The organism is Nonomuraea salmonea (genome assembly GCF_042428605.1).
GTDB classification, from domain to species: Bacteria; Actinomycetota; Actinomycetes; order Streptosporangiales; family Streptosporangiaceae; genus Nonomuraea; species Nonomuraea salmonea.
This window is the reverse complement of the sequence record NZ_JBHMCF010000036.1, coordinates 168,877-282,828: the sequence shown is the minus strand read 5'-3', so window position 1 is coordinate 282,828 and position 113,952 is coordinate 168,877. Positions and strand designations below refer to the sequence as shown.

Here is a 113,952-nt window from a genome sequence, read left to right as displayed (position 1 = left end):
CAAGATCGGTTATTACGCCCAGGAACACGAGACCCTTGACGCCGACCGTACGCTATTGGAGAACATGCGTTCGGCCGGTGGCGAGTTCACCGACACCGAGTTGCGCAAGGTGCTCGGGTCGTTCCTGTTCACCGGAGACGACGTCGACAAGCCCGCCGGGGTGTTGTCCGGTGGGGAGAAGACCCGTCTCGCACTTGCGATCTTGGTGCTCTCCAGCGCTAATGTCCTGCTTCTCGACGAGCCCACGAACAACCTCGATCCTGTCAGCCGCGAGCAGGTTCTCAATGCTCTGAGGTCGTATTCAGGAGCAATCGTCCTAGTCACGCACGACGAGGGTGCCGTTGACGCCCTGTCACCGGATAGGGTGATCTTGCTACCTGACGGAACTGAAGACGCATGGAGCGACGAATTTTCCGATCTTGTGGCACTCGCCTGATCTTAATTTGAGTGGGTACGGATCTTTTCCCGTGGAGTAGGTAGCCGATCCCGCTGAAATGACTGATCATGGCGGAGTAACGCTGCGGAAGTCCGGCACTACAGGAGGTACTCGTGGCCGAGACACTGAAGAAGGGCACCCGGGTCACCGGGGCCGACCGGGAAAAACTGGCCGGCGATCTCAAGAAGCGCTACGCCGCGGGTGAGAGCATCCGCGCCCTGGCCGCTTCGACCGGTCGGTCCTACGGGTTCATCCACCGCATCCTGAGCGAGTCCGGCGTGACTCTGCGCGGGCGCGGAGGGGCGACCCGAGGCAAGTCCAAGCGCTGACGGCCGCCTCGGAACGTGCGACCGCAGCCGCCCGTCCCAAGTCAGCCGGCGTCGCGCCCGAGCCAGAATCATATTCTGTAGGCTCGGGCGCGACGATCAGCATTCCGGGCATCCCGGAAGCGGAGGGAGCGGGCGATGGCGGAAGCGCAGGCGCGGCAGCGCGGGGGGAACGCGGATGACGGCTCCGCTGCGGCGGAGGACGGAGTCCGCTACGAGGTGGACGGTGAGATAGCGACGATCACGCTGGCCCGGCCGGACAAGCGCAACGCACAGACGTTCGCGACATGGTCGGCACTGGCTCGCATCGGCGAGAGCCTGCCCGAGCAGGTGCGCGTCGTCGTCGTGAAAGGTGAGGGACCGTCCTTCTCGGCAGGCATCGACCTGCGAATGTTCAAACCTGAGGGGGTTCCCGGACAGGGCTCGTTCAGTACGGCGGCCAAGATCGGCGACGCCGGCTTCGAGCAGCGCATCAGACAGGCCCAAGCGGGGTTCCTGTGGTTGCGCCGCCCGGAGATCGTCTCCATCGCGGCGGTGCAGGGGCACGCGATCGGCGCGGGGTTCCAGCTCGCGCTCTCCTGCGACCTCCGGATCGTGGCCGAGGATGTCGCGTTCTGTATGAAAGAGCCCGCACTGGGACTGGTGCCCGACCTGACCGGGACGAAGCCCCTGGTCGACCTGGTCGGCCTGGCCAAGGCCATCGACATCTGCCTGACCGCCAGGACCGTGCACGCCGACGAGGCCATGCGCATCGGCCTCGCGGAGCAAGTGGTCGCCCGTGGCGACCTGGAGCAAGCGGTACAGGACAAGATCGCCCAGCTGCTGTCCACCGACAGGGACGCGGCCGTGGCGACGAAAAGGCTCCTCCAGGGCGCGAGCCACCGCACCCTGGAGGAGCAGAGTGTGGCCGAGGGCATCGAACAGGCCGCACGCATCAAGGCGCTCTTCGGCTGAAGCAGGCTCGGGAGCCGGACCCGCGATCGGGGTGGGGTCCGGCTGAGTCGGGGATCAGTGCCGGCTGAGCCGGAGATCAGGGTCGTCCCGCTGACGTGCGTCGCTCGGCGGGACGGCGGCGCCCCGGCGCGCTCTGAGCCGTTGTGAGGCGTTCTGAGGGGGCGGGGTGGCCCCGATGGTCCGGCGAGGCCGTCACGGGCGCTCAGCGGCACGCAGAGCGGCGATCAGCCCCGGTTCGCGGCGGCCCGTCCCGGTTTGGAACCGTCGAAAGGCGCGGAGAGGGCCGGGCGGAGCCCCGGGTTTCGTGGGTGGGTTGCGGGGCGGGTTGAGTGGGTGGGTTTCGGGGGTGGGTTTCGCGGTGAGCTGATCGGGGAATCTCCGGGCGCCGCCGGAGCGCTGTCTCCGGCGACGGAGGAGGGATCTGCCGGATGGCGATGATGGGTGGCGGCTTCGGGCCCCAGGTGTGGGCGTCCCTGCGACGCGACGGCTCGGTCACCAAGCAGCGGCTGCGCCCCGGCATCGCGCGGCGCATCGCCGGCTACGCCCGCCCCTACACCCGGCAGATCGTCGCGTTCCTGCTGCTCGTCGTGGCCGGCGCGGTCATCGTGGTGGCCAACCCGCTGCTGATGAAGGCGATCATCGACGACGGCATCCTCGTCAAGCGCACCGGCGTGGTCATCTGGCTGGCGGTGGCGATCGCCGCGCTCGCGCTCGTCGACGCAGGGCTGACGCTGGTGCAGCGGTGGTTCTCCGCCCGCATCGGCGAGGGCCTCATCTACGACCTGCGCACCGAGGTGTTCGACCACGTGCAGCGCATGCCGGTGGCGTTCTTCATGCGCGCCCAGACCGGCGCGCTGGTCAGCCGGCTCAACACCGACGTGATCGGCGCCCAGCGCGCGCTGACCAGCACCCTGTCCTCGGTCGTCGCCAACGTGGTCAGCCTGATCCTGGTGCTGGGCGCGATGCTGGCGCTGTCGTGGCAGGTCACGCTGGTCGCGCTGGTGCTGCTGCCGATCTTCATCGTGCCCGCGAAATACGTCGGCCGCCGCATGTCGGCGCTGACCCGTGAGCAGATGCAGCTCGACGCCGAGATGAGCTCGGTCACCACCGAGCGCTTCAACGTGGCCGGCGCCACGGTCGCCAAGCTCTACGGCCGCCCCGAGGACGACGCCGCCATGTTCGGCGGCCGGGCCGCCAGGGTGCGCGACGTCGGCGTCACCGTCGCCATGTACGGCACGGTCTTCCGCGTCGCGCTCGGCCTCATCGCCGCCCTGGCCACGGCCCTGGTCTACGGCATCGGCGGCGTGCTGTCGGTCTCCGGCGCGTTCGAGCTCGGCACGCTGGTGGCGCTGGCCGCGCTGCTGATGCGCCTCTACGGCCCGCTGACCTCGCTGTCCAACGTGCACGTCGACGTGATGACTGCGCTGGTCAGCTTCGACCGCGTCTTCGAGATCCTCGACCTCAAGCCCATGGTGGCCGAGCGGCCCGGAGCCGTGCCGGCGCCGGGCGGGCCGGTGACCATCGAGTTCGACGACGTGCACTTCCGCTACCCGGCCGCCGAGGACGTCTCGCTGGCCTCGCTGGAGTCGGTGGCCGGGCAGGACACCGGGCCCTCGCACCCGGTGCTCAAGGGCGTGTCGTTCACCGCCGAGCCCGGGCGGCTCATCGCGCTAGTCGGGCCGAGCGGCGCGGGCAAGACCACGATCACCTCGCTGGTGTCGCGGCTCTACGACGTCGACGAGGGCGCCGTACGCGTCAACGGCCTCGACGTACGCGACGCCACGCTCGCCTCGCTGCGCGACACCGTGGGCGTGGTGATGCAGGACCCCCACCTCTTCCACGACACGATCGAGGCCAACCTGCGCTACGCCAAGCCCGACGCGAGCGAGGCGGAGATGTGGGAGGCGCTGCGGGCGGCGCAGATCGCCGACCTGGTCGCGGGTCTGCCCGATGGGCTGGGGACCGTGGTGGGCGATCGCGGCTACCGGCTGTCGGGCGGCGAGAAGCAGCGGCTCGCGCTGGCCAGGCTGCTGCTCAAGGCGCCGCGCGTGGTCGTGCTCGACGAGGCCACCGCGCACCTCGACTCCGAGTCGGAGGCGGCGGTGCAGGTGGCGCTGAAGACCGCGCTCGAAGGCCGCACCTCGCTGGTGATCGCGCACCGGCTGTCCACGATCAGGGAGGCCGACGAGATCCTCGTCGTCCAGGACGGCCGCATCGCCGAGCGGGGCAGGCACGAGGCGCTGCTGGCCCGCGGCGGCCTCTACGCCGAGCTCTACCGCACCCAGTTCAGCTCCTCCGACGGCAACCCGGCCGCCTGACGCCCGCTGAGCGGGCGGCCGAAGGCCGGGGCGTGGCCGAGCGGAGCTTCGGGCGGGCAGGTGGGGTCAGGCGGGTCGGGCGGGCAGTTGAGGTCAGGCGGGGGTCAGGCGGGCAGGTAGCCGAGGCGGGTGAGTTCCTTGGCGGCGACCTTTTCCACCAGCTCCAGGTCGTCGCGGGCGAGGGCGGTGCGCCAGGCGCCGACCTTCGGGACGGCGGGGTCGTACATGACGACCTTGGACACGCGCGTCTCCAGGAACTCCGCGAGCGTCGCGACCGCCTGCTGCGGCCTGCCGACCAGCTCCTCGTACCGCAGCGTCAGCAGGTGCGTCTCGGGCAGGGTGCGGCGCAGCTCGGCGCTGACCCGGACGGCGCCGCGCCAGCGCAGCGCGCTCTTGCCCGCCGCCGGCATGGCCTTCCAGCGCTCCAGGTGTTCCTCCTTGGCGACGCCGAGGAACGTGCTGGGGAACTCGGTCCGCTCGGCCAGCATGGCCGGCTTGAACCAGGCCAGGCAGGCGGGGTCGGCCAGCATGCCGGCGACGGCGTCCCTGCCGTCGCGGATGAGCTGCACGAACCGGGCGTCGGGGAACGCCTGCAGCAGCACGGGAGCGCTGTACAGCAGGTCGGGGCTGCCGTCGCCGAAGCGGGTGACGTCGGCGGCGCTGACGCACGGGCCCGCGCCGGTGACGCCGCCCGCGTCCCTGCACGGCTCGGCGCACTCGCCGCACGAGCGGGGCAGCACCTGCCACGACTCGGCGAGCGCGTCGCGCAGCACGCGGACGGAGCCGGGCGTCGCGGCGAGCGACGGCTTGCGGGCGAAGGCGTAGACCACGTGCGCCACGCTCGCGCGGCCCATCGTCACGTGGAAGCCGGGGGACCGTTTGAGGGCGCGGGCGAGCAGGTCCACGCCGGAATGCGGCGCTCCGAGCAGGAAGACCGGCCGGCGGACCTTGATGCCGTTGACCACGAGGATGTGGGGCGGAAGTCGCATACAGCAGCCAAGTGTGACACCGTTTGCCAGGTGAACGCGCCATCCTCAGTGTCGGTCCTCACCGGAGCGGGTGTGTCCACCGATTCCGGCATCCCCGACTTCCGGGGGCCGCAGGGCGTGTGGACGAAGAACCCGCGCGCCGAGGCCGACGCGACGATCGACCGCTACCTCGCCGACCCCGAGGTCAGGCGGGCGAGCTGGCGTTCCAGGCGCGATTCGCCGGCCTGGCGGGCGCAGCCGAACGCCGCCCACCAGGCGCTGGTCGAGCTCGAGCACGCCGGGCTGCTGCGCGCGCTCATCACCCAGAACATCGACGAGCTGCACCAGCGCGCCGGTTCGTCGCCGGAGAAGGTCATCGAGCTGCACGGCACCATGCGCCGCGCCGAGTGCCTCTCCTGTGACCTGATCACGCCGATGGAAGAAGTGCTGGCCAGGGTGGACGCGGGGGAGGACGACCCGCCGTGCCCCCGCTGCGGCGGCATCCAGAAGGCGAACACGATCTCGTTCGGGCAGTCGCTCAAGCCGGAGGTGCTGGGCGCGGCGCTCGACGCGGCCCGTACGTGCGAGCTGTTCCTCGCGGTCGGCACGTCGCTGACCGTGCACCCGGCCGCCGGGCTGTGCGGCGAGGCGCTCGACGCGGGCGCCCGGCTGGTGATCGTGAACGCCGAGCCGACCCCCTACGACCCCTTCGCCGACCGGGTCGTCAACGAGCCGATCGGCAACGCACTACCCACGCTCGTCAAGGAGTTGATCGATGCGGCCAGGTGACACCGTCGCCATCGTCTCGCCGTCAGGACCGCCGAACCCGGAGCTGCTGCGCCGCGGCGTCGAGCGGCTGGAGGGCCTGGGCCTGAAGGTCGTGGTCGGGGCGCACGCGCTCGACCGGCAGGACCTCGACTACCTGGCGGGTGCCGACGCCGCCAGGGCGGCCGACCTGCAGGACGCCTGGTGCGATCCGGCCGTCTCGGCGGTCTTCTGCTGCCGCGGCGGCTACGGCGCCGGCCGGCTGCTGGAGCTGCTCGACTGGGACGCGATGCGGGCGGCAGGGCGGGCGGCAGAGCGGGCCGCAGGGCGGGCGGCAGGGCCCAAGACGCTGCTCGGGTCGAGCGACATCACGGCGCTGCACAACGCGTTCGCGATCGAGCTGGACGTGCCGACGCTGCACGGGCCGATGATCGCCTGCGACGTGATCGCCGGCGACGACGCCGGGCCAGAGCCGCTGACTTGGGAGAGCCTGCGTGAGGCGCTGTTCGGGCCGGACGAAGGAGTGACGCCGGTCGCCGGTGACCGGGTGCTGGCGCCCGGGAGCGCGGAGGGCCGCGCGGAGGGCGTGGTGCGCGGCGGTAACCTGTCGTTGCTCGCCTCGATGTGCGGCACCCGGTGGCAGCCGTCGTTCGCCGACGGCATCGCGTTCCTCGAGGACGTCGGGGAGGAGCCGTACCGCATCGACCGCATGCTCACGCAGCTGCTGCAGGCGGGCGCGTTCGACGGCGTGCGGGGCATCGCGCTCGGCTCGTGGGTGGGCTGCGGCGACCCCTATCCGGTGCTCGAAGACCGGCTGCGCCCGCTGGGGGTGCCCATCGTCGCCGGGTTGCCGGTGGGACACGGGACACCCCAGATGAGTGTGTGGTTTGGGGCACTTGGTGTTATCGATACCGAATCGTGCTCCCTGACTGGCTCGTGGGGAATGGGAGAGCAGGCAAGGTAGAGGGACGAATCCGACAGAAAGGGACACAGCGGCGTGAATTGGTACGAGCGTGACCGCGAGGCCCCGCGCCGTCCGGTCGAGGACGTCGATCTCGACTCGCTGCTGGCCCTCGTCGCGGAGTCCCTCGGATACTCCTTCGCCTTCTCCGGCGACGGCTCGCTCCTCACCCTTGAACGTGCCGAGCAACCCCCAGGGCGACCCACTCCAGGGCAGCCCACCCCCGAGCTGGTCGTCAAGCTGACCGGGCTGCGCCGCGAGGCCGCGCGCCGGGCCAGGGAGGACTGGCCGGTGCTGGTCTCCGAGCACCTGGCGCACGCCGTCGCCACCGCCGACGAGCGCGTGGACGTGTCCGACCTGGAGCAGGCCGGGCCGCTGCTGCGGATCAGGGTCGAGTCGGTGGACGCGGTGCCCGACCTGACCCGCGTCGTCGGCCGCCACCTCAACGCCGACCTGGTCGAGCTGCTCACCGTGGGCGCGCGGCTGGTCAGGCCGGAGGAGTCGGGCTGCTGGCCGGTCTCCGGCGGGCAGGCGCTCGACCGGGCGGTGGCCAACGTGCGCAGGCACGGCTCGCTGACGTCCGAGAACATCGCGCTGTCCGGCACCCCGATCATCCGGCTGACCGCCGAGAGCCCGTCGGCCGCCACCCACCTGCGCTGGCTGGACGAGCACCTGACCGTGCCCGCCGACGGGGTGCTCGTGGTGCTGCCCGACCCGTACACGCTGCTCGTGCACCCCGTCGACGGCATCGGCGTGGTACGCGCGCTCGAACGGCTGCGCGTGCACGCCGTCCGCACCGACGGGCTCAGCCCGCAGGTCTACTGGTGGCACGACGGGCAGCTGACGCTGATCAGGGCCGACATCGTCGCCCAGGACGGGCAGACCAGGCTGGTCGTGGCGCCGCCGCCCGAGTTCGCGCGCGTGCTGGCCCGGCTCGCGGTCTGACACCCGGGGTCTGAAACCGCGCGCCGGGCTGACGCTCAGCTCATGCCGACGTAGTCCCGCAGGTGGACGGCCGTGAGCGAGGTGCCGGTGGCGACCAGCTCGCCCGGCGTGCCGGCGAAGACCACCTGGCCGCCGTCGTGACCGGCCCCGGGCCCGAGGTCCACGATCCAGTCGGCGTGCGCCATGACCGCCTGGTGGTGCTCGATCACGATGACCGAGTTGCCGTCGTCCACCAGCCGGTCGAGCAGTGACAGCAGCTGGTCGACGTCGGCCAGGTGCAGGCCGGTGGTGGGCTCGTCCAGCACGTACGTGGTGCCGTTCCTGGCCATGTTGATGGCCAGCTTGAGCCGCTGCCGCTCGCCGCCCGACAGCGTCGTGAGCGGCTGCCCCAGCCCGATGTAGCCGAGCCCGACGGCCACCAGCCGGTCGAGGATGACGCCCGCCTGCCCCTTCGGGAAGAACTCCCTGGCCTCGGCGACCGGCATCTCCAGCACCTCGCTGATGTTCTTGCCGTGCAGCCGGTACGTCAGCACCTCCGGCGTGAACCGCCGCCCCTCGCACTGCTCGCACACCGAGGCGACCCCGGCCATCATCGCGAGGTCGGTGTAGATCAGCCCGATGCCCTTGCAGGCCGGGCATGCGCCCTCGGAGTTGGCGCTGAACAGGCTCGGCTTGACCCCGTTGGCCTTGGCGAACGCCGCCCTGATCGGGTCAAGCACCCCGGTGTAGGTGGCCGGGTTGCTCCGGCGCGAGCCGCGGATCGGCGACTGGTCGGCCACCACCACGCCGTCGCGGCCCGCCACGTAGCCGTGGATGAGCGAGCTCTTGCCCGATCCGGCGACGCCGGTGACCACGGTGAGCACGCCGAGCGGGATGTCCACGCTCACGTCGCGCAGGTTGTGCAGGGTGGCGTTCCTGATCGGCAGCTGCCCCGTGGGCTTGCGCACCTCCTCGCGCAGGCCTGCCCGGTGGTCGAGGTAGCGGCCGGTGAGCGTGCCGGAGTCGCGCAGACCGGCGAGGTCGCCCTGGTAGCAGATCTCGCCGCCGGCGGTGCCCGCCCCCGGGCCGAGGTCCACCACGTGGTCGGCGATCGCGATCAGCTCGGGCTTGTGCTCGACGACGAGCACCGTGTTGCCCTTGTCGCGCAGCTGCAGCAGCAGGCTGTTCATGCGCTGGATGTCGTGCGGGTGCAGCCCGGCGGTCGGCTCGTCGAAGACGTACGTGACGTCGGTGAGGCTGGAGTTGAGATGGCGCACCATCTTGACCCGCTGGGCCTCGCCGCCCGACAGCGTGGCGGACTCGCGGTCGAGGCTGAGGTAGCCGAGGCCGATGCCGACCAGGGAGTCGAGCGTGGACAGCAGCCCTTCGAGCACCGGCCCGACCGAGGGGTCGCCGATGCCGCGCACGAACGCCGCCAGGTCGTCGATCTGCATGGCCGAGAGGTCGGTGATGCTGCTGCCCTGGACGCGGGCCGAGCGGGCGGCCTCGTTGAGGCGGGTGCCGCCGCACGAGGGGCAGGTCGCGAGCTTGATCGCCCGGTCGGCGAACGCGCGCGCCGCCGACTGCATCGACTCGCGGTCCTTGCCGAGGTACGACTTGCGCACCTTCAGCACCAGGCCCTCGTAGGTGAAGTTGTTGGTGCCGTACTTCAGCTTGGTCGCCGGCTTGTGGAGCAGGTCCTGCCACTGCTGCTCGGTGAAGTCCTTCAGCTTCGTGCCGGGGTCGAACAGCCCTGAGCCGGCCACGACCTGCCACTGCCAGCTCCCGACCGGGAAGCCGGGGATCTTGATGGCGCCGTCGTCGAGCGACAGCTCACGGTCGACCAGCTCGTCCACGTCGATCTCGGACGCCTTGCCGAGGCCCTCGCACTCGGGGCACATGCCCTCGGCCCGGTTGAAGCTGAAGGCGTAGGCGGGGCCGACGTACGGGCTGCCGATGCGGCTGAAGAGGATGCGCAGCATGGTGTGGGCGTCGGTGACGGTGCCCACGGTGGAGCGCGGGTTGGCCCCCATGCGCTCCTGGTCGACGATGATCGCCGCGCTGAGGTTGTGCAGCGCGTCGATGTCGGGCCGGCCGAGGCTCGGCATGAACGACTGGATGAACGCGGTGTACGTCTCGTCGATCAGCCGGCGGGACTCCGCGGCGATCGTGTCGAAGACGAGCGAGGACTTCCCGGAACCGGACACGCCGGTGAACACGGTGAGCCGCCGCTTGGGGACGTCGAGGGAGACGCCCTTGAGGTTGTTCTCCCTGGCGCCGCGGACCTGGATGTGGTCGTGACTGTCCGCTGCCTTGTGATCAGTGCTGTGATCGGTGCTGTGATCGGTGCTGTGATCGGTGCTGTGATCAACGCCGGGGTCGGTGCTTGCCTCGGGGAGCACGGGATCCTTTCGTCATCGGCCGACTGTTTATGCTGTAAGGAGATTTGGCCGAGACAGCTTACACCGGCCCGCCGGTGCTCTCGTACGGGCCGGTTCAGGCGGATTCGCGCGCTACGCCGAGAGCGGGTTGACGTGGCGGTGGTGCACCCCGATCACCGGGATCTCGTGCAGGCTGCCGGAGTACAGGAACTGCGTCATGCCGATGAGCAGCCGCCGCACGTCCTCCTGCGGGCGCACGACCAGGCGCAGGAACTGGCTCGTGGTGCCCAGCTTGTTGCCGCACTCGCGGACGTACACGCCGTGCTCGGTCAGCAGGTGGTCGCGCAGCGGCACCCCGTCGTGCCCCGGCGGCAGCTTGACCAGCAGGAAGTTGCCCTGCGAGGCGTACACCGACAGCCCCGGCATGGTGCTGAGCTGCTGGAACATCGCCCGTCTGTCGGCGCCCAGCCGCCTGAGGCTGTCCTGGTACTCGTTCATGAACTCCCGCATCATGAACACCACGACCTCGGCGAAGGAGTTCAGGTTCCACTTGGGCAGCGCGTCGCGCACCCGGCCGGCCAGCGCGGGGTTGGCCACCATGTAGCCGAAGCGGATGCCGTGCAGGCCGAAGTTCTTGCCCAGGCTGCGCAGCACGATCACGTTCGGCCGCACCGCCGCCTCCGCGGCCACCCCCGGGTACGGCTCGGCGTCCACGAACTCGCCGAACGACTCGTCAACGATCACCAGGTCGAGGTCGATGAGCTGGTCGAGCAGGTACAGGACCTGGTGCTTGGGCAGGTAGCCGCCGTCGGGGTTGTTCGGGTTGCAGATCACCGCCACCCGCGAGCCGCGCATGCGGATGAACGACACGAAGTCGTCCACGTCGAGCGCGAAGTTGCGGCTCTCCTGCAACGGGTACATGTCCACCCGCTTGCCCGTCTCCAGCGGCTGGTCGGTCCAGCGGCCGAAGGTGGGGATGGGCACCGCCAGGCTCTCGCGGACCAGCAGGTGGTCGATCCAGGTGATCAGCTCCGTCGAGCCGTTGCCCATGGCGACCGTCTTGGGGTGCAGGCCGAGCGTGGCGCACAGCTCCTCGGTGATCGTCCCGGCGTCGCTGGGATAGAACTTCAGGATCGTCTCCAGGTTCCTCCCGAGGTGCTCGAATATGTCCGGCGTGGGGAAGTACGGATTACAGGGGATGCAGAAGTCCACCGGGGCGCGCTCTCCCACCGAGCCGCGCATGAGTGAGAAGTACGACGGGCTGTGCGCTTGGGCCCGCAAGAGACTGAGCTCCACGACACCTCCATGGACCACGTGTCCGATGTGTGGAGGTACGCGCCGATCCGGGGCGCGGTTCAGGAGATTTCCGGATGTGATCTTCTTCACGGCGGGATCGACGGCGGGCCCATGCGGCGCAGCGTCAGGACGGCCACGTCGTCGCGGACGTCTCCGCCCGTGAACTCCTGCAGGTCGGCGCCCAGCGCGCGGCCGAGCGGCGCGGGCGGGTCCGGCGCCCACGCGCGCAGCCGCTCTTCCAGCGGGTAGAACGCGCCGCGCGGGTCACGTGCCTCGGTCACCCCGTCGGTGCACAGCAGCAGCGTCGCGCCCAGCGGGAAGGCGAAGCGCGTGCCGCGGCGGGGCGTCGCCGTCAGCGACGCGAGCCCGAGCGGCAGGGCGGGCTCGCCCAGGTCCACCTGGTACGCCTCGCCGTCGTGCAGCACGAAAGGGGCGATGTGGCCGCAGTTGATCGCCTCCACCTCGGTGTCGCCGGCGATGTCCAGCACGAGGGCCGTGACCAGCCGCTCGGGCTCGCCGGTCATGGCGGCGAACACGTTCTGCCGCACCACCGTCGTCTCCAGGGCGGCCACGACGCCGGTCAGCGTGTCCTCGCGGTAGGCGGCCTCCCTGAACGAGCCCAGCACGGCCAGCGCCGTGCCGATCGCGGGCAGGCCCTTGCCCTGGACGTCCGCGATCAGCACCCGGGTGCCGTGGCGGGACACGGCGACGTCGTACACGTCGCCGCCGACCAGGGCGTCCTCCTCGATCGGGTGGTAGAGGCCGTCCACGGCGACCTCGGCCGTACGCAGGGGGAGCGGGCGCACGATGAGCCGCTGCAGCGCCGAGGCCGCCGACCGCAGCCGGTGCACCTCCTCCTCCCGGCGTACGCGGTAACGGCAGCCGAGCACGCTCACCACGCCGAAGATCGTGGTGAACCCGGCCGCGAGCAGCAGGTCGTCGACCTGCGCGCCCAGGTAGGCGCCGGTGCCGACCTCCACCAGCACCACCCAGACGGAGGCGGCGATCGTCTGCTTCACGTCGCCGAGGCCCGACACGATGGCCGGCAGGAAGATCAGCAGCGGGTACAGCCTGATGGCCGTGCCCGTGGTCAGGTCCAGTGCGATCACCACGGCGGTGACGAGGAACAGCCCCGCGAGGAACAGGGGCGTCCACAGATAGCGCCCCCCGCTCGGCACCTGGCTCGCCCTGCTGCCGCGCCCGCCGCCGACCGGCCTCCCGCGCCTGCGCCGCGCCTGTCCCGTCACTGTCTCCCGCACCCCCCATGTCACCTTCTATCAGGCGGTTTCGCCTGCCCGGCCCACGGCGCGCGTCCTTGACCCCACCTTGCCCCGCGCGGGTAAATGAGAGTTATTCGCACGGGTGCGTTCACGCGTTTATCCGACCGGCCGCGTACGTTGTTCCGCGCCGCTCGCCCGCGTTTTCAATGGCGGGAAAACAACGGCCTGGCAAGGCCGTCCTTAATGCTTTTCCGGGTCGTTTCAGGTGGTGGATGTGTGTGGATCGTTGACTCTGTGTGCGGGAAGGATAGGCCCAGTGACTACGGAAAGTAAACAGTCGAGTCCTGTTTGGAGTGGTTTGCTGGCATTGTTGGGTGTTTTCGATGGGAGGGACAAGAGGGCGTCACTGATTCTCATTTTCTTTTCCTGGCCAAACGCATTGACAGAAATAAATGATCTTGTAAGCATCTGAGTTGAGACGCGGTGCGGCGGTGAATTCATGTCAGGAAAGGGAGCGGTCCATATGGACATCGAGCACGACTGGACCCTGCTGCCGGCCGTGGTCGTCCGCAGCGCCGGATTTCCGTGGGAGCTGGTGCTGTCACTCGCCTACCTCAGGGCGGCGGAGGCGGCCGCGGTCGTCGTACAACTGGAGCGCAAGGCATTCGACCTGCTCGCCGACGCTCCCGCCCACGCGACAGGCCCCCGCCCGGCCGGCGCGCCTGACCGCCGGGCGAACACGGGCACGGGTCCAGTAGCCGGGGCAGGAGCGGGGGCGGAGACGGGGCGGACGTCGCGCGGGCTGCGGGGGCGCCTGCGCGACCTGCGGCCGTTGCCGTCCGGGGCCGTCGTCTCCGACGCCGCCGGCGCGGGCAACTGGGTGCTGGCCTGGAACGAGGTCACCAGCATGCTGGAGCGCGCCAAGCTCACGCTCACCGCGCTCGTCGGCGGTGACGCCGCCCTCACCAGGGCCGCCGTGTCCCGGCTCACCGCCGACGAACGCTTCCTCGACGCGCTCGTCTGCTCCGCGCCCGCCCTCTACCGCGACCTGCGCCACGGTGCCAAGGGCGGCAGGACCCGCCGGGAGCTGGCCGCACACCTGCAGCGGCTGGCCACCTCGTGCGAGACGGACGGCTGCTACGGGCCGCTGAACTACGGCGCCGTCCGGCCCGGCCCCTCCGGTCACACGTGGAAGGGGCACCGGGTCTACCGGCAGCGGGTGGCGTACCCGGCCGGGCGGGTGAACGAGGCGCTCCAGCAGCGCATCCTCGCCGACCCCGCGCTGGTGCCCGGCCTGGTGCCGCGCCGCAGGACCCTGGTGGGCGAGGTACGTGAGGGGGCCGCCTTCACCGGCCACTGCGACGGCGCCCGTACGCTCGCCGAGATCGCCGCCGCGACGGGCACCGACATGGAACGCGCGGCCGCGGCGCTCACCGTGGCGGTCCGCCGCGGCCTGCTCACCCACGACCTGTGCCCGCCCGCCGGCGTCACCGACCCCTTCGCCTGGCTCCGCGACCGCCTCACCACCCGCGCCATCCCCCTCACCGACGGCGACGGTCCCACCCATGGGCGGCCCACGGAGGACGGCGGCACCGCACCGCACAGGGAGCGGGTGCAGCCGCCGGCGCCCTGTGAGTGCGGGCTGACGCCGCACCCCGCCCACCCGGACTCCCTTCCTCCCGCCGCGCACCCCGGCTCCCTTCCTCCCGCCGCCGCAGCGCGACGAGCCTCCAGCGGCAGCGCGGGCCTCACCGGGCACGGGGGTGCCGGTGAAGCCGCGGGCGGCCCCGTAGCGGGCCCCGTAGCGGGCCCCGTAGCGGGCCCCGTAGCGGGCCCCGTAGCGGGCCACGAGAGCGGCCCCGCAGGCGGTCCCGAGAGTGGGCCCAGGCCCGGGCCCGACGCCGGGATTCGGGGCGGGGCGGGGCCGGCAGGCTTCGGGGGGAGGCCGGTCAGGGAGGCCGGGGGTGCAGCGTCGGGGGCGTCCAGGCGGGGGTTCGTGGCCCCCGCGGGCGTGCCCGTGCAGCGCGGGCTGAAGGGCGCCGGCCAGGCGTCCAGGTCCGAGCTGCCGGTGGGGCGGCGGGTCGGGGAGATCAGCGAGTTGCTCGCGCAATATCCCGCCGCCTCACCCGACGTGAAGCTCGCCGTGCAGCGCAGGATCGAGGCGCTGGCGGGCGTCGGCGGGCACCGCGACGACCGGGTGACGGTGCACGAGGCCGCCGCCGGCACGCTGCGGGTCGGCGTCGGCGACGCGCTGGCCGCCGACCTGCGGGAGCGGGTGCCGAGAGTGCTGGATCTGCTGGCCGAGGAGGCGGAGCTGACCCGGCTGCGCACCAACCGGCTGCTGGCCGGGCGGCTCGGGCCCGGCACGTACGCGCTGTCCGACGCCCTGCGCATGACCGGCGACCTGGAGATCGACCACGGCGACCGGCTGCCCGCCCGCATCGCGGAGCTGGTCCGCGCCGCGAAGCCGGGCACCGCCGAGCTGAACCTCGCGAACCTGCTGGACGAGCCCGCTCCGCCGGCCGCGCCCGTGCTGTGCTCGGCGGACGTGATGGTGGCTGCGCCGTCGCTGGAGGCGTACGAGCCGGGCGTCACCCCGCTGGTGCTCACCGCCCTGCACGACGGGGTGCTGCTCACGCCGTGGGCGCTGCAGTTCCACGACGACGAGGCCGCCTGCCTGGCCGAGCGCGACGCGCAGGTGCGGCGGGCGCTGTCGGGGTTCACGGTGCTGAACGTCGTCTCCCGCCCCGAGCACGGCGTGCCCAGGCCGGAACTGCCAGGACCCGTGCTGGAGCTCGGCGGCGCGACCGCGGGCGAGGACCGGCGCAGGATCGGCCTCGACGAGCTGTACGTGCACAGCGACGGCCACCGCGCCGTCCTGCACGCCAAGGGGTTCGAGGAGCCGCTGCTGTTCCACGACGGCGAGCACGACACGGCGCTGCACACGGCGCTCGCCCTGCCCAGGCTCCGGCTGCCGAGGCTCGGCGACCTGCCCCGCATGCCCCGGCTGACCTGGGACAACGTGGTCCTGGCCGGGCGGCGCTGGCATGTCGGCGGTGCCGCGTTCGAGGGGTTCGGGCAGGCGGGCGGGGACGGCGACCTGCTGGTGGCGATGGCCCGGCTGCGGGAGGCGTACGAGCTGCCCGTCGTGTTCTTCGCCGCCACCGCCCGCGAGCGCGTCTACGTCGACACCCGCTCGCCCGCCCTCCTCGAAGGGCTCGCCCGCCTGGCCGCGGGCGGCGACGGCGTCACGGTGAGCGAGGTGCTGCCGGGGCCCGAGGGGTGCTGGCTGCGCGACGGCGAGCACCGGTTCGCGGCCGAGCTGCGCTGCGTCTACCTGCGCCCGGCCGGGGGAGAGCGCCGCCCCTCCGGCACGAGCGCCCGCCGCGCGCCCGCACCGGCCCCGAAGCCGGTCAGGCGCCTGTTCGGCAGGATGTCCGCGCACCCCTACCCCTGGCCCGGCGAGACCACCCGCCAGAGCCGCTGAGCCCCGCGCCCGGGATAAACCGGTTGCGCCCGGCGGGGCGCGGCTGGTGTACTCCCGGGCGTTGACCGCCCGTCGAAGGAGGAGGCCCACGATGCGCGAAGCGTCCGTGATCCCTCAGCTCACCGAATCCTCCGACGCAAAGGGCATGACGCTTCTTGACTCCCTCCACACCCGGGAATCTCTCACCTGACACCTCCTCCGTCCTCCGCCTGCTCCTGCCGTCCTGGCGGGCCGCGCCCGCGCTGATCGGCGCGGTGTCCGCCGCGACCGCGCTGCCGCTGGCGGCGCCGCAGGTCACCCGGTGGTTCGTCGATGACGCGATGGGCGGCGCGAGCATCCGCCACCTCACGCTGATCGCCGCCGGCTACCTCGTGCTCGCCGTCGCCGGACAGGCGGCGCGCACCGTCACCGCGTGGCTGGCGGGCCGGCTCGCCTGGGACGGCTCCAACCGCCTGCGCGAACGCCTCACCGGTCACGCGCTCCACCTCGACCTGGCCTTCCACGGCCGGCACACGCCCGGCGAGCTGATCGAGCGGGTCGACGGCGACGTGGTGGCCGTCGCCGACTTCGTCGTCGCGTTCCTGCTCGACGTCGTGGCCGGCGTGCTGCTGCTGGCCGGCGTGGTCGTCGCCGTGCTCCTCGTGGACTGGCGGATCGGGCTGGCACTGCTGGCGTACTGCCTGGTCATCGGGTACGGCATGGCGCGCGCCCAGCGGCTGGCCGTGCCGTCGGCGGCCAGGTCGCGGGCCGCGAGCGCCGCGCTGTTCGGCGCGCTCGAAGAGCGGCTGGCCGGGGCAGAGGACCTGCGGGCCAACGGCGCCGGCGCGCACACCGTACGCCGCTTCCACCAGGTCAGCGCGGCGCTGTTCCGCGCCGAGCACCGCGACGCCCGCATCGGCACCGTGCTGCTCGCGGGCACCTCCGTGGCCTTCGCCGCGGGAACCGCGATCATGCTGGGGCTGGCCGCGTGGACCATGCGGTCGGGGGCGCTCACGGTCGGCACCGCCGTGCTGCTCCTGCAGTACACGATGATGGTGCGGGCGCCGTTCGAGCGGCTGATCGACCAGATCAGGCAGTATCAGGCGGCGCTGGCAGGGGTGGCCCGCATCGCGGGGCTGCTGGCCGAGCGGCCGGCGCTCACGCCCGGCACCCGGCCGCTGCCTCCCACAGGGCCGCTCGGGCTCGACCTCGACGGCGTCGGTTTCACCTACCCCGGTGACGACGAGCAGGTGCTGTCGGGGGTGCGGCTGCGCCTGGCGCCCGGCGAGACGCTCGGGCTGGTCGGGCGGACCGGCAGCGGCAAGACCACCCTGGCCAGGCTGGTGCTGCGGCTGCACGATCCCGTGCAGGGGGCCGTCCTGGTGGGCGGTGTCGATCTGCGCGAGGCCGAGCCGCACTCCTTGCGGCGCAGGGCCGGCGTGGTGACGCAGGACGTGCAGCTGTTCCGGGCCAGCGTGCGCGACAACCTCACCCTGTTCCGGCCGTCGCCTGGCGACGAGCGGCTGATGGGGGTGCTCGGAGAGGTCGGGCTCGGCGCGTGGGCGGCCTCCCTGCCCGGCGGGCTCGACGCCGAGCTGCCCGAGCTGTCGGCGGGGGAGGCGCAGCTGCTCGCGTTCGCCCGCGTGTTCCTGGCCGACCCCGGGCTGGTCGTGCTGGACGAGGCGTCCAGCCGGCTCGACCCGGCCACCGAGCGGCGGGCCGAGGCGGCCGTCGCGCGGCTCCTGGAGGGCAGGACCGGGGTGATCATCGCGCACCGGCTGTCGTCGCTGGCCCGCGTGGACACGATCGCGGTGCTCGACCGGGGCAAGATCGTCGAGTACGGCCCCCGCGCCCACCTGGCCGCCGACCCGCACAGCCGCTTCGGCCACCTCCTCGACCTGGCGGGGGTGAGCCGATGAGGCGCGACACGGCGATGGCCGCCCGGCCGTGCGATCAGGCGGGGGTGAGCCGGTGAAGCCCGTGACGGTGGTGGCCACGCGGCTGGCCACGTTCGACTTCCGGCGGTTCCTGGTCGGGGCGCTGCTGTGGCTTCCGGTGCATGTGATCCCGCTGGGCGGCGGGCTCGTCCTGCAGCGCGTGTTCGACGAGATCAGCGGGCAGCGGGCGGCCGGGCTGGACAGCGTGCTGTGGTGGTGTGCGGCGTTCGTGGGCGTCGAGGTCGTGCGGGGCGTGATGATCGTTGTCGCGTGGACGTACGGCGTCTACTGGTGGGCGGCGGCGGCCACGCTGCTGCGCTCGAACGTGCTGCGCTCCCTGCTGACCGCGCGCGGGCCCGCCGCCGCCCGGCTGCCGCACTCCTCCGGCGAGGCCGTGGCCCGCATGCGGGACGACGTGGCCGACGCCGTGGACTTCACCGACGAGAGCGTCAGCCTGTTCGGCACCGCGGTGTTCGCCGCCGTGGCGCTGCCGATCCTGGCCTCCGTCGATCCGCTGATCACGCTGGTGCTCGTCGTCCCGATGATCGCGGCGGGCGTGCTGAGCAGGACCATGCGGCAGGTGGTCGCCCGGCTGCACGGGCGGGCCAGGCGGCTCGGCGCGACCGTGACGGCGTACGTGGGGGAGGTGTTCGGCGGTGTGCTCGCCATCAAGACGGCGGGAGCCGAGGCGGCGGTGCTCGACCGGCTGCGCGCCCACAACCGGCGGCGCCGCGACGCCGCGGTCAAGGACCGGCTGGCCACCGACCTGCTGGGCGCCGCCACCACCGCGTCCGTCGAGCTCGGCACCGGCCTGGTGCTGCTGCTCGCCGCGCCCGCCATGCGCGGCGGCGACTTCACCGTGGGCGACCTCGCGCTGTTCACCACCTACATCGGCTGGCTCACCGCGTTCCCGAGGTCGATCGGCGTGTTCCTCTCCCGGCTGCCGCAGGCCGCGGTCGCCACGGAGCGGCTGACCAGGCTCATGGCGCCGCACGAGGACGCCGCCGATCTGGTGCGCGGCTCCGGGGTGTGGCTGCGCGGCGACCCGCCGCCCGCGCCGCAGCCGCCGCCGCACGACGACCGGCTGCGGGTGCTGGAGGCGCGCGGACTGACCGTGCGCGGCGTGCTGCACGACGTCGGGCTGCGCGTCGAGCGCGGCTCCTTCACCGTCGTCACCGGAGCGGTCGGCGCGGGCAAGACCACCCTGGTACGCGCCCTGCTCGGTCTCCTGCGGGCCGACGCGGGCGAGATCGCCTGGAACGGCGTCCCCATCCGCGACCCGGGCACGTTCCTCGTCCCAGGCCGGGTCGCGTACGCGGGCCAGGTACCCCGCCTGTTCTCCGAGACCCTGCGCGAGAACCTGCTGCTCGGCCGCGCCGCCGGCGACGAGGACGCGCGGCGGGCCCTGGAGCTGGCCGTCTTCGACCGGGACCTGGCCGAGCTGACCCGCGGCCTCGACACGGTCGTCGGGCCGCGCGGCACCCGGCTGTCGGGCGGGCAGGCCCAGCGCGTCACCGCCGCCCGCGCCCTCGTCCGCGACCCCGACCTGCTGGTGGTGGACGACCTGTCGTCCGCGCTCGACGTCGAGACCGAGCGGCTGCTGTGGGAGCGGATCGCCGGGCGCGGCCCGGAGACCGTGCTGGTCGTCTCGCACCGGCAGGCCGCGCTCGAACGCGCCGACCAGGTGATCGTCCTCGACCGGGGCCGCGTCGCCGGGCGGGGGCGGCTGGCCGACCTGCTGGAGAGCTGCCCGGAGATGCGCCGGCTGTGGCACGCCGAGCTGGTCGCCGAGGCGGAGGAACGCGCGGACCTCGGCTTCGCCGAGGGCGGGGAACGCGCGGGCCTCGGCGAGGCCCGGCGGGACGAAGAGCGTGGAACGGAAGGCACCATAGAAGGGTGATATCGAGCACCACGAAGGTGGCGGAGCTGGCCGGGCTCGTCGCCCGGGGCGGGGTGGCCGTGCTCAGCGGGGCCGGGCTGTCCACCGAGTCCGGCATCCCCGACTACCGGGGTCCGACAGGGCGGTCCAGGCGGGCCGAGCCGATGACGTACCAGAAGTTCGTCGGCAGCGCCCAGGCCCGGCAGCGCTACTGGGCGCGCAGCCACGTCGGGTGGCGGCACATCGGCGCGGCCCGCCCCAACGCGGGGCACCGCGCGGTCGCCGCGCTGGAGCGGCGCGGCCTGCTGGCCGGCATCGTCACCCAGAACGTCGACGGCCTGCACCAGGCGGCGGGCGCCCGCCAGGTGATCGAGCTGCACGGCGGGCTCGACCGCGTGGTCTGCCTGTCGTGCCGCGAGCGCACCCCGCGCGCCGAGCTGGAGCGCCGGCTGCGGGAGGCGAACCCCGGCTGGGACGAGGCGGGCGCCGCGATCAACCCCGACGGCGACGCGGTGCTCACCGACGCGCAGATCGCCGGGTTCATCCTGGTCGACTGCACGGGGTGCGGCGGGGTGCTCAAGCCGGACGTGGTGTTCTTCGGCGAGAACGTGCCGAGGCCGCGGGTGGACGAGTGCTTCGCCGTGGTGGGCGGCGCGCGGGCGCTGCTCGTGCTCGGGTCGTCGCTGGCCATCAAGTCGGGGCTGCGCTTCGTCACCAGGGCGGCAGAGCTCGGCATCCCCATCGCCATCGTCAACCAGGGCCCGACGGGCGGTGACGGCGACGCCTCGCTCACGCTTGACGCGCCGCTCGGGCCGGCGTTGACCGACCTCACCGCCCTGCTCGGGGCAGAATAGGGGCCATGCCTCCTCGTACGTGTCTCTGCGGCCTGCCCGCCTCCTACCAGGACTGCTGCGGCAGGCTGCACCGGGGTGAGGCGGCGGCCGCCACCGCCGAGCAGCTCATGCGCTCCCGCTTCACCGCCTTCGGCGTGGGCGACGAGGCTTACCTGCTGCGCACCTGGCACCCGTCCGACCGGCCGCAGCGCGCCGGCATCGACCGGCGGGTCAAGTGGGTGCGGCTGGAGGTGCTGGAGACCACCGGCGGCAGCGTCGTGCACACCGAGGGCACCGTCCGCTTCCGCGCCCACTACCTGGAGCGGGGGCGGCCGGGCGAGATGGAGGAGCACAGCCGCTTCGTCCGCCTGGACGGCCGTTGGGTCTACGCCGGCGTCGTCTGACCAGCGAACGCTTCCGGCTCCCGGTGGCGCGGGTGCCGTTCGTCCCTATGCGGACTCGCGGATGACCAGCTCGGTGGGGAGGACCACCGGGTCGACGTGGCCGGCGCCGTCGATGAGGGCCAGCAGCAGGCGGAGCGTCTCCTGGGCCATCTCCGCCAGCGGCTGGCGGATGGTGGTCAGCGGCGGGTGGGTCGAGAGGGCCACCGAGGAGTCGTCGAAGCCGCCCACCGCGACGTCGTCGGGCACCCGGCGGCCGGCCGCGCGCAGCGCCGCGAGCGCGCCCGCCGCCATCAGGTCGGAGGCCACGAACACGGCGTCGATGTCGGGGGCACGCTCCAGCAGCTCGGTCATGGCCCGCTCGCCGCTGGCCTGGGTCCAGTCGCCGTGGGCGATGAGCCGCTTGGTGGCCTTGCGGCCGAGCACGTCGGCGAAGCCTTCGAGCCGCTGGATGCCGCCCGGCGTGTCCATCGGCCCGGTGATCATGGCGATGCGCCTGCGGCCGAGGCCGACGAAGTATTCGGTCATCTGTCGGGCGCCGAGCCGGTCGTCGGCGGCGGCGTACGGGATGACGGTCTCGCGCCCGATGACCGGCCCGCACGAGACGGCGGGCGGGCCGGTGCGCAAAGCGTCGAGCAGCGGGTCGCCGGCGTGCGTCGAGACGAGCAGCACCCCGTCGGCGTGGCCGCCGCGCACGTAGCGGACCACCCGCTCGCGGTCACCCTCGTCGCCGGCCAGCATCATCACCAGCGACAGGTCGCGCTCGGCCAGCATGCGGATGGCGACCCTGATGAGCGTGCTGTAGTTGGGGTCCTCGAACAGCTTCTCGTGGGGCTCCGACAGCACCATGACGACCGACCCCGTACGCTGCGTGACCAGGCTGCGGGCGGCACGGTTGACGACGTAGCCGGTCTCGGAGATGGCCCGTTCGATGGCCACGCGCGCCGCCGGGCTCACGTATCTGTCCCCGTTGAGCAGGCGGGAGACCGTGCCGCGGGAGACTCCCGCGGCGGCGGCGACGTCGTGGATCGTAGGGCGTTTCATTTCACGGCTCCGGAGGACAGGTCGGTCTTCCAGTATCGCTGCATGGTGAGGAAGAGCGCGATCAGCGGCAGGATCGACAGGAACGCGCCCGTGAGGATCAGGTTGTAGAGGGCGGGCTGGTTGGCGCCGGCCGCGAGCAGCGTGTAGAGGCCCACCGTGAGCGGGAACTTGCCGTCGTCGCCGAGCATGATGAACGGCAGCAGGAAGTTGTTCCAGATCGCCACGAACTGGAACAGGAAGATCGTCACCATGCCGGGCACCATGAGCGGCAGCGCCACCCGCCGCATCAGCAGCCATTCGCCGGCCCCGTCGATGCGGCCGGCCTCCAGCAGCGAGTCGGGCACGGACGCGGTGGCGTAGACGCGGGCCAGGTAGATGCCGTACGGGTTGAGTATCTGCGGCAGCAGCACCGCCCAGTGGCTGTCGGCCAGCCCGACCTTGGAGAAGAGCAGATACTGCGGCACCGCCAGCACCACGCTGGGCACGAGGATGCCGCCGATCAGCAGGTTGAAGATGAGGGCCCGGCCGGGGAAGCGGTATTTCGCCAGCGCGTACCCGGAGACGGCCGACACGGCGGTGGACAGCAGCGCGCCGCCGCCCGCGTAGAGCAGCGTGTTGGCGGCCCACAGCCAGAACACGCCGTCGCGGTAGGCGAACAGCTCGCCCACGTTGTCGAGGAAGCCGGTGCCGAAGGCCAGCGTGGAGGTGCTGAACAGCTCGCCGGGCGACTTGGTGGCCGCGATCAGCACCCACACCACGGGGAAGAGGCAGTAGAGCGCGCCGATCAGCAGCAGCGCCGTCGGGACCAGCCCCGCCGTGCGGCCGGTGCGCGGGCGGCGGTGCGAGACGGTGAGCGGAGCCATCAGCCCTCCCCGAAGGCGCGGTCGCGGACCACGCGCAGGAACCCGAAGGACAGCACGAGCGCGATCGCCGCGATGACGATCGAGGTGGCGGCGGCCGAGTACAGGTCGCCGGTGACGAACGCGTCGCGGTAGACCTTCATCAGCGGGCTCCACGTGGAGCTGATGGTGTTGGTCAGCGGGCGCAGCGCGGTGGGCTCGGTGAACACCTGGACGGTCGCGATGATCGAGAACACCGTGGTCAGGATGATCGCCGGGGTCAGCATCGGGATCTTCACCCGGATCGCGATCTGCAGCTCGGACGCGCCGTCGAGGCGGGCGGCCTCGTACAGGTCGCGGGGGATGGCGCGCAGCGTGGTGTAGAGGGCCAGCATGTTGAAGCCGGTGCCGCCCCACACCGCCACGTTCGCCATCGAGTACGTCACGGTCGTGGCGCTCAGGAAGTCCACGTCGAGGACGTCGCGGATCGGGCTGAGCGAGGGCAGGTAGAGGAAGCCCCACAGCAGCGTCGCGGCCACGCCGGGCACCGCGTACGGCAGGAAGATCGCGATGCGGGAGAAGCGGGCGAGCCGCACCCGCGCCGAGTCGAGCAGCAGCGCGAACAGCAGCGCCAGCCCCAGCATCACGACCAGCACCAGCGTGCCGTAGCCGAGCACGCGCAGCCACCCGGCCCACAGCTCGGCGTCGGCGAGGGCGGCGGCGAAGTTCTCGAACCCGACGTACACCTCCCTGCGCGCCCCCTTGCCCAGCCCGAGCCCTGACACGCGGGTCCTGTGCAGGGCCAGGTAGACGGTGTAGCCGATGGGCACCGCGAGGAACAGCGTGAACAGCACCATCGCGGGGGCCAGGAACAGGTACGGCCACGGCCCCCGCTCGGGCCGCCTCATGGAAGGGCGAGTCATGACGCGAGCTGGAAGCCGGCCTTGCGCATGTCGGCGACCGTGGCCTCCTGCATGCCGCGTACGGCGTCGGCGAACGGGGTGCCGTTCTGCAGCGCCTTGCCGAAGCCGTCCCTGAACGCGTTGTACGCCACGCCCACGTTCGGCCCGAAGGTGAACCCGCGCGCCCCGGCGGAGACGGCGGCGGCCTGCTGCCAGAAGTCGGGCTGGTTGGAGAAGTAGCCGGGGGCCGCACCCAGCGCCGACTGGGCCTTGGTGGCGGCCGGGTAGATGGCGGCCTCCTTGACCAGCAGGTCGATGGCCTTGGGGTCGGTGTTGAGCCAGGTGGCGAAGCGGGCGGCGGCCGCCTTGTTCGGCGACTTGGCCGCCACGGCGGTGGACGAGCCGCCCCAGAAGCCGCTGAAGCTCTCGCCGGCGTTCCACTGCGGCAGCGGCGCGACGGCCCACTTGCCCTTGCCCTTGGGCGCGTTGCTGGACAGCACGCCGGGCGCCCACACGGCCGACGGCCAGGTGAGCAGCCTGCCGTCGTTGAGCGCCTTGTTCCATTCGGGGGTGAAGTACGGCATGTCGTCGATGACGCCTTCCTTCACCAGGCCGCCCCAGTAGTCGGCGACCTTGGTGGTGGCCTCGTCGGCGATGTTCACCTTCCATGACTCGCCGCTGATCGACCACCACTGCGCGCCCGCCTGCTGCGCCAGACCTGTGAACGCTCCCGGATCGTTGCTGGAGAACGTGCCGAGGTAAGCCTTGGAGTCCTTCTTCCTGACCGTGCGGGCCGCCTCGCCGTACTTCTGCCAGGTCTTCGGGACCTCGATGCCGTACTTGTCGAAGAGATCCTTGCGGTAGAAGAGCATCATCGGGCCGCTGTCCTGCGGGATGCCGTAGACCGCGTCGGTGCCGAGCGTCACCAGGCCCCACAGCCCGTCGGTGAACTCGCCCTTGATCGACGCCGTCTCCGCCTTGAGGTCGGCCACCGCGTCGGCGGCGATGAACGACGGCAGGTGCTGGTACTCGGCCTGCACCACGTCCGGCGGGTTGCCGGCCTTGGCCGCCGTGAGGAACTTGGCCGCCGCGTCGTCGCCGCCCGCCTGCTTGCTGACCGTCACCTGGATGTCCGGGTTGGCGGCGTTCCAGACCTCGACGATCTTGTCCATGTTGGGGGCCCAGGTCCAGTACGTGAGCTTGACGGGCCCCTGGGCGGCGGTCGCCTGGCTCTGCGCCGCCTCGGGCGCTTCGGCGGGCTCGCCGGACGCGCAGCTCGCGAGTGTGGCCGTGAGTGCGACGGCCAGGGCTGCTCCAAGGCGGTGGGCGCGCATGCGTACCTCCAGAGGGTTCTGTGAACGTGCACAGAGTGGAACAGCCCGGAAATAGGCGTCAAGAGGTCGTTACGTTCTCGTTGCGTGCCTGGAAAAATTGGGCGCAGAGGTGACTGTTCTTCCCCGGGGCACGTCGGCTTTACTGTGCACGTTCACACAAAAGTCTGCGGGGGGAACGGATGTATCCGGAGCGTCCAGCCGGGATCGCCTTTGGCGGCGACTACAACCCGGAGCAGTGGCCGCGCGAAGTGCTGGAGGAGGACGTGGCGCTCATGCGCGAGGCCGGGGTCACCCTGGTCAGCCTGGGCATGTTCTCGTGGGCGCTGATGGAGCCCGAGGAGGGGCGCTTCACGTTCGGCCGGCTCGACGAGATCATCGACCGGCTGCACGCGGCCGGCGTGGCGGTCGATCTGGCCACCCCGACCGCCGCGCCGCCCGCCTGGTTCGTCGCCCGCCACCCCGACGTGCTGCCGGTGAGCAGGGAGGGCGTGCGGATCGGGTTCGGCGGGCGGCAGAGCGCCTGCTCCAGCGCCCCGGCTTTCCGCGCGGCCACCGCCCGGCTGGTGCGCGCGCTGGGCGAGCACTACCGCGACCACCCTGCCGTGGTCATGTGGCACGTGCACAACGAGTACGGCGCCCCGCTCGGCGAGTGCTACTGCGCGCACAGCGTGGCCGCCTGGCGGGAGTGGCTGCGGCACACCTACCTCGACCTCGCCACGCTCAACGACGCCTGGGGCACCACGTTCTGGGGCCAGACCTACACCGACTGGTCGCAGATCGACGCGCCGCGCGCCAACCACACGGCGGTCAACCCGGCCCAGCGCCTCGACTACGCCCGCTTCAGCGACGGTGAGCACCGCGCGCACTACGCGCTGCAGCGCGACATCCTGCGCGAGCTGACCCCGCACCTGCCGGTCACCACGAACTTCGCCGGCACCGTCAACTGCAAGTCCACCGACCTGTGGCAGTGGGCCCGCGAGCTCGACGTGGTCGCCAACGACCACTATCTGCAGGCCGAGCGGCCCGACAACCACATCGACCTCGCCATGTCGGCCGACCTCGCCCGGTCCGTGGCGGGCGGCGCGCCGTGGATGCTCATGGAGCACTCGGCGGGCGCGGTCAACTGGCAGCCGCGCAACCTCGCCAAGCGGCCCGGCGAGATGCGCCGCAACAGCCTCGCGCACGTCGCGCGCGGCTCCGACAGCGTGCTGTTCTTCCAGTTCAGGGCCTCGCGGTTCGGGGCCGAGAAGTTCCACTCCGGGATGGTGCCGCACGCCGGGACCGACTCCGAGCAGTGGCGCGAGGTGGTGCGGCTGGGCGCCGACCTGCGGCGGCTGGCCGGGGTGCGGGGGAGCCGGGTGCGGGCCGAGGTGGCGCTGGTGTGGGACTGGGAGTCGTACTGGGCGCTGGAGCTGGACTGGCGGCCGTCGGTCGACCTGGGGTTCAGGGAGCGGATGGACGCCTTCTACGAGGTGTTGTGGCGGGAGCACGTCACGGTGGACTTCGTCCACCCTTCCGCCGATATTTCGGGATATCGGGTGGTGGTGGCGCCCAGCTCGTACCTGCTGACCGAAGCCTCCGCCAAGAACCTCCACCGGTACGTGGAGTCCGGCGGGAACCTGCTCGTGTCGTACTTCTCCGGCATCGTGGACGAGCACGACACCATCCACCCCGGCGCCCACCCCGGCGCGCTGCGCGAGCTGCTCGGCCTGTCGATCGAGGAGTTCCACCCGCTGCGCGAGCACGAGACGGTCACCCTCATCGACGGCTCCATCGACGGTCCTGCCGAGGAGGAGGCACGCGTCTGGTCGGAGCGGGTGCGCCTGGCGGGGGCCAGGGCCGTGCGGCGCTTCGGCGCGGGGCCCGACGCGGGCCACCCCGCCTTCACCCGTCACGACCTCGGCGCCGGCACCGCCTGGTACCTCGCGACGGCCCCCGTCACCGGCCTGCCCGGCCTGCTCGGCCAGGTGCTCGACCACGCCGGGGTGACCCGGCCGCGCGGCCTGCCCGACACGCTCGAACGCGTGCGCAGGGGCCGCCACCTGTTCCTCATCAACCACGGCGACCGGCCCGTGACGGTCGAGGGGGTGAGCGGCGTGAGCGTGTTCGACGGCGTACGGCACGACGGGCCGGTCACCGTCGCGGCCGGGGCCGTCACGGTCATCGAAGAGACCCAGGAAACAACCCCCCACCCCTAGGGAGACCGTCATGAGACGCATCCTCACCGCACTGCTGTTACTCGGCGCCCTCGTCGTCGCCCAGCCCGCGCACGCCGCGAAGGGTCCGGGAGGACTGGCGATCAGGGGCGCGGACGTCTCCAGCCTGGCCAAGTCGGAGGCGCTCGGCGGCGTCTACCGCGACGCGAGCGGGCGGGCCGGCGACGCGCTGCGCATCCTCGCGCGGGGCGGGCTCAACTCCATCCGGCTGAAGGTCTGGGTGAACCCGGCCGACGGCTACAACACCAAGACGCAGGTGCTCGCCGTCGCCAGGCGCGCCAAGGCGCTCGGCATGAGCCTGCTCGTCGACTTCCACTACTCCGACAGCTGGGCGGACCCCGGCAAGCAGGTCAAGCCCGCCGCCTGGCAGTCGCTGTCGTTCGAGCAGCTGAAGCAGGCGGTGTACGCCCACACCTACGACGTGCTCGACGCCCTGCGCCGCCAGGGCACCACGGCCGACCTGGTGCAGGTCGGCAACGAGATCAACGGCGGCCTGCTGTGGCCCGACGGCTCCAACTCCACCTGGCCGAACACCGCCGCCCTGCTGAACGCCGGCTACGACGCCGTCAAGGCCGTCTCGGGGAGCACGAAGGTCGTGCTGCACCTGGCCGACGGCGGCGACAACGGCCTCTACCGCTGGTGGTTCGACAACGCCGGCGCGCACGGCATCCGGTACGACGTGATCGGGCTGTCGTACTACGCCTACTGGCACGGCACGCTGGACGCCTTCAGGGCCAACATCAACGACGTCGCCACCCGGTACGGCAAGCCGGTGCTGGTCGTCGAGACCGCGTACCCGTTCACGACGGCCGACGCCGACGGCTGGCCCAACATCATCACCGCCGGCGAGCCGTACCCCGGCTACCGGGCCACGCCGCAGGGCCAGTCGGCGATGCTGGCCAAGGTCGCCGAGATCGTGCGCAACGTCCCGAACGGCCGCGGGCTCGGCCTCTACACCTGGGAGGCCACCTGGACCGGCGTGCGCGGCAACGGCTGGGACCCGGCCGACCCGTCGTCCGGCAACGGCTGGGAGAACCAGGCGCTGTTCGACTACTCGGGCCGCGCGCTCCCGGCCTTGACGGTGCTCGGCCGCGGCTGACAGCACGGGGCTGGGCGGGGCCGGGTTGGGCCGCGCGGGGTCGCGCGGGGCCGCGCGGGGTCCGCGGCGTCCGGGATGGGCATGATGAAGCGCATGACGATCTCAGCAGACGAGCTGCTCACCACGACCCGCAGCGTCCGCAAGCGCCTCGATCTGACCCGCCGGGTCCCGCTCGACCTGGTCAGGGAGTGCCTGGACATCGCGCTCCAGGCGCCCACCGGGAGCAACGCGCAGGGCTGGCACTGGGTGGTGGTCACCGACGAGGACAAGCGCAAGGCCATCGGTGACTACTACGGGCGCTCGTGGCGCCGCTACTACGAGTCGAAGGCGTCGCCCGAGCGGCTGTACGAGAACGACCCGGCCAGGGTCGCCACCCAGCAGCGGGTCTCGGCCAGCGCGGCCTACCTGGCCGAGCACATGGGCGAGGTGCCGGTGCTGGTGCTGGGCTGCCTGACCGTGCCGGCCCTGCCACAGGGGAACCAGGCCGGGCTGTGGGGCTCGCTGCTGCCGGCGGCCTGGAGCTACATGCTGGCCGCCCGCGCCCGGGGGCTGGGCACCGCCTGGACGTCGCTGCACCTGGCGTACGAGGCCGAGATCGCCGAGCTGCTCGGCATCCCGGACGACGTGCGGCAGGGGGTGCTCATCCCGACCGCGTACTACACGGGGGAGACGTTCGGGCGGGCGAAGCGGCAGCCGCTGGACGAGGTGCTACACATCGACCAATGGTGACCATTCACCGCAAACCCGATATTTCCCGGATTGCCGCGCCTTGCCAGGTGCTCCATCTTAGGATCATCGCCATACCCCCTTGACGATCATCCACGAGGAGCCGACAGTGCCCGAGAGCGAGCGGGAAAGCGCGTCCAGCGGGATCGACACGAGCAAGCCCAGCGTCGCCCGCGTCTACGACTACTTTCTCGGCGGCAAGGACAACTACGAGATCGACCGCCAGGTGGCCGCAGCCGCGCTGCAGGTCGCGCCCGACGCGCCGCAGGCGGCGATGGCCAACCGGGAGTTCCTGCGGCGCACCGTGCGCTACCTCGCCGAGGCCGGTCTCCGCCAGTTCCTGGACATCGGCTCCGGCCTGCCCACCCAGGGCAACGTGCACGAGGTGGCCCAGTCGGTGACGCCGGCGGCCCACGTCGTGTACGTCGACCACGACCCCATCGTGCTCGCCCACGGCCGCGCCCTGCTGGCCGTGGACGAGACCACCACGATCGTGGACGCCGACGCCCGCGAGCCGGAGAAGGTGATGGACGACCCGAGGACGCAGGCCCTCATCGACTTCTCCGAGCCGGTCGGGCTGCTGCTCTTCGGCATCCTCCACCACCTCAACGACGAGGAGGACCCCGGAGGCGTCGCCGCCCGCTACATCAGCAGGCTCGCCCCCGGCAGCCACGTGGTGATCTCCCACTTCCACAACCCGGGCGCGGCGCTGCCCGAGGTGTCGGAGCAGGCGAGGAGCGCCGAGAAGATCTTCAACGAGAACCTCGGCACCGGCCGCTGGCGCACCCGGGAGGAGATCCTCGCCTACTTCGAGGGGCTCGAGCTGCTGGAGCCCGGCCTGGTGCCGCTGCCCGAGTGGCGCCCGGAGACCGGGGACCACCAGGCGACGCCGGGGATCACGTACCACACCTTCGTCGGCGGCGTGGCACGCAAACCCTGAGCCCGCTGACCCTGAGCCCGCTGACCCTGAGCCCGGACGTCAGCCGACCGGCAGCTTGCCGGAGGTGACCACGTCGCGGTACCAGTGGGCGCTGTCCTTCCAGGTGCGCTCCATCGTCTCGCGGTCCACCCGGACGATGCCGAACCGCTTGGCGTAGCCGTGCGCCCACTCGAAGTTGTCCATGAGCGACCACACGAAGTAGCCGCGCACGTCCGCGCCCTGCGCGATGGCCTCGCTGACCGCCGTCAGGTGGCGGTGCAGGTAGTCGACGCGGTCCTGGTCGCGGACGCGCCCGTCGGGGGAGACCGGGTCGGGGAAGGCCGCGCCGTTCTCCGTGATCATGGTGGGCAGGTCCGGGTAGTCGCGGTGCAGGCGCAGCAGCAGGTCGGTCAGGCCGGTCTCGTCGATGTTCCAGCCCATCTCCGTGTACGGGCCCGGCTGCCGGACGAACTCCACGCTCTCGCAGGCGATCCACGGCGAGGCGGCGCCGTCCTGGTGGCCGTCGGCGGTCTCCTTGGGGCCGCTGCCGTCCCAGTGGCGTACCAGCGTGGGGTTGTAGTAGTTGACGCCGAGCACGTCGAGCGGCTGGCAGGCGGTCGCCTCGTCGCCGTCGCGCACGAACGACCAGTCGGTCACCCCGGCGGTGTCGGCGAGCAGGTCGGCCGGGTAGGCGCCCTCCAGCATCGGGCCGAGGAAGGCCCGGTTGGCCAGCGCGTCCGCGCGGCGCACCGCGTCGGCGTCGGCTTCCGACACGCCGCGCACGTGGTGCAGGTTGAGCGTCACCGACATCTGCGCGTCCTTGGCCGCGGTCGAGCGCAGCGCCTGCACGGCCAGGCCGTGGCCGAGGTTGAGGTGGTGCACGGCGGCCAGCGCGGCGGCCGGCTCGGTGCGCGCGGGGGCGTGCACGCCGGAGGCGTAGCCGAGGTAGGCCGAGCACCACGGCTCGTTCAGCGTGATCCACGTGTGCACGCGGTCGCCGAGCGCCTCGCCCATGAGCCTCGCGTACTCGCCGAAGCGCTCCGCGGTGTCGCGATGCGGCCAGCCGCCCGCGTCCTCCAGCTCCTGCGGCAGGTCCCAGTGGTAGAGGGTGGCGACCGGCGCGATGCCCCTGCTCAGCAGGCCGTCGACGAGCCGCTGGTAGAAGTCGAGCCCGGCGGCGTTGACCGGGCCGGTCCCGCCGGGCTGCACGCGCGGCCAGGAGATGGAGAAGCGGTAGGCGCCGACGCGCAGCGCGGCCAGCAGGTCGAGGTCCTCCTCCAGGCGGTGGTAGTGGTCGCAGGCCACGTCGCCGGTGTCGCCGCCCGCCACCAGGCCGGGCGTGTGGGAGAAGGTGTCCCAGATGGACGGGCCGCGGCCGTCCTCGTTCCAGGCTCCTTCGACCTGGTAGGCGGCGGTGGCGGTGCCCCACACAAAGTTGTCGGGAAAGACGGACATGTCACTCCTTGGGGTGATTAATGGTGGATTCAGGGTGAAAGTCAGGTAGTAATCAGGGCGGCGACCTCGCGCGGCGCCAGCGTGATCGCGCCCTCGGCGGGCGCGCCGGTCAGCAGGTCGTCGGCGCGGCCCGGCAGCTCCACCCGTACGTCCCGCGTCCCGTGGTTGAGCACGAACAGCACCTCGCCGCGGCGCACCGCCTCCACGCCTGGCGGCAGATCGGGCAACTCGCCCGCCACGCCCGCATCGGCCAGCACGCGCTCGGCCAGCGCCCCCAGGGCGGCCTGCTCGGGCATCGTGCCGACGTACCAGGCCAGGCCGTCGCCGTGCCGGTGCCGCGTGATCGCGGGGTGCCCGGCCAGGTCGCCGTCGGCGAACTCGGCCACCACCTCGGCGCCCTCGGCGGCCAGCAACTCGGTCCAGGTGCCGGCGGCGAATCCGTCTTCGCCGCCGCTCCACCGGCACCGTACGGGCCCGCCCACGGGCAGCCACTCCTCGCCGGAGACGCCCAGCACCTCGCGCAGCGGCGCGGGGAAGCGCCCGGTGCGCACGTGCGAGCGCGGGTCCACGATCCCCGAGAACGGCCCCACCACGAGCACCCCGCCGCCTCGCGCGTACGCGTCCAGCCAGGCCGCCTGCTCGTCGCTGACGAGGAACAGGTTCGGCACCACGACCAGCGCGTAGCCGTCCAGGTCCGCGCCGGGCGGCACCACGTCCACGGCGACGCCGCGCTCGAAGAACGGCACGTAGTAGTTCAGGAGCTGCTCGTCGGCGTTGAGCCGGTCGCTGGGCCGCCCGCGATCCTCCAGCGCCCACCAGCTGTCCCAGCCGAACACCATCGCCACCCGCGCCGGCACCTCGGTGCCCGCCACCCGGGAGAGCCCGCGCAGTTCCTGGCCGTGCGCGCGCACGGCGGCGTGCAGCCGCGTCTCAGGACCGGCGTGCGGCACCATCGCCGCGTGGAAGCGCTCGGCGCCGAAGCGGGAGGCCCGCCACTGGAAGTAGCACAGCCCGTCCGCGCCGCGCGCGAGCGCCTGCAGCGACTCCAAGCGGAACTGCCCCGGCGGCTTGGGCAGGTTGTGCGGCCGCCAGTTGACGGCGGTGGTGGCCTGCTCCATCAGCAGCCACGGCCGGCCCTCGGCCAGGCCGCGCATCAGGTCGTGGGTGAGCGCCGTCCGCGCCGGGGTGAGCGGGTCGCCCGGCTCGGGGTAGCAGTCGTTGGCGACCACGTCCTCCTCCGCGGCCCACGCCCAGGCGTCGACCGGCTTGAAGAAGCCCATGAAGTTCGTGGTGACCGGCACCTCGGGGGTGCGGGCGCGCAGCACGTCCCGCTGGGCGCGGAAGTGCGCGAGCAGCTGGTCGTTGCAGAAGCGCCGCCAGTCGAGCCGCTGGCCGGGATTGATGATGTACGGGGCGGTGCGCGGCGGCAGGATCTCCTCCCAGTCGCCGTAGCCCTGGCTCCAGAACGTCGTGCCCCACGCCTCGTTGAGCGTCTCCAGGTCGCCGTGCCGCTCGCGCAGCCAGCGGCGGAACGCGGCGGCCGACTCGTCACAGTGGCAGAACTGGCCGTACTCGTTGCCCACGTGCCACATCGCCAGCGCGGGATGGCCGGCGTAGCGGTCGGCCAGGGCGGTCACGATGTCGAGGGAGCGCTCCCAATAAACGGACGAAGAAGGACAGAACTGGTTCCGCGCGCCGTACCAGAGCGTGGTGCCCGACTCGTCCACCGGCAGCGTCTCCGGCCAGCGGTGGCCCAGCCAGGGCGGCGGCGAGGCCGTCGGCGTGGCCAGGTCAACGGCGATGTCGTGCCCGGCCATCAGGTCGAGCAGCCGGTCCAGCCAGCCGAAGTCGTGCTTGCCCGGCTCGGGCTCCAGCCGCGCCCAGCTGAACACGCCGACCGTGACCAGGTTGACCCCGGCCTCGCGCATCAGCGCGGCGTCCTGTGCCCACACCTCCTCGGGCCACTGCTCGGGGTTGTAGTCCCCGCCGAACAGCAGCCCCCTCTTCTGCGTGAGGGTGTGCATTCCGAGCTTCACGAAGCGGCTCCCGTACGTGGTGGTGCTGAACTGTCGCCGGCCACCAGCCGGCAGGGCACCAGCCGCTGCCGGGGCGGCCCGCCGCCGCCCAACCGGTCGATGAGCATGCGGGCACCCAGCCTGCCCAGCTCCGCGCTGGGCGGTTCGAGCGTGGTCAGCCTGGGGTGGAACATCTGCGCGACCCGCGCGGACGACAGCACGAGCAGCAGGGTCAGGTCGTCGGGGACGCGCAGGCCGCGCCGCGCCGCGGCGGCCAGCACCCCGGCCGCCGCGCGGTCGTCCATCACGGCCAGCGCGGTCACGTCGGGGCGGGCGTCCAGCAGGGCGTCCAGCGCCCGCGCGCCCTCCTCGGGCGCGCCCGCGTGGCCGCCGTCCACGTACGCCAGGCCCGCCTCCCGGGCGGCGGCGGCGAGCGCGGCCGAGGCGCGGACGGCGGGGCCGTACCCGGCCGCGAAAGCGGCGGCGGGCAGGTTGACGAAGGCCAGCACCCGGTGGCCGAGCCCGGCCACGTGCGCCACGGCCTGCCGCGCGGTCGCGGTGAAGTCGATGTCGGCGTAGTCAATGCCGCCGGGCTCGCGGGTCCGCCCGATCATCGCGAACGGCACCCCCGCCCGCGTCAGGAACGCCGGCCGCTCGTCGTCGAGCCGCACCTCCATCAGCAGCACGCCGTCCACCAGGCCGAGCCCGGTCAGGTGGCGCAGCTCCTCGATGGGTCCCGCGCTCTCCGGCGAGAGCAGCACGTGGTAGCCCAGCTCCTTGGCCGCCTCGGCGGCGCCGGTGGCGAAGCGCATCTCCGTCGGCCCGAAGCCGCCGATCGGCGCGGGGAACAGCAGCGCGAGGATCCGGGTGCGCTTGCTCTGCAGGCCCCTGGCCAGCAGATTCGGCCGGTAGCCGAGTTCGCGGGCGGCCTGCTCGATGCGCAGCTTCGTGGCCGCCGCCACGGGGCGGGTGCCGTTGAGCGCGGCCGAGACGGTGCTGACGGCCACCTGCGCGCGTGCTGCCACGTCGCGCAACGAGGTCATGGCGCTCCAACGGTCGATGTGAGAAGTCGAAACGTTTCGCAAACCTAAAGTCCGATTTGTGGCGTTGTCAATGGGCAGGATTGCGGGCGCCCGAAAGTCACCGGGGCGGCGGGCGCCATGAAGCGCCCGCCGCCGCAGGTCAGTGCGTGTTCAGTGCACGTTCAGTACACGTACGGCCAGCCGGCCGAGTCCCAGCCGATGAGATTCACGCCCAGTTTCGGCGTGCCGTTGTCGTTGCGGTCGTAGTAGTGGTAGACGAGCAGGTCGCCGTCCACGTCCGACATGACGCTCTGCCCGCCGGGGCCGACGACCTGGTCATGGGTCTCCAGCACCATCGTGCCGCCGCCGCTCAGCATCGAGCGGCCTGAGCGGTCCACGTACGGGCCCGTGGGGCTGGTGGAGCGGCCCACCTTGATCTTGTACGTGCTGTCCAGGCCCGCGCAGCACCGGTCGTAGGAGGCGAACAGGTAGTAGTAGTCGCCGTGCCTGACGATGTCGGGCGCCTCCACCGCGTACGGCGCGTCCGGCCGGGTCGCCAGGTGGTAGAGCGTGCGGTCGGAGGAGTGGCGCTTGCCGGTCGAGGGTTCGAGCCTGATCATCCTGATGCCCGTCCAGTACGACCCGAAGCTCAGCCACCACCGGCCCGAGGCGTCCACGAGCAGGTTGGGGTCGATGGCGTTGTGGTCGGAGCTCGTCGTCGTGCTGTGGACGATGCCCTGGTCGCTCCACGAGCCGGGCTGGCCGGTGGGGCTGGTGGCCAGGCCGATCGCCGAGTTGTTCGAGCCGAAGCTGGAGACCGCGTAGTACATCAGGTATCTCCCGCCCTGCTGGGAGATGTCGGGCGCCCACGGGTCGTTGCCCGACGAGTACGTCCGCCACCACGACGGCGGCGTGCGGAAGGCGGAGCCGGACCTGGTGAAGTGGATGCGGTCGGTGGAGGTGCGGGCCTCCAGGTAGCCGTGGGTGGAGTAGAGCACGTAGTTGGACGAGGTGCGGATCATCGTGGGGTCGTGCACGACCACGTCGCCGGTCACCCGGCCGGGGCCGGGATAGGCGAACGCGGCTCCCATGAGCGTGAGCGCCGCCACGATGGCGGCGGCGGGACGGAACAGGCGGCGCAAGGGTCCTCCTTCGATCGGGAAAGGTGACCGCTTCGCTCCGCCGGACGCTGCGCCGGTTGCGTCGCAGGCAATGTAGGCGCGCTTTTCCGCGAGCGTCAACCCTTGGGTGGCCGGGCGTGAAACTTACACGTTCGCCGGTTCCGTGGCCCTGCTGTGAGCTGGGAAGATGTGGATGCCGGCGGGCTCGGCTCTTGACGGAGCGCCTTGACGTCCTTAGCGTTCGGGCCACTTTCGACCTGCGATGTTAGCGCTAACACAAGCTCTGGCATCAGCGCCGCCGGAAGCCGCGCCGCGTCACAGGAACCGGCCGGACGCCCCCGCGTCCGGCCGCGCTCCGCCATGTCCCATCGATCTCTAGTCGGGCGGGGGAGCGGTGGAGCGTCGGTGGATGAGCTCGATGGGGCCGGTCAGCACTTCGGCGACCGTCGCGTCCGGGTCGAGGCCGCCCAGCAGCCTCACCCCGCGCCGGCCCAGCTCGGCGAGCGGCATCCGCACGGTGGTGAGCGCCGGGTTGAGGTAGCCGGCCAGGTCGAGGTCGTGCACCGCGACGATGGACACGTCGCGCGGGATCTCCAGCCCGGCCGCCCGTACGCCCTCCATCGCGCCGATGGCGGAGGCCACGTTCGCCACGAACACCGCCGTCGGCCGCTCGCCCTCGGGCGCCTCGGCCAGCAGCCTGGCCATCGCCGCGGCCCCGCCGGCCGGCGTGTAGCCGGCCGCCGTGATCGGCCCCTCGGGCAGGCCGGCGTCGCGCATCGCCGCCGAGTAGCCGGCCGACCTGCGCGCGGCCGTGTCGGCGCGCGACGGTCCCGCGAGGTGCGCGATGCGGCGGTGGCCCAGGCGTACCAGGTGCTCGACGGCGAGCGCGGCGGCTCGCTGGTCGTCGAGGATGACGTAGCGCTTGACGCCCTGGCTGCGGTTGTTGAGCATCAGCCACGGGATCGCCGCCTGGTCGAGCTGCGCGGCCAGGTCCGCGTCCTCGCCCGTGCCGGCCAGCAGCAGCCCGTCGATGCGGCCCTGCCCGATGCGGTCCATGTACTCGCCGAGCCCGGCCCCCGTGGCGCTGCCGGTGACCAGCACGTAGCCCTGCGCGGCGGCCTCCGACTCGGCGCCCTTGATGATCTCGGCGTAGACGGGGTTGGCGAAGTCAGGGATGAACAGCCCGAACATGTGCGCCCGCGACGTGCGCAGGCTGCGCGCCGCCACGTTCGGCCGGTAGCCCAGCTCCTCGATCGCGGCCAGCACCCGCTCGCGCGTCTCCTGCCGGATGTTGAGCGTCGGATCCTTGTTGACGACGCGCGAGACGACGGCCCTGTCGACCCGCGCCATCGCGGCGACGTCGGCGAGCGTCACCCGGGCGCGCTTCATGCCGGTGATCCCGGGCGTACGCTCCGGCCGCTGTCCATCGACCGGTAGAGCGCGTCGAGCAGGCGCAGCGTGCCGAGGTTGTCGGCGCCCGACGTCTCGGGCTCGCCGCCCTCGGCGACAGCCCGCAGCAGCGACCCCATCGGCCCGGCCACCGCGTCGGGCAGCCAGCGCCGGGTCACCGGGTACGGCAGCCATCCGTCCGTCGGCAGCGCCCGGCTGCTCACCTCCAGGGTGTCGGGGCGGCCGTGCGGATAGTCGTACAGCAGGCCGAGCGTGCCCCTGATCGCGCCCTCGGCGCCGTCGATGCGGAAGGCCGCCTCGCCGTCGCCGGTGCGGTTCTCGTGGGTGGCGTGCACCAGCGCCCGCACCTCGCCGGGGTAGACCAGCGTGCTCATCGTGCGCGTCTCACCCTTGGCGACCTGGCCCGGCGTCCGGCTGCCGGTGCAGAAGACCAGCTCGGGGTCGCCCAGGACGGACCTGATCGCGTCGAGGTAGTGGATCGAGTGGTAGACGATCTCCAGCCGGTCGGTGGTGACCAGCCAGTCCCACGCGCTCCAGTCGGTGAAGATGTTCACGGTGAACGTCATCGCCGTCGGCTCGCCGATCCAGCCCCGCCGCACCATCGCGCGCGCGGCCGCGATGCCCTCGTCGAAGCGGAGCTGCTGGTTGACCGCGATCTTGCGGCCGGCCGCCGCGGCGAGGCCCACCAGCTCCTGGCCGGTGGCCACGTCGGGCGCGAACGGCTTCTGGCAGAGCAGGTGCTTGCCGGCCGCCAGCGCCTGCCGCGCGATGCCCGGCTGCGCGCCCGGCGCGACCGCGACGTCCACGACCTCGGCCCGCTCGTCGGCCAGCAGCTCCTCCAGCGTCCCGTACACGCGCGGCACGCCGTGCCGGGCGGCGACCTCGGCGGCGCGGCCCGCGTCGAGGTCGAACAGCCCGGTCACCTCCAGCCCGGCCTGCCGGTAGGCGGGCAGGTGAGCCACGTCCACGATGGCCCCGGCGCCCACGATCGCGACCGGCCTGCGGTGCTCCGCCGGGATCGTCAGGTCGGCGGCGGCCGCGATGGGCGCGAACACGTCGATCACCGCTCCTCCATCCCGTAGCAGCGGGCGGCGGTGCCGCCGAGCACCTGCGCGCGGCCGGCCTCGTCCAGGCCCGACAGGGCGACCTGCGTCTCCCGCCACACCTTGGCGTAGTCGCCGGCCAGTGTGGCCACCGGCCAGTCGCTGCCGAACATCAGCCGCTCGGGGCCGAACAGCTCGATCGCGTGCTCGACGTACGGCCGCAGGTCCTCGCCGGTCCACGTCCCGGCGTCGGCCGCGGTGTTCAGCCCCGACACCTTCGCGTACACGTCAGGGCACTGCGCCGCCCGCGCCAGCAGCGACGCCCACGGCTCCCACCCCTTGTCCTTGATCGGCGGCTTGGCCAGGTGGTCGATCACCATGCGCAGCCCCGGCACCCGCTCGGCCAGCACCGGCACGTGCTCCAGATGCCGGGGGAGCACCGCCACCACGTCGAACGGCAGCCCGGCCGCCGCCAGCAGCCGCAGCCCCTCGATCACGGGCTCCTGGAGCACCCAGTCCGGGTCGGGCTCGTCGTGGATGAGGTGCCTGATCCCGGCGAACCTGGCGTGCCGCCGGTACCGCTCCAGCGCCTCGGCCGCCTCATCGGGCCGCGCCAGCGGCACCCAGCCGACGACCGCGCCGATCACGTCGTACGCGTCCGCCTGCGCCAGCATCGCGTCGGTGTCGGCGTAGGAGTCCATCGCCTGCACCAGCACCGTGCGGTCCACGCCCGCCGCGGCGAGCTGGGGCAGCAGCTCGGGCGGCTCGAACGTACGGAAGATCGGCCCCGACTCCGGCGTCAGCCAGGGGTACGAACCCGTCTCCACGTTCCAGAAGTGCTGGTGGGCGTCGATGACGGTCATCCAGCTTCCCTTCCCATGATCAATCGTTTGAGCGTCACAAGGTAGCAGGAGGTTGGACGAGTTCCAGCGTGATCTCGTCCGGGTCCAGGAAGTAACAGGCGTAACCGCCCTTGTTGACCCCCGCGGTGATCTCGGCGGGCGGGTTGACGAAGCGCACCCCGGCCGCCGACAGCCGGGCGTGCTCGGCCCGCGCGTCCTCGACGGTGAGCGCCAGGTGGGCGGCGCCGGGCAGGTGGCGGGCCGGGTCGCGGGCTTCGCCGCGCGGGCGTACGTACTCGACCAGCTCCAGGTCGTGCGTGGAGACGCCGCGCGGCTGCCCCGGCACGGCGAGCTGGGCCACCCGCAGCACCGCGCCGGGATGGCCGACCAGCCGCCGGGTGTAGGCGTTGTCCTGGGTCTGCGTGTGCACCAGCGTGAAGCAGAGCAGGTCGCGGTAGAAGGCCACGGACCTGTCGAGATCGGCCACCGTGAACGAGAAATGCCAGACGCCTCTCATCCCTTCACCAGCTCACGTACGCTCCCGGCGATCCGGGCGGCGTCCGGCACCAGCGACTCGGCCAGCACCGGCGCGGCCGGCATGCGCACGTCCGGCGTGCCGATCCTGATCGGCGGCGCGAGCAGCGGCGCCCCCGCCTCCGTGACGCGGGCGACGACCTCGGCGCCGAAGCCGCCGGTGACGTTCGCCTCGTGGACGACCGCGAGCCGGCCCGTCCGCCGGACGCCGCCGAGCACCGCGCCGACGTCGAACGGGTTGAGCCACGGCGTCTCCAGCACCTGCGCCTCGACACCCTCGCCGGCCAGCCGCTCGGCCGCCTCCAGCACCCGGTGCGTCATCGCCCCCCAGGTCACGATCGTCACGTCCGAGCCGTCGCGGCGGGTGCGCGCCCCGCCCATCGGCCTGACCGGGCCGTCGGTCTCGACCGGCTCCTTGGCGCCGGAGTACAGCGTGCGGTTCTCGATCACCAGGACCGGGTCGTCGCCGTGCACCGCCGTCACCAGCAGGTCGTACGCGTCCTGCGGCGTGCTCGGCATGCACACCCGCAGCCCCGGCACGTGCAGGAACAGCGCCTCCAGCGACTGCGAGTGCTGCGCGCACGCGCCGGGCGCGTTGCCCTGCTGGGTGCGGATCGTCAGCGGCGCCGTCAGCCGGCCGGCCGAGACGTACCGCACGTTGGCCGCCTGGTTGACGATCTGGTCCAGCGCGACCAGCGAGAAGTCGGCCCACATGATCTCCACGATCGGGCGGCGGCCGAACATCGCCGCCCCCACCGCGCTGCCGAGGATCGCCGACTCGCTGATCGGGGTGTCGAAGACCCGCTCGCCGTACTGCCTGCGCAGCCCTCGCGTCACCCCGAACACGCCGCCAGGCACGGCCACGTCCTCGCCGTAGACCAGCGTCTGCGGCAACTCCTCCATCACCCGGTGCAGGGCCGCGTTCACGGCCTCGCCGTAGGTCAGCTCACGCATGAAGGTGCTCCCTCGCCGTCGCCGGGTCGGCGGGCGGCGCCGCCTGCGCGGCCGCCGCCGCGGCCTCCGTCTCCTCGCGGGCCCGCCGCTCCACCGCGTCGATCTCCCGCTCCGGCACGCCGTCGGCCAGCAGGCCCGCGCGCAGCCGCGCGATCGGCTCCCCGCGCCTGATCCGGTCCAGCTCGCCCGGCTGCCGGTAGGTCTCGGCGTCGCCGATGTAATGGCCCACCAGCCGCTCCGTCATGCACTCCAGCAGCGTCGGCCCGCCGCCCTCGCGGGCCACCTCCAGCGCGTCGCGCACGTGGAAGCGCACCGCCTCCGCGTCGTTGCCGTCCACACGGTGGCCCGGCATCCCGTACGCGGCGGCGCGGTCCGCGAGCCGCGGGTTGCCCACCATGCCGGCGATCGGCGTCAGCTCCGAGTAGCGGTTGTTCTCGCACACGAACACCACCGGCAGCTTGAAGGCCGCGGCGAAGTTCATCGCCTCGTGCACCGCGCCCTGGTTCATCGCGCCGTCGCCGAACACGCTCACCGCGACCCGGCCGGAGCCGTCGTGCCGGCCCGCCAGCGCCGCCCCGCAGGCCAGCGGCGCGCCCGCGCCGACGATCGAGTTCTCACCGTGGAAGCCGTACTCGGCGGCCGTGAAGTACGCCGAACCGCCGCGCCCCCCGTTGACCCCGCTCGCCCGGCCCATCAGCTCCGCGAACAGCGGCTCCGCCGGGACCCCGCGCGCCAGCGCCCACCCGTGCCCCCGGTAGGTCGCGAACAGCGCGTCCTGCTCCTCCAGCTCGCCGCACGCCCCGGCCGGGATCGCCTCCTGCCCGATGCACAAATGCACCGACCCGACGATCGGGCCCTGCGCCCGCAGGTCGCGCACCTTCTCCTCGAACGCGCGGATCCGCCACATGGCCAGCAGGTCCGCCAGCCGCCGCTCACTCATGCCCGCTCCTCAGCACTCGTTCTTCAGGTGCTCGTTCTTCGGGCGCTCGTTCCTCCTGCGCTCGCTTTCCGGGCGCCCGCTCCGGCTCCTGCCCTGCGGGCGCCTCCCTCCAGGCATTGAGCGCCGCGGCGCAGATCGCCCCGGCGTCGCCGACGTAGGACTCCGGCGGGATGGGCAGCGGGCCCAGGCTCTCCAGGTCGCCGGGTCCTGCCGTCCCGCGCAGCGCGTCGGCCAGCGCCAGGCCCTGCTCGCGCGCCTCGTGCGCCGCCCGGTAGACCAGGTCGTGCGCGCGCTCCCTGCCCAGCGCCGGCGCCAGGCGCATCATGTACGCCTCCGCCATGATCAGGCCGCCCTCCGCGTCCAGGTTGGCCCGCATCGCCTCCGGATAGACCCGCAGGCCCGCCGCCACGTCGGCGGCCGTGGCCAGCGCGCCCGCGGCCAGCTCCGCCAGCAGCGGCACCACGTACCACTCCACCTGCCACTCGCCGGCCGCCCGCTCGTGCCCCGCCTCCATCGCGCGGAACAGGCCAGAGCTGAGCGCGCCCGCCGTGCCCGACATGCCGATCACGGCCTCGCAGCCGATCGGGTTCGCCTTCTGCGGCATCGTCGAGGAGGCGCCCCTGTGGTGGCCGCCCGCCTCGCGCACCTCGCCCACCTCGGTCCTCGACAGGTCCACGACCTCCCGGGCGAAGCGGGCCGCCGTCGCCGCCAGCGACGCGCACGTCACGCCGAACTCCGCCACGCCGTCCCTTGCCACGTGCCAAGGCACCTCGGCCGTCCGCAGGCCCAGCTCGCGCGCCATGACCGCGCGGACGTCGGAGGAGCGCCCGCCCATGGCCGCCGAGGTGCCGCCCGCGCCGAACAGCGACACCACCCGCACCTGCCGCCCGGTCGCGGCCACCCGCTCGCGCTGCCGCGTCACCTCCGCCAGCAGCACCGCCATCTTCGCCCCGAACGTCGTCGGCACCGCCTGCTGCGCGTGCGTGCGGGCCGCGACGACCGTGCCCGCGTGCTCGCCCACCAGCCGCGCCACCGCGTCGCCGAACCCGCGCAGCAGCTCGGCCAGCCGGTCGAGCGCCTCGCCGAGCTGCAGGGACAGGCCGGTGTCCATGATGTCCTGGGTGGTCGCGCCGTAGTGCACGCGTCCGTCCGGCCCTTCGGGCAGCGCCGCCGCGATCATCCTGACGAGGGGGAGGATCGGGTAGCCCACGTTCACCGCCTCCGACCACAGGCGCGGCAGGTCCACCGTGGCGGGCACGCAGGCCGCGGCGATCGCCGCCGCGTCCTCTCGCGTGATCACGCCGGTCTCCGCCTGCGCCCTGGCCAGCGCCGCCTCCGTACGCAGCCAGGCCAGCACCGTGCGCTCGGCGGAGAAGATCTCGGCCATCGCGGGGTCACCGAACAGCTCGGGCAGCAGCTTGAACGTCTGCCGTGTCGGCTGCCGTGTCGTCTGGTGGGCCGTCTGGTGGGCCGTCTGGGGGATCGTCTCCGGGGTCCTCCGGGGGGTCAAGTCAGTTCATCTCCAGTCCGCCGTCGACGTTGAGCGCCTGGCCGGTCACGAACGACGCCAGGTCGCTGGCCAGGAACAACACCGCCGCCGCCACCTCCTCGGGCCGCCCCACCCGCTTGAGCGGCGAGCGCTCGCCGACCTCCTTCAGGTAGCCCTCCCCGGCCCCTGGGCCGAAGTGGCGGTCGCGGTCGCTGATGATCTCCTCCCACATGGGGGTGAGGACAACGCCGGGGCAGACCGCGTTCACCCGTACGGGGGCCAGGGCCTCTGCCGCCGACCTGGTCAGCGACAGCAGCGCCGTCTTGCTCGCCGAGTAGTGGGCCGCGTTCGGCCGGCCCGAGCGGGCGGCCACCGAGGCCAGCGTCACGATCGAGCCGGCGCCCTGCCCGGCCATCCGCCGCCCGGCCGCCTGCGTCAGCCAGAAGGTGGCGTTGAGGTTGACGTCCACGACGCGCAGCCACTCGCCGGGCTCGATGTCGAGCAGCGGCGTGGTGCGCATGATGCCGGCGCAGTTGACCAGCACGTCGAGCCGGTCGAGCCCGTCCACCAGGGCTGCGGCCTGGGCGCGGTCGGTGAGGTCGGCCGGCCGCGCCGCCGCGCCCAGCTCCGCCGCCGCCCGGCTCAGGCGCGGGCTTTCGAGGTCGGAGAGCACGACATCGGCTCCCGCGTCGGCCAGGGCACGGGCGCAGGCGAACCCGAGACCGCCCGCGCCGCCGGTGACGAGCGCGGTCCGGCCGGTCAGGTCGATCGTGACAGGCATCCGTCTCCCTCTTCCAGGTCAAACGTTTGACCAGACCCTAACAAGGAGCCAGCAAACGGAACAAGGGATCGTTCAATCGTTTTTATCGGGATATTTCCCCGATTGACCAGACAGGTGAAACGAACCGCGCGGTCAGGAGGCGTGAGCCCAGCCCAGCTCCTCGTAGAAGGCCCGGCGTGCGCGCGCGAACGCCTCCCTGTTCAGCGCCGCTCCCTCATAGAGGCCGGTCGTGATCGGCTCGTCGTGCAGGCGGGCCGGCAGGTCCTCGCTCAGCAGGTCGGGGAAGCCGTCAGACGCCGCGGCTTCGCGCAGCGCGTAGGCGCGCATCCCGTCCAGGCGGGCCTGGCCGGCGGTCAGCAGGTCGTCCAGCGTGAACGGCTCCCCGAGCACGGCCGTCACCAGCGTGGTCAGGCGGTCGATGGTGAGCGGGCGGGTCGGGGTGGAGGCGAAGACGCACAGGTTGAGCGCGTCCAGGCCGCTCCACAGGCGCAGCAGGCGGGCGCTGCGCCGGCCGCGCTCCTCGTTCAGCTCACCGGCCGGGGCGGGGGCGGCGCCGGCCCTGGCGGCCTCGGGGAAGCTGTAGCCGAGCCCGGCGACCGGGTCGAAGTCGAGATCGTGCTCCAGGGCGTCGTAGCGGGGGCCGCCGGGGGCGAGGGCGTACCCGAGCCCGATGCCGGGCTGCGGGCGCGGGTCGAAGCACGGCAGCTCGGCGCCCTTGGCCGTCATCGCGTACGTCCGCGCCTCAGGCCCCAGGCGCCGCGCCGCCCTGGCGGACCCCTCCGCCAGCAGGTCGCCGAGGGGGCCCGACCGGGTGGCGACGTCCTCGATCAGCTCCGGCAGCGCCGCCGCGTCCCCGAACGCCGGCCCGCCCGGCAGCAGCCCGCGCCCCGCGCACTCCATCGCGAAGGCCAGCGTGCCGCCGAGCGAGACCTGGTCGAGGCCGAGGTCGTTGCAGCGGGCGTTGGCGGCGAGCACGGCGTCGAGGTCGTCGATGCCGAGATTCCACCCCAGCGACAGGAACGCCTCCTGCCCCAGCCCACCGGTCCGCCCGCCGTACACCTTGAGACAGTCGTTAGGACAGCCGGGACAGGCGCCGGTCGTGGCCACCGCCCGCCCGTCGTAGTCCCCCTCGACCGGAACCCGCAGCCCAGGCGGCCCCGGCACGGAGAAATTCCGGACGGAGGCGTACCCGGGGGCGAGCGTGTCCCCGACCCACCCGGCGAACCCCGGCACGCCGGCCTGCAGCGCGGCGAGCGGATTGGTGGCGAGCGCCCCCTGGTAGTAGGCGCCCAGCGCCGCGACGGTCCCAGGATCGGCCACCTGGGCCGGCGCACCGGACCCCACGCACACGATGGCCTTCAGATTCTTGGCCCCGAACACCGCACCCAGCCCGTAACGTCCGGCGGCGAAGGCGTAGTCGGTGACGACACTGGCGTACCGGACGAGATTCTCACCCGCCGGCCCGATCGCCGCCACGTGCGCGCCCTCGCCGTGCCGCTCCCGCAGCGCGTCGGTGGCGGCCGCCACCCCCAGCCCGCTCAGCTCACCGCACTCACGCACGCTCACCTCGCCGCCCTGGATCAGCAGGTACGACACCCGCTCGGCCCGCCCCGTCACCGCGAGAGCCCTGGCCCCGGCGGCCCGCATCCCCGCCGCGAACGGCCCCAGCGCGTGCGCCTCCCCGGCCGCCCCGGTCAGCGGCGACTTGGCCAGGAACACCGCCTTGGCCAGCCCAGGCGCGTGCGTCCCACCGAGCATCCCGGCCGCGACGTACAGCAGCGCGCGCGGATCGTACGGATCGAGCCCAGCCGCCGTCCGCTCACTGAGCAACCGCAACCCCAGCACGGACCCGCCGTAGTGCCCCTTCTCCGCCGTCCGATCTTCCCTCTCGATGTTCCCGCTGCTCAGATCCACGATGAACGGCACCGCACGGCCTCCCGAACTCGGATGCTGGAACCGGGCGGCACCACATCACATACCACCGCATCTCCGCAACCCCCGCCCAGGCGCACCCCCTTTCCATCAGGTGGAAGAAGGCGGGCAAGTGGTGATAAAGAGTGATCTTCCGGGCAGTGACCGGAGTGATGTCCACCCTCGACCTCATGCTGGCGCTCGGCGGTGCCGCCGCGCTGCTCGCCGCCATCCTCCCCGACGTGCTGGCACGCCGCCCCGTGTCGCTGCCGCTGGTCTACCTGGTGGCGGGCGTGCTGCTGTTCGCGCTGCCCATCGGGCTGCCCGAGCCCGACCCGATCACCCACCGAACGGCGCTGGAACATATCACCGAGCTGTGCGTGGTCATCTCGCTCATGGGCGCGGGCCTGGCCATCAACCGGCGGACCGGCCCGCGCGGCTGGTCCACGACCTGGCGGCTGCTCGGCCTCGCCATGCCGATCACCGTCGTCATGGTGGCCGCGGCCGCCGTCGCGCTGCCCGGCTGGCCGCTCGCGGCGGCGCTGCTGCTCGGGGCAGTGCTCGCGCCCACCGACCCGGTGCTCGCCTCCGACGTGAGCGTCGGCGAACCCGTGGACGCCGAGAACGCCGACGACGAGGTCCGCTTCGCCCTCACCTCGGAGGCGGGGCTGAACGACGGGCTGGCCTTCCCCATCGTGTACGCCGCCATCGCCGTCGCCGTGTCCACCGGCGCCGGCTGGCTGGGGGAGTGGGCGCTGACCGACGTCCTCTACCGCACCGCCGCGGGACTGGTGGCGGGCCTGCTGATCGGGTACCTGCTCGGCCGGCTGTTCTTCCGCGGCGCGGCGGGCGGGCCGCCCCTGTCGGAGCGCCGCGACGGGTTCGTCGCCCTCGCGGCCACCTTCCTGGCGTACGGGGTGACGGAGCTCATCCACGGGTACGGCTTCATCGCCGTGTTCGTCACCGCCTGCGCCATCAGGAGAGCCGAGCACGGGCACGGCTACAACAACGTCCTGCACGGGTTCGTCGAGCAGCTCGAGCGGCTGTTCACCGCCTGGCTGCTGCTCCTGCTCGGCGGCTTCGTCGCCACCGGCGGCCTCGCGGCGCTCACCTGGCGCGGCGCCGCCGTCGGCCTGCTGCTCCTGCTGGTGATCCGCCCGCTGGCGGGCTGGCTGAGCCAGTGGGGCGGCCGCGCCGGGCCCCGCGAGCGGCTGGCCATCTCGTTCTTCGGCATCCGGGGGGTCGGGTCGCTGTTCTACCTGGCGTACGCGCTCGGCGTGGCGGACTTCGGCGTACCGGCGGAGGAGTTGTGGGCGGTCACCGGCTTCACCGTCGTCGTCTCGGTGGTCCTGCACGGCATCACGGCCACGCCGATCATGCGCCACGTGGACGCCATCAGAGACGGCAGCACCGCCACCTCCGACCGGTGACCCCGCCCCCTGCTCAGGACGGCCCCAGGCTGTAGACGTACACCCAGCTCCCATCGTTGGCCCCGACGACGACCGGCCGGCCGTCCAGCTCGGCCAGTGCCAGGTCATAGAGCCCATTCGCCACGCGGGGGCCGAGCAGGCCGATGGTCTCGCCGTCGTCCAGGTCGCACACCCGGACGACCACCCCATGGGGCAGGTGGGCCACCACCGCGATGGGAACGTCGCCCAGCTGTCCCGCGACCAGCGCGATCGCGCGCCGGTCCGCTGTGACCTGCCACTTCCTCCTGCGCTCTCCGGTGACCAGGTCGTACACGCGCAGGGTGGCGTCGAGATGCGTGGAGACCAGCACCGGCTCGCCCCTGTCCACGCCGCAGGCCAGCAGATCGATGCCGCCGACCTTCTCCGTCGTGAACGAGCGCAGCAGCGTGCCCGAGGACAGCCGCCACAAGCGCACCCGGTTGGCGCCGTCGCCCGTCACCATGATGTCCTCGCCGTCCACGCGGCCGAACGCCAGGCCCCTGATGCCCTGGAAGTGGCCGGTGATGGCGGGGCCGATCTGCTTGCCCGTGGTGACGTCCCACAGGCGGACCACACTGTGCAGGTCCCGTAACTGATCGTATTTCTCCGACACCGCCACCGCCCGGCCGCCCGCCACCGTGACGGCGCGAACCCTGTCCTTGACCCGGTGAGTGGCGAGCCGCCGCCCGGACAGGTCCCACAGGTTCAGCCGGCCGTTGGAATGCCCTGACATCGCGACCGTCCGGCCGTCCACGGTGCCCACCGCGACCGACGCCACCCGGTCGCCGCCGTCGCCCAGCCGGGCGATCGGTTCGCCCAGCTCCCAGCCGAGAATGACTCCGTTCTCCGTGCCGCACACCACCGTGCTCCCCGCCGCGGCCAGCGCGGTCAGCTTCCCGGCGCTGCCGCGCGGCACCTCCACCGGCTCACCGAGCTCCGTCCCGAACGGCTCCACCGCCGCCGCCGGACTCGCGGACGGCGTCGGGGTCGCCGAGGCGCGGGCGTCCGGCGTTCCGCCGGCACGCCCCTCCGCCGCCGGACTCGGCGACAGCCCGCCGTCCGCCCGCCTCGCAGGCGTGTCGTCCGGCCGTAGCAGCACGAACGCCGACCCGCCGAGCGCCGCCGCCACGACCCCGCCGATGAGCACCCGCCGGCCGACCCTGCCCTCCCGCCCCTGCAGGTCCGCGGTGTCGGGGTAGGGCCCGGGGACGGGCGGACGGGGAACGGCTTGGGTGTTGCCAGGGGGCGGGGTAGTGGGGCGGATCAGGATGGTGAGGAGGTCGCCGGGTGAGGGGCGGGCGGCGGGATCCTTGGCCAGGCAGGAGGCGATCAGGTCGCGTAAGGACGCGGGCACCCCCGTCAGGTCGGGGTCGCCGGTCAGGATGCGGTTCATGATCACGGCCATCGCGTCGCCGCCGAACGCCGGGCGGCCGGTGGCGGCGAAGACCATCGTGCCCGCCCAGCTGAACACGTCCGACGCGGGCCCCACCCGCTCCCCGCGGAACTGCTCGGGCGACATGTACGCCGGCGTCCCCACCGCGCCCGACGTCGCGGTGGTCGCGTCGAGCGCCCTGGCGATGCCGAAGTCGATGACGACGGGCCCGTCCGGCCCCATGAGGACGTTGCCAGGCTTGAAGTCCCGGTGCACGATCCCCGCCTGGTGGATGGCGGTCAGCGCGGTCAGGGTGGAGGTCGCCAGCCGGTGTAACGCCCCGCCGGTGCGCGGCCCCGAGACGCGGACGACCGCGAGGAGCGTGTCGCCGGGGACGTACTCGCTGACGATGTACGGCCGATCGTCCAGCATCCCGACGTCCAGCACCGCCGCCGTGCAGAACGCGGCCACCCGCCGCGCCGCCTCCACCTCGCGCAGGAACCCCCGCATGACGTCGCCGTCCTGGGCGAGGTGGCTGTGCAGCAGCTTGATGGCGACCTCGCGGCCCGTGCCGTCGACGCCGCGATAGACGGTGCCCTGCCCGCCGGAGCCGAGCACGCCGACGAGCCGGTGGTCACCGATGCGTACGGGGTCGGCGGGGCGGAGCGGGCGCATGTCCGGCATCCCGCTCCTTTCACGGACCTATCGCTGTGATCCATACGATAAGCCCGCCCCCGCCGGTTCCACACGCATGCCTCGCCGCCCGCCACGCCCGCAGGACGGCCCGATACGCCGAAAGCCCCCGATCAGCGCCGGACCGAAGCCGCGCGCACCCAGGTCTCGCGATCAGCCGAGCCGTTCACAGCAGCATTCGCAGCGTCGTTGACGGGCCGTTCAAGGGGCCGTTCACAGGGCCGTTCACAGGGCCGTTCGCAGAATCGTTCATGGGGCCGTTGATGGGGGAGCCGTCCGCCGCCGCGCCCTCCCCGAACGCCGGCAACTCCAGCACGGTGCCGTCGAAGGCGGGCAGCCGCTCCCGCAACCCGCCGGGCACGAGTATGGTCCTGGCCCCCGAATCACGCAGGACCACCTCGATCCTGGCCGCCGGATAATCCGGATCAAGCGGCAGATAGGCGGCGCCGGTCTTCATCGCGGCGAGCATCCCCGCCATGGTCCCGGCCGTCCGCCCCGCGACGATCGCGACCACCTCCCCGTCCTTCACCCCGCCGGCCACCCCGCCGGCCGCCCCACCGGTCGCCCCGCCGGGGACACCACCCGTGCCACCGGCCGCCGTACCACCGGCACCACCCGAACCGGCACCGCCCGAACCGGCACCGCCCGAACCGGCACCGCCCGAACCAGCGGCACCGCTTTGGCCTGTGTCACTGCCAGGGCCGGCGGCATTGCCCGGGCCGGCCTCGATGAGGCGGGCCAGGCGGTCGGCGGCGGCGTTGAGCTCGCCGTACGAGACGGTGCCCTCGCCGTCCACCACCGCCGCCCGCTCCGGAGCCTTGGCCGCCCACTCCTCGAACAGCACCACCATCCCGGCCCTCCCGGGCCTTTCGGACAGCGGTGAGGCGGCGCCGTTCGCCCCGCCGTCGTTCCTGTGCCGGATCGGGGTCTCCCCCTGCGGCATTTCGCGCATCGCGCCATCCTTCGTACGGACAGGCATGGCGGCCTCAACGCTGAGACCGGACCGAACGCCCGCTACGAGAACCTCCGTGGGAACGCTCCCAACAACTTCCAGGGTAGGGAGACAGGCGCGCCGCGGTCCAGTGGAACCGGCAGCTCCACCGGCCGGCAAGCGGAAAACGCCCCTGACATCCCGGCTGACCAGCGCGTTCGCCGGACAACGTTTTGGCAACATTGCGGCGAGCAGTTCCGCGAAGAACACCGATCGCCCCCGATTTGTTGGGAGCGCTCCCACAGCGCAAGCGCCCACACCCGCCCCGGACACCGGGTAGGTTCCGGAGTCATGAAGGCACGCCGCCGGCCCCGCCGGGCACCCGCGCTCGTCACCGCCGCCGCGCTCCTGCTCACGGCGGCCTGCGGCGCCCCGGCCCGGAGCGCGGGCAGCGAGCCGTCCCCGGCCGCCGCAACCCCCACCACGCAGGAGCCGGAGGTCGACCGGCTCCCCGAGCCGGGGAAGAAGCTCCCGAAGAGCGCGGCGGACCTGGCCACCGCGATCAGCGAGACCACCGAGAGGCTCAACGAGGCCATCGACGGGTGGACGAAGAGCGGCGAGCCCGAGCTGCCCGAGGACGTCGAGCTGCTCGCCCTCTACCACCAGCGCCTCTACCGCTGGGCCGCCCGCCACCCTGAGGTCGCCTCCAAGGCCTTCGCCCGCCTGCCCAAGAAACTCAGGGCGCAGGCCGAGGACAACACCTCGGCGCTGCGCGAACTGCTCGCCCTGACCCGGCCGATCAAGCCGTCCGCGGTGTTCAGGACCCGCGACGCCCGCCCGGCCGGCGAGCTGCTCGGCTACTTCAAGAAGGCCGAGCGCCGCTTCGGGGTCGAGTGGGAGGTGCTGGCGGCGGTCATGTTCTCGGAGACGAAGTTCGGCCGGGTGCGGTCGGACAGCCACGCGGGGGCGCAGGGGCCGATGCAGTTCATGCCGGCCACCTGGAAGGCGTACGGGCTGGGCGGCGACGTGCAGGACCCGCGCGACGCCGTCATGGGCGCCGCCAACTACCTCAAGGCCACCGGCGCTCCGCGCGACTACCGCAGGGCCCTGCACGCCTACAACCCGTCGCAGGCGTACGTGAACGCGATCCTGCTGCACGCCCGCCAGATCAGGCGCGACCCGCGCGCCTACTACGCCTATTACGCCTGGCAGGTCTTCGTCCTCACGACGGAGGGCGAACGCCGCCTGACGGGCCCGTGAGCGAACGCCGCCGCACCGCCCCGTGACGGATCAGGACAGCGCGCGGGCCGCGTGCACCAGGGGCACGTGGCTGAAGGCCTGCGGGAAGTTGCCGACCAGCCGCCCGTAGCGCGGGTCATACTCTTCGGCGAGCAGCCCCACGTCGTTGCGCAGCGTCAGCAGCCGCTCGAACAGCTCCTTCGCCTCCTCCTTGCGCCCCTGCATGGCCATCACCTCGACCAGCCAGAAGCTGCACGCGAGGAACGCGCCCTCGCCGCCGGGCAGGCCGTCCACGTCGTTGTCGGCGGCCAGCGGGTAGCGCAGCACGAAGCCGTCGGCCATCAGCTCCTTCTCGATGGCCGCGACCGTGCCCGCCACCCTGGGGTCGTCGACGGGCAGGAAGCCCACCATGGGGATCATCAGCAGCGCGGCGTCGAGCTCGGACGAGCCGTACGACTGGGTGAAGGTGTTGCGCTCGGCGTCGAAGCCCTTGTCGCACACCTCGGCGTGGATGGCGTCGCGCAGCGTGCGCCACTTCTCGACGGGGCCGACGCGGTCGAACTGCTCGACGTACTTGACGGCCCGGTCGAGCGCCGCCCAGCACATGATCTTGGAGTGCACGAAGTGGCGGCGCGGGCCGCGCACCTCCCACAGGCCCTCGTCGGGCTCGTCCCAGTGGTCCTCCACGTAGTCGAGGAGCTGGCGCTGGATCGTCCAGGCCCGGTCGTCCGGCCACAGGCCGCGGGTGCGGGCGGTGAACAGGCAGTTCATCACCTCGCCGTACACGTCGAGCTGGAGCTGCTTGACCGCCTCGTTGCCGATGCGGACGGGACGGGAGCCCTCGTAGCCGTCGAGCCAGTCGAGCATCAGCTCGGGCAGGCGGCGCTCGCCGGCGACGCCGTACATGATCTGGAGGTCCTGGGGGCGGCCGGCGATGGCGCGCAGCAGCCAGCCGCGCCAGTCGGCGGCCTCTTCGAGGTAGCCGGAGCTGATGAGCGCGTCGAGCGTCAGCGTCGCGTCGCGCAGCCAGCAGAAGCGGTAGTCCCAGTTGCGCACCCCGCCGAGGTCCTCGGGCAGCGACGTGGTGGGCGCGGCGACGATGCCGCCGGTCGGCGCGTACGTCAGCCCCTTCAGCGTGATCAGCGACCGGACCACGGCCTCGCGGTACGGCCCCTCGTAGGTGCACTTCGCCACCCACTCGGCCCAGAACGTTTCGGTCTCGCCGAGCTGGTTCTCGCACTCGATCTGCGGCGGCATCGGCTCGTGGGAGGGATGCCAGGTGAACACGAACGGCAGCCGTTCGCCCTCGTTGACGGTGAACGTGGCCCGGTGGGCGTAGTCGCCGCCCTTGAGCGGCACGGGGGAGTGCAGCCACACGGAGTCGGGGCCGCCGATGGCCTGCAGGTGGCCGTTGGTGCGCCGCACCCAGGGCACGATGCGGCCGTAGTCGAAGCGCACGCGCAGCTGGGTGGACATCTCGACGCTGCCGGAGACGCCCTCGACGATGCGGACGACGTCGGGGTTGCGGTCGCGCGGCGGCATGAAGTCGATCACCCGGACGGTGCCCGTGGGGGTGTCCCACTCGCTCTCCAGGATGAGCGTGTCGGGGCGGTAGCGGCGCCGGGTGGCCGGTCTGCGCCCGGTGGGCCCGAGCCACCAGTGCCCGTTGCGCTCGCTGCCGAGCAGCGCCGCGAAGCACGAGGGCGAGTCGAACCTGGGCAGGCAGAGCCAGTCGATCGAACCGTCGCGCGCGACGAGCGCGGCGGACTGCATGTCTCCGATCAGGGCGTAATCCTCGATCCGCATGCCTAGACGGTACTCGGCGCGGGGTGATCCCGGGTCCGGGCCGATCATGTCGCGTCAGGTCCGGCCCGGACGCCCGGGATCACGTCAGGGGGAACCAGCGGGTGAACAGCTGGACCAGCGGTCCGATGGCCAGCGCGAACACCAGGGTGCCCAGGCCCACGGTGCCGCCGAGCAGCGCGCCCGCGGCCAGCATGGTGACCTCGATGACGAGCCGGGCGACGCGTACGGACAGGCCGAGGCGGACCAGGCCGGTCATGAGGCCGTCGCGGGGACCCGCGCCCATGCCGGCGCCGATGTAGAACAGGGTGGCGAAGGCCACGGTGGCGACGGCGAGACCCACATAGACGATCTGGACGGCGAGGACATCGGGCGTGGGCAGCAGATGGAGTGCGGCGTCGGCGAACAGGCCGACGAACACCACGTTGCTGATCGTCCCCAGGCCGGGCTTCTGCTTCAGCGGGATCCACAGCAGCATGACCAGCGCGCCGGCCAGGATGATGACGGTGCCGATGGTCAGGCCGAGCTTCAGGGCGACGCCCTGGTGGAAGACGTCCCAAGGGCCGTTGCCGAGACCCGACTCGACCTGCAGGGCGAGGCCGAGGCCGTACATCGCGAGCCCGCCGTAGAGGCGGAGGAGGCGCACCGGGAAGGAGCGCGGCCGTGGGACGGTGGTTTCACTCATAGTGGCTCCACAGTGGCAGGCATCCCCTTGCACATAACAGGGCCAATGGCGGAAAGTGGCCTTATGCGGCACCTGTCCGCCACGCAAGTGGCCCGCCTCGCCGGTCTCGATCCCGGCGCCCGCCCCTACTACCGCGCACTCGCCGACCGCGTCCGCGCCCTCATCCTCGACGGCCAGATCCCCATCCGCGTCCGCATGCCCGCCGAGCGCCACCTGGCCGAGACGCTCAAGGTCAGCAGGACCACCGTCACCGCCGCGTACGACCTGCTGCGCGAGCGCGGCTACCTGGAGAGCCGGCAGGGCTCGGGGAGCTGGACCGCGCTGCCCGACCCGGCCACCACCGCCGACAACCCGTGGCTCAGCACCGACGGCGACGGCCTCGTGCAGCTGCACGCCGCCGCGCCGCCGGCCCCCTGCGCGCTCACCGAGGCCATGACCGAGGCGGTGGCCGACCTGCCCCGCTACGGCATGGGCAACGGCTACGACCCCATGGGACTGCCCGCGCTCAGGGAGCGCATCGCCGCCCGCTACACCGCGCGGGGCGTGGCGACCAGACCGGAGCAGATCCTCGTCACCACCGGCTCCCAGCACGCGCTGCAGCTCGTCTTCGGCCTGCTGGCCGGGCCGGGCGACCCGGTGCTGGTGGAGTCGCCCACCTACCCGCACGCCATCGACACCGCCAGGCGGCGCGGCGCCCGCATCGTCCCGGTCGGCGTCTCGCACGAGGGCTGGGAGCAGGATCTGGTGGCGGGGGCGATGCGCCAGGCGGCGGCGCGGCTGGCGTACCTGATGCCGGACTTCCAGAACCCGACGGGCGCGCTCATGGAGGACCCCGTGCGCGCCGCGATCACCGGCGCCGCCCGCCGGGCCGGCACCACGCTGCTGGTGGACGAGACCTGGGCCGAGCTGGCGCTGGACGAGGTGCCGCACACCTCACCGATGGCCGCCTTCGACACCGACGGCCGGGTGATCAGCGTCGGGTCGGCGTCCAAGCTGTGGTGGGGCGGGCTGCGCATCGGCTGGGTGCGCGCGGGTGCCGCGCTGATCCGCCGGCTGGCCACGTTCCGCGCGTCGGTCGACCTGGCCAGCCCCGTGCTGGAGCAGCTCGTCGTGGCGCGGCTGTTCGACCGGCTGGAGGAGACGCGCGCCGAGCGCCGCCGCGCGCTGCGCACCTCCCGCGCGGCGCTGATCGCGGGGTTGCGCGAGCACCTGCCCGAGTGGACGTTCGAGCCGCCCAGGGGCGGCGGCACCCTCTGGGTACGCCTCGCGGAAGGCACCGGCTCGGCCGCGCTCGCCGAGGCCGCCGCCTACCACGGGCTGCGCCTGGCCCCAGGACCGTGGTTCGGCCTGGACGGCACGCTGGAGAACTACCTGCGGCTGCCGTTCACCCAGCCGGCCCAGGTGCTGGAGGACGCCGTCGTCCGGTTGCGCGCCGCGCTCGACCACGGCCCGCTGGCCGCCCCCAGACCGGGCGACTCGCTCATCGGGATGGTCTGAGGCTCACTCGCCGGCGCCCCTGGCCAGCGGCGCCCGCCAGTTGCGCCGCATCGCGGCGATCCGCAGCCCGAACGCCAGCACCGCCGCCGCCAGCGTGGCGGGCCAGCCGTGCAGCCCGTACGACGCCAGCCCCGCCATCGCCGCGGACCCCATCAGGGCCGGCACGGCGTAGAGCTGGCGGTCGTACAGCAGGGTCGGGATCTCCCCGGCCAGCACGTCGCGCAGCATGCCGCCGCCGACCGCCGAGGTGACGCCGAGCAGCGAGGCGTGCAGCGGGCTGAGGCCGTACTCCATGGCCTTGGCCGTGCCGACCGCGCAGAACAGCCCGAGCCCGGCCGCGTCCAGCACCAGGATGGCCGGCATCACCCTGGCGACGTGCGGATGCCAGAAGAAGACGATCACCGTGGCGGCCAGCGGCACCAGCACGTAGCCGAGGCTCTGGAAGGCGGCGGGCCGCACGTTCAGGATGAGGTCGCGGACGAGGCCGCCGCCCAGCGCGGTGATCTCCGCCAGCACCGCCATGCCGACGACGTCGAGGCGTTTGCGCACGCCCATGAGCGCGCCCGACAGCGCGAAGACGAAGATTCCGGCCAGGTCGAGAAGTTCGGACACGTTGGGAATGTCTACCGCATGGCCGGATCGTGGTGCTCGGCCATCATCACCCGCAGCTTCTTCGCGAACATGAACAGCGCCGCCCCCGCCACGATCGCCATCGCCGCCAGCACCAGGTAATAGGCCGGATCCGACAGCACCCGGCCGAGGCGCCCGGTCTGCCCGCCCACCGCGTCGCCCACCGACGTCGCGATGAACCACACGCCCAGCATCTGCCCCTTGAACGCCTCGGGCGCCAGCTTCGTCGTCACCGACAGCCCGACCGGGCTCAGCGACAGCTCGCCGAACACCTGCACCAGGTAGACCAGCACCAGCCACCACACCGACACCCTGCCGGTGCCCGCCAGCGCCGCCGCGAGCGCCATCACCACGAAGCTCAGCCCCACCATGACCAGCGCGAACGCGAACTTCTGCGGCGTGCTCACCCGCGTGCCCAGCTTCAGCCACAGCGCCGCGAACACCGGCACGAAGATCATGATGAACAGCGGGTTGAACGACTGCGTGGTGGCCGCCTGGATCGGCAGCCCGAACAGCGACAGGTCGGTGTGGTCGGCGGCGAAGAACAGCAGCTTGCTGGGCGCCAGGTCGTAGATCATCCAGAACACCGCGGCCGCCACGAACAGCCAGATGTAGGCCTTCATCCTGATCCGCTCGTCCTCGGTCAGGTTGTGGCTGCCGAGCAGGATGTAGGCGAAGTAGACGATCGGCACGATCAGGATGAGCACGGTGATCACCACCGTGAGCCGGTCGACCGTCAGCGTCCCCGTCGCCGCCCACACGCCCAGCGCGACCGCGACGAGCGCCACGGCGCCGAGCGCGATGCCGGTGAAACGGCGCCGCTCGCGCCGGGTCAGCCGCAGGCCGGGCCGCTCGCCGACGCCGCGCAGGCTCTTGCCGCCCCACACGTACTGCACCAGGCCCAGCGCCATGCCGACCGCTGCCGCGCCGAACCCGAGATGCCAGCGGTCGCCCGCGGCCAGCCAGCCCACGACGATCGGGGCGAAGAACGCCCCCAGGTTGATGCCGAGATAGAACAGCGAGAAGCCGGAGTCCCTGCGCCCGTCGTCGCCCTCGGGATAGAGCCGGCCCACCATGACCGAGATGTTCGGCTTGAGCAGGCCCGTGCCCGTGATGATCAGCAGCAGGCCCAGCCAGACGAAGAACGGCGTCGTCACCGGGATCGCCATGCTGATGTGCCCCAGCATGATGACGAACCCGCCCCAGAACACCGACCTGCGCGCCCCCAGGATGCGGTCGGCGACCCAGCCGCCGGGCAGCGCCACCAGGTAGATGAGCGCGCCGTAGACGCCGACGACCGCCTGCGCCGTCTCCTGCGACAGGCCGAGCCCCTGGTGGGCGGGCGATGCGGCCATGAATGTGGCCAGGATCGCGCGCAGGCCGTACCAGGAGAAGCGCTCCCACATCTCGGTGCTGAACAGCGTGGCCAGCCCCCACGGATGCCCGAAGAACGTCCTGCCGTCACCGTTACTCACGCGCGCCCCCAGACACCATGCGCATTCTTTCGATCACTGTACGTGAACAACACGGATCTTTCTCCGCAAGCTCTTGCCGGTCCCCGCGCGCTGTGGTGCGATGCATGCCACTCGCATAAGTGATTACTGACAGGAGGCGGGTGCCATGGCCGAAGTGCTTGACGTCCGGGCCGAGATCCTGCGAGAGATCGCCGGCCGTACCGTCTGCGAGCAGCTCGCGAACGCTGCCGAGCAGCATGACGACGCACCCGCCTACTCCGACCCGGAAGGCGACGGCTGGCGCACGCTCACCTACGCCGAGGCCCGCACACGGGTGCTGGAGATCGCCGCCGGCTTCGCCGCGCTCGGCCTGCGGCCGGGGGAGTCGGTGGCGCTCATGATGGTCAACCGCAGCGAGCACGTGCTGGCCGACCTCGGCGCCGTGCACGCCGGCGGGGTGGGCTGCACGATCTACTCGACGTTCGCGCCCGACCAGATCGCGTTCGTGGCCGGCGACGTCGGCGCCCGCTACGCCGTGCTCGGCGGCCCCGCCGAGCTGGCCCGCTGGGAGCCCGTGCTCGACCGCCTCGACGGCCTGCGCAAGATCATCATGCTGGACGGCGCCCCCGCCGGAGACCGCTTCATGACCTGGGACGCCTTCCTCGGCCTCGGCCGCGAACACCTGGCCGCCGACCCCGGCGCCGTCGAGGCCCGCTGGCGCGCGGTCACCCCCGGCGACGTCGCCACCGTGCTCTACACATCGGGCACCACCGGCACCCCCAAGGGCGTGCCGCTCACCCACACCAACATCTTCTACGAGGTCGCCGCCACCGACCGGATGACCTCGCTGCCCGAGCGCGGCACCCAGATCTCCTACCTCACCTACGCCCACATCGCCGAGCGCATCCTCAGCCTCTACCTGCCGCTGGTGAAGGTCTCCCACGTGCACTTCTGCACCGACCTCGCCAACCTCGGCACCACGCTCGGGCAGGTCAGGCCGATGATGTTCTTCGGTGTGCCGCGCGTGTGGGAGAAGATGATGGCCAGGCTGCAGGCCGTGCTCGCCACCCAGCCCGACGAGCAGCAGGCCGCCGTACGCGCCGCCATGGCCGCCGGCGCCGCCTACGTCGAGGCCGGCCAGTACGGCCGCACGATGACGCCCGAGATCCAGGCCGCGTACGAGAAGGCCGACGCGTCCCTGCTGTCCGTCATCCGCGGCCTGATCGGCTTCGACCGCGCCGAGTGGACCGCCACCGGCGCCGCCCCCTTAGCCGACGAGGTACGCCACTTCTACGCCGGACTCGGCCTCAAGGTCATCGACGTGTACGGCATGACCGAGACCACTGGCGCCTTCACCGGCAACAGCCCCGCCTGCTACCGCCTCGGCAGCGTCGGCATGGCCGAGCCAGGCGTCGAGGTCCGCATCGCCGAGGACGGCGAGATCCTCACCCGCAGCCCGCTCAACACCGCCGGCTACCTCAACAGGCCCGAGGCCACCGCCGGGTTCATCGACGCCGACGGCTGGCTGCACACCGGCGACATCGGCGCCGTGGACGAGGACGGCTTCTACCGCGTCGTCGACCGCAAGAAGGAGCTGATCATCACCGCGGGCGGCGAGAACATCTCGCCCGCCGAGATCGAGAACCACCTCAAGCAGCACCTGCTCATCGGCCAGGCGCTCGCCTACGGCGACCGGCGCCCCCACACCGTCGCCATCCTCACGCTCGACGCCGAGACCGCGCCCGGCTGGGCGCAGTCGCGCGGCATCACCTTCGGCTCGCTCGCCGAGCTGGCCGAGCACCCCGAGGTGCTCAAAGAGGTGGAGGAGGCGGTACGCGCGGCCAACGAGAAACTGGCCCGCGTGCAGCAGGTGAAGAGATGGGCGCTGCTCGGCGTGGAATGGACGGCCGAGACCGAGGAGCTCACCCCGAGCCTCAAACTGAAGAGGCGGATCATCCACTCGAAGTACGCCGACATCATCGAAGGGCTCTATTCAGGCTGATCCCGGCTTTGCCATTCGGGGCGTGTGTTGTGGCTGTGCCCATTACCGGCCGGTTCCTACCGTCTCGATCATGACCACAAGCCGAAGCCTTCTTCTCGTCTCGCTCGCGGCGGGGTCGCTCACGGTGCCCGCACCGGCTGCCTCCGCCGCGACCGAGCCCGCCATCCGTGCCATCACCGTACGACCCGCGCAACCGGTGGTCGGGGCGCACGGCTCCGTCCGGCTGGTGATCGACGTGATCGCCAGAGGGGTGCGGGGTAAGGACGGCGTCACCGTCAAGGTCGAACCCGGCGCCCCACCGGCCGGCGCCCCGCAGCCACGTCCCGCCACCCCACCCGCCACCCCACCCGTCACCGCACCCCAGAACCCGCCGCCTCCCGCCCAGACCGGCTCCCCGGTGACACCACCCGGCGAGACCCAGACCCCGGACCAGGACGCGCCCGAGGAGGCGGTCCAGCAGCCGCCTCAGCAGGAGGCGCAGGAGGAGACCCAGGAAGCGGCTCAGGACGCAACCCGGTCCGACGCCCAGAGCCCCACGCAGTCCGACGCCCAGAGCCCCGCACAGGCCGGCACTCAGGCCGGCACCCAGTCTGGCGCCCAGGCCGACGCCCAGGTCCCGGTGAAGGCTCCGCCCGCCCTCGCGCCCGGCCGGCAGCCCGCCCAGCAGCCCGCGATCACCCCGGCCCGCGCGACCCAGGCGCCCGTGACCGCGCAGGCCGGCGTGCAGCAGCCCGCCCAGCAGGCCGCGTCCCAGCAGCACGTCATGAACCCGCGGCCGGTCCAGGTCGGGGTGACGGCGCCCAAGGTCGGCGTCCAGCCCCAGACCGGCGAGGTGATCCCGCCCCGGCTGGTGTGGCGCCGCATCCCGGTGCCGCCCGCCCGGATGGCCGACGGCTGGGAGACGTGGCGTTTCCTGCCGGACAAGCGCCTGAACCGCTACTACCCGGCCGGCACCTGGACGATCACCGCCACGGCCAAGGGCAAGGACGGGAAGACGGCCGTCCAGTACGCCTCGTTCGAGCTCAAGCGGGAGAGCAGGCTGTCGTCCGTACGGGCGGAGAAGTCGGCCCGCGGTGACGGCGTGCGCCTGCGCGGCTCGCTCACCAGGGTCGATCCGCGCGGCCTGACCGACTACGGCCCGTTCGCCAAGCAGCGCCTGGAGATCCTCTGGCGTCCCGACACCACCTCGGCCTGGGAGAAGGCGGGCCAGGCGACGACGGACGCGTCCGGCGCGTTCGTCCAGACGGTCCAGGGACATACCGGTGGTTATTGGCGCGTCCGCTACACCGGAACTGGACATTACGCACCAGACAATTCAAAAGCGCACCAAATCGCACAGTAGCCGGTTCCGGTAATGGACGTGCGCAAACGCGTCGTTGCCGATTCGTGATCGGATGTACTGCAACTTTTTCTTCCCCATGCGCGTCTATTGGCGGTGATGTGCCCCGCTTCGGGGGCCGTCTCGCAAACGGGGAAGGAATGTTGTTTTGAAGATGCGACGTCTAGCCGCCGGCCTGGCGGCTGCTGCCATGGGCGCGACGGTGGTGGCGACCTCCGCCGCCACGCCCGCGCTCGCGGACCCGGGCCTCGACCCGGATGTCGCGGGTGGCCACACCAGCCTCCAGCTCGACGTGAACCCCGAGCCCGCGTTCCGGGGCCGCCCCCTGCACATCGGGGGCAAGCTCTCGGTCCAGTGCGAGGAGGACTACATCAAGGGCTTCGTGTCGGTGATCCACGCCGACCGTTGCAAGAAGCAGGAGACCTGGCACCGCCTGGCCTGGAAGCGGGTCGTCATCCTCTTCCAGCCGGCCGGCAGCGGCCGCTGGGAGCACGTCGACACCGTGCGCACGCGCGGCAACGGCCACTTCGCGCTCAAGGTCCCGGCCCGTTCTTCGGGCACCTGGCGCGCGGTGTTCGAGGGCAGCAGGCACCTGGCTCCGTCCGAGGGCAAGGACTGGGTGAAGGTCATCGGCCGCCGCCACCACCGCTAGTCACCGCTCGGCGAACGCCCGGCCGCACCGGCCGGGCGTTCGTCATTCCCGGGCGAACCTCCGCGACCTCGGACGTGAGCTTGGAATCGATCTAGGGAACAATGTGTTATCGAGGCACAAGCCAGGGGATTTCCGGCCCGGCGTAAGGCCGACGTAGGCTGGCGATCTGGGCACACGAACAGGAGGTGACGCCCCGTGTTGCGAGACTCGTTCGGACGGGTGGCGACGGATCTGAGGGTGTCCCTCACCGACAAATGCAACCTGCGCTGCACATACTGCATGCCGCCCGAGGGCCTCGACTGGCTCCCGAAGCCCGAGCTCCTCACCGCCGACGAGATCGTCCGCCTGGTCACCATCGGCGTCGAACGCCTCGGCATCACCGAGGTCCGCTACACCGGCGGCGAGCCACTCCTGCGCCGCGAACTCGTCGACATCGTCGCCCGCACCACCGCGCTCAGCCCCCGCCCGCAGGTCTCGCTGACCAGCAACGGCATCGGGCTGGCCCGCCTGGCCGAGCCGCTGGCCGCCGCCGGGCTCGACCGGGTCAACGTCTCGCTCGACACCCTCGACCCCGGCACGTTCAAGCGGCTCGCCCACCGCGACAGGCACGCCGACGTCATCGCGGGCCTGGCCGCCGCCGACGCCGCCGGGCTGCGCCCCGTCAAGATCAACGCCGTGCTGATGCGCGGCATCAACGACCACGAGGCGGTGCCGCTGCTGCGCTGGGCCCTCGACCAGGGCTACGAGCTGCGCTTCATCGAGCAGATGCCGCTCGACGCCCAGCACGGCTGGAGCCGCGCCGACATGGTGACCGCCGACGAGATCCTGCGGTTGCTCTCCGACGCGTTCGACCTCACGCCCGACGACCTCGAAGAGCGCGGCAGCGCCCCGGCCGAGCGGTTCCTCGTGGACGGCGGCCCCGACAGGGTCGGCGTGATCGGCTCGGTGACGCGGCCGTTCTGCGGCGCCTGCGACCGGGTCAGGCTCACCGCCGACGGCCAGGTGCGCAACTGCCTGTTCGCCACCGAGGAGTCCGACCTGAAGACCGCGATGCGGGCGGGGGCCTCCGACGACGAGCTGGCCGAGCGCTGGCTGGCCGCCGTGGCACGCAAGCGCGCCGGCCACGGCATCGACGACCCCTCCTTCCTCCAGCCGGCCCGCCCCATGTCCGCCATCGGTGGCTGACGACCCTGCTCCGTCGCCTTCCGGCGCGGGGTTCGATGGGGAGTTCGGCGCGGGGTTCGATGCGGGGTTCGATGCGGGGTTCGATGCGGGGTTCGATGCGGGGTTCGACGCGGTGATCCTGGCCGGAGGGCGGGCCAGGCGACTGGGCGGAGCGGACAAGCCGGCGCTCACCGTGGGCGGCAGGCCGCTCGTCGAGCACGTCATCGCGGCCGTCTCCGGCGCCGGCGCCATCGTCGTCGCGGGCCCTGAGCGGCGGCCCGTGCCCGGTGTGGTCTACGTCCGCGAGGAGCCGCCGGGGAGCGGGCCCGTGCCCGCGCTCGCCGCCGCGCTGCCGCACCTGACCTCCGGCTGGGTGGTGCTGCTGGCGGGTGACCTGCCGTTCATGGGGGCGGGCCACGTCGCCGCGCTCCTTCGGGCCGCCCGCGAGGCGGGCGGCGGCGCCGTGCTCCTGGACGACGGCGGGCGGGAGCAGTGGCTGGCCGGCGCGTGGCCGGCGGACGAGCTGAAGGCCGGGCTCGCCGCCTACGACGGCCGCTCACTCAGGGGCCTGCTCGCCCCCCTCGTACGCGTCCGGCTCACCTTGCCAGGGCGCCCCTGGTTCGACTGCGACACAATGGACGACCTGGAGGAGGCTCGCATGAACGTGCTGCACGAATGGACCATCCTGGCCTGCGAGGAGCTCGGCGTCGACCCGGCCCGCGTGGACCGCGACCAGATCCTCGACCTCACCAAGGAGGTCGCCCACGGGGTGGCGAGGCCCGCCGCGCCGCTCACGGCGTACCTGCTGGGGCTCGCTCAGGGCGCCGGCACGGCTCCTGAGGACGCTGTGGCCAGATTGACCACATTGGCGAAGAACTGGAGCCGCGCTACCAAGGAGACCCTGACTGACGACTGACACTCGAACGAACTCTTGAAGTCAAGCTCGTCCCTTCCCTGAAGATTTCCTGTGAATAACGGGAGGGGGCGAGTGTAAACGATTTCGGGAAAGCCGCCCTATCGAACTCGGGGCGATGGCGAGCGTTGATCCAACACTGCCCGGGAAAAGGGCGACGCCGGGTGGTTACGGGGGCAAACCACCCGGCGTCGCTTCATCGGCGTTCCGACGGGGGCCCGGAACGCCGGCACCAGCACTCCGACGGGGGACCGGAGCGCTTGGCTAAAGCGTACACCTACAACCCATGGGATGCGTCAAGACTTAGTCACGACCCGATCTCGCGTCGATGCAGCGGTATCTCGCTTTGGTTAGCCTCCGGGGACTGAAAGGTAGGCGGCGGACCAGGGTTCCCCCTCTCATTGGCCCCGATTACCGCTATGTATGGCAAAAAGACCGCGCCGGCGATGAACAGCAGCCGGTACGGCCACGGCACCGGCACCACGACCGCCAGGATCAGGCAGATCGTGCGGATCCCCATCTTGATCAGGTAGCTGATCTCGCGCTTGTGTATGTCGGCCGACAGCGACGGCTTGGCGTCGGTGACCTGGTGGACTTCCGGTTTCCTGCGCCACCCCTTCATACCTTCCACGGTAGTCCCGCCATGCCGAACTCACCACCGCGCCCCGGCGGGGAGCGGTGGTCATGCGACCATGGCCTTCTAGTAAGGAGGATGTGGAGATGACGGATCGCACGTACCGCGTGACCGAGATCGTCGGCACCTCGGGGGAGAGCGTCGACCAGGCCATCCGCAACGGCCTCAGGCGGGCCTCCGAGACACTGCGGCACCTCGACTGGTTCGAGGTGACGGAGATCAGAGGGCACCTCGACGCGGGGGAGGTCGCCCACTTCCAGGTCGGCATGAAGGTCGGCTTCCGCCTCGAAGACGCCTGAGCCCGCACGAGACCACACAAACCCCTGAAGACCGTCCAGGGGCCACGGAAGGGCTCCGAAACGCCCGCAAAGCGGCCCAGCAGGCCGCGTAAGAAGAAGAGACAAGGCGGCCCCGGTCCCCTTCGGTGAGAGGAGGACCAGGGCCGCTGCCGGGATCAGCTCGCCTGGCTGACCGTGGACATGTTGAAGTCGGGCACGCGCACCGCCGGCATGACCGTCCGCTGGAAGTAGTCGTTCCACTCCCGGGGCAGCGTCCGCTGTCCGGCACCCACCTCGCTCATCCGGCCGAGCAGGTCGACGGGGCTCTCGTTGAAGCGGAAGTTGTTGACCTCGCCCACGACCTCCCCGTGCTCGACCAGGTAGACGCCGTCGCGGGTCAGCCCGGTCAGGAGCAGCGTCTGGGGATCGACCTCGCGGATGTACCACAGGCAGGTGACCAGGAGCCCCCGCTGGGTCGAGGCGATCATGTCGTCGATAGAGGCCTCGCCGGGCCCCGCCATGATCAGGTTGTCGATGGAGGGCGTCACCGGCAGCCCGCTCAGCTCGGCCGAGTGGCGGGTCTGCAGCAGCGCCTCCAGCCGCCCGTCCTTGATCCAGTCGGTACGCGACAGCGGCAGCCCGTTGTCGAACACCGAGCTCTCCCGGCTGGACCGGTGGGCCGTCACGAACGGCGCGCACGCGATGCCGGGCGCCGTGGGGTCGCTCGTCAGCGTGACGGGCAGCCTGGCGAGCTGCTCACCGACGCGGGTGCCGCCGCCCGGCTTGGAGAACACCGTGCGCCCGTCGAGCGCGTCACGCGCCCCCGACGACCAGAACAGGTAGATCATCAGGTCGGCCACCGCGCTCGGCGGCAGCAGCGTCTCGTAACGGCCCGCGGGCAGGTCGACGCGGTTCTTCGCCCATTCGAGCCGCTGCGCCAGCGACGCGCCGAGCGCCGAGACGTCGACGTCGGTGAAGTCCTCGGTGGACACGCCCGTCCACGCCGACCGCTTGAGATCGGCGGACTTGGCGTTGACCTCCAGCCGCCCGGTCGGCTGGTCGTGGCGCAGCCGCACCCCGGCGGACGTGCCGAGGAACGTGGAGGTCACCTTGTGCTCGGCGAACCCGTACAGTCGCCTGCCGCCCGCCTCCGCCGACGCGAACGCCTCGCCCAGCGCGGGCGTGAACCGCCCGAACACCTCGATGTCGGTCGGCCGCACCTCCTCGCCCCAGTGCGGCGAGGCGGGGCCGGCCTCGACCAGCGGCCCGGCGTCCTCGGCCGGCTGCGCCTCGCGCGCCGCCGCGTCGGCCGCCGCCACCACGTCGGGCAGCTGCTCGTCGCGTACGGCCGCCCGCGACACCACGCCGACCTGCTGCCCGGAGATCGAGATGACGGTCAGCCGGGACGAGCGGGCGACGCCGTTGGTGGTCAGCGTGTTGCCCGCGAAGCGCAGGTTGGCGGTGGAGCCCTCGTCGACCAGCACCACGCAGTCGTCGTTACGGGAGAGCTCCAGCGCCCTCTCCACCATCTCCTGAGGCGTCACTTCCCGCCCTCCTGCACCGTGTTGAGGATTCGTACGCCGCGGAACAGCGCCGACGGGCACCCGTGGCTGACCGGCGCGACCTGCCCCGGCTGGCCCTTGCCGCAGTTGAACGCGCCGCCGAGCACGTAGGTCTCCGGCCCGCCGACCGCCTCCATCGACTGCCAGAAGTCGGTGGTCGTGGCCTGGTAGGCGAAGTCCCTGACCTGCCCGTCCAGCCGGCCGCCGGTGATGCGGTAGGCCCGCTGGGCCGTGAACTGGAAGTTGTAGCGCTGCATGTCGATCGACCAGCTCTTGTCGCCGACAAGGTAGATGCCCCGCTCGACGCCCGCGATCAGCTCGTCGGTCGACGGCCCGCCCGGAGCGGGCGCGAGAGAGACGTTCGCCATGCGCTGGATCGGCATGTGGCCGGGCGAGTCGGCGAACGCGCAGCCGTTGGAGCGCCCGAGCCCTTTCATCAGCGCCATGCGCCGGTCGAGCTGGTAGCCGACGAGCACGCCGTCCTTGATGATGTCGAAGCTCTGCGCCTGCACGCCCTCGTCGTCGTAGCCGACCGTGGACAGGCCGTGGGCGACGGTGCGGTCGCCGGTCACGTTCATCACGGGCGAGCCGTAGACCAGCTCGCCGAGCTGGTCGAACGTGGCGAAGCTGGTGCCGGCGTAGGCGGCCTCGTAGCCGAGCGCCCGGTCGAGCTCGGTGGCGTGGCCGATCGACTCGTGGATCGTCAGCCACAGATTGGACGGGTCGATGACCAGGTCGTATTCGCCGGCTTCGACGGACGGCGCGGCCAGCTTCTCGGCCAGCAACTCGGGCAGCCTGGCCAGCTCGCCCTGCCAGTCCCAGTGGGAGCCGGTCAGGTATTCGTAGCCGCGGCCGACCGGCGGCGCGATCGTGGACATGTCGTCGAAGCCGCCGCCCGCCGCCTTCATGGCGTTGAACCGGGGATAGATCCGCACCCGCTGCTGGGTGGTCGAGGTGCCGGCGGTGTCGGCGTAGAACTTCTGCTCCTTGACCTGCAGCAGCCGCGCCGAGACGTGGTCGGCGCCCTTGAGCAGCCCGGCCGACCAGTCGGCCAGCAGGCTCACCTTGTCGGACGCGGCCACCTCGAACGGGTCGATCTCATAGTCGGACACCCACACCGCGCCGGAGTGCACCGGCTCGGGCGCCAGCTCGATGGGCTCCCTGTTGATCGGGGCGCTCACCTCCGCCACGCGCACCGCCTGCTCGGCCACCACGGCGGCGGCCTCGGGCGTCAGGTGGATGCCGGAGGCGAACCCCCAGGTGCCGCCCTTGACCACGCGCACCGCGTAGCCCAGGTCGTCGGCGTCCATGGCCCCTTCGAGCCGCGCGTCGTAGAGGTTGAGCGACTCGGCCCTGACGCGTTCGAGCCGGAAGTCGGCGTGCTCGGCGCCGAGGTCGCGAGCGCGTTGCAGAGCGGCGTCCGCGAGCCGCCGCAACGGCAGCTCCAGGAAATCGGGATCGATCTGGCGCATGTCCACGATCCTAACCCTGTGATCTTGTGCCACCCGGACAAGCGGATACCCGCCGGTAGGGGATAGCGTCAGGTGTCATGGCACGCTCTGTACTCGTCACCGGGGGCAATCGCGGCATAGGCCTCGCGATCGCCCGTGAACTCGCCGCGGCAGGCGACGCCGTCGCGGTCACCTATCGATCGGGTGAGCCGCCCGAGGGCCTGTTCGGCGTGCGCTGCGACGTCACCAGCACCGCCGACGTCGAGGCCGCCTTCGACAAGGTCGAGGCCGAGCACGGCCCGGTCGAGGTGCTGGTCTCCAACGCCGGCATCACCAAGGACACGCTGCTGGCGATGATGAAGGAGGAGACCTTCACCGAGGTCATCGACGCCAACCTCACCGGCGCCTACCGTGTGGCCAAGCGGGCCATCAGGCCCATGATGCGGCTCAAGCGCGGCCGCATCGTCCTCATCTCCTCGGTCGTCGGCCTCAGCGGCCAGGCCGGCCAGGCCAACTACGCCGCCTCCAAGGCGGGCCTGGTCGGGTTCGCCCGCTCGCTGGCCCGCGAATACGGCTCGCGCAACATCACCGTCAACGTCGTCTCGCCCGGCTTCGTCAACACCGACATGACCGCCGAGCTCGACCACGAGGCCATCGTCTCCAACATCCCGCTCGGGCGGCAGGCGGCGCCCGAGGAGATCGCGCGCGTCGTGCGCTTCCTGACCAGCGACGACGCCTCCTACATCACCGGGGCCGTGATCCCCGTCGACGGCGGACTCGGAATGGGGCACTGACATGGGCATTCTCGACGGCAAGCGGATCCTCGTCAGCGGCGTGCTGACCGACTCCTCCATCGGCTACGCGGTGGCCAAGCTGGCCCAGGAAGAGGGCGCGACGGTCGTGCTGACCGGCTTCGGCCGGCTCAGCCTCGTCGAGCGCATCGCCAAGCGGCTGCCCGAGCCGGCGCCGGTGCTGGAGCTCGACGTCCAGAACACCGAACACCTCGCCACCCTCGCCGACCGGGTGGGCGAGCACGTCGACGGGCTCGACGGCGTCGTCCACTCCATCGGCTTCGCGCCGCAGAGCGCACTCGGCGGCAACTTCCTCAACACCCCGTGGGAGGACGTCGCGACCGCGCTCCAGGTCTCGACGTACTCCTACAAGTCGCTCGCGGTGGCCTGCCTGCCGCTGATGAAGGAGGGCGGCGCGGTCGTCGGCCTCGACTTCGACGCCTCCAAGGCGTGGCCGGTCTACGACTGGATGGGCGTCGCCAAGGCCGGGCTCGAGTCCTGCAACCGCTACCTCGCGCGCGACCTCGGCAAGCACGCCATCCGCGTCAACCTGGTCGCGGCCGGCCCGCTGCGGACGATGGCGGCCAGGTCGATCCCCGGCTTCCAGGAGTTCGAGGACAGCTGGCCCGCGAAGGCGCCGCTGGGCTGGGACCTCGCCGACACGCTGCCCACCGCCCGCGCGTGCGTGGCGCTGCTGTCCGACTGGTTCCCCGCGACGACGGGCGAGATCGTCCACGTCGACGGCGGCGTCCACGCCATCGGCGGCTGACCCTTTCCTTCACGAGACCCCTGGCTCCTGAGCCGGGGGTCTCGTGCTGTCCGGGCGAGGCCTCTTCCGGTCCTGCGCGGGCCCTGCTCAGGCCAGGCGGTGGCGGCCGTTGCCGGCGCGGGCGGGCTCGAAGGGGATCGACTCGGCAGGCTCGTTGCCGTGCCGCCGCTGCTGGACGATCCGGGTCGCCAGCACCGCGGAGCCGAGCAGCGCGATGGTCAGCACGGTGCCGATCACGTCGGAGGCCGGCGGGCTGGGCCGTACGACGCGCTGGTCCTGCATCGGCACGGCGAGCTCGTGCTGGAACGGGTTGGGCCACAGCAGGTCGACCCGCGGCTCCTCGGCGTGCGCGGTCTTCTTCTTGGGCGCCGCCCGATGCACGCCGCTCTCCTGCCGCTCGGGCCGGGTCGTCCGCGGCCTGGCGGGCACCGGCTGGGGGAGCGAGGTGGCGGTGGCCGAGATGAGGCCCTCGCTGGGCTGCTCGGTGCGGGTGGCCGACGGCGAGGCGGAGGGCCGGGGGGTGAGCCGGTCGACGGTGCTCTGGTCGGTGCACGACAGCACGGACAGGCATTCCTCGTCGCGCTCGGGCTCCCGGGTCGGCCTGGGCGTGGTGGCGGGCCGCTCGTCCTCCTCGTCGGGGGCGGACTTGGCGCGCCCGGTCGGCAGCACCTCGCCGACCCGCCCGAGCACCTCGTCGGTGGTCCTGTCGAGCCCCTCGGTCACCTTGCTGGTGGTGCCGCCGGTCAGCGTGTCGACCGTGCCGGTGACGGCCTGGACGACGTCGCACAGGGTGTTGGTCACCCCCGAGAGCAGGCCCCCGTCGCGCGTGCAGTCCTGGGCGGTGGCCGATGCGGCGGGAGCCCCCACCGGGACGGCCACCAGCGCCACCGCGAGTACTCCGACCGAGATCGCGGTTCTGGTCCCCATCCGTCCCCTCCTGCGTCGCTTCCGGGAGAAATCTTGCTGGACATCGGCCGGAAGACGCAGGCTTTTCGGGGCTGAAGTTGCGATTCGGTATCGACTAGTGATACGCGAGGGCACCTCTCGTTCAGTGCGGCGGTGGCGGGCGGCCGCCTCAGTCGAGTGACGACACGTCATCGAGGGCCTCTCGGATCTCTCTCGGCAGCACGACGTCCTCGGCGGGCAGGACGCCTTTGAGCTGCGCGTGCGTACGGGCGCCGACGATGGCGGAGGCGACGCCCGGCTGGTCGCGCACCCATGACAGGGCCACGGCCAGCGGCGACACGCCGAGCCCGTCGGCCGCGGTCATGACGGACTCGACGACCCGGCGGCTGCGCTCGTCCAGATAGGGGCGGACGAAGTCGGCGAAGTGGGGCGTCGCGGCCCGCGAGTCGGCGGGGATGCCGGTGCGGTATTTGCCGGTCAGCACTCCGCGCCCGAGCGGTGACCAGGCCAGCATGCCGACGCCGAGGTGGGCGGCGGCGGGCAGCAGCTCGCGCTCGGGCTCACGGGCCAGCAGCGAGTATTCGGTCTGGGCCGCGGTGATCGGGATGCGGCCGGGGACCATCTTCTGGGTGACGGCGGCGGCGGCGAGCTGCCAGCCGGCGTAGTCGCAGACGCCGGCGTAGACGGCGCGGCCGGAGGAGACGATCGCGTCGAGCGCGGCGAGGGTCTCCTCCAGCGGCACCTCCTCGTCATAGGTGTGCAGCTGCCACAGGTCGACGTAGTCGAGCCCGAGGCGGTTGAGCGAGTCGTCGACGGCGGCGATGAGGTGGCGCCTGGAGGCGTCGCGCGGGCGGCGGCCCGCGGGCGTGACCACGGCCTTGGTGGAGATGACCAGCTCCGAGCGCGGCACGGAGTCGCGCAGCATGCGGCCGAGCAGCCGCTCGGCGTCGCCCCCCGTGTAGACGTCGGCGGTGTCGACCAGGTTGCCGCCCGCGTCGAGAAACGTGCGGAGCTGGGCCGCGGCCTCGTCCGCGTCGGTGTCACGCCCCCAGGTCATCGTGCCGAGCCCCAGCCGGGACACCGACAGGCCGCTGTGGCCGACATAGCGCTGCTCCATGATCCCGCCAGGTTACCGTTCAGGCCGATGAAACGTCGTGATCGACGCCTGCGACACTTGCGGGATGACCACGTTGCTTCTGGTCCGGCATGGGCTGACGGACCTCACCGGGCCGGTGCTGGCCGGCCGTACCCCTGGGGTGCATCTGAGCGAGGCGGGCAGGGCGCAGGCCACCGCGCTCGCCGGGCGCGTCGCGGGCGTCAGGCTCGACGCCATTGTCTCCAGCCCGCTCGAACGTTGCCGGGAAACGGCACAAGCGGTCGCCGAAGGACGCGAGCTGGAGGTGATCACCGACGAGCGCTTCATCGAGTGCGGCTACGGCGACTGGACCGGCCGGCCGCTGAAGGAGCTGGCCAAGGAGCCGCTGTGGCCGGTCGTGCAGGCGCATCCGAGCGCGGTGACGTTCCCCGGCGGTGAGTCGCTGGCGGAGATGCAGCATCGCGCGGTCGCGGCGGTCAGGGAGTGGAATCGGCGCCTGGGGGAGAAGGCTGTCTACCTCGTGTGCAGCCACGGCGATGTGATCAAGGCGATCGTGGCCGACGCTCTGGGGCTCCATCTCGATCACTTTCAGCGGATAACAGCTGATCCGGCCGCTCTCACAGTCATTCGCTATGCCCCCTTGCGTCCCTTTGTCCACAGGATTAACGATATGGGGGAATTGAAGCTTTCCGAGGATTCGGAGGAGAAAGACGGGGGAGAAAACATCACCGGGAGCGATGCCGCCGTCGGCGGCGGACCCGGAACCACGTAAGGTCAGGCTATGCCGGTCTTCGACTACGACCCACCGGAGAGGTTCGTCGCCGGTGCCCTGGGGCGGCCGGGCGCGCGGGTCTTCTTCCTGCAGGCCAGGGCCGAGGGCAGACTGACCACGGTGGCGCTGGAGAAACTACAGGTGGCGGCGCTCGCGGGCAGGCTCGACGAGCTGCTCGACGAGGTGCTGAGACTCAGCGGCGGCACCGCCCAGGTGCCCGCGCTGGCTCCCGCCGACCTGGCCGACGACGCTCCTCTCGACACGCCGGTCGCGGAGGACTTCCGCGTCGGCACCATGGCGCTGACCTGGGATGCGGAGAAGTCACAGGTGGTGATAGAAGCGCAGGAGGTCATCGACGAAGACGATCTCGACAGTCCCGACCCCGCGGTGCTGCGGGTGCGCATCAGCGCGGGGGCCGCGCGGGCCTTCACCCAGCGGGCACTCCAGATCGTCGCGGCTGGCCGGCCCCCGTGCCCGCTGTGCGGCCAGCCGCTCGACGCCACGGGGCACGTCTGCGTCCGTCTCAACGGCTACCGCGGGGGTGAGGCGGCTTCATGACCGCTCCAGAGAGCGAACCGGCCGTCAAGCCCGCCCCACCGCCGCCCGTGCATGACGAGGAGGCCCTCACGCTGCTGCGCGACGGCACGCTGGAGGTCGCGGGGCGGCTGGTCGAGGCGACCAACATGACGCTCTACTGCTCGGTCAAGCTGGGCTCGCGCTCGGCGGCCTGCGTCTACAAGCCCGTACGCGGCGAGCGCCCCCTGTGGGACTTCCCCGACGGCACCCTCGCCGCCCGCGAGGTCGCCGCCTTCGAGGTCTCCCAGGCCACCGGCTGGCGCGTCGTGCCGCCCACGGTCTACCGCGACGGGCCCTTCGGCCCCGGCATGTGCCAGCTGTGGATCGACACCGAGCGCGAGATCGACCTCATGCGCCTGGTCAAGAGCCGCAACCCGGTCGTGCGCCGGATGGCGGTCTTCGACGCGGTGGTCAACAACGCCGACCGCAAGGGCGGCCACCTGCTGCCGCTGCCCACCGGCCACGTCTACGGGGTCGACCACGGGGTGTGCTTCTCCGTCGAGGACAAACTCCGCACGGTCCTGTGGCAGTGGCGGGGCAAGCCGCTGGCCCGCGAGGCGGTGGCGGTGCTGGCCAAGCTGGAGCGCGACATCGAGTCCGGCGACCTCGGCCGCAAGCTGCGCGAGCTGCTGACGCTGGCCGAGGTCGAGGCCACCTGGCAGCGGGTGCGGCGGCTGCTCGACACCGGCGTGCATCCCTATCCGTCGGAGGGCTGGCCGGCCATTCCCTGGCCCCCGATCTAGGGCGATCCGGGCGGGTTTACTAGCCTTTGCCCCATGTGCACGCTGATCGTGAGGACCGGCCGGGAGCTGACGCTCATGGGCGTGAGGGACGAGTTCGCCGACCGGCCCTGGGAGGGGCCCGGCGAGCACTGGCCCGACTACCCCGGCGTGATCGGCGGGCGCGACCTCAAGGCCGGCGGCACCTGGCTGGCCGTCAACCCGGCGGCCCGCCGCGCCGCCGCCCTGCTCAACGGGCACGGCAAGGCCGCCGACGAGACCACGAAGGTCTCGCGGGGCGACCTGGCGCTGCGGACGGCGTACACCGGCGAGCCGCCCACCGGCGACCTCGGCCGCTACGACCCCTTCCACCTCGTGCTGGCCGGCCTCGACCGGGTCCTGCTGTTCAGCTGGAACGGCGAGCGGCTCACCACCTCCCCGCTGCCCGAGGGCACCAGCATGGTCGTCAACTCCGGCCTCGACCCCGAGAGCGAGCGGGTGGCCGCCTACCTGCCGCGCTTCCGCGCCGCCGGCGACTGGAGCCGGTTGGCCGCCGAGGCGCCCTCCGACGATCGCGGCGCGCTCATCATCCGGCACGAGCTGCCGGACGGCCGCGTCTTCGCCTCCCTGTCGGTGATGCGGGTCTCCATCGCGCGGGAGAGTGTGACGTACGACTTCACCGACCTGACCGCCGATCAGGACAGATAGGCTCAAAGGCATGAGATCGTGGTCTGCCCAGAACGTTCCAAAGCTCCCAGGTGAGAGCATTCCGCTGAGTCTCTACGACACGTCGGCCAAGCAGGTGCGGCAGACCGATCCCGGGCCGACGGCCAGGATGTACGTCTGCGGCATCACCCCCTACGACGCCACCCACCTCGGCCACGCCAACACCTACCTCGCCTTCGACCTCGTCGGCCGTCTGTGGCGCGACGCGGGCCACGAGGTCCACTACACCCAGAACGCCACTGACGTGGACGATCCGCTGCTGGAGCGGGCCGAGCAGACCGGCGTCGACTGGCAGGAGCTGGCCGAGCGGGAGATCGAGCTGTTCCGCGGCGACATGGAGGCGCTGCGCATCATGCCGCCCCGCGAGTACGTCGGCGTCACCGAGGTCGTCGGCCGGGTCGCCGGCCTCATCACCCGGCTGTCGGCCAAGGGCGTCACCTACGACCTCGACGGCGACGTCTACTTCAGCATGGCCGACGCACCCAAGTTCGGCCAGGTGTCCGGCTACGACGAGCAGGAGATGCTGGCCCTGTTCGCCGAGCGCGGCGGCGACCCCGACCGGGCCGGCAAGCGCCACCCGCTCGACTGGCTGATGTGGCGGGCCGAGCGGCCAGGCGAGCCCGCCTGGGACACACCGCTCGGCCGCGGCAGGCCCGGCTGGCACATCGAGTGCACCACGATCGCCCTCGACAACCTGGGAGCCGGCTACGACGTCGCCGGCGGCGGGTCCGACCTGATCTTCCCGCACCACGAGTGCGGCGCCTCCGAGGGGCACGCGGCGACCGGCGAGTGGCCGTTCGCCAAGTTCTACACCCACGCCGGGATGGTGGGGCTCGACGGCGAGAAGATGTCGAAGTCGAAGGGCAACCTCGTCTTCGTCTCCAAGCTGCGCGAGCGGCACGACCCGATGGCGATCAGGCTCGTGCTGCTGGCCCACCACTACCGCTCCGACTGGGAGTACACCCCGGACCAGCTCGAGGCGGCCGAGGCGCGGCTGGCCCGCTGGCGCTCGGCGGTCGCGCTGCCCTCAGGCCCGCCCGCCGGCGACCTGCTGGCCACGGTGCGCGAGCGGCTGGCCGACGACCTCGACGCGCCGGGCGCGCTGGCCGCGATCGACGCCTGGGCCGACGCCGCCCTGGCCGCCCCCGGCTCCGACCCCGCCGACCCCGCCGCCCCCGCCCTCGTCAAGGACCTCACCGACGCCCTGCTCGGCGTCGCACTCTGATCCCACCCCGCAACACCTGACTCCCCGCCCGGCCGTCCCGTGATCGGCCGGGCGGTGCGCGTCACACCTGGACGCCTTCGAGCTGCTCGATCGCGGCCAGTTCCGCCGCGAACCACTCGATCGTCCTGCGCAGCCCCTCCTCGGCCGGCACCCGCGCCCGCCACCCCAGCAGCTCGGCCGCCAGCGTCGTGTCGGGCCGCCTGACCTTCGGGTCGTCGGCCGGCTTGTCGATGAAGCGGATCTCCGACGATGACCCGGTCAGCTTCTTGACCAGGGTGGCCAGCTCCAGCATGGTCAGCTCGTCGGGGTTGCCGATGTTGACCGGCCCGGCGAAGTCACCGGCCGCCATGGCGAGGATGCCCGAGACGGTGTCCTCGACGTAGCAGATGGAGCGGGTCTGCCTGCCGTCGCCGGTGATCGTGATGGGCTCGCCGGTCAGCGCCTGCCGGATGAACGTCGGGATCGCCCGGCCGTCGAACGGCCGCATGCGGGGCCCGTAGGTGTTGAAGATGCGCACGATGCCGGTGTTCGTGCCGCGCGACTGGCGGTAGGCCGTGGTCAGCGACTCGGCGAAGCGCTTGGCCTCGTCGTACACGCTGCGCGGCCCCACCGGGTTCACGTTCCCCCAGTACGTCTCCTTCTGCGGGTGCTCCAGCGGGTCGCCGTACACCTCGCTGGTGGAGGCGAGCACGAACCTGGAGCCCTTCTCCCTGGCCAGGCCCAGCGCGTGCAGCGTGCCGACGCTGCCGACCCGCAGGGTCTCGATGGGGTAGCGCAGGTAGTCGGCCGGCGAGGCGGCCGAGGCGAAGTGCAGGACGAGGTCCAGCCGGTCGGGCACGTGCACGTATCCGGTCAGGTCGCACTCGATGAGCCGGAACTCCGGCCGTTCCAGCAGGTGCTCGACGTTGCGCGGCCCGCCGGTCAGGAAACTGTCCATGCAGATGACGTCCGCGCCCTCGTCCAGCAGCCGCTCGCACAGGTACGAGCCCAGAAAACCCGCGCCCCCCGTGACCAGCGCCCTCATGATGTGACCTCCATGGCAGCCTCCACGACTTCCGACACCTCGATTTCGAGCAGGCCGGGGTCCGGCCGCTCGCCGTGCGGGTCGCCGTGGTGCCCCGTCCACAGGGCGACGTGCCGCCAGCCGGGCGGCGGGCCCCACAACATCGGCGAGACCGGCCCGAACAGCACCACCGACGGCACGCAGAACGCCGTCGCGAGGTGCGCCACCCCCGTGTCCCCGCACACCACCAGCCGCGACCGGCTGACCAGGTCGATCAGATCGGCCAGGCGGGTACGCCCGGCCAGCATGCGCTCGGGCGGCAGCCCCGCCAGCTCGGCGACCCGGGCCGCGATCGGCACCTCGGCCGCGTTGCCCGTGACCACCACGTCGTCCAGCGCGGCCGCCACCTCGGCGAACCGCTCGGGCGGCCAGCGCCGCGCCGGGTAGGCGGCGCCCGGGTGCACGATCGCGGGACCCGTACGGTCGGAGATGCCGAGCGTCAGGTCAGCCGGATCGGCCGGGATGCCGTGCCACTCCAGCAGCCCGCACCAGCGCCGCACCTCGTGCACGCCGTCCTGCCAGGCGGGCCCGGTGCCGAAGCTGATCAGCCGCCCCGGGTCGGTGCGCCGCAGCGCCTCGATGCTCTGCGGCCCCTTGCCGTGCAGGTTGACCGCGACGTCGGGCCGCTCGAACGGCACCGGCCCCGGCCCCGCGACGTCCACCTGGTCGTCCACGGCGCCGGTCAGCGGCAGCAGCGCCTCCAGCGCCCGCGGGGCCGCCAGCGTGATGCGATGCCCGGGGAAGGCCTGGCGCAGCGCCCGCAGCGCGGGCACGGCCGTGAGCAGGTCGCCCAGGCCGAGCCCGCGCAGGGCCAGCAGCTCTAGGGCCATGACGTCTCCGTGGACGGGCAGACGACCAGCTCTCTCACCTCGCATCCGGCCGGCTGCCGCAGCGCGAACACGATGGCCTGGGCCACGTCGGCCGGGTCGTTCAGCCCGGCCTCGGGCCCCGGCTTGTACTGCTCGGGACGGCCGTCGAAGAAGCTCGTCCGCATGCCGCCGGGGATCAGCAGGGTCACCCCCACCTCCCCGCGCAGCTCGATCGCGAGCCCCCGGGTGAAGCCGACGACGCCGAACTTCGACGCCGAGTACGCCGACGCGTCGCTCAGTGGCCGCAGGCCCAGCGTGGACGCGCAGGTGACGACCTTGCCGCGGGTGTGCTTGAGGTACGGCAGCGCCGCCCGTACGACCGAGGCCGTGCCCAGCAGGTTGACCTTGATGACCCGCTCCCAGTCGTCGGCCGGCACGTCCTCCAGCCGGCCGCAGGCGTCGATGCCCGCGGCGGTGACGACGCCGTCGAGGCCGCCGGCCCGCTCGGCCAGCTCGCGTACCGCGCGCTCGGCCTCGCCCCGGTCGGCGAGATCCGCCGTCACGTGCTCGAAGCGCTGGTCCGGCGCGCGTACGTCGACGACGAGCGCCTTCCAGCCCTCTTTCTCCACCGCCTCGGCGGTGGCCAGGCCGAGCCCGGACGCGCCCCCGGTGATCAAAATGTTCACTGGATCTCCCTGATCAGGTTGGTTGTCGATCGCCCCGGCAGGGTGCTCAGCACGACGATCTCCGCGCCGAGCCTGCCGAGTACCTCGGATTCGGGCAGCGTCTCCCCCTCGTAGTCGCCGCCCTTCACCCACACGTCGGGCCGCAGCCGCTCGATGGCCGCCGCCGGGGTGTCCTCGTCGAACACCAGCACGGCGTCCACGCAGCCCAGCGCCCGCAGCACCTCCACCCGGTCGCGCACGCCCACGATGGGCCTGGCGGGGCCCTTCAGCCGGCGTACCGAGTCGTCGGAGTTGACGCAGACGACGAGCGCGTCGCCGAGCGCCCTGGCCCGCCGCAGCAGGCTCACGTGCCCCGCGTGCAGCAGGTCGAAGCAGCCGCCTGTGGCGATCAGCCGGCCCCCCTGGGCGCGGGTGAGCCCGGCCACCTCCAGCGCGGTGCGCGGACGGTCGCCGAGCCGCTGCTCCTGCACCTTCACCGAGGCGGCGCCGCCGCGTTCGACGAAGCGGGACGCCTCGCCCACGCCGGCGGCCACCGCCTGCGCGGCGTCCGCGCCGTCGCGCATGGCCAGCGCGGCGGCGCCGGCGAGCCGGTCGCCCGCGCCGCACGCGTCCTGGCCGCCCGCGCGCACCGGCGGCGGCACCGTGGTCAGCGGGCCGCCCGCCACGGCCAGCGCGGCTCCGCGCTCGCCGGTGGTGACGGCCACCGCCCTGGCCCGCAGCGCCCGCACCAGGCGGCGGGCCGCCTGGTCGGGGCCCTGGTAGCCGGACGGGCACAACATCTTCGCCTCCGCCTCGCTCGGCGTCAGCAGCGCGCAGCCCGGCATCGGCTGCTCGCCGCGCGGATGCGGGTCCCAGATCACCGGTACGGACACATCGCGCAGCAGCTCGCGGGCCATCCTGGCGACGCCCCTGCCGTAGTCGGACACCAGCACCGCGCCGGCCCGCAGGATCGCCTGCGCCGCCTCCTCGGTGGGGGAGAAGCGCGCGGTGCCGTCGCCGGTGTCCAGCCTGACGAGCGTCTGGCCGCGCGACCTGATCCGCGTCTTGCGCACGGTGCCGCCGCGCAGCGGCAGGCGTACCAGGTCGAGCTCCTCCGACAGCAGCCCGCACAGGCGGTGCCCGTCCTGGTCGTCGCCGACCGCCGTGATCAGCACCACGTCGGCGCCGTCGCGGGCGGTCAGCAGCGCCGCCAGCCCCGCCCCGCCGGGCCTGGCCCGCTCGGACGAGACGTCCACCACGGGCACGGGGGCGTCGGGGCAGAGGCGGTCGGCGTCGCCCTCGACGTCCACGTCGAGCAGCGTGTCACCGATGACGACCAGCGGGCCCGGCTTCACAGCGCCTCCTCCACGGCGTCGCACAGCAGGTGGATCATCGCGAGATGCACCTCCTGGACGGTGGCCGTCTCGCCGGGCACGGCGACGGCCTCGTCGCAGAGGTCGGCCAGCGCGTTCGGCCCCGGCCCCGTCATGGCCCAGGCCGTCACGCCGCACTCGCGCGCCGCCGCGGCGGCGGCCAGCACGTTGGGGCTGCCGCCGCTGGTCGACAGGCACACCAGCACGTCGCCTGGACGGCCGTGCGCGCGCACCTGGCGGGCGTAGACCTGGTCGGGGCCGAAGTCGTTCGCGATGGCCGTCAGCGAGGAGCCGTCGGCGTGCAGCGGGATCGCCGCGTACGGGCGCCGGTCCTCCCTGAACCTGCCGACCAGCTCGGCCGTCAGGTGCTGGGCCTCCGCGGCCGAGCCGCCGTTGCCGCAGGCGAGCAGCCGGCCCCCGGCCGACAGCACGCCGGCCAGCCGGCCGCCCCAGCCCCGTACGGCGGCCGCCTGGTCATCGACCTTCTCCAGGGCGTTCCAGAGCTTTTCCAGATGCGCATCCATGATCAACCCCCCAGGACGGCCAGCCGGCCGACCTTGCCGTCGATGACCTGCGTGTACACGGCCTCGGTGAGCTCGGCGACGCGCGGCCAGCCGTAGCGCTCGCGGGCCCGGCGGGCGCCGGCCGCGCCGATCTCCGCGCGCCGCCGAGGGTCGCCGAGCACGTCCTTGAGCGCCCTGGCCAGAGCGCGGGGCCTGCGCGGCGGCACCAGCACGCCGCAGCCCGCCACCGTGTCGAGGTGGCCGCCGACCGCCGAGGCCACGACGGGCACCCCGCACGCCATCGCCTCGACGGGCACCATGCCGAACGGCTCGTACCAGGGCACGGTGACCACGACGTCGGCCGCGCGCATCAGCGCGGGCACGTGGCGCCTGGGCACGCTGCCGATGACGTGCACGCGGTGGCCCATGCCGTAGCCGTCGGCCAGGTCCCTGAGCCTGGCCGCCTCCTCGTCGCCCGGCCCGCCGCCGGCGATCACCAGCTCGGCGTCGGGGAGCTGGCGCATCGCCCTGATCAGCGTGTCCACGCCCTTGCGCGCCACCATGCGGCCGATGCTCAGCACCATCGGCCCGTCCGTGCGCGGCGCCACGGGCCCGTCGGGGCGGAACGCCTCCAGGTCGACCCCGCACGGGACGACCGAGACGCGCTGCTCCGGGATGCCCATCGCGCACAGCTCGCTCACCTCGTCGCTGCAGGTGGCGAGCACCGCGTCGGCCCGCTTGCCGATCTCGCGCTCGGTGTCGATCCGGTGCGCCGGGCTGGTGTCCGCCTCGCCCTGCCAGCGCCGCTTGACGGTGCCGAGCGCGTGGAAGGTCTGCACCACCGGCAGTCCGCCGGCCGCCTGCAGCGCCGCCTGGCCGCTCATCCAGAAGTGCGCGTGCACGATGTCCGGCGGGCGCGCCGCCCAGCGCTCGGCCAGTCGTTCGGTGAACTCCGGCATGTACGGGGGCAGCTCGTCCTTCGGCACGGGGGCCGCGGGACCAGCGGTGACGTACTCGACCGTGACGCCCGGCGCCAGGCGCACGGACTCGGGTTGCTCCTCGGAGGAGCGGCGGGTGTGCACGGCGACCGTGTGCCCGCGCTCGGCGAGGGCGACGGCCAGCGCGGCGACGTAGACGTTCTGGCCGCCGGAGTCGACGCCGCCGACCGCCGCCAGCGGGTCCGCGTGCTCCGAGATGAGATCGACCTTCACTGAGTCAGCTCCCTCACTGCCTTGACCACCTGCTCACTCGTCACCTGGGACAGGCACGGGTGCCCCGGCACCGGGCAGACGCGCGCCCTGCTTCCACGGCAGGGCGCGTGCTGGTCGCCCAGCACGACGGAGGGCACGCCGTACGGGGCCCACCGCACCAGCGGGACCACGGGGGCGAACAGGCTCACGACCGGCGTACCGACCGCCGCGGCCAGGTGCGCGGGACCGGTGTTCCCGGCCACGAGCACGCCGGCGCGCTCGATGACGGCGGCCAGTTCCGCGAAGGTGGTCACTCCGCCCAGATCGGCCGCGACGTCGTCGGCCACGTAGGCGGTGAGGTCACGTTCTGTGCCGGTCACGACGACCCGGTGCCCGTCCTCGGCCAGCTCCCGCACCGTCTGACGGTGCCGATCAGCGGGCCAGGTACGGGCGGGCGCCGAGGTCCCCGGGTGCACCACGACATACGCGCCTTCACCGGCATCGGCGCCGGCGCCTAGCAAGTGCCCTGTTTCCGGGCGGATATCCGGCAATGGCCGCCGAACTGCGAGAACGCCGTCATCGCCCGGTGGCAGCGTGAATCCGGCCGCCTGCGCGACCGCGAGCATGCGTTCGGCCTCCGGCACGTCCACGCTCTCGTCCACGACGTGCCGCACGTCCAGCAGCGCGCCGGGGTAGTCGTTGCTGATCGCGGTGATCCGCGCCACCCCGGCCAGCCTGAGCAGCAGCGCCAGCGGCAGCGCCGACTGGTGGAACGAGGTGAGCAGCACCGCCTCGTCCACGTCCCCGACGCGGCCGATCAGGTCCTCGACCTGGTCCCTGGTGACGGGCGGCGGCGTGTGGTCGATCCACGGGGCGTGCCAGGTCTCCACCTGGTCCACGCCGGGCAGCAGCTCGGCCGCCGCCCTGCCGTTCGGGCCGGCCAGGAAGACGACCTCGGCGGCCCGCGTGCGCACGGCGCGCACGGCGGGCCCGGCCAGCAGCACGTCACCGGCATCGTCCAGCCGCGCCACCAGCACCCGCCCCCGATCGGGTCCCGGGTCCGGTCCGCGGTCTGCGGGACCTGTCATCGCCGCACTCTCCATTCCCCCCGCAACCGGTGCGCGCAGGCGACCGGCGGGATCAGCACGCTGGTGACGGCCATCCGCAGCACCTCACCCGGCGTACGCGGGCCCGGCGCGATCCGCCGCCAGGCGAACTCGGCGGTCAGCGCGGCCCACACCGCACCCGCCGCCAGCGCCGCGATACCCACACCCGGGCCCACACCGGGGCCCACACCGGGGCCCACACCGGGGCCCGCGCCTCCGCGGCGGGCGCCGCCGCTCCTGATGGCGCCGCCGGCACGCGCCCGGCCGGCGCCGGCGCGGGTGGCGGTGGTCGCGACGCCCAGCAGGGCGGCCGTGAGGCCGGCGGCGGTCGTGGCGGCGTGCAGGCGCAGCCGTCCCGGCGCGCCGCCGATCGCCGCCCGCCAGCCGGGCCCGTGCAGCCGCCGCATGAGCGCGTCGTCGGCGTTGCCCCGCTGGAAGCGCACGCTCGCCCAGAACCCGTCGTCCCGGACGGGATGCGTGGTCACCCGGTCGCCCTTGACCAGCCGGTGCCCGGCCCGCGAGACCCGCAGCGCGAGATCGGCGTCCTCCCGGTAGGCGCGCGGGAAGCGCTCGTCGAAACCGCCCATGGCCTGCAGCACCTCGCGCCGGTACGCCATGTCGGCCGTCACCCACAGCGCGCCCGACAGCCCGGCGGTGTGCCGCTCGGCGTCGGTCGGCCTGCGCCGCACGGGCCGGGGCACCCGGATCCTGCCCTGGCTGCCCGCCACCTCGGGCGGCAGGTCCACCAGGTCCTTCCAGACCGCCTGCGCCCACCCGGAGGCGGGGATCACGTCGTCGTCCAGGAAGACCACCCACGGGGTGTCGGCGGCCCGCCAGCCCGCGTTGCGCGCCGCCGCGGGCCCGCGCCCGCCCGCGCGCACCACCCGTACGTGCGCGGGAACGTGCAGCGCCCCGGGATCGCCGCGACGATCGTCCACCACGACCACCGGCACGTCGGACCCCACGGCGGCGAGCGTCTCGCGCAGCGTGGCCCGCCCGACGGTGGGGATCACCACGGTGAACATCAGCCGAACACCTCCCCGCGCCGCACCAGATAGGGCCCGAGCGCCAGCACGTCCACGGGTGCGGACCCGAAGCACTCCAGCGCGTCACGCGGGTCGTCCACCATCGGCCGACCGGCGGTGTTGAGGCTCGTGTTGACCACCACGGGCAGCCCCGTCCGGGCCTCGAACTCGCTCAGCACCCGCGCCATCAGCGGCTGCCGCTCGGGCGAGACGGTCTGGATGCGGGCCGTCCCGTCCACGTGCACGACGGCGGGGATGCGCGCCGCCCAGTCCGGGTGCACGTCGTGCACGAACAGCATGTACGGCGACGGCACAGGCCCCCGCCCGAAGATCTCCCGCGCCCGCGTCTCCAGCACCATCGGCGCGACGGGACGGAACTGCTCGCGCCCCTTGACGTCGTTGAGCCGCTCGGTGTTGCGCGGATCGCCCGGATGCGCCAGCAAGGACCGGTGCCCGAGGGCCCGCGGCCCGTACTCGGAGCGGCCCTGGAACCAGGCCACGATCCGGTCGGCGGCCAGTTCGGCCGCCACCGCCGCGCCCAGGTCGGCCGGCCGCGTGTACGGCACCCGCGCCACGTCCAGCCACGCCCCCAGCTCCTCGTCGGTGAAGCCGCGCCCCAGGGCCGGGCAGCTCATGGGCGCGGCCGGTTCGCCGTAGACCTGCGCCAGGTGCAGCGCCCCGCCCAGCGCGGTGCCCGAGTCGCCGGCCGCCGGCTGCACCCACACCTCGTCGAACGGCCCCTCGTCCAGCAGCCGGGTGTTGGCCACGCAGTTGAGCGCCACCCCGCCCGCCAGCGCCAGCCGCCGCTCCCCGGTCCGCTCGTGCAGCCAGCGCACCAGCTCCAGCAGCACCTCCTCCAGCCGGGCCTGCACGCTGGCGGCCAGGTCGGCGTGGTCGGAGGTCCAGGGAGTGCCCTTCTTGAGCGCTTTGGCGTAGACGTTCCAGTCGACCGGCTCGACGCGGAACCCGCCGTCGCCGGTCGTGTAGATCACCTCGCGCAGCGCCTCCAGGTGGCGGGGGCGGCCGTAGGAGGCCATCGCCATCACCTTGTACTCGTCGCTGGAGCGCAGGAAGCCGAGGTGCTGGGTGACGTCCTCGTACATCAGGCCGAGCGAGTGCGGCAGCTCCTGGGTGGCGAGGATCTCCAGCTCGCCGCCCCGGTAGCGGCCGGCGAGGTGGGAGACGTTCTCGCCGCGCCCGTCGCACACCAGCACCGCGCAGTCGCGCCACGGCGAGGCGAGGCCCGCCGAGGCCGCGTGCGCGACGTGGTGCGGCACGTAGCTGACCTGCCCGGGGTCCAGGCCGGGCAGGGCCGTGGCGAGGAAGGCGGGTGCCCGGACGGCGTACCGGGTGCGCAGGTCCTCCCAGTCGCCCTCCGGCCGCTGGACCACCAGCGAAGGGTCGTAGGAGTAGGCGACGGCGTCGATGTCCTCGGGCGAGAGGCCCGCCTCGCTCAGGCACCAGGCGGCGGCCAGCTCGGGCAGCTCCCAGGCGGAGAAGGCGAGCGGTCTCTTGCCGTGCTTGCGGCGGCTGAAGCGTTCCTCTTCGGCCGCGGCCACGATCCTCCCGTCGGCCACGAGCGCGGCGGCCGGGTCGTGGAAGATCGCGTTGATGCCGAGAAATCTCATGCTTCCTCCCCCTGAGGATGTCGAGAACCGCTACCGAGAGAAGCGGCCCTCAAACCTGACGCGACCGCGAACAGGCCCGGAAGAGGCCAAAACGGGCGTGGCCGCCTGGGATTGCTCACGCTGAGTAGTTGTTTGCCGAGGCGGGCCCCGGGTAGCTGCCGGGCACGCGACGGAGGTGAATGGTGTTCGAAAAGCGGCGTCCCGGGGCCGTGCTCTTCGACCGGGACGGAACCTTGATCAGGGACGTGCCCTACAACGGCGATCCCGGCCTGGTCGAACCCATGCCGGGCGCGGTGGAGGCGCTGGGCCGGCTGAGACGGGCCGACGTGCCGGTGGCCGTGGTCACCAACCAGTCGGGCGTCGCCAAGGGCCTGCTGTCGCCGGACGAGATGGACCAGGTGAACGCCAAGGTGGAGGAGCTGCTCGGCCCGTTCGACGCGTGGGCGATCTGCGTACACGACGACGCCGACGGCTGCACCTGCCGCAAGCCCGCGCCCGGCCTGGTGATCAGGGCCGCCGCGGTGCTCGACGTCAGCCCGCGCGACTGCGTGGTCGTCGGCGACATCGGCCGCGACATGGACGCGGCCAGGGCCGCGGGGGCCAGGGGCATCCTCGTGCCCACCGAGCAGACCCTGGAGGAGGAGATCGAGCGGGCGCCCGAGGTCGCCGACGACCTGAGCGACGTCGTCGAGCGCGTGCTGAGCGGCGCGGAGGAGCCGGTGCCCGCCGTCTCGGCCCCCTGGGCCCGCGCCATGGGCTGGAGCCGCTGGTGAAGATCCTCCTCTGGCACGTTCACGGCTCGTGGACCAGCGCGTTCATCCGCGGGTCGCACGAGTACCTGCTCCCGCTCGTCCCCGGCCGTGGTCCCGATGGCCGGGGGCGGGCGGCCACGTACGACTGGCCGGACAGCGCCCGCGAGGTGCCCTGGGACCGGCTGCGCGACGAGCAGGTGGACGCCGTCGTCTACCAGCGCCCGTACGAGGTCGACCTGGCCCGCGAATGGCTCGGCCCGCGCGTCTCCCGCCTGCCCGCCGTCTACGTCGAGCACAACACCCCCGCGGGCGACGTGCCCCGCACCCGCCACCCGCTGGCGGACCAGAGCGACGTCACGCTCGTGCACGTCACCCACTTCAACGAGCTCTACTGGGACAACGGCCGCGCCCCCACCCGCGTCATCGAGCACGGCGTCCCCGACCCAGGACACCTCTACAGCGGCGAGCTGGCCAGGGCCGGCGTCGTCGTCAACGAGCCGGTGCGCCGCACCCGCGTCGCCGGCACCGACCTGCTGCCGCGCTTCGCCGAGCGGGTGCCGCTCGACGTGTTCGGCATGAAGGTGGACGGGCTGCCGTACGGCACGTACGAGGACCTGCCCCAGCACGTCATGCACGCCGAGCTGGCCAAGCGGCGCGTCTACCTGCACCCCTACCGCTGGACCTCGCTGGGCCTCGCCCTCATCGAGGCCATGACGCTCGGCATGCCGGTCGTCGCGCTGGCCGCCACCGAGGCGATCGAGGCGGTGCCGCCCGAGGCCGGCGTGCTGTCGACCAAGGTGCACGTGCTGGCCGACGCGCTGGCCGAGTTCGCGGGGGATCCGGAGCGGGCGAGCCAGGCGGGCAAGGCCGCCAGGGCCGCCGCTCTGGCCCGCTACGGGCTGGACCGCTTCCTGCGGGACTGGGACCGCCTGCTCAGCGAGGTATGACGCCCTGAGGCATGGGTAGGCGCGAGGAGCATGATGATGATGCTCGACTGGACACGCAGAGCAGCCTGCCTGGACCTCGACCCCGAGCTGTTCTTCCCGATCTCGATGGAAGGGCCGAGCCAGTCGCAGGCCGACCGGGCCAAGCGGGTGTGCGCCCGCTGCCCCGTACGCGAACCATGCCTGGCATACGCCCTGGACACCCGGCAGGCGTACGGCGTGTGGGGCGGCACCGACCCCGGGCAGCGGCGCGAGCTCAGCCTGGCAGAGCCGCGAGAAAACGTTCCCGCTCGTCCGCTTCGAGGTGGTCACTGAACAGCACGCCGTCGAGGTGGTCGGTCTCGTGCTGGAGCACCCGCGCCAGCGTGCCGAGCGCCCTGACGGTGACAGGCTTGCCGAACATGTCACGGCCACGCGCGGTGACCATGTAGGAACGTTCCAGTGGCCACCACGCGCCCGGCGCCGACAGGCACGCCTCATCGGCCGTCACCCGCCGCTGTGACAACTCCAGCCGCGGGTTGACCAGGTGGCCCGACTTGCCGTCGTAGTCGTAGACCACCACGCGTACCGGCTCGCCGAGCTGCGGGGCCGCCAGCCCGGCCCGCCCCGCGCCCGCCCGCAGCGTCGCCGTCAGCGACTTCACCAGCCGGCGCAGCTCCCGATCGAAATCCTTGACCGGCTCGGCGACCGTGCGCAGCACCGGATCGCCGAACATGCGAATAGGCAGGACCGTCACCCGCGACTCCCCGATAGGCGGCCTCGTCACGGAGAACGTTTCCCCCGCCCGCGCCCGGCCAATCGCGCCACCGCAGCCTTGTAGCACAGCGGTAACAGAGGAGACCCCCGGGCGAAACCACCCGAAAGCAGTATCGGAGGGTGATCTCACTTGCGTCACACGCACCTGTGATGCCTGGCCGGGTGCTCGGGGCCCGGCCAGGCGTCCCCGACTATCTGGAGGTGCACGCATGAGCGCGCTTCCCCTGGAGGGCGGCTCGTCACCGGAGACGGCGCCCGACGCGCTGGCGGGCTTCACCGTCGGCGTGACCGCGACGAGACGGCGCGAGGAGTTCGGCGCCCTGCTGGAGCGCCGCGGCGCCCGCGTGGTCAGCGCCCCCGCGATCCGCCTCGTCCCCCTCGCCGAGGACGCCGACCTGCTCGCCGCCACCCGGCAGAGCCTGCGGGCCCCGCTCGACGACGTGGTCGTCACCACCGGTGTCGGCTTCCGCGGCTGGATGGCCGCCGCCGAGGGCTGGGGCCTGTCCGCCGAGCTCGGCGAGCACCTCGCCAACGCCCGCCTGCTCACCCGCGGCCCCAAGGCCAGGGGAGCGGTGCGGGCCGCCGGGCTCAACGACCACTGGACCCCCTCGACCGAGTCCTGCCAGGAGGTCAAGGAGCACCTCCTCGCCCAGGACCTGCGCGGGCGGCGCATCGCCGTCCAGCAGCACGGCGAGCCGCTGCGCGACTTCGTCGCCGACCTGCGCGCCGCCGGGGCCGAGGTGATCGAGATCCCGGTCTACCGGTGGCTGCCGTACCGCGACATCTCGCCGCTGCGCCGACTCATCAGCCAGACCGTCTCCGGCTCGGTGGACGCGGTGGCCTTCACCAGCGCGCCCGCCGTGCACGCCATGCTGAACGCCGCCCGCGCCGACGGCCTGGAGGAGGCGCTGCTCGCCGCGTTCGGCGGCTCGGTCGTGGCGGCCTGCGTCGGCCCCGTCACCGCCGACCCGCTCGCCTCGCGCGGCGTGCCCACCCTGCAGCCCGACCGCTCCCGGCTCGGCGCGCTCGCCCGCGCCCTGGCCAGGCACCTGCCCGAGCACGGCGTCACCCGGCTCGTCGCGGGCGGCCACCGGCTGGAGATCCGCGGCCACGCCGTGGTCGTGGACGGCGAGCTGCGGCCGCTGCCGCCGGCGCCGATGGCGGTGCTCAAGCGCCTGGCCGACAAGCCGGGCCACGTGGTGTCGCGGGCCGACCTGCGTACGGTGCTGCCGGGCAGCGTCGCCCGCGACTCGGCCGAGCACGCCGTGGAGATGGCCATCACCCGGCTGCGCCGCGCGCTCGGGCCCGGCGGCATCGTCGAGACCGTGGTCAAGCGCGGCTACCGGCTCGCCTGCCTGTACGAGGCCGGCCTTTGACCCTCGCACCACCCACCCCCGAGCCCACCACCCGGCCCGCCCGGGGCCGGTGGCCGTCGATGACCCCCGCCCCGCTCACCGAGGAGTTCCGCATGCCGTGGCCCGTTCCCGCCGGAGCCGGCCGATGACCCCCACGCTCGTCCTGGCCGCCCACGGCACCCGCGACCCCGCGGGGGAGCGGACGCTGGCCGCGCTCGCGCGGACCGCCAGGGCCGCACGTCCAGGACACCGCGTGGAGCTCAGCTACCTGGAGCTCAGCTCGCCGCTGCTGGCGCAGGTGCTGCCCGCCGTGCGCGGGCCGGTGGTGGTCGTGCCGCTGCTGCTGGCCGGCGGCTACCACGTGCACGTCGACCTGCCCCGCGTCGTCGCCGAGCACCGGCCGGAGGCGGTGGTGGCCCGCTGGCTCGGCCCGCACCGGCTGCTCACCTCGGCGCTGGCGCGCAAACTGGCCCGCGCGGGCCTGCGCGCCACCGACGCGGTGCTGCTCGGCGCGGCCGGCTCGTCCGACCCGGCGGCGCTGGCCGACGTGCGCGCCGCCGCGCACCAGCTCGCCGTGCGGCTGGCCCGCCCGGTGACCGCCGCGTTCGCGTCGGCGGGCACGCCGTCGCTGGACGAGGCCATGGAACGGCTCGCCTCGACCCCGGCCGCGCGGGTGGCGATCGCCTCGTACGTGCTCGCGCCGGGCTTCTTCCACGACAGGCTGGCCGCGGTGGCCGCGGGCCGTCCCGCCGCCGTGGTCAGCGAGCCGCTGGGCGCCGACCTCGACGTGGCGGCGCTGATCTGGCACCGCTACGACGAGGCCGTACGCCGCTCCGCCGCCATGCCCCGCACCCTGCGCCGGGCATGACCAGAAAGAAGACGTGAAAGAAGATCAGACGGGGTCGAGGCGCAGCTCGCGGACGATCTCGCGAGCAGTGGCGTCCCTGGACGGCGCGGCGTCGGCGCCGACGAACATCTCGATGTAGGCCCGGTGGAAGCAGCCCGCGACCAGCAGCCGCGCGCTCGCCTCGGGGTCGGCGTCGGCCCTGATGCGGCCCAGCCGCTGCTCGGCCGCCAGGTACGCGGCCAGCGGCGTGGTCTCCGTACGCGGCCCGAGCCCGGTCTGCTTGATGGCCTGGCGGAAGCGTACGGTGACGTTGGGCGAGGTGAAGGCCGGCAGCGCGGCGCTCTGGACGTCGATGTAATAGTCGATGCCGGCCCGCGCCACAGGCAGAAGATTGTCGGAAACGGACCCTTTTCCTGTGCGATGGGCTAAATCATGCAAAATGCTCAACCAGAGAGGAAGCCGATCCTGGAGCAGCGCGAGGAAGTGGTCCACCGAGCCGCCGGCACGGTCCTCCCTGAGCGAGACGGCCATCTCGAGGATGCGCCGCCGGGTGTCCTGGCTCCTCTGGTGCGGGTCAACATGGGATGTCGCCATGGCATGCCTAACGTGCGCGGTCGGAGGATGTAGGCATCACGTGCGAAGCCGGAGTTTCCGGCCGGCTAACTCTGGAGTCCCGGCTTGTCGGGATCTGGTGGTCCCCGATTATTACCTGAGAACGAGAAAATTGGGCAGATTCACTACCTGAGAGTTAGCTGTCCGTGTCGCGATCTCTACGTCGCAGGTAGCGCTCGAACTCCGCCGCGATCGCGTCGCCGCTGGCCTCGGGCAGCTCGGCGGCGTCCTTGCGCTCCTCGAGCTCCTTGACGTATTCGGCGACCTCGCTGTCCTGCGAGGCCAGCTCGTCGACGCCACGCTCCCACGCCCTGGCCTCCTCGTCGAGGTCGCCCAGCGGCATCGGGATCTCCAGGACGTCCTCCAGCCGGCGCAGCAGCGCCAGCGTCGCCTTGGGGTTGGGCGGCTGCGCGACGTAGTGGGGCACCGAGGCCCACAGCGAGATCGCGTCGAGCCCCGCCTTGCCGAACGCGTGCTGCAGCACGCCCACGATGCCGGTCGGGCCCTCGTAGCGGCTCAGCTCCAGCCCCGTCGAGCGGGCCAGCCCCTCGGTGGTGGCGCCGCCGAGGATCGGCACGGGCCTGGTGTGCGGCGAGTCGTTGAGCAGCGCGCCGAGCATGACGGCCAGCTCGATGCCGAGCTCGCGGCAGACGTAGATGATGTCGTCGCAGAACGAGCGCCAGCGCATGTTGGGCTCGATGCCGCGCAGCAGCACCACGTCGCGCTCGACGCCCGGGGGCCGCGCGCGCAGCAGCCGCGTCGTCGGCCACACGATCGACTGGGCCAGCCCGTCGGTCATCTCCACCACGGGCCTGGTGACCTGGAAGTCGTAGTAGTCGTCGGGGTCGAGTGCCACCAGCGGCTCTGCCTTCCAGGCCGACTCGAGATGGGCGATCACGCCGCTGGAAGCCTCACCCGCGTCGTTCCACCCCTCGAACGCGGCGATGAGCACCGGGTCGACGAGCTCGGGGAGCCCTTCGAGCTCTATCACGTGTCGCCTCCACTTCCCTTCGTCCCGCTAAGCCTATGCGGTGAGGGGGCATCGCCGTCACCGATCTCCCCCCTAATGCCGCCCTGCCCCGTTCGCGACCCGCGAACGCGCCCCGCAAGACAACGATCACGAAACGCCGGGAATGAACCGCCGCACCCCGCCGACGCCGCCCCCACAGGGCCTCAGGCCGTCGCCTGAGGCGGTCGAGCGGCGTGCGAGCGGCGTGCGAGCGGCGCTCGAAGCCCACCCGATAAGCTGAACCTCATGAGCATCTCCCCGTCCTTCCGAGAAGTGTTGTCCCAGCGCGTCATCGTGGCCGACGGGGCGATGGGCACGATGCTCCAGGCCCAGGACCCCACGCTCGACGACTTCCACGGGCACGAGGGCTGCAACGAGGTGCTCAACGTCACCCGCCCCGACATCGTGCGCGGCGTCCACGACGCCTACTTCGCGGTCGGCGTCGACTGTGTCGAGACCAACACCTTCGGCGCCAACCTCGCCGCGCTCGGCGAATACGACATCTCCGACCGCGTCTTCGAATACTCCGAGGCCGGCGCCCGCATCGCCCGCGAGGCCGCCGACCACTGGGCCACCCCCGACCAGCCGCGCTTCGTGCTCGGCTCCATGGGCCCCGGCACCAAGCTGCCGACGCTCGGCCACCTGCCCTACGCGAGCCTGCGCGATGCCTACCGCGACAACGCGGCCGGCCTGATCGCCGGCGGCGCCGACGCGCTCATCATCGAGACCTGCCAGGACCTGCTCCAGGTCAAGGCCGCCGTGGTCGGCGCCAAGCGGGCCATCGAGGCGGCCGGCCGCGACATCCCGATCATCGCCCAGGTCACCATCGAGACCAACGGCGCCATGCTGCTCGGCTCCGAGATCGGCGCCGCCCTCACCGCGATCGAGCCGCTCGGCGTCGACATCGTCGGGCTCAACTGCGCGACCGGCCCCGCCGAGATGAGCGAGCACCTGCGCTACCTCGCCCGCCACTCCAGGCTCAAGCTGTCCTGCATGCCCAACGCCGGCCTGCCGGTGCTGACCGCCGACGGCGCCTACTACCCGCTGAGCGCGCAGGAGCTGGCCGAGGCCCACCAGACCTTCACCCGCGACTACGGCCTGTCGCTGGTGGGCGGCTGCTGCGGCACCACGCCCGAGCACCTGCGCCAGGTGGTCGAGAAGGTGCGCGGCAAGCAGCCCGCCACCCGCCGGCCCCGCCCCGAGCCCGGCGCCTCCTCGCTCTACCAGACCGTCCCGTTCCGCCAGGACACCTCCTACCTCGCCATCGGCGAGCGCTGCAACACCAACGGCTCCAAGGCCTTCCGCGAGGCCATGCTGGCCGGCCGCTGGGACGACTGCGTCGAGACGGCCCGCGACCAGGCCCGCGACGGCGCCCACATGCTCGACCTGTGCGTCGACTACGTCGGCCGCGACGGCGTGACCGACATGAAGGAGCTGGCCTTCCGCTTCGCCACCGCCTCCACGCTGCCGATCATGCTCGACTCCACCGAGCCCGCGGTGCTGCAGGCCGGTCTCGAGATGCTGGGCGGGCGCGCCGCGGTCAACTCCGTCAACTACGAGGACGGCGACGGCCCCGACTCCCGCTTCCAGAAGATCATGCGGCTGGTCCGCGAGCACGGCGCCGCCGTGGTCGCCCTCACCATCGACGAGGAGGGCCAGGCCCGCACCGCCGACCACAAGGTGCGGGTGGCCACCCGCCTGGTCGAAGACCTCACCGGCAACTGGGGCATGCGGGTCGAGGACATCATCGTCGACTGCCTGACCTTCCCCATCGCCACCGGCCAGGAGGAGACCAGGCGCGACGGCCTGGAGACCATCGAGGCGATCCGCGAGCTCAAGCGCCGCTACCCGGGCGTGCAGACCACGCTGGGCCTGTCCAACATCAGCTTCGGCCTCAACCCGGCCGCCCGCATGGTGCTCAACTCGGTGTTCCTCAACGAGTGCGTCAACGCGGGGCTCGACTCCGCCATCGTCCACGCCTCCAAGATCCTGCCGATGGCGCGCATCCCCGACGAGCAGCGCCAGGTCGCCCTCGACATGGTCTACGACCGCCGCCGCGAGGGCTACGACCCGCTGCAGCGCTTCATGGATCTGTTCGAAGGGGTCGACGCCGCCGCCATGCGCGCCGGCAAGGCCGAGGAGCTGGCCGCGCTGCCGCTGTGGGAGCGGCTCAAGCGGCGCATCATCGACGGCGAGCGCAAGGGCCTCGAGGCCGACCTCGACACCGCGCTCGACCAGCGCCCCGCCCTGGAGATCATCAACGACGTGCTGCTCGACGGCATGAAGACGGTCGGCGAGCTGTTCGGCTCGGGGCAGATGCAGCTGCCGTTCGTGCTGCAGTCGGCCGAGGTGATGAAGGCCGCCGTCGCCTACCTCGAGCCCCACATGGACCGCGTCGAGGGCGAGACCAAGGGCCGCATCGTGCTGGCCACCGTCAAGGGCGACGTCCACGACATCGGCAAGAACCTCGTCGACATCATCCTGTCCAACAACGGCTACCAGGTCGTCAACCTCGGCATCAAGCAGCCGGTCTCGGCCATCCTCGAGACCGCCGACGAGCAGAAGGCCGACGTCATCGGCATGTCGGGCCTGCTGGTCAAGTCGACGGTCATCATGAAGGAGAACCTGGAGGAGATGAACTCCAGGGGCCTGTCGCAGCGCTACCCGGTGCTGCTCGGCGGGGCCGCGCTCACCCGCGCCTACGTCGAGCAGGACCTCGCCGAGCTGTTCGAGGGCGAGGTGCGCTACGCCCGTGACGCGTTCGAGGGGCTGCGGCTGATGGACGCGTTCATGGCGGTCAAGCGCGGCGAGGCGGGCGCGACGCTGCCGCCGCTGCGCGAGCGGCGCGTCAAGACCGGTGCCACGCTCGTCCGCACGCCCGTCGAGGAGCTGCCGGCCCGCTCCGACGTCGCCGCCGACAACCCGGTGCCGCGCGCGCCCTTCCACGGCGACCGCCTGGTCAAGGGCATCTCGCTGACCGACTACGCCGCCTTCCTCGACGAGCGCGCCCTGTTCCTCGGCCAGTGGGGGCTCAAGCCCACCAGGGGCGGCGAGGGCCCCGGCTACGAGGAGCTGGTCGAGACCGAGGGCCGGCCGCGGCTGCGCATGTGGCTCGACCGCATGCAGACCGAGGGCCTGCTGGAGGCGGCCGTCGTCTACGGCTACTTCCCGTGCGTCTCCGACGGCGACTCGCTGATCATCCTCGACGACGCCGGTAATGAGCGCACCCGCTTCACGTTCCCGCGCCAGCGCCGCGACCGCCACCTGTGCCTGTCCGACTTCTTCCGCCCGAAGGACAGCGGAGAGGTCGACGTCGTCGGCTTCCAGGTGGCCACCATGGGCGCCAAGATCTCCGAGGCCACGGCCGAGCTGTTCGCCAAAGACGCCTACCGCGACTACCTCGAGCTGCACGGCCTGTCGGTGCAGCTCACCGAGGCGCTGGCCGAATACTGGCACGCCCGGGTGCGCGCGGAGTGGGGCATCGGCGGCGACGAGTCGCTCGACGACATGCTCAAGGTCAACGTCCAGGGCTGCCGCTACTCCTTCGGCTACCCGGCCTGCCCCAACCTGGAGGACCAGAAGCAGCTGTTCGAGCTGCTCGACCCCGAGCGCATCGGGGTGACGCTGTCGGAGGAGTTCCAGCTCCACCCCGAGCAGGCCACCTCGGCGCTGGTCGCCCACCACCCCGAGGCGAAATACTTCAACGTCTGACCCGCCCGGTCCCGCCGCGCGCCCGGCATCGGGCGGTTCGCCGTGCGCGCAGGGGCGGCAGCGTGATCTGGTGAGAACCGCCGACCGATCGGGGAGAGCACTTCATGGACGCCGTCTTCTTCGACATGGACGGCCTGCTGGTGGACAGCGAGCGCGTCTGGCTGGAGATCGAGACCGGGGTGATGGCCAGGCTGGGCGCCGCGTGGACGCCCGAGCACCAGGCCCACCTGGTGGGCGGCTCCATGGAGCGCACGGTCGACTACATGCTGGCGGTCTCGGGCGCCGAGGTGGCGCCGCAGGCCGTGCGGGAGTGGATGATCGACGGCATGGTGGCCCGGCTGCAGGACGGTGTGCCCGTCATGCCGGGCGCGTCCGAGCTGCTCGACGCGCTGCGCGACGAGGGGGTGCCGGTGGCGCTGGTCACCTCCTCGCTGCGGCCGATCGCCGACGCGGTGCTGAAGAGCGTCGGCAGGGAGCGGTTCGACCTGGTGGTGACGGCCGACGACGTCACCCGTACGAAGCCGGACCCGGAGCCCTACCTGACGGCCGCGCGGCGGCTCGGGGCCGAGCCGGTGCGCTGCGTGGTGCTGGAGGACTCCCCGAACGGGGTGGCCGCGGCGACGGCGGCCGGCTGCGCGGTGGTGGCGGTGCCGAGCCTGCTGCCCGTCGAGCAGGCGCCGGGGCGGCTGGTGGTGACGTCCCTGACAGACGTAGGGGTCGCGGACCTGAGGGCACTTCTGGGGCCGTAGGCACGTTCCCCTAAGGGAAAAGTGGTTCTCACGGAGGAGGCGCACGGGCCTTCGCGTGCCAGGATGGTAAAGCAAGAGCCACGGACTAGGGGGCGGCGAGATGGACACCTTTAACGCGATCGCCTGGATGCCGCTGTGCGCCGGTGTGACCATAGCGGGGCTGGTGCTGGCCTTCCTGGCGTTCCGGCGCCGGGGCGCGGCGGCCGGCATGCGCGTGACGGCCTGGGCGCTGCTGCCGCTGGCCGCCTACCTCACGGGCGCGCTGCAGTCGCTGTGGACGATCGGCACCACCGTGGTGGGCTTCGTGACGGGGCTGGTGCTCAACCCCGCCGTGTGGGCGGGCGTGGCGCTGGCCGGGCTGTCGGTCGTGCTGTTCGTGGTGTCCGGCGTGATGCGCGGCAGGAAGCTGTCCTTGGGGCGGAAGAAGCCGGCCGCCGGGACGCCGGAGGCCGGCGCCGGAGCGGCGGGCCCGCAGGCCGCCCAGCAGCCGGCCCAGCAGGCGGCCCAGAAATCCGCCGGGGCGGCCAAGCCGCGGCCCGCCGTGAACCAGAAGCCGGCGAGCAAGGGCGACGACGACTTCTCCGACATCGAGGAGCTCCTCAAGCGGCGCGGCATCAGCTGAACGGACACGCCTGGTGACTATGTCACGGTTCCGAGACGTAACCGGAACTCGCCCTAGACAATCCGTTCAAGATCAATACGAATGAGTTTCGCAACAATCACGGATTGGCCACATAGCGGCCTGAGGGACTAGTCAGCGCAGCTCAGGCCATAGATTCTGCCCCATGAGGTCGCGACAAGCGGTCTAGAGTCAGCACGCAATGACTGCGTCGTCTTGTCAGCAGGGGGCATTACGGAATGACCGCACCGCTCGACGTTCCCGGTTCAGCAGCCGAGGCGAACCCGGAGGCTGTCCTCGCCGGGACGGGCAAGGCCATCCAAGGCCGATCCCTCACCAGGATCGCCTGGATGCGGCTGCGCCGCGACAAGGTCGCACTCACCGGCGGCATCATCGTCATCCTGCTGATCCTCGTCGCGATCTTCTCCTCGCCGATCATCTCCGTGTTCGGCCACCCGCCCCTGGAGTTCCACCAGGACGAGATCGACCCGAACACGCTGCTGCCCAAGGGCGCCTTCGGCGGCGTGGGCGGCGAATACCTGCTCGGCGTCGAACCGGTCAACGGCCGCGACATCTTCAGCCGCATCGTCGCCGGCGCGTGGATCTCGCTGCTGATCGGCTTCGTGGCCACGCTGCTGTCGGTCATCATCGGCACCACGCTCGGCGTCATCGCCGGTTACTTCGGCGGCTGGGTCGACCAGATCATCGGCCGGCTCATGGACGTCTTCCTCGCCTTCCCGCTGCTGGTCTTCGCCATCGCGCTGGCCGGCGTCATTCCCGACGAGGGGTTCGGCCTGGAGGGCAACGGGCTGCGCATCGCCATGCTGATCTTCATCATCGGCTTCTTCAGCTGGCCCAGCATCGGCCGCATCGTGCGCGGCCAGACGCTGTCGCTGCGCGAGCGCGAGTTCGTCGACGCCGCCAAGAGCCTCGGCGCCCGCCACGGCTACATCCTCTTCCGCGAGATCCTGCCGAACCTGCTGGCGCCGATCCTGGTCTACGCGACGCTGCTCATCCCGACCAACATCCTCTTCGAGGCCGCGCTGTCGTTCCTCGGCGTCGGCGTCAGCCCGCCCACCCCGACCTGGGGTGGCATGCTGTCCGAGGCGGTCCGCTTCTACACACTGCCCCACTTCGTGCTCTTCCCGGGGCTGGCGATCTTCATCACGGTCCTGGCGTTCAACCTGTTCGGCGACGGGCTGCGCGACGCCTTCGACCCACGGGCCCACTGAGTCCCGCCAACGCTTCATCCCCCGCATCTCACTCATCAAGGGGTTAGTCAATGAGAAGGAAACACGCACTGGCCGGAGCCGCGACAGCGGCCCTCGCCCTGGTGCTCTCCGCCTGTGGCGGCGGAGGTGGGAATACCTCACAGCAGCCCGCCCAGTCGGCGTCAGGCGGTGCCGCGCAACCCGCGTTCAACGCCGCGCTCACCTCGGTCTACAACCCGTCCACGAAGAAGGGCGGGACGCTGAAGGCGGCCCACTCCTCCGACTGGGACAGCCTCGACCCGGGTGACACCTACTACGGCTACTCGTTCAACTTCGGCCGCTTCTACTGGCGGACGCTGACGATGTACAAGCCGGGTCCCGGCCCCGAGGGCAACACCGTCATCCCCGACCTGGCCGAAGGGCTCGGCGAGGCCAGCGACGGCGGCAAGACCTGGACGTACAAGCTGAAGAGCGGCCTGAAGTTCGAGGACGGCACCCCGATCACGGCCAAGGACGTGGCCTACGCGGTGGCGCGCTCCTTCGACAAGGAGACCTTCGCGCACGGCCCCTCCTACCTCAACGAGCTGCTCGACTGGCCGAAGGACTTCAAGGGCGTCTACAAGTCCCCGGACGTCGACTACAAGTCCGCCGTCGAGGCCACCGACGACAGCACCGTCGTCTTCCACCTGAAGAAGCCGTTCGCGTCGATGGACTACATCGTCCAGATGCCGATGACGGCTCCGGTGCCGAAGGACAAGGACACGGGCGCCAAGTACAAGGAGCACGTCGTCTCCTCCGGCCCGTACAAGTTCGAGACCAACGAGATCGGCAAGCGCTTCACCCTGGTCCGCAACGACCAGTGGGACCCGGCGACCGACCCGAACAGGCCGGCCCTGCCGGACCGCATCGAGGTCCAGCTGAACGTCAACGCCGACGACCTCGACAACCAGCTGATCTCCGGCGACATCCACCTCGACATCCCCGGCACCGGCCTGCAGCCGGCCGCGCTGGGCAAGGTGCTGCCGGACCCGGCGCTCAAGGCCCGTACGGACAACCCGACGATCCCCAGGCTCTGGTACGTCTCGGTCATCCCGGACAACGCGCCGCTCGACAACCTCGACTGCCGCAAGGCCGTGATGTTCGCCGCGGACCGCGTCGCCAACCAGACCGCCTACGGAGGCCCGCTGGCCGGTGGCGACATCGCCACCAACGTCATGCCGCCGCCCATCGTCGGCCAGGAGAAGTTCGACCTGTACGCCAGCCCCGAGAACAAGGGTGACGTCGAGAAGGCCAAGCAGGCCCTCGCCGCCTGCGGCCAGCCGAACGGCTTCGAGACCACCATGGCGTTCCGCTCGGACCGCCCGCGCGAGAAGGCGCTGGCCGAGGCCATGCAGCAGGCCCTCGCCAAGGTGAACATCAAGCTCGACCTCAAGGGCTTCCCGGCCTCCAGCTACTTCTCCGACTACGCCGGTAACACCGACTACGTCAAGAGCAACAAGATCGGCCTTGCCACGCACGGCTGGGGCTCCGACTGGCCCGACGGCTACGGCTTCATGCAGGCCATCGTCGACAGCCGCACCATCCGCAAGGCCGGCAACTACAACCTCAGCGTCAAGAGCCCGGAGGTCGACAAGCTGATCGACCAGGCCTCCGCCGAGCTCGACGACACCGCCCGCGCCAAGCTGTGGGTCGAGGTCGACAAGAAGGTCATGGAGGACGCGTCCCTCCTGCCGGTCGTGTGGGCCAAGTCGCTGCTCATGCGCGGTCAGGGCGTGACGAACCTCGCCTACAACGAGGGCCAGAGCATGTACGACTACATCTTGCTCGGCGTCGAGTGACCAGGCGAGGTTCGGGGATCTAGCGAAGGCAGGTGAAGGCAGGAGTGGCCCGCCCGCCCCGGCGGGCGGGCCACTCGGCCGGTAGCGGTGGTCACATACATCATCAGGCGTCTGATCGGCGCGATCGCCATGCTCATATTGATCAGCATGGTCACGTTCGGCATCTTCTTCGTCGTGCCGCAGTGGGCCGGGGCGACACCCGAGGCCCTCGCGTCGCGGTACGTCGGCCGGGCGGCCACTCCGGAGACCGTCCACCTGGTGGCCGAACGGCTCGGCTTCAACGACCCGGTCGTCGTGCAGTACGGCAGGTTCGTCAAGGGCCTGGTCGCCGGAGCCGAGTACGACTACGGCGCCGGCGTCGAGCAGTGCCCCGCGCCCTGCTTCGGCTACTCCTTCATCTCCGGCCAGCCCGTCTGGCCGGACCTGCTCGACCGCATGCCGACCACCTTCTCGCTGGCCATCGGCGCCGCCCTGCTGTGGGTGATCGGCGGCGTCAGCGTCGGCGTGCTGTCGGCCCTGCGAAGAGGCAGCTTCTTCGACCGGATCTCCATGGGCACCGCCCTGGCCGGCGTCTCGCTGCCCATCTTCTTCACCGGCATGATCTCCCTGGTCGTCTTCAGTTACGGCCTCGGCTGGACGCCGCCGGGCGGCGCCTGGACCGACTTCACCGTCAATCCGCTGCAATGGGCGTACAACCTGCTGCTGCCGTGGATCACGCTGGCGTTCCTGTTCGCCGCCACGTACGCCCGGCTCACCCGGGCGGGCATGCTGGAGACGATGGGCGAGGACTACATCCGCACCGCCAGAGCCAAGGGCCTGCGGGAGAACCAGGTGGTGGTCAAGCACGGCCTGCGCGCCGCGCTCACCCCGATCCTGACCCTGTTCGGCATCGACTTCGGCCTGCTCATCGGCGGCGCCGTGCTCACCGAGACCACCTATACTCTGCCCGGGCTCGGCCAGTTCGCCATCCTGGCGATCAGGAACCAGGACCTGCCGCAGGTCATGGGTGTCGTGCTCGTCGCCGCCGGATTCGTGGTGGTCGCGAGCCTGGTCGTCGACCTGCTGTACGCCGTGGTCGACCCGAGGGTGAGGTTGTCGTGAGCTTTCTTGACGTCAAGGACCTGAAGATCCACTTCCCGACCGACGACGGCCTCGTCCGCTCCGTCGACGGGCTGTCGTTCAGCGTCGAGCGGGGCAAGACCCTCGGCATCGTCGGCGAGTCGGGCTCCGGCAAGAGCGTGACCAGCCTCGGCGTGCTCGGCCTGCACAAGGGCGGCCGGGCCCGCATCTCCGGCGAGATCTGGCTCGACGGCGAGGAGCTCATCGGCGCCTCCGCCGAGCACGTGCGCAAGCTGCGCGGCAAGAAGATGGCGATGATCTTCCAGGATCCGCTGTCGTCGATGCACCCCTTCTACACGGTCGGCCACCAGATCATCGAGGCGTACCGGATCCACAACGGCGTCTCCAAGCAGGTCGCCCGCAAGCACGCCGTCGACATGCTCGGCCGCGTCGGCATCCCCGAGCCGGCCAGGCGCGTCGACAGCTACCCGCACGAGTTCTCCGGCGGCATGCGCCAGCGCGCCATGATCGCCATGGCGCTGTCGTGCGACCCCGAGCTGCTCATCGCCGACGAGCCCACCACCGCGCTCGACGTGACCGTCCAGGCGCAGATCCTCGACCTGATGCGCGACCTGCAGCGCGAGTTCAACTCCGCGCTCATCGTCATCACCCACGACCTGGGCGTGGTCGCCGAGCTGTCCGACGACATCCTCGTCATGTACGCCGGCAAGTGCGTCGAGTACGGCACCACCGACGACGTCTTCTACCGCCCCGAGCACCCCTACACCTGGGGCCTGCTGGGCTCCATGCCGCGGCTCGACCGCGAGCCCACCGAGCGGCTGCTGCCGATCAAGGGCTCGCCGCCGTCCCTCATCAACGTGCCGCCGGGCTGCGCCTTCCACCCCCGCTGCCCGTACGCCGAGCGCACCGCCGGCAAGGCCACGACCGAGGTGCCGGCCCTCGCCGAGACCGAGGGCGGCCACCTGGTGCGCTGCCACATGAGCAGGGACGAGCGGCAGAGCCTGTGGGTTAACGAGATCAAGCCAGTGCTGGAGACCCAGTGAGCGACAACGAGCTGCTTCTTTCCGTGCAGGACATGGAGAAGCACTTCCCCGTGACGAAGGGCCTGCTCAAAAGGCAGGTCGGCGCCGTCAAGGCGGTCGACGGAATCAGCTTCGAGGTGTACAAGGGCGAGACGCTCGGCCTGGTGGGGGAGTCCGGCTGCGGCAAGTCCACCACGGGACGCCTGGTCACCCGCCTGCTGGAGCCCACCGCCGGCAAGGTGGTCTTCGAGGGCCAGGACATCACGCACATGAGCCAGGGCCGGCTGCGGCCGCTCAGGCGCGACATGCAGATGATCTTCCAGGACCCCTACTCGTCGCTCAACCCCCGCCACACGGTCGGCGCCATCGTCGGCGCGCCGTTCCGCATCCAGGGCGTGCAGACCGAGAACGGCGTCAAGAAGGCCGTCCAGGAGATCCTGGAGCTGGTCGGGCTCAACCCCGAGCACTACAACCGCTACCCGCACGAGTTCTCCGGCGGGCAGCGCCAGCGCATCGGCATCGCCCGTACGCTCGCGCTCAAGCCCAAACTCATCATCGCCGACGAGCCGGTCTCCGCGCTCGACGTGTCCATCCAGGCCCAGGTCGTCAACCTGCTGGAGGACCTGCAGCGCGAGCTGGACCTGACCTACGTCGTGATCGCCCACGACCTGTCGGTGGTGCGGCACATCAGCGACCGCGTCGCCGTCATGTACCTCGGCAAGATCGTCGAGGTGGCCGACCGCAAGCAGCTCTACACCTCGCCGATGCACCCGTACACCAACGCGCTGCTGTCGGCCGTGCCCGTGCCCGACCCCAAGGGCGCCAAGGGACGCGAGCGCATCCGCCTCACCGGCGACGTGCCGAGCCCGCTCAACCCGCCGCCCGCCTGCCGCTTCCACACCCGCTGCTGGAAGGCGCAGGAGATCTGCAAGACGGTCGAGCCGCCGCTGCAGGCGCTGGCCACCGGCCACCAGGTGGCCTGCCACTTCCCGGAGAACGCCCCCGAGACGACCGCCGCCAAGGCGGGCTAGCCGCACCTCCGCGCGCCGGGCGCCCCCTTGTCCTAGGAGATGGCGCCCGGCGTGATCAACCCGGTCTCGTACGCCAGCACCACGGCCTGCACCCGGTCACGCAGCCCCAGCTTCGTCAGCACGTTGCCGACGTGCGTCTTGACCGTCGTCTCGCTCACCACGAGCTTGGCCGCGATCTCCGCGTTGGACATGCCCTTGGCGATGAGCCGCAGCACCTCGAGCTCCCGCTCGGTCAGCCGGTCGAGCCGCGCGGGCGCCGCCTGCTCGTACGCTGACGGCAGCCGCGTCGCGAACCTGTCGAGCAGCCGCCGCGTCACGCTCGGCGCCACGATCGCGTCGCCCGCCGCCACCACCCTGATCGCCTGCACCAGCTCGTCGGGCGGCACGTCCTTCAGCAGGAACCCCGACGCGCCCGAGCGCAGCGCCTCCACGATGTACTCGTCGAGGTCGAACGTGGTCAGCACCAGCACCTTCGGCACGTGCGCGGCCGGCGCCGCCTCCCGCACGATGCGGCGGGTCGCCTCGATGCCGTCGACCCCCGGCATGCGGATGTCCATCAGCACGACGTCGGGCAGCAACGCCCTCGTCTGCTCCTGCGCGTCCTTGCCGTCGCCCGCCTGGCCCACCACCGTGATGTCGGGCTCGGCCTCGAGGATCAGGCGGAAACCGGTACGCAGCAGCGGCTGGTCGTCCACCAGCAGCACTCTGATCGTCATTGGCCGTCCTTCAACGGGAACCGGGCCCGCACTTCGAAACCGCCCCCCGGCAGCGGACCGATGTTCAGGATTCCACCATAGAGCGTGACACGTTCGCGAATGCCGACCAAGCCGTGCCCTTCGGACCTGGGCTCCCCGGCCGCCGCGCCCACGCCGTCGCCCACGCCGTCGTCCTCCACCCGCACGTCCAGCTCGCCCGGCTCGTAGCGGACCGTCACCGTCGCCTTCGCGCCCGCGCCCGCGTGCCGCAGGCTGTTGGTCAGCGCCTCCTGCACCGTCCGGTACGCCGCCAGGTCCACCCCCGCGGGCAGCGCCACCTCGGCGCCCTCCACCTGCAGCCGCACCGGCAGCCCCGCCTCCCGCATCAGCTCCACCAGCGCGGGCAGGTCGCGCACGGCCGGCTGCGGGCCCAGCTCCGCCTGCGCGTCCGTGCGCAGCACGCCCACGATGTTGCGCATCTCCGTCATCGCCAGCCGCCCGGTGTGCTCCACCGCCGACAGCGCCTCACGCGCCAGCTCGGGGTCGGTGGCCAGCACCCGCCGCGCGGCCGCCGCCTGCACCGTCATCACGCTCACGTGGTGGGCCACCACGTCGTGCAGCTCGCGGGCGATGCGTGAACGCTCCTCCGCCCGCGCCGCCCTGGTGTCGGCCGCGTGCGCCCGCTCCAGCCGCGCCGCACGGTCCTTCAGCTCCTCCATGTACGCCCGGCGCAGCCGCAGGCTCCTGCCCGCCCCCCACACCGCCACCAGGACCACGGCGACGATGACGTACTGGTTCCAGGCCACCGGCCCGACGGGACCGGCCGCCGCGCCCGTGAGATACGCCACCAGCGACACCACCAGCGCCACCAGCGAGATCGCCAGCCCCCGGTGCGCGGCCACCGAGTACAGCAGCACCATCCCCGACAGGCTCGACGTGCCGGTGCCGTAGCCGAGCGAGCTGAGCAGCGTCTCCGGCACCAGGCCCGCCCACAGGGCGCTCAGCGGCCAGCGCCGCCGCACCACGATGGGGGCGCAGGCCAGCACCACCAGCAGCCCGCCGAGCGCGTCCGGTGGCCGCATGCCGTGCACCGGCAGCCCCTCGGCCTGCAGCCGCTCGGGCCCGTAGAGCACGAACAGTGCCACGGAGGCCACGGCCACCACCCCGGCGAGCACCGTGTCGTGGAGCCTGCTCCGATCCATGCGCACCGCTTCACTGTAAGACCAGGTGAGAGCCCGCAACCTCCTCCCACGGGAGGAAAAGCACCCATCTGATCCCCAACCTGGGGGCGGTCAGAGCTCGTCGGTGGCCGCCCGCCGGCTGCTGCGCACGGTGTCGCCCGGCTGCCGGTCGGGCACCGGGGGAGGGGTGCCGCCGAACTCGGGGCACAGCGCCTGATGGTCGCACCAGTCGCACAATCTGCTGCGCCGCGCCCGCCACTCGCCGGTCTCCAGCGACCGCTCGATCGCCGCCCACAGCGCCATCACCTTGCGCTCGGTGGCCAGCAGGTCGGCCTCGTCTGGCGCGTACCGCAGCACCTCGCCCCGCCCGCCCAGATAGACCAGCTGCAGCAGCCGCGGCACCTCGCCGCGCAGCCGCCACAGCACCAGCGCGTAGAACTTCATCTGGAACAGCGCCTTGGCCTCGAAGTCGGGCCCGGGCGCGCTGCCCGTCTTGTAGTCGACCACCCGGACCTCGCCGGTCGGCGCCACGTCGATCCTGTCGACGTAGCCGCGCAGCATCAGCCCGCCGTCGAGCACCGCCTCCACATAGAGCTCGCGCTCGGCCGGCTCCAGCCGCGTCGGGTCCTCCAGCGTGAAGTAGCGCTCCAGCATGCCGCGCGCCTGCGCCAGCCACTCGGCCTGCTCAGCATCGTCGGCGAACATCTGCGCGTATTGGGGGTCGTCGGCCAGCAGCCGCTCCCACTGCGGCTCCAGCAGCTCCAGCGCCGCCTGGACCGAGCGGCGCGGCGCCGGCAGGTCATAGAGCCGCTCCAGCACCGCGTGGACCACCGTGCCGCGCACCGCCGCCTGCGACGGCTTCTCCGGGAGCTGGTCGATCACCCGGAAGCGGTAGAGCAGGGGACAGGTCATGAAATCGCCCGCCCGGGACGGGGAGAGAGCTCCGATGATCACCGGCTCGGTCAACGTCATGCACCGCACTCTAGGTCAAGACGCCGACAGAATAACCTTCGCGGAACCAGGATCACGTGATCCGGCGCGTAGCATCAAGGCAGCAACAGCACGTATTGGACGAGGAGTGCGGTGAGCGAGCAGAGCCCGCGGCAGGAGTTCTCCGGACTACGCATGGGCAGACCCTTCGGCATTCCGGTGTACGTCTCCTGGACGTGGTTCCTGGTGGCGGGCTTCATCACCGTGATGTTCGGGCCACAGATGCGGCAGATGCTGCCGTACCTGGACGAGTTCGCCGCCTACGGCATCGCGTTCGTCTTCGCGGTCCTCCTCTACGTCTCCGTGCTGCTGCACGAGCTGGCGCACAGCGTGCTCGCCAAGGCCTACGGCCTGCCCGTCCGCCGCATCACCCTCTACCTCCTGGGCGGCGTCTCCGAGATCGAGAAGGAGCCGCCCACCCCCGGCAAGGAGTTCATGGTCGCCGCCGCGGGGCCCGCGCTGTCGCTCGCGCTGGCCGGCCTCGGCGGGCTCGCCGACCTCTTCCTCATCAACGACGGCGGCATCCTCGAGGTGCTCACCTGGCAGCTGTGGTTCGCCAACCTCATCGTCGGCGTCTTCAACCTGCTGCCGGGGCTGCCGCTCGACGGCGGCAGGATGCTGCGCGCCGGCGTGTGGAAGCTGGCGGGCAACCCCGGCTCCGGCACCGTCGTGGCCGCCTGGGGCGGGCGGGTGCTGGCCGTGGCGCTCGTGGCCTTCCCGCTGGTGACCGCGCTGACCAGCGAGCGCGACTTCGACCCCGTCGACCTGCTGTGGCCGGTGGTGCTCGCCTCGTTCATCTGGATGGGAGCCAGCCAGTCGCTGCGCGTCGCCAAGATCCGGGCCCGGATCCCGCAGGTCAACGCCCGTACGCTGGCCCGCAGGGCGATCCCCGTCGCCGCCGAGACGCCGCTCTCCGAGGCGCTGCGCCAGGCCGGCGAGCAGCGCGCGGGCGCCATGGTCGTCGTCGACCACGAGGGCAGGCCGGTGGCCATCGTGCACGAGGCGGCCGTCCAGGCCACCCCCGAGCACCGCCGCCCCTGGGTCAACGTCGGCTCGCTGGCCAAGTCGCTCGAGCGCACCATGATCCTGGGCGCCGACCTGGCGGGCGAGGCGCTCATCGAGGCCATGCGCGACGCCCCCGGCAGCGAATACCTGCTCGTCGAGCCCGGCGGCGAGATCTACGGCGTGCTCGCCACCGCCGATGTGAACAAGGTTTTCATCGGCGTCTGATTTGTCCCACTCGTTTAAGCGGCGGCCCATCGATAGGGTCGTGTCCAGCAGTTTCGCGCCGGCCGCCGCCGGTCCCCATGCGATTTCTGCGATGCGACGACTGGCCGATAGTGTTCTGTTTGGCCAAACTTGCACAGTTAAGAGGTTTGTTGCGGCCCACCGGTTCATCGAATCGAGACGACGGGGCCGCGACACGGCCTCCGCGTCTGGGTATGCGTATGGCTGGTGGCCAGCACGGCAGTGCGGGGTGCCGTAACATCGCCGGCTTCCGGGGAGGAGAGTTGAGTGACCGAGCGCAGCGAGGGCACCGATGAGCGCAGCACGGTCGTCTTGAGGGAGGACGCATGACCGGCCATGGATTCGGAGTGGTGCGTCCGCTTCCCGGAAACGGGCTCGTCGCCTACACCGGCGGCCTGCTGCTGGTGTGCGACTCGGCCGAGTCCGCCGCCGACGCGCTGCTCGAGGCGCTGCGCGAGACGGCCGAATCAGGCGGCGACGGCCGCGCCCTGGCCCGCCGCGCCGCGCAGGTGCTGGCGGCCAACATGGCGGGCGACCCGGCCACCTGCGCCGTCGCGGGCCCCGTCGGCGACGGCGTCGCCGTCCTCGTCAGCGGCTCCGCCTCCGCCACCGTCACCACCCCTGGCGGCGACACGCGGCTGGCCGGCAGCGACTCCCTGACCTGGGCCGACCGCCTCGTCACCGGCCCCGTCGACCGCGTCGAGCTCAGCCTGCCCGGCGTCGGCAGCCCCCACCACGCCGTCCGCCTCGACGGCGGCGTCGTCCACGGCGGCGGCCTCATCGGCGACCTCACCGACCAGCCCGCCCCGCAGCCGCCGGCCCCGGCCAGGATGCTGACCAGCGAGATGCCGGCCACCGGCCTGCACATGGAGCCCGACCTCATCCAGCCGCCCGCCCAGCAGCCGCCCGCCCCGCCGGAGCCGGTGCAGCAGCCCGCCGAGCAGCGGCCCCCCTACCCGCTGGCCGACCAGCCCCCGCTCACGCCTGGGCCGCACTCGGGCCCCCAGTCCGCCCACTCGGGCCCCCAGCCCATCCACCCGGCCCCCGAGCCGCCGCCCTACCAGCCCGAGCCCTCCTACCAGCCGGAGCCCTCCTACCAGCAGCAGGACTCCGGCTACCACGAGCCGCCCGCCTACCTCACCCCTCCCGAGCCGCCCTACCCGCCGGCGCAGGAGCAGCAGCCGTCGCTGCCCGAGCAGCAGCAGTTCCCCACCTACGACGAGCCACAGCCCGCCGGCAACGGCTCGGGCGACCACCCGGTGCCCCAGCACATGGGCCAGCCCGACCACTACGACCAGCCCGCGCCGCCCGTGCTCGGCCCGCCCGACCAGTTCGACCACCCGGGCCCGCCGCAGCAGGAGCAGCCCGAGCAGGGCGACCGGCCGATGGTCTACGGCGTCGACTGCAAGAACGACCACTTCAACGACCCGCGCGTGCCCTACTGCGCGGTCTGCGGCATCGCCCTCGTCCAGCGCACCCTCGTCCCCTACAAGGGCCCCCGCCCCTCGCTCGGCGTCCTCATCCTCGACGACGGCACCGCGCTGCCCCTCGAGAGCGACTACCTGCTCGGCCGCGACCCCGAGCGCGCCCCCGAAGTGGCCGGCGGCAGCGCCAGGCCCGCCAAGGTGACCAGCCCCGACGGCTCGGTCTCCCGGCGCCACCTGCGCGTCGCCCTCGACGGCTGGGACGTCAACCTGGTCGACCTGGGCTCCGTCAACGGCACCCAGATCCAGCCGCCCGGCGACCCCAACTTCTACGACATCCCGCCCAACGAACCCGTCACCATCGCACCGGGCACCACCGTCCGCGTCGGCGTCTCCCGCACCCTCCGCTTCGAGGCCCACCGCGGCTGACCCCCGGACTCAACGCGAAGGCGCCCGCACCTCCGGACTGGTCCGGAGCCGCGGGCGCTTCGCGTCGGGTGTGAGCGGAGCCGCGTGCCGTCGAGCCGTCAGGACCGGGTGGGTTTGAGGAACTCCGAGGCGCCGCGGAGGCGGACCTGGAGACGGCGCCGGGTGGCCGAGCAGTCCAGGTGGACCGCCAGCGGGCCCCGTACTCCTGCGGTGGCGCGAAGGCCGGGGCGCAGGCGTTCCTCCGGCAGGCCGTCTCTGCGGGCGATGAGCAGGCCCAGCTCGTAGCGGCTCACGGCCTCGGGGCCCGCCACGTGGTGGACGCCGGGCAGGTCGCGCTCGGCGAGCTCCAGCAGGGCCGCCGCCAGGTCCGCGACGTGGACGGGGCAGCGTACGTCGTCCGTGAACAGCACGCCCGATGCCGAGCCGGTCGCCAGCGCGCGCACGAACGCCTCATGGGTGGAGCCGCCGCCACCGACGATCAGGGACGTCCTGACGATCGCCGCCCCGGGCACCAGGGCCCGCACGGCGGTCTCGGCCGCCGCCTTGGCCGCCCCGTACGGGTTGACCGGGTCAGGCGGGCACGTCTCGTCGTAGGAGGGGGCGTCCCCGGAGAAGACGGCGTCGCTGGAGACGTGCACCAGCCGGCCACCCCAGCGGGCGACCGCCGCCGCCACGTGCGCCGCCCCGTCTGCCGTGGTGGCCCAGTCACCCGACCGGTACGCCGCGTTGATCGTCACATCGGGACGGAACCCGCCGACCACCTCCGCCACGGCCGCCCGCGACCGCACATCGGCAGGGAACCACTCGGCCGGCGAGGACCCGCCGCCCGCCGGGCCGCTGAAGCGGGTCGCACCCACCACGTGGCCGAGGCCGGCGCACAGCCGGATCAGCTCGCCGCCCAGGAACCCGCTGCCACCCACGATCAGCACCCTCATGAGCGGCCACGCTACAACCTCCTCAGGAGGAGGCCGGATCCCCGGCGCGGTCGGGGATCCGGCTGCCCGCGGGGGAGCGGCGGAATCACCGGCGAAATCCGCAACTCCCGGAAATTCGAATTACTCTTTCCGTCCGGCCCAATAGGAAGATCTTCCCGTCCGGGAACGCGATTACCGGCCGCGTCCACGGGGGAAAGCACCCCGGAAGCGGTCGTCCCGATCCCCGCGATCCGGCCCGTCCCGAAGCAACCGGGATCAGGCGGGGGATCACACCGGGGATCACGCCGGGGATCACGCCGGGGGATCAGAGCGGAGACGGCCGGAAGGCCCGTACGCCGCGCAACAGCCGCACCGCCGCCTCCATCCCGCTCGCCGCCTCCAGAGCCCGGCCCGCCGCCGTCGCGTACCGGCTCAGCAGATGCTCGTCGGCGTCGCAGAACTCCCGCCCCGCGACCCACACGAACGCGTGATCCCGCGCCGACACCGGCACGGACGTCGCCAGGAACCCGGGCTCGCCCACCGACTCGTCCCTGGCCAGGCGCAGCGCCTGCCGGGAGGCGGCCAGCTCCTTCAACACCCCCGACTCGCGCAGCCACGCCCGCACGCGCAGCGGGTCGCCGGGCGGGCCGTGCACGTGGACGCAGCACGCGTCCTGCCGCAGCGGGTCCACGCGGACGAACCCCGCGTACGCGGTGCCCGCGATCGCGGCGGCGGCACGCGCCAGCCGATCGATCAGGTCCGTGAGCTCCACGCCGGAGAACACGGTGATGAGTTCACGCACGGCGACATCGACACGGTTGTATGGCATCGCGGTGATCCCTCGAGGCGGGAGGGGGCGAGCTCGCGCAGCCCGTTCGCACGAAACTCACCTGCGGGTTCCCTGACTATCGCCCCCGACGCGGCTCTTGACCAGCCTCCAACAGGAAATCGGGATTTTTGCTCACTCGTGACGCTCGTCCCGTCACGGAGGCCCCATCCGTCCCCGAATCGGCGCGGCCGCCGGCCCCCGCCGGCCGCGCCTCATCGCCGCTCAGGACCCGGAGCGGACGACCGCCCAGTAGACGTCGTCGGCCCGCGTCCCGTCCCGCCTCGGCAGCAGCTCCCGGTGCAGCCCCTCCCGCTGGAACCCGGCCCGCTCCAGCACCGCGTGCGAGGCCGCGTTCGTGACGTCGGTGCCGGCCACGATCCGGTGCAGCGGCGTCGCCGCGAACGCCCAGTCGACCAGCAGCCGTACGGCCCGCGTCATGAACCCGCGCCCGCGGAACTCCGGCACCAGCGAGTAGCCGATCATCGCCTGCCCCAGCGCCGGAGCGACCTGCATGAGCTGCAGATGCCCCGCGAAGGCGTCGGAGGCGGCGTCCCTGATCGCCAGCTCGACGCGCTGCCCCGACCGCCACCAGTAGCCGGTGTAGCGGCAGCGCCGCTCGTCGTCCTCCAGCGCGGTCGGCGGCCCCACGGAGAAGGCGGACACGCTCGGCTCTGCCATCATCCGGTGGAAGTCGCCTGCGTCGCCCGGGCCCATCGGCGCGAGCCGCACCACGCCGTCGCTCAGCTCACCGCCGGGGAAGAACGGCAGGTACGGCTCGGTGCCCGCCACCCCCTCGCCCCGCAGCCTGGCGAACGTCACGACGTCGGCCCACCGCCCGTCACGCAGCCGCACCGCGTCACGCCGCCGGCCCTCCTCGACGAACCCGGCGCGGTAGGCCATCCGCAGCGCCGGCACGTTCTCCACCTCGGCCTGCACCTCGACCCTGCGCACGCCGTGGTCGAACAGCCAGTCGGTCACCGCCCGCACCGCCGTCGCCGCCACGCCGCCGCCCCGGGCCCACGGCGCCACCAGGCAGCCCAGCCCGGACGTCTCACAGGGGTCGGGCGGGCTCGCCCAGACGCCGCCGGCGTAACGGCCGTCGTGGACGATCGCGTACGCCGCCCCGCCGTCCTCCCACCGCACCGCCGCCCGCTTGACCTCCGCCAGCGCCTCCTCCACCGCGTACGGCCGGGGCAGCCACGGCAGGAACCGCCCCGTCACCGCGTCGCCGCACGCCTCGGCGATGGCCGCCGCGTCCGCCTCCACGGGGGGACGCAGGATGAGCGGGCCGGTGGAGATCACGTCGCGAGGGAGCATCCCCCATAGATATCGTGCGTCCTGACGCGCCCGAAAGCCCTATAACCTTGCCGCCATGGGTTTCCGCAGGCATGGGCCTTTTCAGGCAGGGGATCAGGTGCAGCTCACCGACCCCAAGAACAAGCGCCACACGATCACGCTCAAAGAGGACGGCGTCTTCCACACCCACAAGGGCGCCATCCCCCACAGCGACCTGATCGGGCAGCCCGAGGGCTCCGTGGTGCGCTCGTCCGGCGGCACCCAATACCTCGCCTTCCGCCATCTGCTGCAGGACTACACGCTCGCGATGCCGCGCGGCGCGGCGGTCATCTACCCCAAGGACGCCTCGATGATCGTCGGCATGGCCGACGTCTTCCCCGGCGCCCGCGTCATCGAGGCCGGCGTCGGCTCCGGCGCGCTGACCTGCTTCCTGCTGCGCGCGGTCGGCCCCGACGGCCACGTCACCTCCTACGAGCGCCGCGAGGAGTTCGCCGACGTGGCGCGCAAGAACGTCGAGAAGTTCTACGGCGGCCCGATGGACGACAACTGGCGCCTGGTCGTGGGCGACCTCGTGGCCTCCATCGACGAGGCCGACGTCGACCGCGTCATCCTCGACATGCTGGCCCCGTGGGAGTGCGTCGACGCCGCCGCCAAGGCCCTCACGCCGGGCGGCGTGATCTGCTGCTACGTCGCGACGACCACGCAGATGTCCAAGACGGTCGAGGCCATTCGCGATCACGGGTGTTTCACCGAGCCGCATGCGTGGGAGACCCTGGTTCGCGACTGGCATGTCGAAGGGCTCGCCGTACGGCCTGATCACCGCATGATCGGCCACACCGGGTTCCTCGTCTCCGCCCGCCGCATGGCCGACGGCGTGACCCCGCCGCCGCGCCGCCGCCGACCGAAGGGGACGACTGAAGAACTATGACAATTTGGCCACGAGGGCGCGTTGGTGCGTGACACGGGAACAGATCGTCGTGTTCCTATGCTGGGAGTATTAAACGCACTATTGGGGATTATTCGCCGAATACTGAATGTCACTCTACGAACACTGCCCGGCCAGGTTACGGAGGGGCCCGAGATAGGTAAGGTCCTTAGTAGTCGCCCTCGACTGGGAAGGAGGTGACGGGGCGTGGCAGCTCGCGATGATGCTGAGGCTCGAGCCGCGCAGCGCGAACGGGAGGTCGCTGATCTTTCAACACAGGTCTCCTTCCTCCAGGAGGAGATCACCGCGCTGAGGCGGAAGCTGGCTGAGTCACCCCGTCAGGCCAGGGTCCTCGAAGAACGTCTCCACGAGGCACAGGCGAATCTCGCGGCCGTGACAGGCCAGAACGAGCGCCTGGTCGCCACACTCAAGGAGGCCCGGGACCAGATCGTCGCTCTCAAGGAGGAGGTCGACCGGCTGGCGCAGCCGCCATCCGGCTTCGGCACCTTCCTCGAGGCCAGAGAAGACGGCACGATCGAGGTGTTCACCGGCGGCCGCAAGCTCCGGGTGAACGTCAGCCCGTCCGTCGACGTCGACTCGCTGCGGCGTGGCCAGGAGGTCATGCTCAACGAGGCGCTCAACGTGGTCGAAGCCCTCGGCTACGAAGAGGTCGGCGAGATCGTGATGCTCAAAGAACTGCTCGACGAGGGCAAGCGGGCCCTGGTCATCTCGCACGCCGACGAAGAGCGCGTCGTGCGACTGGCCGAGTCGCTCGTCGGCCAGCCCATCAGGGCCGGCGACTCGCTCCTGCTCGAACCTCGCTCCGGCTACGTCTACGAGCGCATACCCAAGTCCGAAGTCGAAGAGCTCGTGCTCGAAGAGGTCCCCGACATCTCCTACGAGGAGATCGGCGGCCTCATGCGGCAGATCGAGCAGATCAGGGACGCCATCGAGCTGCCCTACCTGCACTCCGACCTGTTCCGCGAGCACAAGCTCCGTCCCCCGAAGGGCGTGCTGCTCTACGGCCCGCCCGGATGCGGCAAGACGCTCATCGCCAAGGCCGTCGCCAACTCCCTGGCCAAGCAGGTCGCGGAGAAGACCGGCCAGTCCGGCAAGAGCTTCTTCCTCAACATCAAGGGCCCGGAGCTGCTCAACAAGTACGTCGGCGAGACCGAGCGGCACATCCGCCTGGTCTTCCAGCGGGCCCGCGAAAAGGCCTCAGAGGGCACCCCGGTGATCGTGTTCTTCGACGAGATGGACTCGATCTTCCGCACCCGAGGCTCCGGCGTGTCCTCCGACGTGGAGAACACCATCGTCCCTCAGCTGCTGTCGGAGATCGACGGCGTCGAGGGCCTGGAGAACGTCATCGTCATCGGCGCCTCCAACCGCGAGGACATGATCGACCCGGCGATCCTGCGGCCCGGCCGCCTGGACGTCAAGATCAAGATCGAGCGGCCGGACGCCGAGGCGGCCAAGGACATCTTCTCGAAGTACCTCGTCTCCGACCTGCCTCTGCACCCCGACGACCTGGCGGAGCACACCGGCTCCCGCGAGGCCACCATCCAGGGGATGATCCAGAGCGTCGTCGAACGCATGTACACCGAGAGCGAGGAGAACCGCTTCCTCGAGGTGACCTACGCCAACGGCGACAAGGAAGTCCTCTACTTCAAGGACTTCAACTCCGGCGCGATGATCCAGAACATCGTCGACCGGGGCAAGAAGATGGCCATCAAGCAGTTCCTCGAAACCGGCCAGAAGGGCCTGCGGGTGCAGCACCTGCTCACGGCCTGCGTGGACGAGTTCTCCGAGAACGAGGACCTGCCCAACACCACCAACCCCGACGACTGGGCCCGCATCTCCGGCAAGAAGGGCGAGCGGATCGTCTACATCCGCACGCTGGTCTCCGGCAAGCAGGGCACAGAAGCCGGCCGGTCCATCGACACCGTCGCCAACACCGGCCAATACCTGTAGAACCTCTCGGACGGCAGGGCCGCGCGGCCACCACCGCGCGGCCCTGCCGCCTGTTGTGGTCCTGCCCGCGTCACGGCCTGCCTGCCCACGCCGAGTGGGGGCGGTGGGTCATTTCGGACAGGCCGTAGTGCCTCGGACGCGGCGCAGGTTTCGGACCTGCCGGT

The 113,952-nt window shown here is 72.1% G+C and carries 99 protein-coding genes (1 of these 99 only partly in view); 49 read left to right on the top strand and 50 right to left on the bottom strand.

Annotation, left to right across the window (positions count from 1 at the left end):
- The 4 genes from abc-f to ACFFR3_RS30920 all read left to right on the top strand — a co-directional run.
- Positions 1-436, top strand: partial view of a ribosomal protection-like ABC-F family protein gene (gene abc-f, locus ACFFR3_RS30935; protein WP_364380996.1) — the end only. 1,163 nt of this gene lie to the left of the window's left edge; only the last 436 of its 1,599 coding nucleotides appear in the window; its start codon lies off the left edge, out of view; its stop codon occupies positions 434-436.
- A 113-nt stretch (positions 437-549) separates the two neighbouring features.
- Positions 550-765, top strand: a complete 216-nt coding sequence (locus ACFFR3_RS30930) for a helix-turn-helix domain-containing protein (protein WP_020547488.1) — start codon at positions 550-552, stop codon at positions 763-765.
- Positions 766-900: 135 nt separating this feature from the next.
- Positions 901-1,716 (top strand): enoyl-CoA hydratase/isomerase family protein, encoded by an 816-nt coding sequence (locus tag ACFFR3_RS30925; RefSeq protein WP_364380993.1) that lies wholly within the window; start codon positions 901-903, stop codon positions 1,714-1,716.
- A 428-nt stretch (positions 1,717-2,144) separates the two neighbouring features.
- The gene (locus ACFFR3_RS30920; RefSeq protein WP_345386051.1) at positions 2,145-4,034 is read left to right on the top strand and encodes an ABC transporter ATP-binding protein; all 1,890 of its coding nucleotides are present in this window, start codon (positions 2,145-2,147) and stop codon (positions 4,032-4,034) included.
- A gap of 104 nt (positions 4,035-4,138) precedes the next feature.
- Here the strand turns inward: ACFFR3_RS30920 and ACFFR3_RS30915 are convergent, their stop codons facing one another.
- Positions 4,139-5,023 carry a sulfotransferase family protein gene (locus tag ACFFR3_RS30915; RefSeq protein WP_345386049.1) on the bottom strand — a complete coding sequence of 295 codons (885 nt, stop codon included), beginning with the start codon at positions 5,021-5,023 and terminating at the stop codon, positions 4,139-4,141.
- Positions 5,024-5,053: 30 nt separating this feature from the next.
- Here ACFFR3_RS30915 and ACFFR3_RS30910 point away from each other — a divergent pair, with 30 nt between their 5' ends.
- Genes ACFFR3_RS30910 through ACFFR3_RS30900 form a run of 3 tightly spaced genes read left to right on the top strand, consistent with a single transcriptional unit; the run spans position 5,054 to position 7,673 of the window.
- Complete coding sequence (locus tag ACFFR3_RS30910) at positions 5,054-5,791, top strand: SIR2 family NAD-dependent protein deacylase (protein ID WP_379484280.1); 738 nt, start codon at positions 5,054-5,056, stop codon at positions 5,789-5,791.
- Positions 5,778-6,731: a S66 peptidase family protein gene (locus tag ACFFR3_RS30905; RefSeq protein WP_379484279.1), complete on the top strand. Its 954-nt coding sequence runs from the start codon at positions 5,778-5,780 to the stop codon at positions 6,729-6,731. The genes ACFFR3_RS30910 and ACFFR3_RS30905 overlap by 14 nt, the downstream gene beginning before the upstream one ends.
- Positions 6,732-6,764: 33 nt before the next feature.
- Positions 6,765-7,673: a hypothetical protein gene (locus ACFFR3_RS30900; protein WP_345386044.1), complete on the top strand. Its 909-nt coding sequence runs from the start codon at positions 6,765-6,767 to the stop codon at positions 7,671-7,673.
- Positions 7,674-7,708: 35 nt separating this feature from the next.
- Here ACFFR3_RS30900 and ACFFR3_RS30895 read toward each other — a convergent pair whose 3' ends face one another.
- The 3 genes from ACFFR3_RS30895 to ACFFR3_RS30885 form a co-directional block, all read right to left on the bottom strand.
- Positions 7,709-9,943, bottom strand: coding sequence for an ATP-binding cassette domain-containing protein (locus ACFFR3_RS30895; RefSeq protein WP_379484306.1), 2,235 nt, complete (start codon positions 9,941-9,943; stop codon positions 7,709-7,711).
- Between the two features lie 222 nt (positions 9,944-10,165).
- A complete protein-coding gene (locus ACFFR3_RS30890; RefSeq protein WP_364380975.1) occupies positions 10,166-11,329 on the bottom strand; it encodes a pyridoxal phosphate-dependent aminotransferase in 1,164 nt (387 codons plus the stop codon).
- Positions 11,330-11,415: 86 nt separating this feature from the next.
- Positions 11,416-12,588: a PP2C family protein-serine/threonine phosphatase gene (locus ACFFR3_RS30885; protein WP_345386038.1), complete on the bottom strand. Its 1,173-nt coding sequence runs from the start codon at positions 12,586-12,588 to the stop codon at positions 11,416-11,418.
- 484 nt (positions 12,589-13,072) lie between these two features.
- Between ACFFR3_RS30885 and ACFFR3_RS30880 the strand changes: the two genes are divergently transcribed.
- The 5 genes from ACFFR3_RS30880 (at position 13,073) to ACFFR3_RS30860 (ending at position 21,068) form a co-directional block, all read left to right on the top strand.
- Positions 13,073-16,036, top strand: a complete 2,964-nt coding sequence (locus ACFFR3_RS30880; protein WP_379484278.1) for a lantibiotic dehydratase — start codon at positions 13,073-13,075, stop codon at positions 16,034-16,036.
- Between the two features lie 155 nt (positions 16,037-16,191).
- On the top strand, positions 16,192-17,934 hold the full coding sequence (locus ACFFR3_RS30875; protein WP_379484277.1) for an ABC transporter ATP-binding protein: 1,743 nt from the start codon (positions 16,192-16,194) through the stop codon (positions 17,932-17,934).
- 52 nt (positions 17,935-17,986) lie between these two features.
- Complete coding sequence (locus ACFFR3_RS30870) at positions 17,987-19,852, top strand: ABC transporter ATP-binding protein (protein ID WP_379484276.1); 1,866 nt, start codon at positions 17,987-17,989, stop codon at positions 19,850-19,852.
- A complete protein-coding gene (locus ACFFR3_RS30865) occupies positions 19,849-20,685 on the top strand; it encodes an NAD-dependent protein deacetylase (protein ID WP_379484275.1) in 837 nt (278 codons plus the stop codon). The genes ACFFR3_RS30870 and ACFFR3_RS30865 overlap by 4 nt, the downstream gene beginning before the upstream one ends.
- 5 nt (positions 20,686-20,690) lie before the next feature.
- Entirely contained in the window at positions 20,691-21,068 is a 378-nt protein-coding gene (locus ACFFR3_RS30860; protein ID WP_345386022.1) for a YchJ family protein, read from the top strand.
- Positions 21,069-21,113: 45 nt separating this feature from the next.
- On the opposite strand, the gene ACFFR3_RS30855 is transcribed toward ACFFR3_RS30860, so the two are convergent.
- From ACFFR3_RS30855 to ACFFR3_RS30840, 4 genes are read right to left on the bottom strand one after another with little or no spacing between them, the layout of a single operon-like run.
- Positions 21,114-22,109 (bottom strand): LacI family DNA-binding transcriptional regulator, encoded by a 996-nt coding sequence (locus tag ACFFR3_RS30855; protein ID WP_364380955.1) that lies wholly within the window; start codon positions 22,107-22,109, stop codon positions 21,114-21,116.
- Positions 22,106-22,972 (bottom strand): carbohydrate ABC transporter permease, encoded by an 867-nt coding sequence (locus tag ACFFR3_RS30850; protein ID WP_364380952.1) that lies wholly within the window; start codon positions 22,970-22,972, stop codon positions 22,106-22,108. Before ACFFR3_RS30850 ends, ACFFR3_RS30855 begins: the two co-directional genes overlap by 4 nt.
- The gene (locus ACFFR3_RS30845) at positions 22,972-23,856 is read right to left on the bottom strand and encodes a carbohydrate ABC transporter permease (RefSeq protein ID WP_364574148.1); all 885 of its coding nucleotides are present in this window, start codon (positions 23,854-23,856) and stop codon (positions 22,972-22,974) included. The genes ACFFR3_RS30850 and ACFFR3_RS30845 overlap by 1 nt, the downstream gene beginning before the upstream one ends.
- Before the next feature lie 11 nt (positions 23,857-23,867).
- Complete coding sequence (locus ACFFR3_RS30840) at positions 23,868-25,184, bottom strand: ABC transporter substrate-binding protein (RefSeq protein ID WP_379484274.1); 1,317 nt, start codon at positions 25,182-25,184, stop codon at positions 23,868-23,870.
- Positions 25,185-25,363: 179 nt separating this feature from the next.
- Here ACFFR3_RS30840 and ACFFR3_RS30835 point away from each other — a divergent pair, with 179 nt between their 5' ends.
- The 4 genes from ACFFR3_RS30835 to ACFFR3_RS30820 all read left to right on the top strand — a co-directional run bounded on the left by ACFFR3_RS30835 (position 25,364) and on the right by ACFFR3_RS30820 (position 30,165).
- Positions 25,364-27,382 (top strand): beta-galactosidase, encoded by a 2,019-nt coding sequence (locus tag ACFFR3_RS30835; RefSeq protein ID WP_364380943.1) that lies wholly within the window; start codon positions 25,364-25,366, stop codon positions 27,380-27,382.
- Between the two features lie 10 nt (positions 27,383-27,392).
- A complete protein-coding gene (locus ACFFR3_RS30830; protein ID WP_364380940.1) occupies positions 27,393-28,499 on the top strand; it encodes a glycoside hydrolase family 53 protein in 1,107 nt (368 codons plus the stop codon).
- A gap of 93 nt (positions 28,500-28,592) precedes the next feature.
- Complete coding sequence (locus tag ACFFR3_RS30825; RefSeq protein WP_364380937.1) at positions 28,593-29,228, top strand: nitroreductase family protein; 636 nt, start codon at positions 28,593-28,595, stop codon at positions 29,226-29,228.
- Positions 29,229-29,307: 79 nt separating this feature from the next.
- The gene (locus ACFFR3_RS30820) at positions 29,308-30,165 is read left to right on the top strand and encodes an SAM-dependent methyltransferase (RefSeq protein WP_364380934.1); all 858 of its coding nucleotides are present in this window, start codon (positions 29,308-29,310) and stop codon (positions 30,163-30,165) included.
- A gap of 39 nt (positions 30,166-30,204) precedes the next feature.
- Here the strand turns inward: ACFFR3_RS30820 and ACFFR3_RS30815 are convergent, their stop codons facing one another.
- The 13 genes from ACFFR3_RS30815 to ACFFR3_RS30755 all read right to left on the bottom strand — a co-directional run bounded on the left by ACFFR3_RS30815 (position 30,205) and on the right by ACFFR3_RS30755 (position 45,676).
- Entirely contained in the window at positions 30,205-31,599 is a 1,395-nt protein-coding gene (locus ACFFR3_RS30815; protein WP_345386010.1) for a GH1 family beta-glucosidase, read from the bottom strand.
- Positions 31,600-31,640: 41 nt separating this feature from the next.
- Positions 31,641-33,635 carry a beta-galactosidase gene (locus ACFFR3_RS30810; RefSeq protein WP_364380931.1) on the bottom strand — a complete coding sequence of 665 codons (1,995 nt, stop codon included), beginning with the start codon at positions 33,633-33,635 and terminating at the stop codon, positions 31,641-31,643.
- Positions 33,632-34,657, bottom strand: a complete 1,026-nt coding sequence (locus ACFFR3_RS30805) for a LacI family DNA-binding transcriptional regulator (protein WP_345386004.1) — start codon at positions 34,655-34,657, stop codon at positions 33,632-33,634. The genes ACFFR3_RS30810 and ACFFR3_RS30805 overlap by 4 nt, the downstream gene beginning before the upstream one ends.
- Positions 34,658-34,818: 161 nt before the next feature.
- Positions 34,819-35,778, bottom strand: a complete 960-nt coding sequence (locus ACFFR3_RS30800; RefSeq protein ID WP_345386002.1) for an arabinan endo-1,5-alpha-L-arabinosidase — start codon at positions 35,776-35,778, stop codon at positions 34,819-34,821.
- 354 nt (positions 35,779-36,132) lie between these two features.
- Complete coding sequence (locus tag ACFFR3_RS30795; RefSeq protein WP_379484273.1) at positions 36,133-37,146, bottom strand: LacI family DNA-binding transcriptional regulator; 1,014 nt, start codon at positions 37,144-37,146, stop codon at positions 36,133-36,135.
- Positions 37,143-38,231 (bottom strand): Gfo/Idh/MocA family protein, encoded by a 1,089-nt coding sequence (locus ACFFR3_RS30790; RefSeq protein ID WP_345385998.1) that lies wholly within the window; start codon positions 38,229-38,231, stop codon positions 37,143-37,145. The genes ACFFR3_RS30795 and ACFFR3_RS30790 overlap by 4 nt, the downstream gene beginning before the upstream one ends.
- Positions 38,228-39,073 (bottom strand): amidohydrolase family protein, encoded by an 846-nt coding sequence (locus ACFFR3_RS30785; RefSeq protein WP_379484272.1) that lies wholly within the window; start codon positions 39,071-39,073, stop codon positions 38,228-38,230. Before ACFFR3_RS30785 ends, ACFFR3_RS30790 begins: the two co-directional genes overlap by 4 nt.
- A 34-nt stretch (positions 39,074-39,107) precedes the next feature.
- Positions 39,108-39,569 carry a VOC family protein gene (locus ACFFR3_RS30780; protein ID WP_345385996.1) on the bottom strand — a complete coding sequence of 154 codons (462 nt, stop codon included), beginning with the start codon at positions 39,567-39,569 and terminating at the stop codon, positions 39,108-39,110.
- Positions 39,566-40,540: an alpha-ketoacid dehydrogenase subunit beta gene (locus tag ACFFR3_RS30775; protein ID WP_379484271.1), complete on the bottom strand. Its 975-nt coding sequence runs from the start codon at positions 40,538-40,540 to the stop codon at positions 39,566-39,568. The genes ACFFR3_RS30780 and ACFFR3_RS30775 overlap by 4 nt, the downstream gene beginning before the upstream one ends.
- Positions 40,533-41,480 (bottom strand): thiamine pyrophosphate-dependent dehydrogenase E1 component subunit alpha, encoded by a 948-nt coding sequence (locus ACFFR3_RS30770; protein WP_364384746.1) that lies wholly within the window; start codon positions 41,478-41,480, stop codon positions 40,533-40,535. Before ACFFR3_RS30770 ends, ACFFR3_RS30775 begins: the two co-directional genes overlap by 8 nt.
- Positions 41,473-42,990 (bottom strand): class-II fumarase/aspartase family protein, encoded by a 1,518-nt coding sequence (locus tag ACFFR3_RS30765; RefSeq protein ID WP_345385992.1) that lies wholly within the window; start codon positions 42,988-42,990, stop codon positions 41,473-41,475. Before ACFFR3_RS30765 ends, ACFFR3_RS30770 begins: the two co-directional genes overlap by 8 nt.
- A gap of 1 nt (position 42,991) precedes the next feature.
- Entirely contained in the window at positions 42,992-43,750 is a 759-nt protein-coding gene (locus ACFFR3_RS30760) for an SDR family NAD(P)-dependent oxidoreductase (RefSeq protein ID WP_364384752.1), read from the bottom strand.
- Between the two features lie 132 nt (positions 43,751-43,882).
- A complete protein-coding gene (locus ACFFR3_RS30755) occupies positions 43,883-45,676 on the bottom strand; it encodes an aldehyde ferredoxin oxidoreductase C-terminal domain-containing protein (protein ID WP_379484270.1) in 1,794 nt (597 codons plus the stop codon).
- Positions 45,677-45,822: 146 nt separating this feature from the next.
- Between ACFFR3_RS30755 and ACFFR3_RS30750 the strand changes: the two genes are divergently transcribed.
- Positions 45,823-47,091 (top strand): cation:proton antiporter, encoded by a 1,269-nt coding sequence (locus ACFFR3_RS30750; protein ID WP_364384758.1) that lies wholly within the window; start codon positions 45,823-45,825, stop codon positions 47,089-47,091.
- Between the two features lie 13 nt (positions 47,092-47,104).
- Here ACFFR3_RS30750 and ACFFR3_RS30745 read toward each other — a convergent pair whose 3' ends face one another.
- Both ACFFR3_RS30745 and ACFFR3_RS30740 read right to left on the bottom strand, forming a co-directional pair.
- Positions 47,105-49,165, bottom strand: a complete 2,061-nt coding sequence (locus ACFFR3_RS30745) for a protein kinase domain-containing protein (protein ID WP_379484269.1) — start codon at positions 49,163-49,165, stop codon at positions 47,105-47,107.
- A gap of 175 nt (positions 49,166-49,340) precedes the next feature.
- Positions 49,341-50,126: an AMP-binding protein gene (locus ACFFR3_RS30740; protein ID WP_345385977.1), complete on the bottom strand. Its 786-nt coding sequence runs from the start codon at positions 50,124-50,126 to the stop codon at positions 49,341-49,343.
- Positions 50,127-50,456: 330 nt separating this feature from the next.
- Here ACFFR3_RS30740 and ACFFR3_RS30735 point away from each other — a divergent pair, with 330 nt between their 5' ends.
- Positions 50,457-51,365 carry a transglycosylase SLT domain-containing protein gene (locus ACFFR3_RS30735; protein ID WP_379484268.1) on the top strand — a complete coding sequence of 303 codons (909 nt, stop codon included), beginning with the start codon at positions 50,457-50,459 and terminating at the stop codon, positions 51,363-51,365.
- A gap of 30 nt (positions 51,366-51,395) precedes the next feature.
- On the opposite strand, the gene ACFFR3_RS30730 is transcribed toward ACFFR3_RS30735, so the two are convergent.
- Together ACFFR3_RS30730 and yczE are read right to left on the bottom strand one after the other, a co-directional pair.
- Positions 51,396-53,150 (bottom strand): glycoside hydrolase family 15 protein, encoded by a 1,755-nt coding sequence (locus tag ACFFR3_RS30730; protein ID WP_345385973.1) that lies wholly within the window; start codon positions 53,148-53,150, stop codon positions 51,396-51,398.
- A gap of 79 nt (positions 53,151-53,229) precedes the next feature.
- Positions 53,230-53,832, bottom strand: coding sequence for a membrane protein YczE (gene yczE / locus ACFFR3_RS30725; RefSeq protein ID WP_364384773.1), 603 nt, complete (start codon positions 53,830-53,832; stop codon positions 53,230-53,232).
- A gap of 63 nt (positions 53,833-53,895) precedes the next feature.
- On the opposite strand from yczE, the gene yczR reads away from it, so the two are divergent.
- The gene (yczR, locus tag ACFFR3_RS30720) at positions 53,896-55,329 is read left to right on the top strand and encodes a MocR-like transcription factor YczR (protein ID WP_364384776.1); all 1,434 of its coding nucleotides are present in this window, start codon (positions 53,896-53,898) and stop codon (positions 55,327-55,329) included.
- 3 nt (positions 55,330-55,332) lie between these two features.
- Here the strand turns inward: yczR and ACFFR3_RS30715 are convergent, their stop codons facing one another.
- Positions 55,333-55,941: a trimeric intracellular cation channel family protein gene (locus ACFFR3_RS30715; protein ID WP_345385969.1), complete on the bottom strand. Its 609-nt coding sequence runs from the start codon at positions 55,939-55,941 to the stop codon at positions 55,333-55,335.
- A gap of 11 nt (positions 55,942-55,952) precedes the next feature.
- A complete protein-coding gene (locus ACFFR3_RS30710) occupies positions 55,953-57,434 on the bottom strand; it encodes a peptide MFS transporter (RefSeq protein ID WP_379484267.1) in 1,482 nt (493 codons plus the stop codon).
- A 145-nt stretch (positions 57,435-57,579) separates the two neighbouring features.
- Between ACFFR3_RS30710 and ACFFR3_RS30705 the strand changes: the two genes are divergently transcribed.
- From ACFFR3_RS30705 to ACFFR3_RS30685, 5 genes are all read left to right on the top strand, one after another.
- Entirely contained in the window at positions 57,580-59,415 is a 1,836-nt protein-coding gene (locus tag ACFFR3_RS30705) for an AMP-dependent synthetase/ligase (RefSeq protein ID WP_379484266.1), read from the top strand.
- A 70-nt stretch (positions 59,416-59,485) separates the two neighbouring features.
- Entirely contained in the window at positions 59,486-60,757 is a 1,272-nt protein-coding gene (locus tag ACFFR3_RS30700) for a hypothetical protein (protein WP_345385961.1), read from the top strand.
- Between the two features lie 151 nt (positions 60,758-60,908).
- Complete coding sequence (locus ACFFR3_RS30695) at positions 60,909-61,406, top strand: hypothetical protein (protein WP_364384786.1); 498 nt, start codon at positions 60,909-60,911, stop codon at positions 61,404-61,406.
- A 195-nt stretch (positions 61,407-61,601) separates the two neighbouring features.
- Positions 61,602-62,591, top strand: a complete 990-nt coding sequence (gene moaA / locus ACFFR3_RS30690; protein WP_364384789.1) for a GTP 3',8-cyclase MoaA — start codon at positions 61,602-61,604, stop codon at positions 62,589-62,591.
- Positions 62,584-63,486 (top strand): NTP transferase domain-containing protein, encoded by a 903-nt coding sequence (locus ACFFR3_RS30685; RefSeq protein WP_379484265.1) that lies wholly within the window; start codon positions 62,584-62,586, stop codon positions 63,484-63,486. The genes moaA and ACFFR3_RS30685 overlap by 8 nt, the downstream gene beginning before the upstream one ends.
- Positions 63,487-63,790: 304 nt before the next feature.
- Here ACFFR3_RS30685 and ACFFR3_RS30680 read toward each other — a convergent pair whose 3' ends face one another.
- The gene (locus ACFFR3_RS30680) at positions 63,791-64,105 is read right to left on the bottom strand and encodes a DUF3099 domain-containing protein (RefSeq protein ID WP_379484264.1); all 315 of its coding nucleotides are present in this window, start codon (positions 64,103-64,105) and stop codon (positions 63,791-63,793) included.
- 98 nt (positions 64,106-64,203) lie between these two features.
- On the opposite strand from ACFFR3_RS30680, the gene ACFFR3_RS30675 reads away from it, so the two are divergent.
- The gene (locus ACFFR3_RS30675; protein ID WP_344873910.1) at positions 64,204-64,416 is read left to right on the top strand and encodes a dodecin; all 213 of its coding nucleotides are present in this window, start codon (positions 64,204-64,206) and stop codon (positions 64,414-64,416) included.
- Between the two features lie 155 nt (positions 64,417-64,571).
- On the opposite strand, the gene ACFFR3_RS30670 is transcribed toward ACFFR3_RS30675, so the two are convergent.
- Complete coding sequence (locus ACFFR3_RS30670; RefSeq protein WP_364384799.1) at positions 64,572-65,939, bottom strand: metallopeptidase TldD-related protein; 1,368 nt, start codon at positions 65,937-65,939, stop codon at positions 64,572-64,574.
- Positions 65,936-67,429 carry a TldD/PmbA family protein gene (locus tag ACFFR3_RS30665; protein ID WP_345385948.1) on the bottom strand — a complete coding sequence of 498 codons (1,494 nt, stop codon included), beginning with the start codon at positions 67,427-67,429 and terminating at the stop codon, positions 65,936-65,938. Before ACFFR3_RS30665 ends, ACFFR3_RS30670 begins: the two co-directional genes overlap by 4 nt.
- 77 nt (positions 67,430-67,506) lie before the next feature.
- On the opposite strand from ACFFR3_RS30665, the gene ACFFR3_RS30660 reads away from it, so the two are divergent.
- Positions 67,507-68,202, top strand: a complete 696-nt coding sequence (locus ACFFR3_RS30660; protein WP_355429537.1) for a beta-ketoacyl-ACP reductase — start codon at positions 67,507-67,509, stop codon at positions 68,200-68,202.
- A gap of 1 nt (position 68,203) precedes the next feature.
- Complete coding sequence (gene fabI / locus ACFFR3_RS30655) at positions 68,204-68,968, top strand: enoyl-ACP reductase FabI (RefSeq protein ID WP_345385946.1); 765 nt, start codon at positions 68,204-68,206, stop codon at positions 68,966-68,968.
- Positions 68,969-69,055: 87 nt separating this feature from the next.
- Here fabI and ACFFR3_RS30650 read toward each other — a convergent pair whose 3' ends face one another.
- Together ACFFR3_RS30650 and ACFFR3_RS30645 are read right to left on the bottom strand one after the other, a co-directional pair.
- Positions 69,056-69,895, bottom strand: a complete 840-nt coding sequence (locus tag ACFFR3_RS30650) for a hypothetical protein (protein ID WP_379484263.1) — start codon at positions 69,893-69,895, stop codon at positions 69,056-69,058.
- 148 nt (positions 69,896-70,043) lie between these two features.
- Complete coding sequence (locus tag ACFFR3_RS30645) at positions 70,044-70,991, bottom strand: aldo/keto reductase (RefSeq protein ID WP_345385942.1); 948 nt, start codon at positions 70,989-70,991, stop codon at positions 70,044-70,046.
- Between the two features lie 64 nt (positions 70,992-71,055).
- Between ACFFR3_RS30645 and ACFFR3_RS30640 the strand changes: the two genes are divergently transcribed.
- Genes ACFFR3_RS30640 through mshC form a run of 5 tightly spaced genes read left to right on the top strand, consistent with a single transcriptional unit; the run spans position 71,056 to position 74,988 of the window.
- Positions 71,056-71,742 carry a histidine phosphatase family protein gene (locus ACFFR3_RS30640; RefSeq protein ID WP_364384807.1) on the top strand — a complete coding sequence of 229 codons (687 nt, stop codon included), beginning with the start codon at positions 71,056-71,058 and terminating at the stop codon, positions 71,740-71,742.
- A 9-nt stretch (positions 71,743-71,751) separates the two neighbouring features.
- Positions 71,752-72,300 carry an Rv2134c family protein gene (locus tag ACFFR3_RS30635; protein ID WP_355429523.1) on the top strand — a complete coding sequence of 183 codons (549 nt, stop codon included), beginning with the start codon at positions 71,752-71,754 and terminating at the stop codon, positions 72,298-72,300.
- A complete protein-coding gene (locus tag ACFFR3_RS30630) occupies positions 72,297-73,061 on the top strand; it encodes an Rv2133c family protein (protein WP_355429520.1) in 765 nt (254 codons plus the stop codon). The genes ACFFR3_RS30635 and ACFFR3_RS30630 overlap by 4 nt, the downstream gene beginning before the upstream one ends.
- Positions 73,062-73,094: 33 nt before the next feature.
- A complete protein-coding gene (locus tag ACFFR3_RS30625; RefSeq protein ID WP_345385936.1) occupies positions 73,095-73,745 on the top strand; it encodes an NRDE family protein in 651 nt (216 codons plus the stop codon).
- A 10-nt stretch (positions 73,746-73,755) separates the two neighbouring features.
- Positions 73,756-74,988 carry a cysteine--1-D-myo-inosityl 2-amino-2-deoxy-alpha-D-glucopyranoside ligase gene (gene mshC / locus ACFFR3_RS30620; RefSeq protein ID WP_345385934.1) on the top strand — a complete coding sequence of 411 codons (1,233 nt, stop codon included), beginning with the start codon at positions 73,756-73,758 and terminating at the stop codon, positions 74,986-74,988.
- 61 nt (positions 74,989-75,049) lie between these two features.
- Here the strand turns inward: mshC and ACFFR3_RS30615 are convergent, their stop codons facing one another.
- From ACFFR3_RS30615 to ACFFR3_RS30575, 9 genes are read right to left on the bottom strand one after another with little or no spacing between them, the layout of a single operon-like run.
- The gene (locus ACFFR3_RS30615) at positions 75,050-76,012 is read right to left on the bottom strand and encodes a UDP-glucuronic acid decarboxylase family protein (protein ID WP_345385932.1); all 963 of its coding nucleotides are present in this window, start codon (positions 76,010-76,012) and stop codon (positions 75,050-75,052) included.
- On the bottom strand, positions 76,009-76,881 hold the full coding sequence (locus ACFFR3_RS30610; protein ID WP_345385930.1) for a glycosyltransferase family 9 protein: 873 nt from the start codon (positions 76,879-76,881) through the stop codon (positions 76,009-76,011). Before ACFFR3_RS30610 ends, ACFFR3_RS30615 begins: the two co-directional genes overlap by 4 nt.
- Positions 76,872-77,546 (bottom strand): SDR family oxidoreductase, encoded by a 675-nt coding sequence (locus ACFFR3_RS30605; protein ID WP_355429507.1) that lies wholly within the window; start codon positions 77,544-77,546, stop codon positions 76,872-76,874. The genes ACFFR3_RS30610 and ACFFR3_RS30605 overlap by 10 nt, the downstream gene beginning before the upstream one ends.
- Positions 77,543-78,880, bottom strand: coding sequence for a PfkB family carbohydrate kinase (locus ACFFR3_RS30600; RefSeq protein WP_379484262.1), 1,338 nt, complete (start codon positions 78,878-78,880; stop codon positions 77,543-77,545). The genes ACFFR3_RS30605 and ACFFR3_RS30600 overlap by 4 nt, the downstream gene beginning before the upstream one ends.
- Entirely contained in the window at positions 78,877-79,422 is a 546-nt protein-coding gene (locus ACFFR3_RS30595) for a D-sedoheptulose-7-phosphate isomerase (RefSeq protein WP_345385926.1), read from the bottom strand. Before ACFFR3_RS30595 ends, ACFFR3_RS30600 begins: the two co-directional genes overlap by 4 nt.
- Positions 79,423-79,424: 2 nt before the next feature.
- Complete coding sequence (locus ACFFR3_RS30590) at positions 79,425-80,612, bottom strand: glycosyltransferase (protein ID WP_379484261.1); 1,188 nt, start codon at positions 80,610-80,612, stop codon at positions 79,425-79,427.
- On the bottom strand, positions 80,609-81,679 hold the full coding sequence (locus ACFFR3_RS30585; protein WP_379484260.1) for a glycosyltransferase family 9 protein: 1,071 nt from the start codon (positions 81,677-81,679) through the stop codon (positions 80,609-80,611). The genes ACFFR3_RS30590 and ACFFR3_RS30585 overlap by 4 nt, the downstream gene beginning before the upstream one ends.
- Positions 81,676-82,722, bottom strand: coding sequence for a glycosyltransferase family 2 protein (locus ACFFR3_RS30580; RefSeq protein ID WP_379484259.1), 1,047 nt, complete (start codon positions 82,720-82,722; stop codon positions 81,676-81,678). Before ACFFR3_RS30580 ends, ACFFR3_RS30585 begins: the two co-directional genes overlap by 4 nt.
- Positions 82,722-84,350: a carbamoyltransferase family protein gene (locus tag ACFFR3_RS30575; protein WP_379484258.1), complete on the bottom strand. Its 1,629-nt coding sequence runs from the start codon at positions 84,348-84,350 to the stop codon at positions 82,722-82,724. Before ACFFR3_RS30575 ends, ACFFR3_RS30580 begins: the two co-directional genes overlap by 1 nt.
- A gap of 179 nt (positions 84,351-84,529) precedes the next feature.
- On the opposite strand from ACFFR3_RS30575, the gene ACFFR3_RS30570 reads away from it, so the two are divergent.
- Genes ACFFR3_RS30570 through ACFFR3_RS30560 form a run of 3 tightly spaced genes read left to right on the top strand, consistent with a single transcriptional unit; the run spans position 84,530 to position 86,361 of the window.
- Positions 84,530-85,123 (top strand): D-glycero-alpha-D-manno-heptose-1,7-bisphosphate 7-phosphatase, encoded by a 594-nt coding sequence (locus ACFFR3_RS30570; RefSeq protein WP_364378266.1) that lies wholly within the window; start codon positions 84,530-84,532, stop codon positions 85,121-85,123.
- A complete protein-coding gene (locus ACFFR3_RS30565; RefSeq protein WP_364378268.1) occupies positions 85,120-86,049 on the top strand; it encodes a glycosyltransferase in 930 nt (309 codons plus the stop codon). Before ACFFR3_RS30570 ends, ACFFR3_RS30565 begins: the two co-directional genes overlap by 4 nt.
- Positions 86,050-86,079: 30 nt before the next feature.
- Entirely contained in the window at positions 86,080-86,361 is a 282-nt protein-coding gene (locus ACFFR3_RS30560) for a WhiB family transcriptional regulator (RefSeq protein WP_345385920.1), read from the top strand.
- Here ACFFR3_RS30560 and ACFFR3_RS30555 read toward each other — a convergent pair.
- The gene (locus ACFFR3_RS30555; protein WP_364378271.1) at positions 86,303-86,782 is read right to left on the bottom strand and encodes a peptide deformylase; all 480 of its coding nucleotides are present in this window, start codon (positions 86,780-86,782) and stop codon (positions 86,303-86,305) included. The genes ACFFR3_RS30560 and ACFFR3_RS30555 overlap by 59 nt on opposite strands.
- Positions 86,783-87,011: 229 nt before the next feature.
- On the opposite strand from ACFFR3_RS30555, the gene ACFFR3_RS30550 reads away from it, so the two are divergent.
- The gene (locus ACFFR3_RS30550) at positions 87,012-88,178 is read left to right on the top strand and encodes a uroporphyrinogen-III synthase (RefSeq protein ID WP_364378273.1); all 1,167 of its coding nucleotides are present in this window, start codon (positions 87,012-87,014) and stop codon (positions 88,176-88,178) included.
- A gap of 124 nt (positions 88,179-88,302) precedes the next feature.
- Complete coding sequence (locus ACFFR3_RS30545) at positions 88,303-89,025, top strand: sirohydrochlorin chelatase (RefSeq protein ID WP_364378275.1); 723 nt, start codon at positions 88,303-88,305, stop codon at positions 89,023-89,025.
- Between the two features lie 24 nt (positions 89,026-89,049).
- Here the strand turns inward: ACFFR3_RS30545 and ACFFR3_RS30540 are convergent, their stop codons facing one another.
- Positions 89,050-89,385, bottom strand: a complete 336-nt coding sequence (locus tag ACFFR3_RS30540) for a TetR/AcrR family transcriptional regulator C-terminal domain-containing protein (protein ID WP_345385912.1) — start codon at positions 89,383-89,385, stop codon at positions 89,050-89,052.
- Between the two features lie 367 nt (positions 89,386-89,752).
- Positions 89,753-90,607, bottom strand: a complete 855-nt coding sequence (locus ACFFR3_RS30535; RefSeq protein ID WP_364378280.1) for a PAC2 family protein — start codon at positions 90,605-90,607, stop codon at positions 89,753-89,755.
- Positions 90,608-90,871: 264 nt separating this feature from the next.
- On the opposite strand from ACFFR3_RS30535, the gene metH reads away from it, so the two are divergent.
- The 8 genes from metH (at position 90,872) to ACFFR3_RS30495 (ending at position 101,886) form a co-directional block, all read left to right on the top strand.
- The gene (gene metH / locus ACFFR3_RS30530; protein WP_379484257.1) at positions 90,872-94,336 is read left to right on the top strand and encodes a methionine synthase; all 3,465 of its coding nucleotides are present in this window, start codon (positions 90,872-90,874) and stop codon (positions 94,334-94,336) included.
- Between the two features lie 104 nt (positions 94,337-94,440).
- Positions 94,441-95,085, top strand: a complete 645-nt coding sequence (locus ACFFR3_RS30525) for an HAD family hydrolase (protein WP_345385910.1) — start codon at positions 94,441-94,443, stop codon at positions 95,083-95,085.
- 100 nt (positions 95,086-95,185) lie between these two features.
- Positions 95,186-95,707, top strand: a complete 522-nt coding sequence (locus ACFFR3_RS30520; RefSeq protein ID WP_345385908.1) for a cellulose synthase — start codon at positions 95,186-95,188, stop codon at positions 95,705-95,707.
- Between the two features lie 236 nt (positions 95,708-95,943).
- A complete protein-coding gene (locus ACFFR3_RS30515) occupies positions 95,944-96,936 on the top strand; it encodes an ABC transporter permease (protein WP_345385906.1) in 993 nt (330 codons plus the stop codon).
- A gap of 50 nt (positions 96,937-96,986) precedes the next feature.
- A complete protein-coding gene (locus tag ACFFR3_RS30510; protein ID WP_345385904.1) occupies positions 96,987-98,753 on the top strand; it encodes an ABC transporter substrate-binding protein in 1,767 nt (588 codons plus the stop codon).
- An 87-nt stretch (positions 98,754-98,840) separates the two neighbouring features.
- The gene (locus ACFFR3_RS30505; protein ID WP_345385902.1) at positions 98,841-99,854 is read left to right on the top strand and encodes an ABC transporter permease; all 1,014 of its coding nucleotides are present in this window, start codon (positions 98,841-98,843) and stop codon (positions 99,852-99,854) included.
- Positions 99,851-100,876 (top strand): ABC transporter ATP-binding protein, encoded by a 1,026-nt coding sequence (locus ACFFR3_RS30500; protein ID WP_345385900.1) that lies wholly within the window; start codon positions 99,851-99,853, stop codon positions 100,874-100,876. The genes ACFFR3_RS30505 and ACFFR3_RS30500 overlap by 4 nt, the downstream gene beginning before the upstream one ends.
- Before the next feature lie 32 nt (positions 100,877-100,908).
- Positions 100,909-101,886 carry an ABC transporter ATP-binding protein gene (locus ACFFR3_RS30495; protein ID WP_345409233.1) on the top strand — a complete coding sequence of 326 codons (978 nt, stop codon included), beginning with the start codon at positions 100,909-100,911 and terminating at the stop codon, positions 101,884-101,886.
- Between the two features lie 32 nt (positions 101,887-101,918).
- Here ACFFR3_RS30495 and ACFFR3_RS30490 read toward each other — a convergent pair whose 3' ends face one another.
- The 3 genes from ACFFR3_RS30490 to ACFFR3_RS30480 all read right to left on the bottom strand — a co-directional run bounded on the left by ACFFR3_RS30490 (position 101,919) and on the right by ACFFR3_RS30480 (position 104,734).
- On the bottom strand, positions 101,919-102,602 hold the full coding sequence (locus tag ACFFR3_RS30490) for a response regulator (protein ID WP_346114457.1): 684 nt from the start codon (positions 102,600-102,602) through the stop codon (positions 101,919-101,921).
- The gene (locus tag ACFFR3_RS30485) at positions 102,599-103,783 is read right to left on the bottom strand and encodes a sensor histidine kinase (RefSeq protein WP_364378624.1); all 1,185 of its coding nucleotides are present in this window, start codon (positions 103,781-103,783) and stop codon (positions 102,599-102,601) included. The genes ACFFR3_RS30490 and ACFFR3_RS30485 overlap by 4 nt, the downstream gene beginning before the upstream one ends.
- Before the next feature lie 90 nt (positions 103,784-103,873).
- Complete coding sequence (locus ACFFR3_RS30480) at positions 103,874-104,734, bottom strand: RecB family exonuclease (RefSeq protein WP_364378288.1); 861 nt, start codon at positions 104,732-104,734, stop codon at positions 103,874-103,876.
- Positions 104,735-104,845: 111 nt separating this feature from the next.
- On the opposite strand from ACFFR3_RS30480, the gene ACFFR3_RS30475 reads away from it, so the two are divergent.
- Together ACFFR3_RS30475 and ACFFR3_RS30470 are read left to right on the top strand one after the other, a co-directional pair.
- Positions 104,846-105,982 (top strand): site-2 protease family protein, encoded by a 1,137-nt coding sequence (locus ACFFR3_RS30475; RefSeq protein WP_364378290.1) that lies wholly within the window; start codon positions 104,846-104,848, stop codon positions 105,980-105,982.
- Positions 105,983-106,326: 344 nt separating this feature from the next.
- Positions 106,327-107,853 carry an FHA domain-containing protein gene (locus tag ACFFR3_RS30470; RefSeq protein WP_379484256.1) on the top strand — a complete coding sequence of 509 codons (1,527 nt, stop codon included), beginning with the start codon at positions 106,327-106,329 and terminating at the stop codon, positions 107,851-107,853.
- A gap of 98 nt (positions 107,854-107,951) precedes the next feature.
- Here the strand turns inward: ACFFR3_RS30470 and ACFFR3_RS30465 are convergent, their stop codons facing one another.
- From ACFFR3_RS30465 to ACFFR3_RS30455, 3 genes are all read right to left on the bottom strand, one after another.
- On the bottom strand, positions 107,952-108,788 hold the full coding sequence (locus ACFFR3_RS30465) for a sugar nucleotide-binding protein (protein ID WP_345385888.1): 837 nt from the start codon (positions 108,786-108,788) through the stop codon (positions 107,952-107,954).
- Positions 108,789-109,092: 304 nt separating this feature from the next.
- Positions 109,093-109,596 carry a hypothetical protein gene (locus ACFFR3_RS30460; RefSeq protein WP_364378296.1) on the bottom strand — a complete coding sequence of 168 codons (504 nt, stop codon included), beginning with the start codon at positions 109,594-109,596 and terminating at the stop codon, positions 109,093-109,095.
- A 222-nt stretch (positions 109,597-109,818) separates the two neighbouring features.
- Positions 109,819-110,913 carry a GNAT family N-acetyltransferase gene (locus ACFFR3_RS30455; protein ID WP_364378298.1) on the bottom strand — a complete coding sequence of 365 codons (1,095 nt, stop codon included), beginning with the start codon at positions 110,911-110,913 and terminating at the stop codon, positions 109,819-109,821.
- A 55-nt stretch (positions 110,914-110,968) separates the two neighbouring features.
- Between ACFFR3_RS30455 and ACFFR3_RS30450 the strand changes: the two genes are divergently transcribed.
- A complete protein-coding gene (locus tag ACFFR3_RS30450; protein WP_355430611.1) occupies positions 110,969-111,820 on the top strand; it encodes a tRNA (adenine-N1)-methyltransferase in 852 nt (283 codons plus the stop codon).
- A 204-nt stretch (positions 111,821-112,024) separates the two neighbouring features.
- The gene (gene arc, locus ACFFR3_RS30445; RefSeq protein WP_345385880.1) at positions 112,025-113,788 is read left to right on the top strand and encodes a proteasome ATPase; all 1,764 of its coding nucleotides are present in this window, start codon (positions 112,025-112,027) and stop codon (positions 113,786-113,788) included.
- The last annotated feature ends 164 nt before the right edge of the window (positions 113,789-113,952 follow it).

Bases quoted from the DNA above. Each gene is read 5' to 3' on its own strand.
- ACFFR3_RS30925 (WP_364380993.1), top strand. From the start codon at position 901: ATGGCGGAAGCGCAGGCGCGGCAGCGCGGGGGGAACGCGGATGACGGC.
- ACFFR3_RS30920 (WP_345386051.1), top strand. From the start codon at position 2,145: ATGGCGATGATGGGTGGCGGCTTCGGGCCCCAGGTGTGGGCGTCCCTG.
- ACFFR3_RS30915 (WP_345386049.1), bottom strand. From the start codon at position 5,023: ATGCGACTTCCGCCCCACATCCTCGTGGTCAACGGCATCAAGGTCCGC.
- ACFFR3_RS30905 (WP_379484279.1), top strand. From the start codon at position 5,778: ATGCGGCCAGGTGACACCGTCGCCATCGTCTCGCCGTCAGGACCGCCG.
- ACFFR3_RS30880 (WP_379484278.1), top strand. From the start codon at position 13,073: ATGGACATCGAGCACGACTGGACCCTGCTGCCGGCCGTGGTCGTCCGC.
- ACFFR3_RS30860 (WP_345386022.1), top strand. From the start codon at position 20,691: ATGCCTCCTCGTACGTGTCTCTGCGGCCTGCCCGCCTCCTACCAGGAC.
- ACFFR3_RS30855 (WP_364380955.1), bottom strand. From the start codon at position 22,109: ATGAAACGCCCTACGATCCACGACGTCGCCGCCGCCGCGGGAGTCTCC.
- ACFFR3_RS30850 (WP_364380952.1), bottom strand. From the start codon at position 22,972: ATGGCTCCGCTCACCGTCTCGCACCGCCGCCCGCGCACCGGCCGCACG.
- ACFFR3_RS30845 (WP_364574148.1), bottom strand. From the start codon at position 23,856: ATGAGGCGGCCCGAGCGGGGGCCGTGGCCGTACCTGTTCCTGGCCCCC.
- ACFFR3_RS30840 (WP_379484274.1), bottom strand. From the start codon at position 25,184: ATGCGCGCCCACCGCCTTGGAGCAGCCCTGGCCGTCGCACTCACGGCC.
- ACFFR3_RS30835 (WP_364380943.1), top strand. From the start codon at position 25,364: ATGTATCCGGAGCGTCCAGCCGGGATCGCCTTTGGCGGCGACTACAAC.
- ACFFR3_RS30830 (WP_364380940.1), top strand. From the start codon at position 27,393: ATGAGACGCATCCTCACCGCACTGCTGTTACTCGGCGCCCTCGTCGTC.
- ACFFR3_RS30825 (WP_364380937.1), top strand. From the start codon at position 28,593: ATGACGATCTCAGCAGACGAGCTGCTCACCACGACCCGCAGCGTCCGC.
- ACFFR3_RS30815 (WP_345386010.1), bottom strand. From the start codon at position 31,599: ATGTCCGTCTTTCCCGACAACTTTGTGTGGGGCACCGCCACCGCCGCC.
- ACFFR3_RS30805 (WP_345386004.1), bottom strand. From the start codon at position 34,657: ATGACCTCGTTGCGCGACGTGGCAGCACGCGCGCAGGTGGCCGTCAGC.
- ACFFR3_RS30795 (WP_379484273.1), bottom strand. From the start codon at position 37,146: ATGAAGCGCGCCCGGGTGACGCTCGCCGACGTCGCCGCGATGGCGCGG.
- ACFFR3_RS30785 (WP_379484272.1), bottom strand. From the start codon at position 39,073: ATGACCGTCATCGACGCCCACCAGCACTTCTGGAACGTGGAGACGGGT.
- ACFFR3_RS30780 (WP_345385996.1), bottom strand. From the start codon at position 39,569: ATGAGAGGCGTCTGGCATTTCTCGTTCACGGTGGCCGATCTCGACAGG.
- ACFFR3_RS30775 (WP_379484271.1), bottom strand. From the start codon at position 40,540: ATGCGTGAGCTGACCTACGGCGAGGCCGTGAACGCGGCCCTGCACCGG.
- ACFFR3_RS30770 (WP_364384746.1), bottom strand. From the start codon at position 41,480: ATGAGTGAGCGGCGGCTGGCGGACCTGCTGGCCATGTGGCGGATCCGC.
- ACFFR3_RS30760 (WP_364384752.1), bottom strand. From the start codon at position 43,750: ATGCCTGTCACGATCGACCTGACCGGCCGGACCGCGCTCGTCACCGGC.
- ACFFR3_RS30745 (WP_379484269.1), bottom strand. From the start codon at position 49,165: ATGCCGGACATGCGCCCGCTCCGCCCCGCCGACCCCGTACGCATCGGT.
- ACFFR3_RS30740 (WP_345385977.1), bottom strand. From the start codon at position 50,126: ATGCGCGAAATGCCGCAGGGGGAGACCCCGATCCGGCACAGGAACGAC.
- ACFFR3_RS30735 (WP_379484268.1), top strand. From the start codon at position 50,457: ATGAAGGCACGCCGCCGGCCCCGCCGGGCACCCGCGCTCGTCACCGCC.
- ACFFR3_RS30730 (WP_345385973.1), bottom strand. From the start codon at position 53,150: ATGCGGATCGAGGATTACGCCCTGATCGGAGACATGCAGTCCGCCGCG.
- yczE (WP_364384773.1), bottom strand. From the start codon at position 53,832: ATGAGTGAAACCACCGTCCCACGGCCGCGCTCCTTCCCGGTGCGCCTC.
- yczR (WP_364384776.1), top strand. From the start codon at position 53,896: ATGCGGCACCTGTCCGCCACGCAAGTGGCCCGCCTCGCCGGTCTCGAT.
- ACFFR3_RS30705 (WP_379484266.1), top strand. From the start codon at position 57,580: ATGGCCGAAGTGCTTGACGTCCGGGCCGAGATCCTGCGAGAGATCGCC.
- ACFFR3_RS30700 (WP_345385961.1), top strand. From the start codon at position 59,486: ATGACCACAAGCCGAAGCCTTCTTCTCGTCTCGCTCGCGGCGGGGTCG.
- ACFFR3_RS30695 (WP_364384786.1), top strand. From the start codon at position 60,909: ATGCGACGTCTAGCCGCCGGCCTGGCGGCTGCTGCCATGGGCGCGACG.
- ACFFR3_RS30680 (WP_379484264.1), bottom strand. From the start codon at position 64,105: ATGAAGGGGTGGCGCAGGAAACCGGAAGTCCACCAGGTCACCGACGCC.
- ACFFR3_RS30675 (WP_344873910.1), top strand. From the start codon at position 64,204: ATGACGGATCGCACGTACCGCGTGACCGAGATCGTCGGCACCTCGGGG.
- ACFFR3_RS30665 (WP_345385948.1), bottom strand. From the start codon at position 67,429: ATGCGCCAGATCGATCCCGATTTCCTGGAGCTGCCGTTGCGGCGGCTC.
- ACFFR3_RS30660 (WP_355429537.1), top strand. From the start codon at position 67,507: ATGGCACGCTCTGTACTCGTCACCGGGGGCAATCGCGGCATAGGCCTC.
- fabI (WP_345385946.1), top strand. From the start codon at position 68,204: ATGGGCATTCTCGACGGCAAGCGGATCCTCGTCAGCGGCGTGCTGACC.
- ACFFR3_RS30650 (WP_379484263.1), bottom strand. From the start codon at position 69,895: ATGGGGACCAGAACCGCGATCTCGGTCGGAGTACTCGCGGTGGCGCTG.
- ACFFR3_RS30645 (WP_345385942.1), bottom strand. From the start codon at position 70,991: ATGGAGCAGCGCTATGTCGGCCACAGCGGCCTGTCGGTGTCCCGGCTG.
- ACFFR3_RS30640 (WP_364384807.1), top strand. From the start codon at position 71,056: ATGACCACGTTGCTTCTGGTCCGGCATGGGCTGACGGACCTCACCGGG.
- ACFFR3_RS30635 (WP_355429523.1), top strand. From the start codon at position 71,752: ATGCCGGTCTTCGACTACGACCCACCGGAGAGGTTCGTCGCCGGTGCC.
- ACFFR3_RS30630 (WP_355429520.1), top strand. From the start codon at position 72,297: ATGACCGCTCCAGAGAGCGAACCGGCCGTCAAGCCCGCCCCACCGCCG.
- ACFFR3_RS30625 (WP_345385936.1), top strand. From the start codon at position 73,095: ATGTGCACGCTGATCGTGAGGACCGGCCGGGAGCTGACGCTCATGGGC.
- mshC (WP_345385934.1), top strand. From the start codon at position 73,756: ATGAGATCGTGGTCTGCCCAGAACGTTCCAAAGCTCCCAGGTGAGAGC.
- ACFFR3_RS30615 (WP_345385932.1), bottom strand. From the start codon at position 76,012: ATGAGGGCGCTGGTCACGGGGGGCGCGGGTTTTCTGGGCTCGTACCTG.
- ACFFR3_RS30610 (WP_345385930.1), bottom strand. From the start codon at position 76,881: ATGGCCCTAGAGCTGCTGGCCCTGCGCGGGCTCGGCCTGGGCGACCTG.
- ACFFR3_RS30595 (WP_345385926.1), bottom strand. From the start codon at position 79,422: ATGGATGCGCATCTGGAAAAGCTCTGGAACGCCCTGGAGAAGGTCGAT.
- ACFFR3_RS30585 (WP_379484260.1), bottom strand. From the start codon at position 81,679: ATGACAGGTCCCGCAGACCGCGGACCGGACCCGGGACCCGATCGGGGG.
- ACFFR3_RS30580 (WP_379484259.1), bottom strand. From the start codon at position 82,722: ATGTTCACCGTGGTGATCCCCACCGTCGGGCGGGCCACGCTGCGCGAG.
- ACFFR3_RS30575 (WP_379484258.1), bottom strand. From the start codon at position 84,350: ATGAGATTTCTCGGCATCAACGCGATCTTCCACGACCCGGCCGCCGCG.
- ACFFR3_RS30570 (WP_364378266.1), top strand. From the start codon at position 84,530: ATGGTGTTCGAAAAGCGGCGTCCCGGGGCCGTGCTCTTCGACCGGGAC.
- ACFFR3_RS30560 (WP_345385920.1), top strand. From the start codon at position 86,080: ATGATGATGATGCTCGACTGGACACGCAGAGCAGCCTGCCTGGACCTC.
- ACFFR3_RS30550 (WP_364378273.1), top strand. From the start codon at position 87,012: ATGAGCGCGCTTCCCCTGGAGGGCGGCTCGTCACCGGAGACGGCGCCC.
- ACFFR3_RS30545 (WP_364378275.1), top strand. From the start codon at position 88,303: ATGACCCCCACGCTCGTCCTGGCCGCCCACGGCACCCGCGACCCCGCG.
- metH (WP_379484257.1), top strand. From the start codon at position 90,872: ATGAGCATCTCCCCGTCCTTCCGAGAAGTGTTGTCCCAGCGCGTCATC.
- ACFFR3_RS30525 (WP_345385910.1), top strand. From the start codon at position 94,441: ATGGACGCCGTCTTCTTCGACATGGACGGCCTGCTGGTGGACAGCGAG.
- ACFFR3_RS30520 (WP_345385908.1), top strand. From the start codon at position 95,186: ATGGACACCTTTAACGCGATCGCCTGGATGCCGCTGTGCGCCGGTGTG.
- ACFFR3_RS30515 (WP_345385906.1), top strand. From the start codon at position 95,944: ATGACCGCACCGCTCGACGTTCCCGGTTCAGCAGCCGAGGCGAACCCG.
- ACFFR3_RS30510 (WP_345385904.1), top strand. From the start codon at position 96,987: ATGAGAAGGAAACACGCACTGGCCGGAGCCGCGACAGCGGCCCTCGCC.
- ACFFR3_RS30495 (WP_345409233.1), top strand. From the start codon at position 100,909: ATGGAGAAGCACTTCCCCGTGACGAAGGGCCTGCTCAAAAGGCAGGTC.
- ACFFR3_RS30490 (WP_346114457.1), bottom strand. From the start codon at position 102,602: ATGACGATCAGAGTGCTGCTGGTGGACGACCAGCCGCTGCTGCGTACC.
- ACFFR3_RS30485 (WP_364378624.1), bottom strand. From the start codon at position 103,783: ATGGATCGGAGCAGGCTCCACGACACGGTGCTCGCCGGGGTGGTGGCC.
- ACFFR3_RS30480 (WP_364378288.1), bottom strand. From the start codon at position 104,734: ATGACGTTGACCGAGCCGGTGATCATCGGAGCTCTCTCCCCGTCCCGG.
- ACFFR3_RS30470 (WP_379484256.1), top strand. From the start codon at position 106,327: ATGACCGGCCATGGATTCGGAGTGGTGCGTCCGCTTCCCGGAAACGGG.
- ACFFR3_RS30465 (WP_345385888.1), bottom strand. From the start codon at position 108,788: ATGAGGGTGCTGATCGTGGGTGGCAGCGGGTTCCTGGGCGGCGAGCTG.
- ACFFR3_RS30460 (WP_364378296.1), bottom strand. From the start codon at position 109,596: ATGCCATACAACCGTGTCGATGTCGCCGTGCGTGAACTCATCACCGTG.
- ACFFR3_RS30455 (WP_364378298.1), bottom strand. From the start codon at position 110,913: ATGCTCCCTCGCGACGTGATCTCCACCGGCCCGCTCATCCTGCGTCCC.
- ACFFR3_RS30450 (WP_355430611.1), top strand. From the start codon at position 110,969: ATGGGTTTCCGCAGGCATGGGCCTTTTCAGGCAGGGGATCAGGTGCAG.